Annotated in this window: 124 protein-coding genes, 1 pseudogene and 1 other annotated feature (2 of these 126 running past the window's edge); of the genes and pseudogenes, 22 read left to right on the top strand and 103 right to left on the bottom strand. The window is 38.7% G+C overall.

Annotated elements, in window-relative coordinates; genetic code table 11:
- The 7 genes and pseudogenes from CPRO_RS05550 to CPRO_RS05520 form a co-directional block, all read right to left on the bottom strand.
- Positions 1–283 carry the start of an AraC family transcriptional regulator gene (locus CPRO_RS05550; RefSeq protein ID WP_066048851.1) on the bottom strand. It extends 602 nt beyond the left edge of the window, so only the first 283 of its 885 coding nucleotides appear in the window; the start codon lies at positions 281–283; its stop codon lies beyond the left edge, outside the window.
- A gap of 88 nt (positions 284–371) precedes the next feature.
- On the bottom strand, positions 372–782 hold the full coding sequence (gene arr / locus CPRO_RS15555; RefSeq protein WP_066053732.1) for an NAD(+)--rifampin ADP-ribosyltransferase: 411 nt from the start codon (positions 780–782) through the stop codon (positions 372–374).
- Between the two features lie 21 nt (positions 783–803).
- Positions 804–1,406 (bottom strand): annotated as a pseudogene (locus CPRO_RS15550) (Vat family streptogramin A O-acetyltransferase); the annotation flags it as partial.
- Between the two features lie 505 nt (positions 1,407–1,911).
- Complete coding sequence (locus CPRO_RS05535; RefSeq protein WP_066048849.1) at positions 1,912–2,742, bottom strand: SAM-dependent methyltransferase; 831 nt, start codon at positions 2,740–2,742, stop codon at positions 1,912–1,914.
- Between the two features lie 415 nt (positions 2,743–3,157).
- Entirely contained in the window at positions 3,158–3,520 is a 363-nt protein-coding gene (locus tag CPRO_RS05530; RefSeq protein ID WP_066048847.1) for a DUF4180 domain-containing protein, read from the bottom strand.
- 18 nt (positions 3,521–3,538) lie between these two features.
- Entirely contained in the window at positions 3,539–4,387 is an 849-nt protein-coding gene (locus CPRO_RS05525; protein ID WP_066048846.1) for an alpha/beta fold hydrolase, read from the bottom strand.
- A gap of 2 nt (positions 4,388–4,389) precedes the next feature.
- Complete coding sequence (locus CPRO_RS05520; protein ID WP_066048844.1) at positions 4,390–4,890, bottom strand: helix-turn-helix domain-containing protein; 501 nt, start codon at positions 4,888–4,890, stop codon at positions 4,390–4,392.
- A 208-nt stretch (positions 4,891–5,098) separates the two neighbouring features.
- Between CPRO_RS05520 and CPRO_RS05515 the strand changes: the two genes are divergently transcribed.
- The 7 genes from CPRO_RS05515 to CPRO_RS05485 all read left to right on the top strand — a co-directional run bounded on the left by CPRO_RS05515 (position 5,099) and on the right by CPRO_RS05485 (position 12,144).
- A complete protein-coding gene (locus tag CPRO_RS05515; protein WP_066048841.1) occupies positions 5,099–5,545 on the top strand; it encodes a SufBD protein in 447 nt (148 codons plus the stop codon).
- A 119-nt stretch (positions 5,546–5,664) separates the two neighbouring features.
- A complete protein-coding gene (locus CPRO_RS05510) occupies positions 5,665–6,534 on the top strand; it encodes an AraC family transcriptional regulator (protein WP_082754239.1) in 870 nt (289 codons plus the stop codon).
- 168 nt (positions 6,535–6,702) lie between these two features.
- A complete protein-coding gene (locus CPRO_RS05505) occupies positions 6,703–7,242 on the top strand; it encodes a DUF1697 domain-containing protein (RefSeq protein ID WP_066048836.1) in 540 nt (179 codons plus the stop codon).
- Positions 7,243–7,469: 227 nt separating this feature from the next.
- The gene (locus CPRO_RS05500) at positions 7,470–8,324 is read left to right on the top strand and encodes a helix-turn-helix transcriptional regulator (RefSeq protein WP_066048834.1); all 855 of its coding nucleotides are present in this window, start codon (positions 7,470–7,472) and stop codon (positions 8,322–8,324) included.
- Positions 8,314–10,419, top strand: a complete 2,106-nt coding sequence (locus tag CPRO_RS05495) for a HelD family protein (RefSeq protein WP_096348687.1) — start codon at positions 8,314–8,316, stop codon at positions 10,417–10,419. Before CPRO_RS05500 ends, CPRO_RS05495 begins: the two co-directional genes overlap by 11 nt.
- 299 nt (positions 10,420–10,718) lie before the next feature.
- Positions 10,719–11,390 (top strand): flavodoxin family protein, encoded by a 672-nt coding sequence (locus tag CPRO_RS05490; protein ID WP_066048831.1) that lies wholly within the window; start codon positions 10,719–10,721, stop codon positions 11,388–11,390.
- 403 nt (positions 11,391–11,793) lie between these two features.
- On the top strand, positions 11,794–12,144 hold the full coding sequence (locus tag CPRO_RS05485; RefSeq protein ID WP_066048828.1) for a VOC family protein: 351 nt from the start codon (positions 11,794–11,796) through the stop codon (positions 12,142–12,144).
- 292 nt (positions 12,145–12,436) lie between these two features.
- On the opposite strand, the gene CPRO_RS05480 is transcribed toward CPRO_RS05485, so the two are convergent.
- From CPRO_RS05480 to CPRO_RS05450, 7 genes are all read right to left on the bottom strand, one after another.
- Positions 12,437–12,634, bottom strand: a complete 198-nt coding sequence (locus CPRO_RS05480; protein ID WP_066048825.1) for a hypothetical protein — start codon at positions 12,632–12,634, stop codon at positions 12,437–12,439.
- A 169-nt stretch (positions 12,635–12,803) separates the two neighbouring features.
- On the bottom strand, positions 12,804–13,853 hold the full coding sequence (gene rsmH / locus CPRO_RS05475; protein ID WP_066048822.1) for a 16S rRNA (cytosine(1402)-N(4))-methyltransferase RsmH: 1,050 nt from the start codon (positions 13,851–13,853) through the stop codon (positions 12,804–12,806).
- Between the two features lie 152 nt (positions 13,854–14,005).
- Entirely contained in the window at positions 14,006–14,239 is a 234-nt protein-coding gene (locus CPRO_RS05470) for a hypothetical protein (RefSeq protein WP_066048819.1), read from the bottom strand.
- Positions 14,240–14,499: 260 nt separating this feature from the next.
- Positions 14,500–17,040 (bottom strand): ABC transporter permease, encoded by a 2,541-nt coding sequence (locus CPRO_RS05465; protein ID WP_066048817.1) that lies wholly within the window; start codon positions 17,038–17,040, stop codon positions 14,500–14,502.
- Positions 17,037–17,720, bottom strand: coding sequence for an ABC transporter ATP-binding protein (locus tag CPRO_RS05460; protein WP_066048813.1), 684 nt, complete (start codon positions 17,718–17,720; stop codon positions 17,037–17,039). The genes CPRO_RS05465 and CPRO_RS05460 overlap by 4 nt, the downstream gene beginning before the upstream one ends.
- Before the next feature lie 82 nt (positions 17,721–17,802).
- Positions 17,803–18,792, bottom strand: a complete 990-nt coding sequence (locus CPRO_RS05455; RefSeq protein WP_066048811.1) for a sensor histidine kinase — start codon at positions 18,790–18,792, stop codon at positions 17,803–17,805.
- A complete protein-coding gene (locus tag CPRO_RS05450; RefSeq protein WP_066048809.1) occupies positions 18,779–19,465 on the bottom strand; it encodes a response regulator transcription factor in 687 nt (228 codons plus the stop codon). The genes CPRO_RS05455 and CPRO_RS05450 overlap by 14 nt, the downstream gene beginning before the upstream one ends.
- Before the next feature lie 306 nt (positions 19,466–19,771).
- Here CPRO_RS05450 and CPRO_RS05445 point away from each other — a divergent pair, with 306 nt between their 5' ends.
- The 4 genes from CPRO_RS05445 to CPRO_RS05430 all read left to right on the top strand — a co-directional run bounded on the left by CPRO_RS05445 (position 19,772) and on the right by CPRO_RS05430 (position 23,296).
- Positions 19,772–20,395 (top strand): DUF4397 domain-containing protein, encoded by a 624-nt coding sequence (locus tag CPRO_RS05445; RefSeq protein ID WP_066048806.1) that lies wholly within the window; start codon positions 19,772–19,774, stop codon positions 20,393–20,395.
- Positions 20,396–20,652: 257 nt separating this feature from the next.
- Positions 20,653–21,618, top strand: coding sequence for an MBL fold metallo-hydrolase (locus CPRO_RS05440; protein WP_066048802.1), 966 nt, complete (start codon positions 20,653–20,655; stop codon positions 21,616–21,618).
- A gap of 19 nt (positions 21,619–21,637) precedes the next feature.
- Positions 21,638–22,348 (top strand): metallophosphoesterase, encoded by a 711-nt coding sequence (locus CPRO_RS05435; RefSeq protein WP_143149015.1) that lies wholly within the window; start codon positions 21,638–21,640, stop codon positions 22,346–22,348.
- Between the two features lie 432 nt (positions 22,349–22,780).
- Positions 22,781–23,296, top strand: a complete 516-nt coding sequence (locus tag CPRO_RS05430; protein ID WP_066048799.1) for a VanZ family protein — start codon at positions 22,781–22,783, stop codon at positions 23,294–23,296.
- 313 nt (positions 23,297–23,609) lie between these two features.
- Here CPRO_RS05430 and CPRO_RS05425 read toward each other — a convergent pair whose 3' ends face one another.
- The 39 genes from CPRO_RS05425 to CPRO_RS05250 form a co-directional block, all read right to left on the bottom strand.
- A complete protein-coding gene (locus CPRO_RS05425) occupies positions 23,610–25,283 on the bottom strand; it encodes a flotillin family protein (RefSeq protein WP_066048796.1) in 1,674 nt (557 codons plus the stop codon).
- Positions 25,283–25,873 carry an NfeD family membrane protein gene (locus tag CPRO_RS05420; protein WP_066048794.1) on the bottom strand — a complete coding sequence of 197 codons (591 nt, stop codon included), beginning with the start codon at positions 25,871–25,873 and terminating at the stop codon, positions 25,283–25,285. Before CPRO_RS05420 ends, CPRO_RS05425 begins: the two co-directional genes overlap by 1 nt.
- Positions 25,874–26,408: 535 nt before the next feature.
- The gene (locus CPRO_RS05415) at positions 26,409–27,029 is read right to left on the bottom strand and encodes an NlpC/P60 family protein (RefSeq protein WP_066048791.1); all 621 of its coding nucleotides are present in this window, start codon (positions 27,027–27,029) and stop codon (positions 26,409–26,411) included.
- Positions 27,026–27,379, bottom strand: a complete 354-nt coding sequence (locus CPRO_RS05410; RefSeq protein WP_066048788.1) for a hypothetical protein — start codon at positions 27,377–27,379, stop codon at positions 27,026–27,028. Before CPRO_RS05410 ends, CPRO_RS05415 begins: the two co-directional genes overlap by 4 nt.
- Positions 27,363–27,653 carry a hypothetical protein gene (locus CPRO_RS05405; RefSeq protein WP_066048785.1) on the bottom strand — a complete coding sequence of 97 codons (291 nt, stop codon included), beginning with the start codon at positions 27,651–27,653 and terminating at the stop codon, positions 27,363–27,365. Before CPRO_RS05405 ends, CPRO_RS05410 begins: the two co-directional genes overlap by 17 nt.
- A complete protein-coding gene (locus CPRO_RS05400) occupies positions 27,650–27,949 on the bottom strand; it encodes a hypothetical protein (protein WP_066048782.1) in 300 nt (99 codons plus the stop codon). The genes CPRO_RS05405 and CPRO_RS05400 overlap by 4 nt, the downstream gene beginning before the upstream one ends.
- A gap of 11 nt (positions 27,950–27,960) precedes the next feature.
- The gene (locus CPRO_RS05395; RefSeq protein WP_066048780.1) at positions 27,961–29,217 is read right to left on the bottom strand and encodes a phage tail spike protein; all 1,257 of its coding nucleotides are present in this window, start codon (positions 29,215–29,217) and stop codon (positions 27,961–27,963) included.
- Positions 29,217–29,354, bottom strand: a complete 138-nt coding sequence (locus tag CPRO_RS14840; RefSeq protein ID WP_236782342.1) for an XkdX family protein — start codon at positions 29,352–29,354, stop codon at positions 29,217–29,219. The genes CPRO_RS05395 and CPRO_RS14840 overlap by 1 nt, the downstream gene beginning before the upstream one ends.
- Positions 29,351–29,677 carry a hypothetical protein gene (locus CPRO_RS05390; RefSeq protein ID WP_066048777.1) on the bottom strand — a complete coding sequence of 109 codons (327 nt, stop codon included), beginning with the start codon at positions 29,675–29,677 and terminating at the stop codon, positions 29,351–29,353. Before CPRO_RS05390 ends, CPRO_RS14840 begins: the two co-directional genes overlap by 4 nt.
- A 9-nt stretch (positions 29,678–29,686) precedes the next feature.
- Positions 29,687–30,742, bottom strand: a complete 1,056-nt coding sequence (locus CPRO_RS05385; RefSeq protein ID WP_066048774.1) for a BppU family phage baseplate upper protein — start codon at positions 30,740–30,742, stop codon at positions 29,687–29,689.
- 1 nt (position 30,743) lies between these two features.
- Positions 30,744–31,328 carry a hypothetical protein gene (locus CPRO_RS05380; RefSeq protein ID WP_479688670.1) on the bottom strand — a complete coding sequence of 195 codons (585 nt, stop codon included), beginning with the start codon at positions 31,326–31,328 and terminating at the stop codon, positions 30,744–30,746.
- Positions 31,329–31,436: 108 nt separating this feature from the next.
- Positions 31,437–33,407: a phage tail tape measure protein gene (locus tag CPRO_RS05375; RefSeq protein ID WP_066048771.1), complete on the bottom strand. Its 1,971-nt coding sequence runs from the start codon at positions 33,405–33,407 to the stop codon at positions 31,437–31,439.
- Entirely contained in the window at positions 33,404–33,637 is a 234-nt protein-coding gene (locus tag CPRO_RS05370) for a hypothetical protein (RefSeq protein ID WP_236782355.1), read from the bottom strand. The genes CPRO_RS05375 and CPRO_RS05370 overlap by 4 nt, the downstream gene beginning before the upstream one ends.
- 47 nt (positions 33,638–33,684) lie before the next feature.
- Positions 33,685–34,041: a hypothetical protein gene (locus CPRO_RS05365; protein ID WP_066048766.1), complete on the bottom strand. Its 357-nt coding sequence runs from the start codon at positions 34,039–34,041 to the stop codon at positions 33,685–33,687.
- 64 nt (positions 34,042–34,105) lie between these two features.
- Positions 34,106–34,657: a hypothetical protein gene (locus tag CPRO_RS05360; protein ID WP_200777676.1), complete on the bottom strand. Its 552-nt coding sequence runs from the start codon at positions 34,655–34,657 to the stop codon at positions 34,106–34,108.
- The gene (locus CPRO_RS05355; RefSeq protein ID WP_066048758.1) at positions 34,654–35,007 is read right to left on the bottom strand and encodes a hypothetical protein; all 354 of its coding nucleotides are present in this window, start codon (positions 35,005–35,007) and stop codon (positions 34,654–34,656) included. Before CPRO_RS05355 ends, CPRO_RS05360 begins: the two co-directional genes overlap by 4 nt.
- Positions 34,994–35,410, bottom strand: coding sequence for an HK97 gp10 family phage protein (locus CPRO_RS05350; RefSeq protein ID WP_066048755.1), 417 nt, complete (start codon positions 35,408–35,410; stop codon positions 34,994–34,996). The genes CPRO_RS05355 and CPRO_RS05350 overlap by 14 nt, the downstream gene beginning before the upstream one ends.
- The gene (locus tag CPRO_RS05345; RefSeq protein ID WP_066048752.1) at positions 35,410–35,727 is read right to left on the bottom strand and encodes a hypothetical protein; all 318 of its coding nucleotides are present in this window, start codon (positions 35,725–35,727) and stop codon (positions 35,410–35,412) included. Before CPRO_RS05345 ends, CPRO_RS05350 begins: the two co-directional genes overlap by 1 nt.
- A complete protein-coding gene (locus CPRO_RS05340; protein WP_066048750.1) occupies positions 35,727–36,017 on the bottom strand; it encodes a phage head-tail connector protein in 291 nt (96 codons plus the stop codon). Before CPRO_RS05340 ends, CPRO_RS05345 begins: the two co-directional genes overlap by 1 nt.
- A gap of 17 nt (positions 36,018–36,034) precedes the next feature.
- Complete coding sequence (locus CPRO_RS05335; RefSeq protein WP_066048746.1) at positions 36,035–36,814, bottom strand: phage major capsid protein; 780 nt, start codon at positions 36,812–36,814, stop codon at positions 36,035–36,037.
- 16 nt (positions 36,815–36,830) lie between these two features.
- Positions 36,831–37,472 carry a DUF4355 domain-containing protein gene (locus CPRO_RS05330; RefSeq protein WP_066048743.1) on the bottom strand — a complete coding sequence of 214 codons (642 nt, stop codon included), beginning with the start codon at positions 37,470–37,472 and terminating at the stop codon, positions 36,831–36,833.
- A 113-nt stretch (positions 37,473–37,585) separates the two neighbouring features.
- Positions 37,586–38,437 carry a phage minor head protein gene (locus tag CPRO_RS05325; protein WP_066048740.1) on the bottom strand — a complete coding sequence of 284 codons (852 nt, stop codon included), beginning with the start codon at positions 38,435–38,437 and terminating at the stop codon, positions 37,586–37,588.
- On the bottom strand, positions 38,427–39,701 hold the full coding sequence (locus CPRO_RS05320) for a phage portal protein (RefSeq protein WP_066048738.1): 1,275 nt from the start codon (positions 39,699–39,701) through the stop codon (positions 38,427–38,429). The genes CPRO_RS05325 and CPRO_RS05320 overlap by 11 nt, the downstream gene beginning before the upstream one ends.
- Positions 39,701–40,912: a PBSX family phage terminase large subunit gene (locus CPRO_RS05315; RefSeq protein WP_096348678.1), complete on the bottom strand. Its 1,212-nt coding sequence runs from the start codon at positions 40,910–40,912 to the stop codon at positions 39,701–39,703. Before CPRO_RS05315 ends, CPRO_RS05320 begins: the two co-directional genes overlap by 1 nt.
- Positions 40,902–41,402, bottom strand: coding sequence for a terminase small subunit (locus tag CPRO_RS05310; protein ID WP_066048732.1), 501 nt, complete (start codon positions 41,400–41,402; stop codon positions 40,902–40,904). The genes CPRO_RS05315 and CPRO_RS05310 overlap by 11 nt, the downstream gene beginning before the upstream one ends.
- Positions 41,403–41,687: 285 nt before the next feature.
- Entirely contained in the window at positions 41,688–42,251 is a 564-nt protein-coding gene (locus CPRO_RS05305; RefSeq protein WP_330383871.1) for a tyrosine-type recombinase/integrase, read from the bottom strand.
- 120 nt (positions 42,252–42,371) lie between these two features.
- The gene (locus CPRO_RS05300) at positions 42,372–42,758 is read right to left on the bottom strand and encodes a hypothetical protein (protein ID WP_066048729.1); all 387 of its coding nucleotides are present in this window, start codon (positions 42,756–42,758) and stop codon (positions 42,372–42,374) included.
- Positions 42,755–42,925, bottom strand: a complete 171-nt coding sequence (locus CPRO_RS15245; RefSeq protein ID WP_157881636.1) for a hypothetical protein — start codon at positions 42,923–42,925, stop codon at positions 42,755–42,757. Before CPRO_RS15245 ends, CPRO_RS05300 begins: the two co-directional genes overlap by 4 nt.
- Positions 42,922–43,350 carry a hypothetical protein gene (locus CPRO_RS05295; protein WP_066048727.1) on the bottom strand — a complete coding sequence of 143 codons (429 nt, stop codon included), beginning with the start codon at positions 43,348–43,350 and terminating at the stop codon, positions 42,922–42,924. Before CPRO_RS05295 ends, CPRO_RS15245 begins: the two co-directional genes overlap by 4 nt.
- A gap of 4 nt (positions 43,351–43,354) precedes the next feature.
- Positions 43,355–43,531: a hypothetical protein gene (locus CPRO_RS15240; RefSeq protein WP_157881635.1), complete on the bottom strand. Its 177-nt coding sequence runs from the start codon at positions 43,529–43,531 to the stop codon at positions 43,355–43,357.
- Positions 43,532–43,548: 17 nt separating this feature from the next.
- Positions 43,549–43,935: a TFIIB-type zinc ribbon-containing protein gene (locus CPRO_RS05290; protein ID WP_066048724.1), complete on the bottom strand. Its 387-nt coding sequence runs from the start codon at positions 43,933–43,935 to the stop codon at positions 43,549–43,551.
- A gap of 40 nt (positions 43,936–43,975) precedes the next feature.
- Positions 43,976–44,776, bottom strand: a complete 801-nt coding sequence (locus CPRO_RS05285) for a Lin1244/Lin1753 domain-containing protein (protein WP_066048721.1) — start codon at positions 44,774–44,776, stop codon at positions 43,976–43,978.
- A gap of 10 nt (positions 44,777–44,786) precedes the next feature.
- On the bottom strand, positions 44,787–45,032 hold the full coding sequence (locus CPRO_RS05280; protein ID WP_066048719.1) for a hypothetical protein: 246 nt from the start codon (positions 45,030–45,032) through the stop codon (positions 44,787–44,789).
- Between the two features lie 56 nt (positions 45,033–45,088).
- On the bottom strand, positions 45,089–45,415 hold the full coding sequence (locus tag CPRO_RS05275; protein WP_066048716.1) for a hypothetical protein: 327 nt from the start codon (positions 45,413–45,415) through the stop codon (positions 45,089–45,091).
- A complete protein-coding gene (locus CPRO_RS05270) occupies positions 45,396–45,740 on the bottom strand; it encodes a hypothetical protein (RefSeq protein WP_066048713.1) in 345 nt (114 codons plus the stop codon). Before CPRO_RS05270 ends, CPRO_RS05275 begins: the two co-directional genes overlap by 20 nt.
- Positions 45,737–45,973 (bottom strand): hypothetical protein, encoded by a 237-nt coding sequence (locus CPRO_RS05265; RefSeq protein WP_066048710.1) that lies wholly within the window; start codon positions 45,971–45,973, stop codon positions 45,737–45,739. The genes CPRO_RS05270 and CPRO_RS05265 overlap by 4 nt, the downstream gene beginning before the upstream one ends.
- Complete coding sequence (locus CPRO_RS05260) at positions 45,970–46,164, bottom strand: hypothetical protein (protein ID WP_066048707.1); 195 nt, start codon at positions 46,162–46,164, stop codon at positions 45,970–45,972. Before CPRO_RS05260 ends, CPRO_RS05265 begins: the two co-directional genes overlap by 4 nt.
- A gap of 31 nt (positions 46,165–46,195) precedes the next feature.
- A complete protein-coding gene (locus tag CPRO_RS05255; protein ID WP_066048704.1) occupies positions 46,196–46,369 on the bottom strand; it encodes a transcriptional regulator in 174 nt (57 codons plus the stop codon).
- A gap of 11 nt (positions 46,370–46,380) precedes the next feature.
- Positions 46,381–46,581, bottom strand: a complete 201-nt coding sequence (locus CPRO_RS05250; protein WP_066048701.1) for a helix-turn-helix domain-containing protein — start codon at positions 46,579–46,581, stop codon at positions 46,381–46,383.
- A 214-nt stretch (positions 46,582–46,795) separates the two neighbouring features.
- Here CPRO_RS05250 and CPRO_RS05245 point away from each other — a divergent pair, with 214 nt between their 5' ends.
- From CPRO_RS05245 to CPRO_RS05230, 4 genes are all read left to right on the top strand, one after another.
- Positions 46,796–47,227, top strand: coding sequence for a helix-turn-helix domain-containing protein (locus tag CPRO_RS05245; RefSeq protein ID WP_066048698.1), 432 nt, complete (start codon positions 46,796–46,798; stop codon positions 47,225–47,227).
- Positions 47,228–47,237: 10 nt separating this feature from the next.
- Positions 47,238–47,666 carry an ImmA/IrrE family metallo-endopeptidase gene (locus tag CPRO_RS05240; protein WP_066048696.1) on the top strand — a complete coding sequence of 143 codons (429 nt, stop codon included), beginning with the start codon at positions 47,238–47,240 and terminating at the stop codon, positions 47,664–47,666.
- A gap of 111 nt (positions 47,667–47,777) precedes the next feature.
- Entirely contained in the window at positions 47,778–48,245 is a 468-nt protein-coding gene (locus CPRO_RS05235) for a DUF4352 domain-containing protein (protein ID WP_066048693.1), read from the top strand.
- Positions 48,246–48,378: 133 nt separating this feature from the next.
- The gene (locus tag CPRO_RS05230) at positions 48,379–49,434 is read left to right on the top strand and encodes a site-specific integrase (protein WP_066048690.1); all 1,056 of its coding nucleotides are present in this window, start codon (positions 48,379–48,381) and stop codon (positions 49,432–49,434) included.
- Between the two features lie 75 nt (positions 49,435–49,509).
- On the opposite strand, the gene CPRO_RS05225 is transcribed toward CPRO_RS05230, so the two are convergent.
- The 8 genes from CPRO_RS05225 to CPRO_RS05190 all read right to left on the bottom strand — a co-directional run bounded on the left by CPRO_RS05225 (position 49,510) and on the right by CPRO_RS05190 (position 55,518).
- Entirely contained in the window at positions 49,510–50,238 is a 729-nt protein-coding gene (locus tag CPRO_RS05225; protein ID WP_066048687.1) for a YebC/PmpR family DNA-binding transcriptional regulator, read from the bottom strand.
- A gap of 174 nt (positions 50,239–50,412) precedes the next feature.
- Positions 50,413–50,769 carry a stage V sporulation protein AE gene (spoVAE, locus tag CPRO_RS05220; RefSeq protein WP_066048685.1) on the bottom strand — a complete coding sequence of 119 codons (357 nt, stop codon included), beginning with the start codon at positions 50,767–50,769 and terminating at the stop codon, positions 50,413–50,415.
- The gene (gene spoVAD, locus CPRO_RS05215; protein WP_066048683.1) at positions 50,766–51,800 is read right to left on the bottom strand and encodes a stage V sporulation protein AD; all 1,035 of its coding nucleotides are present in this window, start codon (positions 51,798–51,800) and stop codon (positions 50,766–50,768) included. Before spoVAD ends, spoVAE begins: the two co-directional genes overlap by 4 nt.
- Positions 51,801–51,807: 7 nt before the next feature.
- Positions 51,808–52,254, bottom strand: coding sequence for a stage V sporulation protein AC (gene spoVAC / locus CPRO_RS05210; protein ID WP_066048681.1), 447 nt, complete (start codon positions 52,252–52,254; stop codon positions 51,808–51,810).
- A gap of 133 nt (positions 52,255–52,387) precedes the next feature.
- On the bottom strand, positions 52,388–52,813 hold the full coding sequence (locus tag CPRO_RS05205; RefSeq protein WP_066048679.1) for a stage V sporulation protein AB: 426 nt from the start codon (positions 52,811–52,813) through the stop codon (positions 52,388–52,390).
- Positions 52,810–53,496 (bottom strand): stage V sporulation protein AA, encoded by a 687-nt coding sequence (locus CPRO_RS05200; RefSeq protein WP_066048676.1) that lies wholly within the window; start codon positions 53,494–53,496, stop codon positions 52,810–52,812. Before CPRO_RS05200 ends, CPRO_RS05205 begins: the two co-directional genes overlap by 4 nt.
- 91 nt (positions 53,497–53,587) lie before the next feature.
- A complete protein-coding gene (locus CPRO_RS05195) occupies positions 53,588–54,292 on the bottom strand; it encodes an MgtC/SapB family protein (RefSeq protein WP_066048674.1) in 705 nt (234 codons plus the stop codon).
- A 428-nt stretch (positions 54,293–54,720) separates the two neighbouring features.
- Positions 54,721–55,518 (bottom strand): undecaprenyl-diphosphate phosphatase, encoded by a 798-nt coding sequence (locus CPRO_RS05190; protein ID WP_066048671.1) that lies wholly within the window; start codon positions 55,516–55,518, stop codon positions 54,721–54,723.
- Between the two features lie 315 nt (positions 55,519–55,833).
- Here CPRO_RS05190 and CPRO_RS05185 point away from each other — a divergent pair, with 315 nt between their 5' ends.
- Positions 55,834–57,453: a DEAD/DEAH box helicase gene (locus CPRO_RS05185; protein WP_066048669.1), complete on the top strand. Its 1,620-nt coding sequence runs from the start codon at positions 55,834–55,836 to the stop codon at positions 57,451–57,453.
- Positions 57,454–57,612: 159 nt separating this feature from the next.
- Here CPRO_RS05185 and adhE read toward each other — a convergent pair whose 3' ends face one another.
- Together adhE and CPRO_RS05175 are read right to left on the bottom strand one after the other, a co-directional pair.
- A complete protein-coding gene (gene adhE / locus CPRO_RS05180) occupies positions 57,613–60,255 on the bottom strand; it encodes a bifunctional acetaldehyde-CoA/alcohol dehydrogenase (RefSeq protein WP_066048666.1) in 2,643 nt (880 codons plus the stop codon).
- A gap of 774 nt (positions 60,256–61,029) precedes the next feature.
- Positions 61,030–61,965, bottom strand: coding sequence for a LysR family transcriptional regulator (locus CPRO_RS05175; protein ID WP_066048663.1), 936 nt, complete (start codon positions 61,963–61,965; stop codon positions 61,030–61,032).
- Between the two features lie 287 nt (positions 61,966–62,252).
- Between CPRO_RS05175 and CPRO_RS05170 the strand changes: the two genes are divergently transcribed.
- Together CPRO_RS05170 and asnB are read left to right on the top strand one after the other, a co-directional pair.
- Positions 62,253–63,632, top strand: coding sequence for a citrate transporter (locus CPRO_RS05170; protein ID WP_066048661.1), 1,380 nt, complete (start codon positions 62,253–62,255; stop codon positions 63,630–63,632).
- Between the two features lie 19 nt (positions 63,633–63,651).
- The gene (gene asnB, locus CPRO_RS05165) at positions 63,652–65,502 is read left to right on the top strand and encodes an asparagine synthase (glutamine-hydrolyzing) (RefSeq protein WP_066048659.1); all 1,851 of its coding nucleotides are present in this window, start codon (positions 63,652–63,654) and stop codon (positions 65,500–65,502) included.
- Positions 65,503–65,592: 90 nt separating this feature from the next.
- Here asnB and CPRO_RS05160 read toward each other — a convergent pair whose 3' ends face one another.
- The 6 genes from CPRO_RS05160 to CPRO_RS05135 all read right to left on the bottom strand — a co-directional run bounded on the left by CPRO_RS05160 (position 65,593) and on the right by CPRO_RS05135 (position 71,654).
- The gene (locus tag CPRO_RS05160) at positions 65,593–66,258 is read right to left on the bottom strand and encodes a superoxide dismutase (RefSeq protein ID WP_066048656.1); all 666 of its coding nucleotides are present in this window, start codon (positions 66,256–66,258) and stop codon (positions 65,593–65,595) included.
- Between the two features lie 220 nt (positions 66,259–66,478).
- Positions 66,479–67,501, bottom strand: coding sequence for a hypothetical protein (locus CPRO_RS05155; protein ID WP_066048653.1), 1,023 nt, complete (start codon positions 67,499–67,501; stop codon positions 66,479–66,481).
- Position 67,502: 1 nt separating this feature from the next.
- Positions 67,503–69,101, bottom strand: coding sequence for an MBOAT family O-acyltransferase (locus tag CPRO_RS05150; RefSeq protein WP_066048651.1), 1,599 nt, complete (start codon positions 69,099–69,101; stop codon positions 67,503–67,505).
- 18 nt (positions 69,102–69,119) lie between these two features.
- Positions 69,120–69,347 carry an acyl carrier protein gene (locus tag CPRO_RS05145; RefSeq protein ID WP_066048648.1) on the bottom strand — a complete coding sequence of 76 codons (228 nt, stop codon included), beginning with the start codon at positions 69,345–69,347 and terminating at the stop codon, positions 69,120–69,122.
- Between the two features lie 17 nt (positions 69,348–69,364).
- Positions 69,365–70,156, bottom strand: a complete 792-nt coding sequence (locus tag CPRO_RS05140; protein WP_066048643.1) for a GNAT family N-acetyltransferase — start codon at positions 70,154–70,156, stop codon at positions 69,365–69,367.
- Positions 70,137–71,654 carry an amino acid adenylation domain-containing protein gene (locus CPRO_RS05135; RefSeq protein ID WP_066048640.1) on the bottom strand — a complete coding sequence of 506 codons (1,518 nt, stop codon included), beginning with the start codon at positions 71,652–71,654 and terminating at the stop codon, positions 70,137–70,139. Before CPRO_RS05135 ends, CPRO_RS05140 begins: the two co-directional genes overlap by 20 nt.
- 555 nt (positions 71,655–72,209) lie before the next feature.
- Between CPRO_RS05135 and CPRO_RS05130 the strand changes: the two genes are divergently transcribed.
- Together CPRO_RS05130 and CPRO_RS05125 are read left to right on the top strand one after the other, a co-directional pair.
- Positions 72,210–72,686, top strand: coding sequence for a YbaK/EbsC family protein (locus tag CPRO_RS05130; protein WP_066048638.1), 477 nt, complete (start codon positions 72,210–72,212; stop codon positions 72,684–72,686).
- 10 nt (positions 72,687–72,696) lie between these two features.
- Positions 72,697–73,134, top strand: a complete 438-nt coding sequence (locus CPRO_RS05125; protein WP_066048636.1) for an RrF2 family transcriptional regulator — start codon at positions 72,697–72,699, stop codon at positions 73,132–73,134.
- 298 nt (positions 73,135–73,432) lie between these two features.
- On the opposite strand, the gene CPRO_RS05120 is transcribed toward CPRO_RS05125, so the two are convergent.
- The 9 genes from CPRO_RS05120 to CPRO_RS05080 form a co-directional block, all read right to left on the bottom strand.
- Positions 73,433–74,206, bottom strand: coding sequence for an ABC transporter ATP-binding protein (locus CPRO_RS05120; protein ID WP_066048634.1), 774 nt, complete (start codon positions 74,204–74,206; stop codon positions 73,433–73,435).
- Complete coding sequence (locus CPRO_RS05115; RefSeq protein ID WP_066048632.1) at positions 74,199–75,089, bottom strand: ABC transporter permease; 891 nt, start codon at positions 75,087–75,089, stop codon at positions 74,199–74,201. The genes CPRO_RS05120 and CPRO_RS05115 overlap by 8 nt, the downstream gene beginning before the upstream one ends.
- 44 nt (positions 75,090–75,133) lie before the next feature.
- Positions 75,134–76,126 carry an ABC transporter substrate-binding protein gene (locus CPRO_RS05110; RefSeq protein WP_066053725.1) on the bottom strand — a complete coding sequence of 331 codons (993 nt, stop codon included), beginning with the start codon at positions 76,124–76,126 and terminating at the stop codon, positions 75,134–75,136.
- Positions 76,127–76,236: 110 nt separating this feature from the next.
- Positions 76,237–76,480, bottom strand: a binding site (T-box leader).
- 574 nt (positions 76,481–77,054) lie between these two features.
- A complete protein-coding gene (locus CPRO_RS05105; RefSeq protein WP_066048629.1) occupies positions 77,055–79,220 on the bottom strand; it encodes a methyl-accepting chemotaxis protein in 2,166 nt (721 codons plus the stop codon).
- Between the two features lie 1,150 nt (positions 79,221–80,370).
- Complete coding sequence (lpdA, locus tag CPRO_RS05100; protein WP_330383870.1) at positions 80,371–81,774, bottom strand: dihydrolipoyl dehydrogenase; 1,404 nt, start codon at positions 81,772–81,774, stop codon at positions 80,371–80,373.
- Between the two features lie 59 nt (positions 81,775–81,833).
- Positions 81,834–83,396 carry a 2-oxo acid dehydrogenase subunit E2 gene (locus CPRO_RS05095; protein WP_066048626.1) on the bottom strand — a complete coding sequence of 521 codons (1,563 nt, stop codon included), beginning with the start codon at positions 83,394–83,396 and terminating at the stop codon, positions 81,834–81,836.
- A gap of 90 nt (positions 83,397–83,486) precedes the next feature.
- Positions 83,487–84,455 carry an alpha-ketoacid dehydrogenase subunit beta gene (locus tag CPRO_RS05090; RefSeq protein WP_066048623.1) on the bottom strand — a complete coding sequence of 323 codons (969 nt, stop codon included), beginning with the start codon at positions 84,453–84,455 and terminating at the stop codon, positions 83,487–83,489.
- A gap of 32 nt (positions 84,456–84,487) precedes the next feature.
- On the bottom strand, positions 84,488–85,453 hold the full coding sequence (locus CPRO_RS05085) for a thiamine pyrophosphate-dependent dehydrogenase E1 component subunit alpha (RefSeq protein WP_066048620.1): 966 nt from the start codon (positions 85,451–85,453) through the stop codon (positions 84,488–84,490).
- Between the two features lie 489 nt (positions 85,454–85,942).
- A complete protein-coding gene (locus CPRO_RS05080) occupies positions 85,943–87,307 on the bottom strand; it encodes a sigma-54 interaction domain-containing protein (protein WP_066048617.1) in 1,365 nt (454 codons plus the stop codon).
- Positions 87,308–87,732: 425 nt separating this feature from the next.
- Between CPRO_RS05080 and CPRO_RS15235 the strand changes: the two genes are divergently transcribed.
- Complete coding sequence (locus CPRO_RS15235) at positions 87,733–87,900, top strand: hypothetical protein (protein ID WP_157881634.1); 168 nt, start codon at positions 87,733–87,735, stop codon at positions 87,898–87,900.
- A gap of 273 nt (positions 87,901–88,173) precedes the next feature.
- Here CPRO_RS15235 and CPRO_RS05075 read toward each other — a convergent pair whose 3' ends face one another.
- The 11 genes from CPRO_RS05075 to cysK all read right to left on the bottom strand — a co-directional run bounded on the left by CPRO_RS05075 (position 88,174) and on the right by cysK (position 101,881).
- Positions 88,174–89,409: a collagen-like protein gene (locus tag CPRO_RS05075; RefSeq protein ID WP_066048615.1), complete on the bottom strand. Its 1,236-nt coding sequence runs from the start codon at positions 89,407–89,409 to the stop codon at positions 88,174–88,176.
- A gap of 120 nt (positions 89,410–89,529) precedes the next feature.
- Entirely contained in the window at positions 89,530–90,909 is a 1,380-nt protein-coding gene (locus CPRO_RS05070; protein ID WP_066048613.1) for an exosporium glycoprotein BclB-related protein, read from the bottom strand.
- A 1,022-nt stretch (positions 90,910–91,931) separates the two neighbouring features.
- Positions 91,932–92,666 carry an RNA polymerase sporulation sigma factor SigE gene (sigE, locus tag CPRO_RS05065; RefSeq protein WP_066048608.1) on the bottom strand — a complete coding sequence of 245 codons (735 nt, stop codon included), beginning with the start codon at positions 92,664–92,666 and terminating at the stop codon, positions 91,932–91,934.
- Entirely contained in the window at positions 92,663–93,517 is an 855-nt protein-coding gene (locus CPRO_RS05060) for a sigma-E processing peptidase SpoIIGA (protein WP_066048605.1), read from the bottom strand. The genes sigE and CPRO_RS05060 overlap by 4 nt, the downstream gene beginning before the upstream one ends.
- Positions 93,518–93,863: 346 nt before the next feature.
- Positions 93,864–95,150 (bottom strand): homoserine dehydrogenase, encoded by a 1,287-nt coding sequence (locus tag CPRO_RS05055; RefSeq protein ID WP_066048602.1) that lies wholly within the window; start codon positions 95,148–95,150, stop codon positions 93,864–93,866.
- A gap of 527 nt (positions 95,151–95,677) precedes the next feature.
- The gene (locus CPRO_RS05050) at positions 95,678–96,529 is read right to left on the bottom strand and encodes a tRNA lysidine(34) synthetase (protein WP_066048599.1); all 852 of its coding nucleotides are present in this window, start codon (positions 96,527–96,529) and stop codon (positions 95,678–95,680) included.
- A gap of 126 nt (positions 96,530–96,655) precedes the next feature.
- Positions 96,656–97,777, bottom strand: coding sequence for a cysteine desulfurase family protein (locus CPRO_RS05045; protein WP_066048596.1), 1,122 nt, complete (start codon positions 97,775–97,777; stop codon positions 96,656–96,658).
- The gene (locus tag CPRO_RS05040) at positions 97,774–98,541 is read right to left on the bottom strand and encodes a tRNA threonylcarbamoyladenosine dehydratase (protein WP_066048594.1); all 768 of its coding nucleotides are present in this window, start codon (positions 98,539–98,541) and stop codon (positions 97,774–97,776) included. Before CPRO_RS05040 ends, CPRO_RS05045 begins: the two co-directional genes overlap by 4 nt.
- A gap of 37 nt (positions 98,542–98,578) precedes the next feature.
- Positions 98,579–99,673, bottom strand: coding sequence for a tRNA 2-thiouridine(34) synthase MnmA (gene mnmA, locus CPRO_RS05035; RefSeq protein WP_066048591.1), 1,095 nt, complete (start codon positions 99,671–99,673; stop codon positions 98,579–98,581).
- A gap of 221 nt (positions 99,674–99,894) precedes the next feature.
- Complete coding sequence (locus CPRO_RS05030) at positions 99,895–100,749, bottom strand: alpha/beta hydrolase family protein (RefSeq protein ID WP_066048587.1); 855 nt, start codon at positions 100,747–100,749, stop codon at positions 99,895–99,897.
- A gap of 199 nt (positions 100,750–100,948) precedes the next feature.
- Complete coding sequence (gene cysK, locus CPRO_RS05025; RefSeq protein ID WP_066048585.1) at positions 100,949–101,881, bottom strand: cysteine synthase A; 933 nt, start codon at positions 101,879–101,881, stop codon at positions 100,949–100,951.
- Positions 101,882–102,117: 236 nt separating this feature from the next.
- Here cysK and CPRO_RS05020 point away from each other — a divergent pair, with 236 nt between their 5' ends.
- Complete coding sequence (locus tag CPRO_RS05020) at positions 102,118–102,546, top strand: RrF2 family transcriptional regulator (RefSeq protein WP_066048583.1); 429 nt, start codon at positions 102,118–102,120, stop codon at positions 102,544–102,546.
- 161 nt (positions 102,547–102,707) lie between these two features.
- Here the strand turns inward: CPRO_RS05020 and CPRO_RS05015 are convergent, their stop codons facing one another.
- The 14 genes from CPRO_RS05015 to CPRO_RS04950 all read right to left on the bottom strand — a co-directional run.
- Positions 102,708–103,892 carry a pyridoxal phosphate-dependent aminotransferase gene (locus tag CPRO_RS05015; RefSeq protein ID WP_066048580.1) on the bottom strand — a complete coding sequence of 395 codons (1,185 nt, stop codon included), beginning with the start codon at positions 103,890–103,892 and terminating at the stop codon, positions 102,708–102,710.
- Positions 103,893–103,919: 27 nt separating this feature from the next.
- Positions 103,920–105,236, bottom strand: coding sequence for a phenylacetate--CoA ligase family protein (locus tag CPRO_RS05010; RefSeq protein WP_066048576.1), 1,317 nt, complete (start codon positions 105,234–105,236; stop codon positions 103,920–103,922).
- A 12-nt stretch (positions 105,237–105,248) separates the two neighbouring features.
- A complete protein-coding gene (locus CPRO_RS05005) occupies positions 105,249–106,142 on the bottom strand; it encodes a thiamine pyrophosphate-dependent enzyme (protein WP_066048574.1) in 894 nt (297 codons plus the stop codon).
- Entirely contained in the window at positions 106,139–107,305 is a 1,167-nt protein-coding gene (porA, locus tag CPRO_RS05000; protein WP_066048571.1) for a pyruvate ferredoxin oxidoreductase, read from the bottom strand. Before porA ends, CPRO_RS05005 begins: the two co-directional genes overlap by 4 nt.
- On the bottom strand, positions 107,305–107,595 hold the full coding sequence (locus CPRO_RS15230) for a 4Fe-4S binding protein (RefSeq protein WP_066048568.1): 291 nt from the start codon (positions 107,593–107,595) through the stop codon (positions 107,305–107,307). Before CPRO_RS15230 ends, porA begins: the two co-directional genes overlap by 1 nt.
- The gene (locus CPRO_RS04990) at positions 107,592–108,128 is read right to left on the bottom strand and encodes a 2-oxoacid:acceptor oxidoreductase family protein (protein WP_236782391.1); all 537 of its coding nucleotides are present in this window, start codon (positions 108,126–108,128) and stop codon (positions 107,592–107,594) included. Before CPRO_RS04990 ends, CPRO_RS15230 begins: the two co-directional genes overlap by 4 nt.
- Positions 108,129–108,151: 23 nt before the next feature.
- The gene (locus CPRO_RS04985) at positions 108,152–108,814 is read right to left on the bottom strand and encodes a methionine ABC transporter permease (RefSeq protein WP_066048563.1); all 663 of its coding nucleotides are present in this window, start codon (positions 108,812–108,814) and stop codon (positions 108,152–108,154) included.
- On the bottom strand, positions 108,804–109,820 hold the full coding sequence (locus CPRO_RS04980; RefSeq protein WP_066048560.1) for a methionine ABC transporter ATP-binding protein: 1,017 nt from the start codon (positions 109,818–109,820) through the stop codon (positions 108,804–108,806). The genes CPRO_RS04985 and CPRO_RS04980 overlap by 11 nt, the downstream gene beginning before the upstream one ends.
- 382 nt (positions 109,821–110,202) lie before the next feature.
- On the bottom strand, positions 110,203–111,045 hold the full coding sequence (locus CPRO_RS04975) for a MetQ/NlpA family ABC transporter substrate-binding protein (protein WP_066048558.1): 843 nt from the start codon (positions 111,043–111,045) through the stop codon (positions 110,203–110,205).
- A gap of 370 nt (positions 111,046–111,415) precedes the next feature.
- The gene (locus CPRO_RS04970) at positions 111,416–112,348 is read right to left on the bottom strand and encodes a LysR family transcriptional regulator (RefSeq protein ID WP_066048555.1); all 933 of its coding nucleotides are present in this window, start codon (positions 112,346–112,348) and stop codon (positions 111,416–111,418) included.
- A gap of 128 nt (positions 112,349–112,476) precedes the next feature.
- Entirely contained in the window at positions 112,477–113,388 is a 912-nt protein-coding gene (locus CPRO_RS04965) for a PLP-dependent cysteine synthase family protein (RefSeq protein ID WP_066048552.1), read from the bottom strand.
- A 2-nt stretch (positions 113,389–113,390) separates the two neighbouring features.
- Positions 113,391–114,548: a trans-sulfuration enzyme family protein gene (locus CPRO_RS04960; RefSeq protein WP_066048549.1), complete on the bottom strand. Its 1,158-nt coding sequence runs from the start codon at positions 114,546–114,548 to the stop codon at positions 113,391–113,393.
- A 78-nt stretch (positions 114,549–114,626) separates the two neighbouring features.
- Positions 114,627–115,091, bottom strand: coding sequence for an S-ribosylhomocysteine lyase (locus CPRO_RS04955; protein ID WP_066048545.1), 465 nt, complete (start codon positions 115,089–115,091; stop codon positions 114,627–114,629).
- Positions 115,088–115,343 carry the end of a class I SAM-dependent methyltransferase gene (locus CPRO_RS04950; RefSeq protein ID WP_066048542.1) on the bottom strand. 659 nt of this gene lie beyond the right edge of the window, so only the last 256 of its 915 coding nucleotides appear in the window; its start codon lies beyond the right edge, outside the window; its stop codon occupies positions 115,088–115,090. The genes CPRO_RS04955 and CPRO_RS04950 overlap by 4 nt, the downstream gene beginning before the upstream one ends.

Here is a 115,343-nt window from a genome sequence, read left to right as displayed (position 1 = left end):
TAGAATGAAAAGCACGGGAGAATGAATCGGCCGAGCCATAACCGTACTTTACTGCTACATCAATGATTCTCAAATCCCTATCTTTCAAATCAAGCGCAGCAAGTGTTAGTCTTCTTCTTCGAATATATTCTGACAAGGTGATACCCGATAAAAAAGAAAACATACGCTTAAAATGATATTCTGAACAGTAAGCAATTCTTGAAATCTCACTATAATCAATTTCCTCAGTTAAGTGCTCTTCAATGTAAGCCATTGCATAATTCATACAACTTATAGAATCCATAAAATAACCTCCTTTCTTCATCAATGGTATCAAAGAATGTATTTGACCATCCGACTATTTGTGCACAATATTATCGACTGTCCTATGATTAGTCATTGATTGCTTCTATGCCCTGCCTCTTTAGCTCCTCTAGGTTATCTAACATATTTTGGAGTACCTCTGGGGCGTGTCCCTTCCAATCCAAAACTTCTCCCACTATTCTTAGTAATGACTTGGTGCGGTAAGATCTTGTAGGATTTCCCGGGAATTTTTTATCTGTTAAATTAGGATCATTCTCGATGGTACCTATAGGCTCCACAATATAAATTCGACCCCGGCCGTCTCCCATCGCCAGTTCCGCTCCCCAAACAGCCGCATCCATCGTCCCAGTCAGGTAGACGTAATTTGCTTTCTTTCTCTCCCCATAATTAGAATTATAGCCCGGTTCCAGCAAGTCCCCCACCTTCAAATCTGCTTTTGTACCATGATAAAAAGGCCCTGCGTCTAGGGACTGATTCATGAAGTGCACTAGCCCGCTCTCTGATGTAAGTTTATCAAGATTTTTAAATATTTCTTCTTCGCCCCAATTCCACCATTGAAGCTTAAGCAAGAATTCAACCATCTCATCACTAAACCTTTTTTTGATTAATTTAGCTGGATTCCCACCATATATTGAATAAGGTTCAACATTTTTTACGACCGTTGCGTTAGCGGAAATAATGGCACCATCTCCAATTTGAATACCTGGCATAATGGTAACATTTTGGCCTATCCAAACATCGTTGCCAATCACAGTATCTCCCTTAAAAGGAAGTTGTTCTATTGTGGGTGTCACCTTTTCCCATCCACAACCAAAAATATTGAAGGGATAGGTTGTAATTCCATCCATTCTATGGTTTGCACCATTCATAATAAACTTAACACCCTCAGCAATTGCACAGAACTTGCCTATTATCAGCCTGTCCCCCAAAAATTCGTAATGATACTCTATATTGTCATAAAAATTCTCCGGGGATTTTTTGTTATCACTGTAATAGGTATATTCGCCAATCTCAACATTTGGTCTTTTGGGTAGATTGCTAATATAGCAAACTGTTTTTATATTTTCATTGGGATAAAGCTTTTTCTTATCTGGTCCTATCATATCTATTCTCCTTATTCAAATTATTCGCAACCATATTGCCAAAAAAGTCTTTTCTGAATCTGATTTATTAAAACAATACGTAAAAATCTTCAAAACTTTGGGTATTGATATTGAATAAAATTGATTCATGTGTACTATTTCGTATTCTGATTCTTTTCGATTGATAAATTAATTCCAACAAAAAGGAAGTAGACGCTATTATCAATTAATTCAGAAAAAGCGCATGATGATATTATATAGTTATCCGCCAAAAACAAACAGACTATAATAAATAATTTTATTGTGTTATAATTAAAATAGAAAACTGCAAGAACTTAATCTCTAACAATGCTATACACCTGTAAGAATCCAAAATTGCGGCTTACCTTTCTTACAACTTTAGTTAGAGTTCATGCAATAAAGCCTTCTGAAGCATGACAGGAAATGAAAGGTTCTTTTCCTTTATTGATGTCCCTAAAATACGAATCTAATGCCTCGTTTCGTAGTGATTTTTTAAATAACATAACTACTTTTCAGCAATAACACACAAAGTCTTATTATCGTTTCTAAGTTCTGCGCCTGCCACATCTCCGTAATATCTCATATTCTTGAATCCAGCCTTAAGCAAATCTTTTTCTATTTCTTCTATTGTAAAGGTATGTTCCCAAAGGTTATAGCTGGTGGTTTTGCTATCTTTGACTACAATATATTGGTTAAGGAAGGTGTTGCTTTCATTGTAGCGGTAAAGTGATTGCAACAGCAAATATGGATTAGCGCACCAAAAGCCACTATCTTCATACCTCCATTCTTTGAACTCTTCCCTGTCTGCGTATTCAAATGGGGTAAACACATCAAATATAAAACAACCATTGGGAGATAATCTGTCATGGACTTTTTTCAGTAATAACTGACGTTCTTTATCCGATAGTACTCCGAAATCACAATAAATCATAGTAATCAAATTATATTCACCTGAAAGCGGAGCCTGAATATAGTCACTGTTTAAGTACTCTATGTGTAAGCCCCTTTCCCTCGCAATTTTCTTTGCATATTGAATTGAGCTCTGCGACAAATCCACCCCAGTTACTTTATAGCCTTTGTTAAAAAACAGCTCTGCATAGATACCTGGTCCACAGCCTAAGTCTAACAATTTAATATATTGTGCAGGTGGTACTACAGTAGAAATCCAATCAACAGATTTAAGAACAAAATCCAGTTTCCGTGTTGCAGATTCTAAATCAGGATTTAAATGTGCTTCCAGCATTCTTTGAGATATATAAAGATCATTCCAAAATTTTGCATCACTTTTTTCGTACAGTGGGGGTTTCTTTGCAAATTGTTTTATCGCTTTTAACATAAAATTTTCATCCTTTCTTTTTGCAAATTAAAAAAGCTGCGGAAAATTTTCCACAGCTCAAAAATTAGCATTCACTGTTGTGTGGAAAATAAATAATCATCTCTGGACATAAAAACAAAACCTGCTTGAACTCGCAGGAAAGCCATTTATGCAATTCATGATTATTTTAGTTTTCCACGTTTCACTTCTATTGCAAATGTGCAATATGAAAGTGCGCCGGACTAAACCAACTCCTTTTGCAACACTACATTCCATAAATACTATACAGCAATGCAATTCATTATGCAAGAAATTGCGTATCAATTCATCTAGCCTAAACAATATTTACACAGCGCTGCATACCATCCAGTAGTAATACCCACGACCTTTTCTTTCATAACCATAGGTACACCGATAGAAATTATATCTTTTTATTCTATTTGGAATTTTCAATAAGTTTATTCGCTTCCTCCTCATTCGCCACGAAAAATAAATCATTTCCTTTATTGCATTCATAAATATAGTCTTTTAACGCCCTACTGCTATAAGCAGAGAAGTCACCAATGATAGCCAGTTTCATTCCATAGTTTACATATTTTTGAACAATTTCTCCTGCAAGACGTGTCCTCAAATCAAAGAAATCTTCGACGATAGCTTCTTTATTTATAATCATAGCGTTACAACCATACTCATACGAAATAGTAGCCATTAAGTCTAATGCGGATTGTACATTACTGATAACAATTCTCTTTTCTTGAACATATGCTATACCATTTTCCTGATTGACAGCAATTTTCATTTTAAACCTCCTTACTTACTAATCTATTTGAAGTAGAAAATCACACACTTTTCTCGTAACCTTCACCAGTGTATGCCCTTCTCCCTTTAAACACAACCTTTGTGCCGAAGGCAACAATTTTTCCATTCTCTTTAATGTGTCAAGGGAAGAAATCATGATATCTTTTTCGCCAACAATAACACTACACGGCATTGGCAAATTTCGAATCATATCATCCGAAAATAAAGGTATCTTACCTGTTCTATATTGAAATCCATAACGAATGCACTTTTGATACTGTAGCATATCGTGAGATAGCTGTTTTCTTCCATTTATTTTGCTGATTAGCTTTTCTACTCCTTTTTCTCCCATTATCCCATAAAACAAAGCATAAAATATAAAAGATAGTTTTTCCTTTCCGATTCCTGAGGGTGATATAAGAACAAGTTTGCTCACATTTTCCGGATAAATGATTGCAAAATTCAGAGCCATCCATCCACCTAGTGATAATCCAACAACATTTGCTTTCTTAATATTTAGATCTTCCAACACATCATGTAACCAGTCTGAATAAGAATGATCGGTAAGTGGCGTTTGTACAGGGAAGCTTTTTCCCGGCTCTCCCGGAATATCCACCGCATACACTCGGAAATATTTTGCATATTCCTGAAGTTCATCAAGCCACATGGAGGAATTCATCCCTGTACCATGGAGTAAAATCAATGGTGGATTTTTTTCCTCTCCGCACACTAATATATGGGTTATACCTTGAAGGGTTTTCAAGTGAATGCTACTTACAAATTCATACCTTTTCACAAATTCATCATATATACGAATAATCTCATTTTTTGCGTCATTTGACTTGTATATTTCATGATTTGACTTCATTATCAAACCTCCTTATCTAACAATGTGATAATCGATAACATCTCATTGATATATTCTGTACTTCCCCACAAGAAAACTTTACAAACCAAAGCTACCTCATCATATTTTATATGAATGGTTGCACCATTCATTTTTCTATCTTTGCTGTTCATAACAGCTAATAAGGTATTTGAAATTCTTTCGAAATTTTTCTTATAAACTCCTTGCATATCAACTACTGCAGAAATACTAATTTTATTTTTTATATGGCTATCCATAACATGTTTATTTGTACACTGAATTTCACTGTTTATAAAGTCAATATTAGGTGTTTCAGCTTTGTGTTCCTTCTCAAAAGAAGAATCTCTTCCCATAAAAGTGTCCAAATCCTCTTTAATAATACGCCATTGCTTTCCTACCTTCATAGCTTTCAATTTTCCACTGTTGATGAAACCTCGAACCGTTTTATGGTGTAATCCTAAAGCATCGGCAACTTCATATATTGTTAAGTAATTATTATTCATATAATCCACTCCACTCTCTTTTGCATATGAATATACATCAAAATATAATTCATGTCAATATATATTGCTATTTGTTATACTTTAATGCACCTAATGTCAAGCAAAAAACTTCATCCAATTTTATTCTACGAAATACAGATTCATAAGAAATTCTTTTATGCTATAATATACACAATATCTTTAGAGAAAAAAACAAGGAGAGAATAAGATGACAGATATTTCTGAGTTGGTTGAAGGTCTGAAAAATAGCGATGACAAAAAAGCTTATCAATGCTTGAAACAGTTAGAAAGTGAAAGTGCCCTTTCAGCGAATGTTTATCCATTCTTTCCTATTTTTGTTGAAATGCTCAGCAATGTAAATTCTTATATTAGAACAAGAGCACTGATTTTAATTGCTGCCAATGCAAAATGGGATATTGATTATAAAATTGATGAAATCATTGAATCTTATCTAAAACATATTACTGATGATAAACCAATTACAGCACGGCATTGCATCAAGGCATTGCCGTCCATTGCAAAATATAAACCAGACTTAAAGCTTGATATTGAAAACGCACTATATAAAGCTGACCCGACTAAATTCAATGAAAGTATGCGACCCCTTGTGGAAAAGGATATCCAAAAGGCTTTAAAGGATATCCGAAAACTCTAGTTTCTCTCCCTACATGGCAAGTATCTTTCGAAAACAAATGAAAAATCATGATTAGCAAAAATAGTCGAGAGTTCTCCAAATGCTAAATGCTAAAATTGGTTCATAAGGAGGTGCAAAAAATGGAGGAACACATGGAAGCTGTACAACGTATGCAAGATTATATTGCAGAGCATTTATGCGAAAACATTACTCTTGGGGATTTATCACGGGTATCCTTGTTTTCCCCTTGGTATTCCCATCGTCTTTTTACCCAGTATACGAATCTAACCCCTGGAGATTATATTCGGAGATTTCGGCTATCAAGGTCGGCACTGAAGCTGCGTGATGAAGCCTGCAAAATTCTTGATGTTGCATTGGAGCTAGGTTTTGGCAGTGTGGATGGATATCAGCGTGCTTTTTTTCGTGAGTTCGGCTGCAATCCACGGGAATATGCCGCTTCACCCATTCCTCTTTATCTTTTCACCCCTTATGGCGTAAAGTATAGAGCTACCCGAAAGGAGAATAAAATGGAAAACGTAAAAAATGTTTTTATTCAAGTTATTGAGAAACCTGCACGTAAAGTGCTCATAAAACGAGGAATAAAGGCAGCTGACTATTTTGCATACTGCGAAGAGGTCGGTTGTGAGGTGTGGGGATTACTTTTAAGTATGAAATCCATTAGTAAAGAACCTGTTTCCCTTTGGCTTCCCGCAAGCTATATTAAACCTGACACTTCTGAATATGTGCAGGGTGTTGAGGTCGCAACGGATTATGCAGATATTATTCCGGATGGATTTGACATAATCGACCTTCCCCGTTCCAAATATTTAATGTTCCAAGGAGAGCCTTTTCACGAAGAAGATTATTGTCAGGCAATTGAACAGGTTTGGGAAGCAATTAAAAAATATGATCCATCGGTGATTGGCTACACTTGGGATAAAGAAAACCCACGTATACAGTTGGAACCAATTGGTACAAGGGGCTATATTGAATTTGTGGCAATCAAATAAGTAAGCAATTTTTATTATGTAGCATGGGGCGGCTAAATAGTCGGCCTATGCTACTTTGTGTATTTCTTAAATCGTACAGCAATACTTGTTAAGAGAGTAGAAATTTGAGACAACCTATCGTACATTCACTATAATCGAATTTCTATAAGCTAAGGAGATGATTTATCTATGGAAAAATATATTGCACTATTACGTGGCATCAATGTAGGCGGTAAAAACAAGATATCTATGTCAAAGCTAAAAATAACTTTTGAAGACAATGGCTTTCGGGATGTAATTACCTATATCAATAGCGGAAATGTTATATTTTCCTGTCCTATCGATGACGTGGAAGAAATTACAAAAAGCTGTGAATTAGCAATAACAAATACATTTCATTTAAACATTGCTGTTACAATCATATCTGCCGAAGATCTAACTGCTGCTCTGCACAATGCTCCACCTTGGTGGGATAACGATTCCCAGTCAAAGCATAATACCATTTTTGTGATACCACCTGCCACCGCAACAGCTATCATAGAGCAAATTGGCATTGAGAAATCAGAGTATGAAAAAGTGAGTCATTATGGACAGGTTATTTTTTGGTCTGCACCAATCAAAACATTTTCCAAAACAAAATTGTCGAGAATTGTAAGCAAACCTTCGTATAGAAGTATTACCATAAGAAATGCAAATACAACGAAAAAACTATTACAGCTTTTGGAGTAATATCTTGAAAATATAAGAAACTTTATATTTCTTGCATAGGAGAATAAATGATAAGTGAGCAGCAGTTATGGAGGATAAGGAGTCCAATACAGTACAAATATATAGAAAACCACCAGCTCCCCTACTTCAGGGAGACCGCCAAAAATCTTGCCCCCCCAAAAAGAGAGCAAGAATGAGTAAAACAAATTTTAAAAATTATGTAAAATGTATAGAAAGGAGGATGACACATGAATCCCCAGAGTATTTTAAAAATTTCAGGAGCAATTCAATTTATTGAAACCCATCTAACGGAAAAGTTGGATTTAAAAAGAGTTGCGGAAGGGATTCATTACTCCAAATATCACCTCCATAGAGTGTTTACCAATATCGTTGGACTCACCATCCATGACTACGTGCAACGGCGACAACTAACCGAAGCAGCAAAACTATTGGTTTTTTCAGAAAAGCCAATTATGGAAATTGCTATGATGGCGGGATACGAAACACAGCAATCCTTTACAAATATTTTTACGGCTATGTATAAGCAGCCCCCTAAACAATATCGAGAAAACGAAAAATTTTACCCATTGCAACTAATGTTTCATTTGGAGGGAGAATACAAAATGCTTTATAGAAAGGATACATTCAAATGGGAAATTCATTTTGCAACAGAAGATGATATCCCCTCTTGGATGGACTTAGTACGCCTAGTGATTGATGGCTTCCCCCATTTACAGGAGGATGAATATATTTGGAAATTAAAGGGGTATATCAAAAACAAACAGGCACTTATCACAAAAGACAATGATATCGCCGTTGGTATTATGCTTTTTACCTACGAAACAGGAAGTATTGACTTTATGGGCACTCACCCGTTTTATCGAAAAAATGAAATTCCAAAAGCATTTTTGGATAAGGTGATGAGTGAACTGATTCAGGAAAAAGAAATCAGTATAACGACTTACAGAGAAGGAGATAAAGCGGATACAGGACACCGCAAACTAATTCAACAATTGGGTTTTGCAGAAGAGGAATTACTTACTGAATTCGGTTACCCCACACAACGCTTTATTCTACCAAGGGAGGTTCCACATGAATCATAAACCACAAAAGGGCGGCCACGAAGCAATACCTGACGTTCCTTCTTCTATACCTTTTCCCGATGAGGTTGAACACCTTGCCATGATAAAAGAAAAGATGGATACCGCTGTACAGACAGCAAATGATAATGTAAAAAAAATAGACAAGGAATATACCGCTACCAAGCGCTATATGGCTGAGTATCGTGGAGAAATCGATCCACATGAAATGTTTCAAAACGAGCTTGCACTAAAGCAGATAGATCGCACCGGTGCTTTTGCAGTAGGTATATGGGAAAAGCTGGCCAAGCTCAAGGAGTCACCCTATTTTGCAAGGATTGATTTTCACACGAATGAAGATACAGAGACAATGAAACATTATATTGGACGCTTTGCCTTTACCCACGAAAACCAATTGCTTATTTTGGACTGGCGTGCTCCCATTGCAAGTATGTTCTATGACTATGAAATCGGCTCGGCAGGATATGAGGCTCCCATGGGTAGAATTGAGGGCAAGCTAACCCGCAAACGGCAATTTAAGATAAAAAATGGTATGCTGGAATATGTAATTGAAAGCTCTATCAACATCCAAGATGATGTTTTACAGCGTGAGCTTTCCCAAACCTCGGATGAAAAGATGAAATCCATCATCGCCACCATACAAAAAGAGCAGAACCAAATTATTCGAAATGATAAAGCTAAGACTATAGTTATTCAGGGCGTTGCCGGCTCAGGAAAGACTTCCATAGCACTTCACCGAATTGCTTTTCTTCTATATCGCTTTAAGGGTAGGCTATCGGCTAACAATGTCACAATTTTGTCTCCCAATAAGGTGTTTGGCGATTATATTGCAAATGTCTTGCCAGAGCTTGGTGAGGAACCAATTTGTGAACAAAGCTTTTGGAATATTGCTGATACACAACTAAATGGTATTATTCAGTTTGAACCGGAGAAAGACCCACTAGAAACCGAAGATGCAAAGTGGGCAGAGAGAGTACGCTTTAAGTCAACATTAGAATTTGTGAGAAAAATGGATCAATATATAAAAGAGCTTCCAAGGCTTATTTTTGAATCGTCAGATTATACCTCTGGGCAATTCTCAGTAACAGCAGATTGGATACAAAAACGTTTTTTTGCCTATCAAAGCTATCCTATCAAAAAGCGGCTTGAGCTGATTTCCAATGATATTCTTGATCATTTCCAATCTGCTAATTTTATGGGTTATGAACTTCCCAGAGCTAAGACAGTCTTAAAAAGCTTATCCGCCATGCTTAAAATAAAAAACACCCTTGCACTATACAAGAATTTTTATCAATGGCTGGGACTTCCCCACTTGCTCGTTCTTCCCAAGAAACAAACCTTGGAGTGGCCAGATGTATTTCCCTTCCTGTATCTGCAAGGAGCATTCCAAGGCCTAGAGGAAAACAAGCTCATGAAACATTTGGTCATAGACGAAATGCAGGACTATACCCCTATTCAATATGCCGTGATTAACCGCCTTTATACTTGCCAAAAAACAATTTTAGGTGACTTTGGTCAGTCTATTAATCCAAACCATTTGCACACCTTGGCACAACTACAGGAGCTGTACAGTGATGCTTGCCTTGTAGAACTAAATAAAAGTTACCGTTCCACATACGAAATCATTACCTTTGCAAAGAGTGTTGGGCAGGTAGAAAAGCTGGAGCCTATGGTGCGGCATGGAGATGTACCAAAGGTAATTTCCTGCGCCAATGAACAAGAGGAACTGCAAAAAATCCAAGGAAAATTAAATGACTTTTTACAGAGTGGTGGCGTTTCTCTTGGCATTATTCTAAAAACAAACAATGCCGCCAAAGAAATGTATGATATTCTCAAGCAAGATTATGATGTTCAGCATATTTCTATGGATAGCACCCATTTTGCAAATGGCATCTCTATTACATCTGTTCAGATGTCAAAGGGCTTGGAGTTTGATGAAGTAATTGTGCCTGATGTGAGGGAAGAGAGCTACTGCAGCAAATATGACAGAGGTCTGCTCTATATTGCCTGCACACGGGCAATGCATAAATTGACGTTACTTTATACAGGGAAGCCATCCCACTTTCTAACTTCACATGTGGAAAACTTTGAAAAATAAAAATCGGAAGAAAAGCGAACTTACCTAAGTCTTTCCGCACAAATATAATATCAGTTTATATGTTATTTTGAAAAGCAGGTCATATAAATCTTTTTCCACTAGAGCCTTAAACTCTACGTAGCGTTTATTGAAAATCTTCTTAAACTTCTCTAAAATAAATACAAGATGCACTAAATAATGATTTAAATAATTAGATATCTTTGACTAAGAATGAATCCTCCCTCCCCTGTATGGGAGTACGGAATGCAGATTTCGTAGTTTACAGTGCATCAAATATTGTTAAAGGAGAATAAATTACAATGAAATTTATCATATTTAACGGGAGCCCTGCCGGAGCAAACAGCAACACAAATGTCATTGGAGAAGCTTTTTTCAGTGGTGCAAAAAAAGGCGGTGCTGATACTGAAAATGTGTTTTTAATAAATAAGAAAATAGGTCACTGCAAGGGATGTTTTACCTGTTGGTTTCAAACACCAGGCAAATGTGTGATGCGGGATGATATGACTGAGCTATTAGACAAGTACGATTCTGCTGATGTAGTTTGCTTTGCAACCCCAGTTTATACATGGAATATGACAGCAGCTATGAAAAATTTTGTTGACAGGCTTGCACCTCTGAAAAGTCCACTGATAGTAAATTGTAACGAAAATTTTGATCTTGCAGATTCTAAACCAAAAACACAGCAATTTATGGTGATTTCAAATTGTGGCTTTCCGGGTAATAACAATTTTGAAACCATGAAAGCAGTATTTGCGTCCTGCAATCCTGTTCTTGAAATATTTCGAAATTGCGGTAAGCTTCTAAAAAGTAAAGACAAAGAAATCAAAAAAACTGTAAATGATTATTTGAAGGCTGTGGAGCTGGCAGGATTTGAAATGGCAACGCAAAATTATGTATCGAAAGAAACAAAAGCAAAACTTGAAATGCAACTCATGTCCACACCGGATTACGTGAAATACATTGGGATGTAACACATATAATAAGGCCTTCCCTCTACCAATTCTCCATGAAGTGGTAAGATACCTAGCTATATGCTACAATAACAGTGTCGTAACTTTAATTCTGAATACATATAAGGACGATGATAACATGAAAATTTGCATTGCAGTTTCTGGAATATACTGACTCTTGCTTTAACAAAATGCCAATATACTCCAATCCATACAAGCAAAGTGTAGGTTTGTTGTAAAAAAGTTGGTATTTTATCTATTCTCAAAAGTTTGCAAAGCGGTGATTTGGTTTGTCAAAACACCATTGAAATCAGAGAAATATTTATATCAATCTTGAAAAAACTGTTTAATTTGACATACTGTTGTCAGATTATGTGTGATAAGATAATATTCAAATAATACATGAAATGGAGAGATTCCTGCTATGATAAGTTATGACAATTTTTTTCTTCCCGTGGATGATATGGAAAGCGCCATAAAATATTACTCTGAAACCCTTGGATTGAAGGTAAAATTTAATTTTTCCGACAAAGGTATGGTTGCCTTCCATGTAGGCAACGAGGAACCCGCTATTATATTAAAAGATAAAAGAAAGTTCCCTGATGCAAAACCCACAATATGGTTTGTCGTGGATAATGTAGCAGCAGAATATGGCAAATTGAAATCCAACGGAGTGAATTTCTTAACCGAACCCTTTCCAATTGGTACTGGAACAGCGGTAGAATTTGAGGATGCTTACGGAAATCGCTTAGGGATTACAGATTACACGAAATGAGTACTATGTGCAGTTTTCAACCGAATGTAATATCATATCTTATATAGAACAAGGATTACAGATAACACATAATCTGTAATCCTTGTTTATTTTGATTATGGAATCAGCAAGAAAATCTAATCTCTATAATCGCACAATTATAATCGCACAATCAAAACCGAAGTTCCTTATGGAATAGCCCCCATCGTTTTACTTAAATGCGCAATTCATGCCTTTTAAATATGTCTTTTTTTCAGAAAAATCGCACATAGTATTTATTGGTCTTGCATGCAGTTCTAGTCACAACGAATGCTTAAAATAACTGAGAAATTACACAGGCCCATAGCCCAGCGTGGGCTTCAACACCTTCAACACTAATTTGAATTTCTGTCTTACCTTTGGGTGATACACAAAGCTTATCATTAATCAAGCCTGTTTCCATATTAAATGCACAAGCCGCACCTCGTCCCTCTTCCATTAAAACTTTTACAGTAGTTGAACCATAATGCAAGCATTCTTCATCCCTTGCTAGGATGGGATATATGAAAAGAGAGCATATCATCTGTTATGTGCAGATGAATATGCTCTCTTTATTTTAACCGTGTTATGGAAACTAACTTGTTCCAGCACTTTATTCTCTTTGCTCTACTGATGTATTTACACCTTATTTATAAATCTCATCAGGCTTTAATTGCCCATCTCATTTTTGCAGAACGAGCACGACTATTCCTGTTGCATTCTTCCGCAGTGGGTCTGATAACCTCTGTTGAAACTTCACTATAAACCCCAGCTTGCAACAATCTTTTGAAAGACTTTTTCACCATTCTGTCCTCTCCCGAGTGGAACGTTAATATGGTAACACGCCCTCTCTTAGCAAGAACAGTTGGCAGTTTTTCTAAAAATTCAAATAACACTTCAAATTCATTATTTACATCAATTCTTAGTGCTTGGAATGTTCTTTGGCATGATTTCTTTATGCCTTCTTTTATTTCATCCATGGGCAAAAATTGCAGAGCATCTCCTATCACTTGTTGTAATTTTGTGGTGGTAGAAATGTCTTCACCCTTCTGAATTTGCGAAACTATGGCTTTGGATATTATTTGAGCATATGGCTCATCTGAATTTTCAAAAAGCATACCTTCTAATTCTTCCTGGGTAATGGTTCTTAAGCGTTCAGATGCTGAAATACCTTTTTCAGGATTCAATCTTAAATCTAACGGACCCTCTTTTTTAAAGGAAAAACCTCTGTCTGGATTATCTATTTGCATCGAAGACACACCTAAATCAGCCAAAATAAAATCAAATAAACCTGCCTCCCCAGTAACCTCATCCATATTGGCAAAATTTAGATTTTTGGTGGTTAATATATCTGGGCCATACCCTAAACTTGCCAGTCTCTCTGTGGTTTTTGAAATTTCGATAGGGTCAGCGTCAAGGGCATACAAATGACCCTTACCATCCAAACGCATTAACATTTCCTGTGTGTGCCCACCATAACCCAGGGTTGCATCCAAACCAGTTTGACCCGGTAAAATATTTAAAAACGTCATGATTTCGTTCACACATATAGGGATGTGCATACCAGCAGGTGTGTTTCCTTTTTGAATGACTTTTGCGATGGTATCACCATATTTTTCCGGTTGAAGCTCTTTGTACTTCTCACTATAGTTGCGGGGATGGGCACCCTTATATCTGACACGTCGCCTATGTTCTTTTTCCTGATTTTCCATGAATATATACGCTCCTTTTTAATGACCTAATGATTTTTATTTTAGTTCCTTTTCCTATTCATAAAAAAAGAGCCAAAAATCCTTAGCTCTTTTATCATAGCATAACTTTGAATTTAAGTATAATCAACATAACTAATTTATAAGCAGAGCCTTTAGATAGTGGAATCATAAATTACCGCATCATCCTCAATATCAAAAGCGCCTTCATCATTGCCAACCATAAAGGTACCACGAACAGCAAGTCCATTGAAAAATTTAACGATACAATCACCATTTTCACGGGGGAATTGTCCAGTGTTTACATCAAATAAATCAAAATTGCTCATAAAATGTTTCTTATCATCCAATGACAAGCTGCCCCAAGTTCGTCCTAAAAAATTTTCCATACACGTACTTCCTTTCTCATAAATTATCCATCACTTGTACAATCATTAAACTATGCAAAGTATCATTTTGTCAAGAAAAAGCAATAAAAACCTCTCTTTCAATACGGATAAACCATTTTTAAAAATCTCTCACCACAATATGGTTCTATCAAAAAGAGTTCCCTTCTAAAATTTGTAGGAGCTCTTTTATGTTGGCAACATGGATAAATTGCTTTTTCAAATATCTAGGCATATAAACTTAAAGTCATAAAGGTTTTTCATTAAGACATATCATCCCGAAGGGCATCAATAATATTTTCTTTTTTTATCTTATTTATTGCATAGAGCATGGTGATAAATACAATGAAAAGCACACCAAGCACACTGATTGTCATACTCTTCCAAGGGAATATAAATGCAATGTTCCCACCACCAATCACCATGCCTTTATAAATAAGATACGAAAGGGCTCCTGAAAGGGGCAAGCCCCAAAGCATTGTCCGACCTCCGTAAAGAACGCATTCAAAGCACATCATCTTGTTGAAATCTTTATCTGACATCCCCACAGAACGAATCATAGCCAGTTCCCGCCTACGCAACTTAACATTCGTGGATATTGTGTTAAAAACATTGGCGATGCCAATCACTGTAATCATGGCAATAAAAACAACGGAGAACAAGTTTACTATAAAGGATAAATTACGGTTTTGCTCCAATATCTCATACAAATTGTACAAATTATAAAAGGGAGTTATATTTGCGCCTTCAATGATTTTTTTCATTTCAGCTGTAGATCTTCCGGGGTTCTCTGATTGAAAGGTCATACCCAGTTTCGTGGGCTTTGCCGTATTATTCAGGGCATCAAACTGTGGTTTCACTTCATAAGGGGCAATTATCATCAGTGAATATCCCGACCACTCACCCGGGTCCGATGGCAGTAAATCAGGGTAGTCTTTTACAAAGGTAGCACGGAGATTTTTTGTCTGTTCCCCATTTTTGGAGGGCAATATAAACTCCATAGGCTGTTGTTGCGTATACCAATGCAGGGGAAGTATACCTGCCATAATCATATTTTGATCCTGCCCGGTGTATTCTGTCTTAGATAGCCCAAGCCCCTTCAATAGATTTTCATAAACTCCGTTCTCTATGAACTGAACATCCAACTTTACTTCTACGGTTTCACTCATTCCATCATAACCAATAAGGTCACCAAACTCATTTAAAAAAGTTCTGGGCAAATCACTTACATTGAGCACACATGAATAAGTAGAAAGTGCCTGATAACTACTCTTGGTAACACCCTCGACAGTTTTTATCTCATCATAAAGCTGAAACAGGTCGCCTTCTGCCATATCCCTTGAATAAAAACAGATATCATAGTTCTCGCTAACCATGGCGGAACCCTCCCCAATCTGCTTTAAATAGGTTCCAAAAGAATTTGCTGTAACAAATAGCACAACACTTAAAGTAAGAGACAGAATAATACTACGATAACGGCGTTTGTTTCTTTTGAAATTTTTCAATGCCAGTATTTCTTCCAAACCATAAAAGCGTTTTACAAACTTTGAGATTTTTATAGCTTTCCCTTCCACCTTCACTTCGTTTGTTTGGCGGATGCATTCCATTACAGGGGTTCTGGCGGCCTTCTTCGCCGGAATATAGGCAGAAATTAAAATAGTGATTAGACTGATTACTGCCGCCCCAATCAGCACAGGAATGGACACCACCAAGGCCAAAGGCACAGTATCATACATTGCATTTGCAAAATTCTTTGCCACAAGGGCGAGCACAAAACGAATGCTCGGAATCCCAACCAAAATCCCCAAGGGAATACCCACTGCCCCCACGCAAAGTCCCTCAAATAGCACAGAATTGAGTAACTGTTTTTCCGTAGCACCCACTGACATAAGAATTCCAAACTGGTGCATCCGTTCATTTAATGAGATGTTGAATGAATTATATATTAAGAACACCGACCCCAACATGACCAAAGCAATTAAAATACCCACAATGGAATACAGAAGAACTGTTATCATTTTCTCTCCTGAAAGACCCATAAAGCGCAATACATCATCGTTTAAAACATGACGATACTCATCAGAAATACTATCTATATAAGAATGTACTTGATATGGATTTTTCAGAGTAATGAAGACGGTAAAGCTATCTGATGGGACCGCATCCCCTGTGGTGATTATTGTATAGCCAGGTGCGGCATATTCCTCTATTGCCGGCCGCTGGCAGATACCCACAACCTTATATGTCTTCTCTGTTTGAGATACCAGGGTTTCTTCTCCTGCACAATAGGCGTCGTGCTGACTGAGTTTTTGGTCTCCCTTTATACGATCACCTACGGAGAGGCTGAGTGTGTCCCCCACCAAAATATTTACACCACCGTTTGCCGTAATATGAGCAGGTATCAGCACCTCACTGCTATTCTCTGGCAATCTGCCTGAAATCAATTTCATAGGTAATTCTTTTAAGGCTTCTTTGCTCCATCCTGTTACAAAAAGGTAGGGCTTATCTGGATTTAATCCTCCTTCTAGAGGGGCATATCCAATGTTTTTCAGTGCAACAACACTTTCCACACGGCTATCCTCCCGTTGTTCAGATAAAAAAGAGGAATCCCCATTGGGTATTGCAACATGCCAATTTCCATATTTGACAGCGGCGCCGTTAATCATATAATTTTGCAGAGATACAGCAAAGGTAGCCACTGATGTAATCATTGCCGCTGACAGGATAACCCCGACAATGGTAACTAAGGTTCGGGTACGGCTTTTTTTCAAGCTTTCCATGGTGATTTTATGAAAGATATTCATGGCCGCACCCTCTCATCTCTAGCTACTTTGCCGTCGGCTATGCCGATAATGCGGTCTGCTTGCAAGGCAATATTTTCATCATGGGTAACAAGAATCAGCGTCTGTCCATATTTTTGATTGCTTTCTTTCAGCAGTTTCATAATTTCATGGCCATTTCGACTATCTAAACTACCTGTCGGCTCATCAGCAAGCATGACTGCCGGAGCATTCATCAAAGCCCGTCCTATGGAGACCCGCTGTTGCTGCCCCCCCGAAAGCTGATTTGGCAAATGGTTTTTCCGCTCTTGTAATCCCAGCATTTCCAACAGGTCATTCAGCCTTTCTTGATTGACCTTTCGTTTATCCATTAGGATAGGCAATGTAATGTTTTCAACCACATTTAAAGTTGGAATGAGGTTATGAAACTGGTAAATCAATCCCACCTGCCGTCTGCGGAAAATAGCCAGCTTTTCACTGCTTTGATCATAGATATCCTGCCCCTCCAAATATACCTTTCCCCCAGTAGGCACATCTACACCACCGATACTGTGAAGCAAAGTAGATTTACCTGAGCCTGAGGAACCAATAATTGCTGTAAACTCTCCTTTTTCAATGGTAAGTGAAACATGGTCAAGGGCAGTAACCTTATTTTCTCCCTTCCCATAGACCTTAGATAAATTTTCAATTTTCAAAAACTCCATTATGTGAGTCTCCTTTCTCATGGTTTACCCATATAATAGAACCTTCAACTTACATTTTCGTGACTTTTAAGTGAGAGATTTGTCACTTTGGAAAACGAAGGATAAATTCTGCTCCCCCCCGAGGATGGTTCTTTCCGGTAATTGTTCCTCCCTGACGTGTTACAATTATTTTACAAAGAGCCAACCCAATGCCATATCCTGTTGCATTTGAATTTTTTCCCCGATAAAACCTGTCAAATAAACAAGGTAAATCATCCGCTTCAAAGCCTTTACCATTGTCGTGTATGATAATCTGTATAAACAATGGGGTATCGGTGCAGATTATCTCAATCTTCCCATTATCGCCTGTGCTTTCCATACAATTCTTGAGAATATTCTGGATTGCTTCTGAAAGCCAACCAGCGTCCCCCTGAAGGAGAATACCCTTTGGTACATCTATCTGCAAGTCAATATTATGTAACTCCATAGATATTAGGAAGGGACGAGTAGCATCACGAATCAGTTGGTTTATCTCTATCTGTTCCCTTTGAAAAACAACAATGCCCGCATCCAATCGGGATATTTTCAACAAAGATGTAAGCAACCAATCCATCCGCACAAGCAATTCCTCTGCTTCTCTTAGGAACGCTTTTCTCTTGGCTTCATCGGGTTCATTGGCTGATAATGACAAAATGAGGTTTACAGATGTGAGCGGGGTGCGTAGTTGATGGGCTATGTCCGCCAATGAATCAGCAAGGTGCTCTTTTTCTTTTTTTAACCCCTCGTTCTGCTCCCGAATATGAGATGTCATTTTTGTAATCTCACTGTGTAAAATTGACAGCTCACCCTCATCCGATTCACCGATATATAATTGCTCAGCATTATGTAGCACAAGATCGATTTTATTTGAAATTTCAGCAATCTTTTTGTACCTGGTTTTGGTAAACGCGAAAAAAGCTGCGCCAAAGGCAATGGAAAATAGCATGGCAAGAATGCCTGCCTCTTTGTTCATTACAAAGCCTACTATTACAGCAATAATGGCAATCAAAAAATATAAAATGGCAAACTGCCGAAACTCTCTATTTCGAAGCATTCTCGTCCCCCAATCTATACCCTGTCCCACGAACAGTCAAAATTATTTTTGGACTTGCTGGGTCGTTCTCTATCTTCTCCCGCAAGCGTTTGATATATACAGTCAAAGTATTGTCAGTAACAAACTCTCCCGCTGCATCCCATAATTCGTCAAGGAGCCTGCCCCTTGTGATAATGCTCTTTGGATTGCTTACAAACAGTAATAACAAGCGATATTCTAAAGCCGAAAGGAAAACCTCGGAACCGTTTTTCGTCACCACGCCCCTTGCTGTGTCCACACGGAGCCCTTGAATTTCAAAATCGCTCCCACTACGCTGATCTTTACGCAATGCTCGTTTCATACGTGCAATGAGTTCACGGGGACGAAAAGGTTTGGTGATATAGTCTTCCGCACCCATGTTCAACCCAGTAACGACACTCGCCTCATCACCTGAAGCCGTCAAGAAAATAATAGGTATATCCCCCTTTTGTTTAATTTCAGTATAAATTGTAAAACCGTTTCCGTCAGGCAAAGAAATATCTATCAATGCCAAGTCAAATGTATTCTCTAAGATTACAGCAAGGGCTTCTTTTCGTGTAGGTGCATGAGTGACTTTGAATCCCTCAGATTGTAATAAAAGCATAAGGTTTTTTGCAATTGCTGTGTCATCCTCCACCAAAAAAATACGTTTCACTCTTTTTACCCCATTTCTTTATTGCTTATTGAGCATCAAAATTACAACATTACGGACGGCAACAAATCATATATCTCGGATTATTGCAGCCTAATTTTTTGACAATATGTATTTGTATGAGATTAATTTATCTTTGCATTTCTTTCATTTATTTAGCTATTTTTTACTATATAACTAATTCACATTTTTTTCAAATATAAAAAGTATTTTCTGTTTTCCTTTGTTTCCATAAACCCGTAATGGTTTTCACAGAGACAAATCTTCTAACATATTTTATACCATACTGCTATTTAGGAGCGATGAAATATGTATGCCAATAATAAATATAACCAAAGACAAATGCCAATGGGTTACGTACGTGTCATTCACACTGTACCCGGCGCGCCTAATGTTGATGTATATGCAAACGATAAGAAAATTGTTAGTAATCTCGCCTATGGTAAATATACAGATTATTTGTCTATACCTGAGGGGAAATACAAGATAAGCCTATACCCTGCTGGAAAAAAAGATTCTCCCATTTTATCCGATATGTTGACTGTTAATAACGATTCTGTTATGACGATAGCCGCCCTTGGAAATCCTGATGATATAGAGCTTTGCAGCATTGCTGATGCCAATGAAACGAGAAAACCAGACAAAGCTATGATACGCTTTATCCATCTTTCGCCGAATGCCCCTGCCGTAGACATTACATTGCCAGATGGAACAGTTCTTTTTAACAATGTTCCGTTTGCACACCTTACAAACTATATTGATGTTATGCCAATGAATTACACACTGCAAGTTCGTGTTGCCGGAACTGACAATGTTGTTCTTACAGTACCTAATGTAAAACCGGAAGCAAATAAATTCTATTCTGTTTATGCAATCGGTTTAGTCGGTGATACTCCTGCCCTGCAAGCATTATTCGTGCAAGATGGCAGATAACCTGAAAGCATAATTATACTAAAAACCTTCAAACCAAGTGATAATATACTCGGTTTGAAGGTTTTTCAACAACGAAAGCATGTGCAACATCATACTTTATCAATAAAGAATTCAATTATATTCCTTCTGCACTTAGCAGCTACAATTTACTACTTTACATTATGGTATTAGACAGCAGTGCTATGCAGAAGGTAATTGGTATGATATAATGAAAAGCATATCTTTCTACAAAAAATGTTGAGTTAGGAGGGAGTACTATGCTAACAAAAGTAGCTGATAATATTTATACAAAAGTAGTACCATTACCCAACAACCCCTTGCGAGAAATCAACTCCTATATTATAACGGGAAGCAAAAATCTTTTGATTGATACAGGCTTTAACAGACCCGAGTGTGAAGAGGCTTTAATGAGCGCCTTTACAGAGCTTGGAATCGTCAATACAGATTTATTCATCACCCATTTGCACTCAGACCATTGTGGTCTTGTGCCAAAATTCGCCACAAAATCAAGTACAATTTTTGCCAGCGAAACAGATGGAGAACTCATAAACTTTGAAGTAGGAAATCTTTATTGGCGAATGTTAGATGATTTATTTATAAAATATGGCTTTCCCAAAGCAGCATTTGGCAGGAATACAGATATTCATCCAGGTAGAAAATACTGCCATGATGCAAGAGTAGATTTTACATATGTTGCAGAGGGTGATGTATTAAAATACGGAGATTATGAGTTTGAGGTTGTTTTGACACCCGGCCATACACCAGGACATGCCTGTTTATATGATGCAAAGAAGAAAATATTGTTTTGTGGCGACCATATTTTAGGTACTATCACGCCAAACATATGTATAGAATTAGGTGTCGAAAATCCCTTAAAGGACTATTTGGATAGCCTTGCAAAAATAGAAAAATTAGACGTCCAATTATTGCTCACAGCCCACGGAACACCAATAGAAGATATGTATGGGCGAATTAAGGAATTACAAAAACATCACGAAGAAAGATTGGAAGAAGTAATGCAGGTTTTAGGTAACCAGTGGAAAACAAGCTACATGGTTGCTAGAGATATGACCTGGGAAATAGACTGTAAGGACTGGGATGATTTTCCTCAACCTCAAAAATGGTTTGCAACAGGTGAAGCCATTTCTCATTTACAATACCTTTTTTTCACGGGAAAAATTGCGCGTGAAGAGAATAATGGAATCTATTATTATAAAAAATAAATACCTTTGGGGGGAGTGTATGTCAGGAAGAATTTTAATTACAGGAGATAAACATGGGACTTTTCTTCCTTTGTTTAACCTTGCTGAAAAAGTAGAATTAAAGGATAGCGATATTTTAATCATTGCTGGCGATGCAGGCTATGTTTGGAATGAAGATTTTTCTTATGGAATTGAAACATTACAGCAAATTTTCCCGGGCACAATCGCATTTATTGATGGAAATCATGAAAATCATGCTTTGCTAAATGGTTTGGAGATTTGCCAATGGAGTGGTGGAAAAGCGCACCAAATAGGAGAACGGGTATATCACTTAATGCGTGGTGAAATTTACTCTATATATGGAAACAACTTTTTCACCTTTGGCGGTGCTCGCTCTATTGATAAAGATAGGCGTGAAGAAGGCATAAGCTGGTGGAAAGAGGAAGAACCCTCACCTGAGGAAATCGAGTATGGCCAAAAACAGCTCGTTGAAAACTATAACCAAATTGATTATGTGATAACTCACGAAACTCCTTTATTTGCCAGAGAGTGTATTTCTCGTTTAAAACAAATTGATGGAGATTACCACTTACCCACTCATCTTCAGGAGTGGTATCATTTCATTTTAGGTTCTCAAAGATTTAAAAAGTGGTATTTTGGCCATATGCATGTGGATCAAGCCATAACGCCGAAATTAAGAGGCGTACATGCAGATATTTTGCCGATTGATGAAGAAAACTCTATTTGTTAAGACTCAGCGTCTCTTTTGTGGATAATAGCATATCGCGATTTTTTTAGTATTATTAAAAGGCAGAACCGGGTTTTTGGTTCTGCCTTTCTCTAAAAATTCTGTAAAAAAATATATGGAATAGCCATACAATTGCATTGTAAAAGCTATTGTTTAAAATAATAATGAACATTTGAAATTAACAATTGGGGACTTCATTAATGCAGATAAGTGGAAGAGGATATTTTCCCTTGCAAACTAAACTCCAAAAAGGAAACCAAAGAAAATTATAAAAATCTTAGGAAAATCTGAAATAATATAATAATCAACTTTGATATAATAAATGAAACTTAATTGCTCTGAAAGAAAAAAACTACAATCCAAATGCTGGTCTTGGGTGACTCGGAGTGAAAATAAAAGTTACTTAAATATCATGCAGAAAGGAAAATGGATTCTATGGACAAAAAAAGTAAAGTCAAAACTTTTGCTTCATTGCTTTTCGTACTTTATTTAATAATATTGGTATGGATTATACTATTTAAACTACAATTTAAATTGAGTAGTATGGATCATGTAAGAATTGTCAACCTAATACCATTTCATTATACGAATGCTGTTGCCGAACTATTTCAAATTAGGGAGATCAGAGACAATGTTCTGATTTTTATTCCTTTTGGCGTTTTGCTTTCTATGCTGGCTCCAAAAATGAAGTTGCGAAGTAAACTCTTCATCATTTTTGGAACAAGTTTTGCTTTAGAAGTGATGCAGTATATTCTCTCTATCGGAGTTACGGATATTACGGACTTAATAACTAATGTATCTGGTGGACTAATCGGTATTTTTTTATATACAGTTTTACTTAAGTCCGTAAAAGATAAGCAAAAAATTGATACAGCTATTTCTATTTTTGGAGGAATCATTGCGGTTTTATTCTCGGGATTAATGTCTATTTTGCTATTGGCAAATTGCTAGAGAGCGTTTCAAGTTTTGTATAAACTTAAAAATCCGAATTAAATATAAGGTTAGTTACTGAAGGGCAGAGCCGATTTTAGCTCTGCCCTTACCTATATTATAATTTTCTTGCAACTCATACTCTAACTCTAAGAATTTAAATCTTTCAGAAACAAAAAACCTCCAAACTGAGCAATTTCATATGTCACCAGTTTAGAGGTCTGCAAAATACTATTTGTTACTTAGCATTATAAAATAATCTCTTTCTAAGCCAATAAATAAATATCACCTATCACGGACAAATCACAATGATGTTATTAATGAGACACTTACACTATAAGAATCGTTTATCAATCTCCTCCGGCTCAGAAACCTGGTCATCCGTATCCACGGATTCAACAATCTCAACGGATACTTCTGGATCTTCAATAACTACTTCTGTAAGTGTTTCTCCATCAAAAATATTGTCCTTAATCACTGCTGCTGTTCCAGCAATAGCTACCGCCTTTTCCTTATCTGTTAGTTTATCAAGATTAAAGTTAATATTCTTATCCGTCTTGCCAGCATAAGTATTGGCTTTCATGACCTCTGTCATATCAAATCCTAATACATCTTTCATACCTTCCGTAACAGCGGTTAAGCTTCCCAGAGCCATTTTTGTCACATCTGTTGCACTACCTCCAGAACCTTCTCCGCCACCAATAATCGTTATCTTGTCAATTCTGCTCATTGGTTCTGCAATTGCTCTGGCTATTTCAGGAAGTTTATCAATCACTATGTCAATAATAGCGGCGTTGCCATATTTAGCATATGCCTCTGCCTTCTTTTCCATAGCTTCCGCTTCCGCAAGACCCCTTAATTTTATTGCCTGGGCTGTGGCTTCACCTGTTTTTTGAATCATTGCAGCCTCTGCTTCCGCATTTAGCTTCTTAGCCTCTGCATCAGCCTCAGCAGCCTTAACCGTCTTAATCTTATCAGCCTCTGCTTGTAACTCTGCTTTTTGCTTTTCCGCTGCAGCGGGGTTTACAACTGTCTCAAGCAATTCCTTTTGTTTACGCTCTGCTTTTCTTTCTGCAAGTTCAGTGTTCTTAATTGCAGCAGCAATCTCCACTTGAATTTCGGCCTCTTTTACAGATTTCTGTCTTTCTTCTTTTAAAACAGCCGCATCCATCTCGGTATTAATAACTTCCATATTAGTAATATTTTGTTGGATCTCATAAGATGCATCTGTTTTAGCCTTAGCCAACTGTCTCTGCTGTTCGTATTCTAAAACCTTAACGTCTGCCTCTTTCTGGGCTTCTGCAATCTTGGCATCTGCTTCCAATTGAGCAGCTGCACCCAGTCTCTTAGCCTCAGAAGTTTTAATCTGTGTTTCTCTTAAAGCATCAGCCTCTGCTATCTGGGCATCTCTTTTAATTCCCGCTATCTGAGGTTTACCCAACGCTTCAAGATATCCATTCTTATCTGAAATTTCTTTAATGGAGAAAGACTTTAATTCCAGACCTAATACATTTAACTGTTCTGCGGCTACTTCCAGAACTTTTGATGCAAATTTATCTCTTTCACTATATATTTCTTCTACAGTAAGGGTGGCTATTATTTCTCTAAGCTTGCCTTCGGAAACGTCTTTTGCCGTATCAATAATCTTTTCTTTTGTAACGGCAGAGGTCACATCATTAAACTGTTCCATTGCCATTAATATGGCTTCCTCGGTATTTTGCACTTTAATTACGACAATGCCTTCTGTATTAATAGGAACACCATGTCTAGTCATTGCATCTTGCATGGCAATTGGGAAACGCACGTTTTGCAATGAAATATAGTCGATTCTTTGGAGTACGGGAATGACAATAACACCACCAGCGGTAACCACTTTCTTCTTTCCAAGACCGGTTACAACTGCTGCCTTATCTGCCGGAACCTTTTTCCATGCAGTTAAAATAACTAAAGTAATCAAAATAATACCTAAAACGACCGCTCCTACGGTCAAGAGCAATGAATCAAACATCAAAATTCCCCCTTCTTTTCTTTACAGACAATTGCAACGCCATTCTCCTTCAATTCCAATATTTGTACGGTTTCTCCATAGCCAATGGCTTCGTTATCCTTTGAAGCTGCTGTATAATTCAAAGTTATCCTATCTACAATAACTACAATTTCTCCAAATCCGGATTCAATAATAGAGCTGGTGACTCTAGCAGACTTTCCTATTATCTCTTCGGCTTTCGGAGATGAAACTCGATTTCTTTTAAGCGGTATAATAACAAATTTGTTCATTACTACGGCAAAAAAATACCCAGCTGCAATGGCAATTAACAGGCTAATCTTCTCACTCACAAAAAATAGAGAAATAAGACCTCCACCGCCAAATAAAACAAGAAATGATAAAATAGCTAATGAGCTCAGCGGTAACCATGTGCTTGCAAAATTCATATCAGCATCAAAGTCAAAATCAATATCCGTACCCATATGAAGCCCAATGGATAAAACACCCATTATCAAATCCAATATTGGTACAATAATTCCAATAACTAGGGATGCTGTGTATATTTTTTCCAGCGAGCTAAGGGTTTCATAACCTGCTAAAAGCTCTTTCATTTTGCACTGTCCTTTCTAATGTGATTGTTTTTTCCATAATAACACATTTTCCAATATTTTGTAATAGTTTTTTACAATTTTTGCAAGATTCATGTTGCAGTAAATGATTTTAGGTTTAAACCGATTCAATTATATCTAATAAATTTATTTTTAAAAAAAGAGCAATATTATCTTTATTCTTTCAAATAGTAAAATAGACTACAATAAACAATGCCTGTATATTTGCTTTACCAATCCATCATAGATTCTTATTCAAACGTATATTCATTTAAAGGTATTGAATTGCATAAAAAATAACCTTCAAATACGCTTTATACACCGAAAATGTAAAAATATCGTAATTGAAAGTTATTTGTATATCGACTTAGATAAATCTTAGTTTAGAAAAATCTTAAAAACTATTTATTCATCCCAATTACCCTGACTTTTTTACATGCTTTTCTATAGTGTTTTTTACTGCATTTACTGCAAAATCTACCCTATTCTTTTATAAAAATATCGGCTTGAAAAATTTATAGTACGTTTTTAGTACGCTCTATTTTCTTTCCAGTGTTGGTACACTGCCCTTATTTCCAACCTTTAACCCCAACAACTCCGCAATATCTCTAGTCTTAATATATGTAACCCCATCCTTACGAATCATATCCACTTCGCATTCCTTACCATTTACAATAATCTTTTCTCTTGTTACCACTTCATCATCCCTTTCTACATAATTAATATAATCCATCAATAACCAATGGGTGAAGTTATTCTTGCTTAGCGGTACCTCTCTTACCCCATAAGCCGAGCCATCCGCAGCTATGTAATATGGCACACCATTTTTTACACCGGTGTAAATGCCCACGTGACCTTTCATCCATACCAACGCACCTATAGGCGCCTGTTTAATTGTACTTATAAGCTCCTTTTTGATTGCCCTATCAAATAGTTGGGCAGAGCCTAAAACAACCCCAGAAGCCCATGAAATCAGCCCGGAGCAGTCCACACAAACCTTACCCACTTTACTTTCATCAGAATCCCAAACACACTTTTTCCCGTATTGACCCTGCAGATAGTTGAAGTTGGTTCGTGTCATTACTGTGCCCTTCATACCGTATACATAGGGCGTCCCTAACTTAGAACGTGCAAAAGCCACTAATTCCTGTCCTGTCATGCCACATCCCCCCTCACCACTTCTCGAATTGCCTTATTCTGTGTCAGCATGATGCGCATTTCTTCCAATGCTACATCTACCCAACCAGAAAAAACGGTAAATGAAATCATTCTGGCCACCGCTGGAAAACGTGTGATAAATAAATCATAAACATACCTTAATTTAAGTTGCCCTGTACCATTGCCTAGGGCTTTCTCGGCTTCGATGCAGGCGTATAACAGCCACTCTTTGATTGTTTCTATCTGCTTCGCTGACGGAAGTCCATAAAAACGATAAATGGCTATAGCAACCACCATTGCTACCGCCAATATTGCAACCACAATAAACCAATTTTCAACCAGCCACATCATTATAATTCTCCTCTCTGGATACGACGGAATCATAAACGACCCCACCTGCTGTATTTTCTCTCATGCTTTTCATTGTGTACCCTGTTTTACTTACGCCCCATGCCGCCCAGGGAAGCGATACCATTGCAGTAAGCCATGGGAATGCTGAATCTGCGCCACGAAATACACTATAGTAGGCAAGTCCGATAACGCCTAGTGTGTTCACCCACAATAGAGCCATCTCCATCAGCATAATTCTTTTAGAAAACTCACCTTTTACATTTCTTCGTCTCAAGGCAACCGCCCCCCACTCAGCAGATAGCCGACCACCGCCCCCACTACAACAGTAATCACCCGCTCCACGATGCTTTCCCACCGTTTGGCAGGCTTTTCGGCCAGCGTTTTCACATCCGCTTTAATCTCTCCCACGTCCTCTTTAATGTACTCCTGTTCTTTCTGCATCACAGAAAAAGAGTTGGTGAGCTGTTCCAGGTTGTCCTGGCGTTTCTCCATAGAATCTAGCCGGTGTTTATTACTCTTGCTCCTTTGGTCAACCTCAATCAGCTTTTCTGAAATTTCATCCTGATTCATAAATTCCCCCCTTATACTCTGTTGCCATTTGTATCTAAAATTGTTTTGTAGGTACCCTTTATCCCAGTGCTGCTAAACCTTAACCCGCTGTTGCCAAAGTGATATATCTTTGTTGCCGTATCTATGGAATTGGTATCTATACAGATATAAAGACCCTGACTTGTTATAGTAGCAACTCCATTAACTAAATTAATTACTTGTTTTACCTCCGTGGACGCACTTACAGCTGTGGAAAGGCTCTTCTCCCCGCTGGTAACAGAGGAAGTCAAGTCCGCAACAAAGTCTCCCAATTCCACCTCATTATATTGTTCAAGTAAGCAATCCCACTCATAGGAAATGACCTTTGCTTTTTTGTGGAATCCCATTTTTACATTTGAAACCGTCACCACATCCCCCAGCTGGACCTCTTCCAAAACAGCATACTCCTTGTATTCCTCCGTTTCGGAAAGCATCTGAAAATTGGCCTTTATGTTCACCTTTGGTAAATCGCACCCCTCATTAAATAAAGCTTGAACAGCCCCGGGTAATTCATAATAAGTCAAACTGCTATCCTCGAATACATGGATTTTGGGGTAGCGGTAGCTACTAATATATGGGCTATCCCGATACCCTCCCGACATGGCCACCCCATCTTTTCCATAGGCGTAGATTCTTGTTGCCACCTCTGATATATCTTCGCTAATTTCAAGTCCTACAAGATTTTTGCCGTACCGAATGGCAACGCCCCGATCCTGACCAATAGAAGTTTTCATAGAAACAGTAAAGCTGTCCCTCAGAATTTCCCCGCCAAAAACCTTTATAAAACTACTTGCATCTTCATCATCACTGAGCAATGCGGCTATGGGGTTTACTTTGCTTGCAGAGACTGAACCTGTCCCCGACATATTGGTTGAAAAGGTAAAGGGCATGGAGAATGCAAAAGCGTTTTTTATGGCATTTAATACACTTTGGGGTGAGCCTGATACACTCACGCTCAAGCAGAGATTATCCAGTAAATCATAAAAGATATGTCGGGCATTTACTTGAATTCCATTCATATCTGGTTTGATGTGATAAATGCGAAAGGGCTGTTTTCCACGGGGTGTGGATGCAACAAGAATTCGCTCCTTTTCAATATCCTCCCATTTCCCCCACTCATCATAAGGGTGTTCCATCTCCAATTCATACAGGCCGTTTAACTCCTCTTTTACAGTACAAAGGCTCGGAAGCAATGCCCCCAAGCCCAAAGTATCAAATGTTGTGCTATTCTTTTCATGTATGGTAATCATTAAACCACCTCATACTCCTGCCCTGTGATTTCTGCAAACTGCTCTGCTGTGATTTTGCCACTTTTTACGAACATGCCTACATTCTCAGCAGAATAAATCTGAGAATCAAAATACCGCTTTACAATTTTATAAATCATCTCACCACCCCCTGTTGATTCAGCAGTAATTCTGCTAATGTTATATCAATTTCTGTCTGCTTGCTTAGAATCAATTGCTGATTTAACAGCATTTCAGCTTGTAGGACTTCATCTTCTATGAGTTCCATTGGGTCTGGCTCCAATTCTGGAATAATAGGTTTATTTGCTTTGTATTCTTCTTTCGTTATTTCCACTATTTCCTCTGACGGAATATTGTTTACTTCATATTTCAAAAATATATATCCTTCATAAGAATAACTTTCTTCGTATACGCATCCAGCTTTTATTTCTGGAAGTACATTTCCTTGTTTTTTATAATACATAATAGCCTCCTATTCGTATAAAGCATAAAAAATTCTTATGTTTCTTGTTGAGGTGGGGTTGTAAGTTATGGTTAAGTTATTATTAAATTCTATAACTGAAAAATGTTGTCCAGAGTATCCTGAATATGAGCTTGCTTTTAGAATTTCCATATCGCTCATCGAGGTAGTCAAATACAACCAAGCCATTGCATTCCCAGAACTATAACCCATCGTGTTAGTATACGATTTACCATCAACGCTAATTGTTATACTGTCAGAAATATTAACTGATAATGCCGTTACGCTATAAAATAAACCAGCCCCATTAATTACTGTTGTGTTGTTACTGCTTACTCCTGCAGTTACAGACGCCATCTTCCTTGATAAAAACATTTGCTTTTTGTTGATTAAAGCATTTGCTTTTGCCATTAACGTTCCTGCCGTTGCCGTTCCGCCTATGTCCGCAGTATTTCCCAACCTCTGCACAACCCCATCCACAGAGTTGTTATTGATTGCATTCTGTAGCAGTGTGGTTAAATCCTCGGAAACATAATTGCAAAGGTATTCCCAAGCATCCCACATGGTATCAATGGTAAGCTGCCCTGCAATCTCCCCCGGAACACCGATATTTTGCACCATGGTAGTCATTAAATCATGGGCTTCGTAAAGATTCTGATATAGCACCACCAATGCGCCATATTCGTTACTGCTCTCCACAGCTCCTGCAGAAATCAGACTTTTCACTATATGTATCTTAAAGGGCTGTGTGCTCAGAACCTCCACATTGTTCTTGAACAAAATAATCTGCACTTCCAAATCCTGTGCCAATACCAACGCCTGAGAAGTTAATTCAAACTGGCACCTTCCTACGGTTGCGTTGGTAATGGCTCCGTTGTTATAAAACTCCATCCCATCAGCCTTTTTCCCATATATTCTAACCTCGTGCCCTGTGAGGTTAATTGCTGTACTGCCGTCTAACAAAACAATGTCCAAATATCGGCTTTTGGCATCATTTTGCACGGCTGTAATAATACTTGTTACTTCTTTATTTACATCAATCTCTAATTTCTTATAGACTTGCGCCATCTTATAACCATCTCCAATTCGGTTTTATTTCTAATCTTGTTACACTTCCCGTCCAACTGATTGTATTCGCCCCCTCTTGAAATTTAGGGAAATCCAACGCTGAAAAGGAATTGTTTTTATTTGTACTATCCTTATAAACTTCTTGAATCTCACTGTTGATAGTGACATAGCCATCAATCTCTGAAATTGCATAGGCAGTGCCATGAATTGTGATTGTCACATTCCCTGTACCATAAACTGTGATAATTGGTTCACTGTAAATGGTTCCTTGATTATAGATAGTGGTTGCTGTTGTCAAAGTTATTTCTTCATCAGCCTTATCCACAGAATACTTGAAGGGAAAGCAATCAAACTGTACTAGGAAATCATTCAAATTCAGCAGAATGTTATTAAAAGGTATCTGGTTCTTGATGAATGCCCGATATACTTTATCTGGTTCACTGCTGAAAATAACTTCACCATAACCATTCAGCCAAGCACAAACATCATCAATACGGCTTCTGTCCATCACCTGACATTCGGCTTCTTTTGTATAGTTTTCATATGTATTGGTATCCTCATGTAAGATACCGTTACGCCCTGCAATTTCAATCTCATTGACTTTTTTGTTGGTTTATAAATAGAGGGTGCTTTTAGCATAACCACTCCCATATCAAGGGAATTTATCCCTTTGAACGTAAAATATTGATACACCTTAAGCACCTCCTGTAGCTAATTTCTTAGATTTCCTGTAAAATTCCATTTCTCTCATTAAGTCTCCTGTAGTTCTGCCGTTGCTGTTCTCAACTTTTTCAATGTTTACAATAAAGTTTTCCGTCTTGCTTCCACCGTTTTCTCCATTGCGGTATCTATCGGCTTCGGCTTGTGTCAGTACCATTTCCCCTTTGTGTAGAATAGACTTATACCCATCAAAGGGAACATAGGACAAGCCGTTTCTATGGCTGCCGTCTGAATTGTCATCGTCCTCCGACATTTCACTTTTACTTTTTCTCCAGAATGTTAATTTATCTGTAAGCCAAGAAACCTTTTCATCTACCCAGCCTTTTATATTTTCCCAAACTTCTTTAATTCCGTCCCAAACACCTGTGAAAATTGCCTTACCTGCATTCTTGAAATCCTGAATCTTATCATGGATGGCTGTCTTTATTTCTTCAACCTTCGTAGAGATTGTAGTTTTGATGTTTTCCCAAACCTCAGAAATTTTTGCAAACAACTCTTCACATTTCTGTTTTACGGTATCCCAATTCATATACAGAGCAACACCAGCGGCAACCAATAACCCGATTGCAGTTACTATCACCCCAAACGGATTTGCGGCCATAACCGCATTTAATGCTGCTTGTACCGTTGTTGTACCTGTGATAGCGGTTTGCACTGCTGTAAATAAAGGAATTACTGTATTAATCACATTGAATGCAACAAACCCAGCCACCGCACCCGCTAAAATAGGGATAATAATATTCAGATTATCCGTTACAAAGGTAATGGCAGCTCCTACATTATCCATAATTCCTTGAAAGGTTTCTTGAATTGAAGGCATATTTTCTTGTATGTAGTTAGCAAACTCATTCAGCTTTGGTAAGAGCTTTTCCCCCAAAGGAATCATTAAACCCACTTCCATTTGTCTACCAACACCTTGGAAGGCATTTCCTAAGCTATCATACTTAATTTCCTTGATTTGGTTCATGGTATCCACTGTACCATTAAAATAATCTGACATTTCCATTGCGCCTAATATGGCTTTATCGCCCACATCTTCCCACATAGTACCGAAAAGATTAACCCCTGCAATGTTTCTTTGTACAGGGTCATCAATACTATTTAGGGCTTCCGTAACTTTCCAGTAGGCTTCTTGCGCACTTTCACCGCCTTGTGAAAATTTGTCCTGCATCTCCTGTGCATTCAACCCTAAAATGCTAAAGGCTTCATTTGTTGTGTCACTACCATCCTTTACACGGATACCAAACTCTTTGAAAGCATCACCAACTTTATCAATGTCAAAGACGCCTTCCATTGCCCCATCATGGAATACATTGAACATGTCCTCAGCACTAAAGCCAAGCTGTTCAAAATGTACCGAATATTCATTGATACTATCCAGTAAGTTTCCATTTTTGTCTAAGCCATACTGAGAACCTTGGGCAATTAGGTTAAAAGCTTCTTCCGAAGTAATACCAAACTGCTTCATCATCATGTCGGCAGCTCTGGTGCTTTCCTGCACCTCATACCCAAAAGTATCACGAAGGGCAATGGCATTTTCCGTCATATCTTCCAACTCATCCCCCGCCAGCCCCGTTTGATTCTTCACCTCTGCCATTGCTGTGGCAATATCCTCAAAACTTTCACCGTAATTATTTGCATAGATATTTTTAAGGGATTGCTCTAGCCCTTCCATTTCGGTATCTGTTGCGCCTGTCTGTGTTTGGAGGGTATTAAAAGATTGCTTTAATTCATCAGCCTTTTTGACACAATCCACCACAGCATCCGCAGTCTTTTTGATAGCTGCACCAATAGCAAAACCAGCTGCTAACTTTTTCAATGCATCTTTTAAACCAACACTTTTCCCATCTGCATTTTCAACTTTACCACTGAAATTTTCTAGTTGTTGGGTACTGTCTCCGCTATCAACCTGTATTCTAGCAACCAAAGCACCTAAGTCAATCATTTATTGTCACCTCCGAACCGTTCCTTTAATTTACCCCTATCAGGTGTCGTTTGCTGTAAAAGCCAACAGTCCTCCAGATACTCTTTACCTTCCTTAGATTGCTTCATATCGTGAATGAACGCATCTCTAAAAAGTTGTTTATAGGTATCCATTCCAAGGCTTAAGCATTCATCAAAATTTAACCCTGAATAATCGGATACTTTTTTTAATTCCTCTGTTTCCGTTGTCAAGTATTCCTTGACTTCCTCCCCTGTATCAGAGGGCATATAGGGGAGAACTATTCCCCCATTTTCAGATTTTTGTAATAATAATCAAAGTATTCCTTTAATACCTCAAACAAAATATCATAGGGGATTTTCTCAATTTCACTTTCTGTGATTTCAAGCAATTCTTTTTTCTTTGTGAGCTTATGAAAGAAACCTTTCTTTTCAATAGTTACAGGCTCTCGTCTGTTGAAAATACGGAACAAAAGGTTATACAATAATGTCTGTGCTGTTTTTTCGTCCATTTCCTTATTTTGCATATCAAAGAAACTAAGCTCCATAGCTCTGGTAGGTTTCTGCAATTTCAAAATACTACCGTCAAGCCATTTTACTTCATATAGTTCGGTTGAAGCTTTCTGCAAATCTAGCATTTATTTCACTCCTTTTTTTAAATAGAAAAGGGACACCATTTTTATGGTATCCCCCTTTAGTCATTTACGCTGTAATACCGCTATCTTCTTCCTTATACAGAATCAGAGTTCCTTCGTTATCCTGTGGCTGCGCTTTAAATTCTGCGTTGATAACCGTTTCCTTATCTTTAGCAAATGCAAGTTCAAATCCAGCTTCATTGCTGCCGACAATTGTAATACGAATATCACCGTCCACCGCATCCTCATGTACAAAATGGATTACATATTTCTTTCCGTCGTGATTACCAGCACCGCCAATTTTCACCGTTCTAATTTTCTTGGTTGTATCCTCCGTTACTCTCGCTGTAGAGGAAAGTTTTTTCAGTGTATTGCCATTCCATGTCATGACACCCGATTTTAGAATTGCTTCTTCATCAGCAATCATTTTTTTAGACACTATGCCTAAATCATCTTTGGCTTCATAGAAACTAGGTTTATAGCTCAACGTTGCACCACCCTGAATGTATCCCAAAAGTTTAGTTTCGACTTCCAAAACGGCATCTTCAGGTAAAGTACCAGTAAATTCATCGATGTACAGTTTGCCACTGCCTAATACAATTTTTTTCACATATCTCACGCCCTTCTATATCTACTTAAAACAATAAAATTGGCCTTAAAATGAAAAGTATTTGTCTCAAGGTTTTCAAGACTTCCACCGCCATTTAAGGCCACATTAAGAATACTATCCGTTAGCTGTTCATCCCCTTGGGTAATCAAAAGGTTTTTCACATCTTCAAGGATTTTTAACCCCTTTTCCATGCTTTTTGAAATAACCGTTACTTCCAGCCTGTTTTGCTCCTTTATCTTGTCACTTGTCAAGGGGATAAAATTATAAACGATGCAATCCTCTATTTCAGTTGTCCCAAAAGGTTTTACAGGGTATCCCAAGGGTCTTAGAATACCTACCAACTCATTAAGTACCATCATCCAAGCACCCCTCAAATTCTCTCAAGATATCATCCATACTTTCATCAACAGCCTTTTGTAAAAACGGGTTTGGGTCTTGCCCTTTTGTACTGTGGAAGTTGCCCTCTGCATCCCGATAAACCCAAGGCACATTTCTACGGCCTTTCCCATCTTTAGCATAAAGCCCTGTTCCTTCATGCACATAGGGTGCATATTCTGCATTGCTGCCAATGTATCCCGTAAAGGTTCGGTCAGATTGTTCCACCCTATGCGTAATGCTGCCACGCAATGTACCATCATCCGACGGACAATTATCAACGGCCTTATTTTCTATGCCCTGACATGCCCCTTCTAAGGCCGCCATAACACTGTTTGGTATGGTTTCAGCTATTAGCTTCTTAATATTCAAGCTAATCTCATTCATTAAATCACCGCCTGTAATAGGTACTGAGACAGCCTTGTAAGCTCATTAATACTTTTAATAAAGTACCCTGCCCCTTCACCATCCTTCGGCACCAGCTTATATTGCTTTTTCAAATCTAAGCCTTTATGGGAAGATACCCCTAAATACTGACAGTCCTTATACCGTATATCATCGTTTACCCTGCCCATGGAATTAAAGTGTATTGCCACCATGACCTGACATAAAAATTCATAGTTGTCAATCATGCTGCCATATTCATCCTCTATGGGATTATTGATATAAAGGGCATGGGGCTTCATTCTGCCATTCAGTGACATTACAAAGCACCCCATTTCTTTTTAAATCTGTCCAGCTGCATTCTAATTTCCTGCGGGAACCCATCGACATAGCTTTCGCTTGCACCGCTATAGCCCTGAGAAGATAACCCCTCAGAGCCTAAACGGTTGATTTTAAGCACTGCTATATCAACGGCGATATTATCATACTTTGTGTCATAGCCCAGATTTAAATAGGATTCTATTTCACCCTTGGCCTTATTCAGCATAAGACTGATTAAAGCATCATTGGCATTGCCAGTGATAAGCTTTACCTGTTCTGCAAGTTCCATTTAATCAGCCCCATTCCTTAAGCTTTCTTTGTGAGCTTCACGCTATAGGTTTCGTCTACCAAAGCCATAACTCCATATCTTGAATATACAACCTTATTGTCTTTTGTTTCTACGTCTCTGTCCTGTTCCACGGAACCCTCTTTTTTTACAAAGAACTTAATCGCATCCTTCTTTGTGATATAAGCAGTACCAGCGGGCACAAGCTTAGAAAACAATACAGGCAAGCCACAAATAGCACCAAACTGACCTGTATAGAGGATTTCGCCCTGTTTGCTGGAAATGAAATCGCTGTCTTTTCTGATTTTCGCCCGTAAGTCATTACCCATGATAACAAACATATCTTCTTCTGTTTCCTTGTCAAGGTTTGCCAATGCATCAACAATGGCGGCATAATCAAAAACTGTGTACTCAAATTCATTTGTGATTTTTTCCAGCTCCGCAAAGTATTCCGCCTTAATTTCATTTGCCATAATAGTGGCAGCTCCACTTGTGGCAACGTCCAATACATAAGGGTCTTTCATGATATCCATATCGTTATATTCAAAGGTCTGCTGGTATCTTTCTACCGTATATTCAGTAGGCGTGAAGGCAACACCACCGGTAGTAGTATTTTTTTCACCTTTAGCAAGCTTTTCCACTGCACCAGTGTAGGTATATTTGTTTACAATTTTCTTTAATCCTGCACTTTCAGCAAGGGAATAGTCCATTGTCATAAGGGAACGGGCATCCACCTTTGTATTTACCAAATCGGTCATTTTATTTTCAATTACAAAACTTTCATAGCCTGTCATAGCCATTATTCATCATCCTTTCTTATCTCTTGGTTAATTCGTCATAAAGTTGTCTGTTGTTTTTCGCTACTTCGGCCTGTTCGGTTAGTGGCATCTTAGAGAATTGTTCCCTCGTAATGCTACCGTCAAGCCCAGCCGTTGAGCTTTTAGGGGTAGTGGCTCCTGATTTAAGTCTTGCATCAACTTCCTTTTTCAGCATGGCCTTGAAAATCTTATCCAGGCTTTCTATTTTTTCAAGGCATTCCTCTGTATCGTCCGTTGTTACAACAAAGTCCACAAGGTTAGCATCCAGCCCCCTGTTATTTAAAACCTTGCTGATTTCTGCCTTGGTGTTAGAAAGTCTAAATTTAGAAAGCTCTTCTTCCAATTCAGAAATACGCTGGTCTTTTTCAGCCTGCCCTCGTGCTTCTTCATCAAGTCCCACTAGACTTTTTTGTTTGCTCAATTCCTTTTCATACTTTTTTTGCTGTGTTTTTAAGGCTTGCTGAACTCTCTTATCCGATTCACTTTGAATAAGCTGTAAAACCTCATCCTTGGTATAACTGTCCTTGCCTATTCCGTCATCTTGGTGAAGTCCTTCCCCCTCACCAGCTCCGCCACCTTCGCCTGTTCCCGAATCAGCAGCAAAATATTGCAAATTCAATCTAAACATATTTCTTTTCATTTAATTTTCTCCTTTCGTCTCCGTTGTTTAACCGTATCCGATATTTTCCGTTTGTTCTTTTACGCCTACACCCGAAAAAGGCAATAAAAAAGCATCTGCTACACGGCAAATGCTTAATTATGTTTTTTATTTTTGAGAGCTGCTTCATATCTTGCATACTCTCCGTTTTCTTTCGCAATCTCTAAAAATGTTTTCTTTGGTGTGATAGGCCTTATGGTACATCTACAATTCGGATGATGTACTGCTTCCATGGTTTCCAGCAACAGGGGGCTTTTACGGCTCTCCTTGCTGATTCTTGCGCATTCCTCACAATTCCTATCATCATCAGAGTAAATATAATAACCATGGGTGTAGCCATTGGCGTTAAAGGACTGTTTTTGACCATCGTTAATCACTCTCATGGTTTCTGTTCTGACCAGTCTGTCGGCATTGCGGAAGGAAGCTTTTTCAATGCTCATGATATGCTTTATAGCACTGTCCTTGCTCTGCCCACTTGCGACAACATCCTGTATATTCTTTTCAAGATTCTTTAACAGGCTATTGCGGTTATTCCATATTCGTTTTGAAAAGTTGGCTCCCTTTAAATTTGCATTTACAACCTCTTCCATGACATAAGTATTCTGTAAGCCCCATTTCACAGTCTGCCCAAAGGCTTCACTTGTTTTACCGAAAGCTTCCCGATATGCCGATTCAAGGCCACCACTGACAATCTCAATTTCTTTTTCGCCGTAGCTTTGAAGAATGGTATTAATCTCCCGCATAAGTTCAGCATAACGACCATAGGCATACAGGTTTGTTGTGGAAATACCTCCATCCTCTATCATTTTCAAATAAAGGCCTGTAACTCGGTTTTGTATCTCCTGAGATTGGCTTCTATATATCTTTCGTAACTCCTTAAGCATTTCTTCGCTGCTTCTATCAAAAGCTTTATCCGCTAGTCGTTTCCCCCAATAATCAGTGCTCATTAAAATCACCACCATAAATATCTGGAATATTGTTATTCTTTTTCGCCTGTTCAACCTCCCATGCGGCATCCTGCACAAAAGGAAGCTGACTAATAAGGGTTTCTTCTGATACCAGCCCTCTAAGTAAATTAATTGTTTGAGCTGTCTCAAGACCATTCTCTGGTAAGCTGGTTATAAAAACAATGTCCACATAAGAGGGTACGTTCAATCCCTTAATATCCATAATGCCGTATATGAGCTTATTTCTTTCCAATATGGATACTTTAAATTTCCGTTGCTTATTGGCAATATTATTTAAAGTTCCAAGTAGCTTATATTTCATGGCTACGCCTGAGACATTGTTAGCAAAATTATTATCACTCATATCTGGGGTAAAGCTTAGTTTATGAATATCACTGACAAGGCGATTCTTTTCAATGTCATTGTCTGCGTTCTGACTGTCTTTCAGTATAAAAGATGGGTTTAGGCCATCCCCGTAAAGCACACGATTTTCTTTCATGCTTTTTACATCCTCTGTATCCACGCTGTCGGTATTTAAAAATAGATACGCATTGTTGAAGTAATCATTTTCATTGATTGTGTCACTTTCCAGCATGTCATAAGCATCAATGAGAGAGATTACCTTTTCAAAGTCCCCCTTCAAATCATCATTATTCTTGTACACTACAACGGGAATATCGGCGAACACATGAAACTGCTCTCCTGTGAAAACACTGTTTCTATAGCTTTTTACGCTGTCCCTACTGTAAATCTCTATGTACTCATTTTGAATGTTGTCCCTTGTGACCGTAGTCCAAAACCTTATGCAGAACAAAAGCTTGCATGAAATATCATCACTGTACACAAGAACCGTTTGCTTATTATCCAGCACGGCAAATTTAATCTGGGCATCTTCATCAAGGTAGGTGAGCTGCACCCCATACCCGTATATACTGCAATTGGTGGCAAGATTGATATTGCTATCTTCTTCCCCTGCTGTTTCAAGGATACTGTTGAAATCCTCCAATTCATCCTCACTGTTATAAGTGACGGGAGAACCTAAGAACATAGCCACATTGGTAGTTGTAACGTAGTCCCCAAAGCTATGGGATATTTTATTGTTGGGCTTGCTGGTATCCTCAAATACACGCCTATTAATATCATTATCATTCTTATAATACTGTTGTAGCCGTTTCAGCCTTGGAAGTTGCCCCGTTGTGAATTTATCAATGTAATATTTGGCTAGAGATAAATTCATTTCACTTTCTTTGTCAATATAGAACACTATAATGCCCCCTTTGGTAATGTTCCCATCTTCCCTTTAATAATCTGCATGGAATACCTTAATGCATCAATGTAGTGATTGAATTTGTCTACAGGCTTATTAACATATTCGTTGGTATTCCTGTCTTTTTCCCAACTGTAATTTTGAAACTCTGTTATCACCCCTGTACACTTTGGATGGACATATATTTTATACTGCTGTAATTGCTGAATACCGAATAACACGCTATCACTACCCTTAGCACACTTTTTAATTTTCGGTACTCCCGCCCTGCGTATTTCTTCAATACTCTTTTGCTCTGCACAATCTGCCATAATAATATTTTTGCTGTACCCCAAGCTTTTTATAATATTGGCTATATCAGGATTCAAAAGCCCTATATCTCCGTATTCATCAAAGATATATAATTCTCTTGCCTTGGTGTCACATAGGCTGACAATCAAGGCTGTAGGGTCGTTGGTGAAACCAAAGTCTAACCCTGTAAGGGTAGTATATTGCTTTGTGACAATCAGTTCATTAACATCAAACTCTTTCTCTTCCCAATTTGAGAACACAAGCTTATCAAGGCTACAGAATTCACCCAAAGCATAAATTTTATAGTAGGTGTAATTTGTTTCCTTCATATGCTCCAAGCTATCTACATAGGCCTGTGGTAGAAATTTATTGTCCAGATAAGTTGTTTTAAGCACAAAGGCATCTGTAGGCTTTGCAAAGAAAAGCTGATAGCACCAGTTAGCTTTTGACACTGGGTTAAAGGAAAGGAACATTTGAAGGTTTGGGGTTTGCGCTCTTAGACGCAAATTAAGCTGGGTGAAATCATCCATACTTATTTCCGTCGCTTCTTCAATCCATATATCCGTAATGCCTGTAATGGACTTGATTTTTTCGCTATCGTCCATTCCTTTAAATAAAAATAAGCTGCCATTTGGTAGCTCAATATCAGAGGTGCTTTTATTAAATTTGCATTTGTCCCATACCCCTAAGCCATTAAGCGTCTGCTTCATGAGGTCAACACAACTATCTTTTAAAGTTCTTGCAACCTTTCGTATGACCAGTATCTTTCTTTTCCCCCTTAAGGCCTTTATTGCAGTTTTCTGTGCCACAAATACAGACTTACCAGAACCAGCACCACCATAATACACTTCGGTACGGTTTTTATAGTTTCCCAGATACGGAAGATATGCACCATTGATATTTAAATCAACAATCATCAAAATCACCATTAACTTTAATCTCAATAGGCTCTGTATTTATATCAACCTTTTCTCTAAACATTCCAAGATGCTTTCCAAGCAGTTCCAAGGCTTTAACTTTGTTATGCATTTCTATATTTCTTTCTGTCCCCCCTCCGCTCTCTGTCTCAAAAGATTTATACTTTACGCCTGACACTGCTGCTGCATCATCAGGGCTAAAAGTTTCTTTTACTTTTGCTTTGTTCAAATCCATAAAATCACTTGGATTGATGAAAGCTATCCTTGCTAACTCAGTGATTATTCTATCTTGACTCACACCCGTCCTGCGTGACCGTTCAGCCATTGCAATATCAATAGCATTCTTCACCTTAGTTTTCTTCATAAGCTTACAAGCAATGCTCTGCGCACTCACTGTGGAATACCCTGCCCTTATGGCTGCCTGTGTTGCGTTGAGGTCAAACAAATATTCCTCTACAAATCTCCTTTCTTGGTTTTTTAAATCATCCATTCAATCACCCTTTCCCGTTTATTCATCAATATTCATTTTGGCACTACGGAAAGAAACTTGCACTTAGTTGCCATTTTTAAAGGCATTCTGCCAAATATCAAAAAGGCCGTTTTCACAGAACCCTTTAAAACCAATGAATATTATTAAATTTCTCATATTCTCACTTATTCATAGTACCGATACTGCATAGCTAATTAAAATACCTAAAACCCAGCTTTTACAGCCTTTTCCCCCTTTTCTTTTTTTCAGTTCTTCTATCACTCGTTTTGCATATGTCTAAAATTTTTAATATCGAAATTTTTTAACTGCTGCGTCCTTTTCGTCTTGCTCAATACACAAATAAATAAGCGTTTCTCGGGGCGTTGAGTGATTATAAATCTTTTGTAACGTAGCTATATCACCGGTTGCTTTGTAATAATGATAGCCAAAAGTTTTCCGCATGGAATGACAGCCTAAATTATCTTCGTCGAAATCGTCTGCAATTTTTTTCATGATTTTTAGTGCCATATCTCTAGTGATTGGTTTTTGTTTTCCCAGCTTATCACTTTGGCGGCTCCGAATCAAATAGTCATCTGGTTCCTTATCTTTGCAGTACCATTTCAATTCTTTTTTCAGTTCATCATTAATCAATAACTTTTGTGTTTTTTTTGTTTTTTTCTCCTTCACTAAAAAATGTGTTTTTCCTTTTACGTCCTTCACTTTCAAAGAAAGAATGTCACTAATTCGTAGACCGCTATAAATGCCAAGGGCAAAAAGAATGTAATTTCTTTCATTGGAAAGCTTCAGATACTTGCAGATATTTTTTACTTTTTCCTTACTTTTTATCGGGCTAACACTTACAATAATCAATCACCTCCCATCAAAAAAACCGCCTTAAGGTTTTAAGGCCTTAAAGACGGTTCTTGGAAATACCAATATTTTCACAGTACCATGATATCATAAAAGCTGCACTTCTTTTCCCCTTTTTTTCTAAATTTTCTTTTTATCAAGGACTATGTAAAAATTTTCAACCAATCTATAAAAATAATTTCTCCCGCAAGGAGCATCTAGATAAGCATATTCAATGCCCTTTGTGACATATTTCAGAACAAATCTATATAGATCACCACTTGCTTTTATCGCTGATTGTTCTATGATTTCAATGTCATTTTTAAGAGAAATTAACCTCATTGCCCGTTCTTCGGTCGGATTGCCGTTGTCTGTTCCCTTTGGCATATCACTATATCTAACCCCTGATAGATAGGTCAACTCTTTTATTTTTTCTTTTTTATGCGGATACTGCTTGCAAAAGTACCTTAATTCCATGTGCCTATCTGCTGTAATCCCTGCTTTTTCAAGCCTTTTATTTTTTCTCAATCTACAACCCCCAAATCCGCATTATCATAATGCAACTTACACCTTTTGCATTCTTCGCAAGGTTCATCATCTTCGCTTGATTTCCCGAAACCCTCACATTTTCCACCATAATTGTTCGGGATTCCAAATCTTCTCGACAGTTTACAGTTTTTAATTGTTCGCTTCATGACTTCACCACCCTAAAATCATATAGAACTTTCCCTGCATCATCAAAATAAACCATTTGATAGTGGGGATGGCAATTAAAAATTCCATCCTCAAACTTCACATCGAAATTGCAGGAGCGATTGTCTCCGACAATAAAACCTCTTTTCCCCTCAAGTTCTACCGTTGTACCATAATCAATAAGAGGAACACCCCTATATTTTTTGGTTTCTTCAAAGCTTTCGGACTTTTTGTAATAATCTTCTTTTCGGGCTTTGCGCAGGCACTTGCAACTCTCTACAAATCTAAGATAATGCCCAAAATCTTCAAATAAATCAGCCAGCTCTCTGAAATGCTCATACTTTGCCTTGCTAGGCGTTTCAGCATTAATCAATGTAAAATGGCCGTCTGCATCATAACCCTTTAGTGTTATCTTGTAAGTGTTCAACTCTTCACCCCTCATAAAATATATCAATCAAATACCGCATCGCCTTTAACAACTCATCTTTTGTAACAGAATGATGTGAGGGCATGTCCACAACCTGTGTAATTGCTTCAACCCTATCATCATCAGAAAATTTTTTATTTTCCAAATTTTTTACAATCATCACCGCTGTACTTAATTGCATAAGTAACTCCCCCTATCCTACTCCCAAATTTTAGGCAATTCCTTCACCTTCGCCGAATATGTAACTTGAACATTTCTTGTAACCTCTAAAATAGCCCCACATCTGCCGCATTGATATTCTTCATTTTCGTCATCCTCTTCCCAACTATCATAATCAACGTACCCACATATCGGACAAGTAATATCATTTTCATGATAGGACTTCTCTTTTTCAACATTGAATCGCCTTAGCTCATTGGCTGCACCATATTCTTTATTAGCTGCCACAATTCCCAGAGAGTAATACTTCCCATTAAGTTTAAAAACCTCATACAGGTCTGGCGCAAAATCAATTGTACCCAAGTACGGGTTTTGCTCAACATTCATATAATCTACTTTTCTAGCATCAGCACTATAAATTTTCATTTTATAACCTCCAATCAAGCTATATTCCGCATAGACACTTTTAAACTTTTCCCGTTCGCATGTGATACTCTGCAAGCTGTTCCATATTGGTAACGCCCTCTTTAGCTAAATTTTTTAATACGCCCATAGCATAAGCCAATGTTTTCTTGTTTTTTTCTGCTGATTGAAAGAGAGCATATTCCACGATTTCACTATCATTCTGAGACAACAACAACGACAATCTTTCTTTTTCTGCATCTGTGGGCGAGTAACCAAAGTTCTTTTTAAAAATAGCACTTCCATCAACAGCGTTGTTGTCGTCGTTTTGTTTTGTATCATGTAATTTTGTTTCATTTCCTTTCATTTCTTTTGTGTGGTTTTTCTCGGATAAACTATGGTTTTTCTCGGGTAAACGGCTGTTTTTATTGGATTTATCCTCATTATGGGTAAGCTTAATAAAGGACGCTGTCTCGTCAGTCCCCAAAAGCCAGATTTCACAATTAACATCAATCTGCCTTTTAAGGCCTTTGCAAGCCTCCTGATACCTTCTCTGTATTGCGGGTGAAGTTATGACAGTGTCCCCATTAACAAGTATGCTTGTGAGCAGTGACCTACTAAAGAAGAATGCCATAACTTGCTTTATAAACCCTTCGCTGAGATTTAAGTCATTCATTGCATTATCTTCGCTATCTTCATCCCAGCGTATATAATATCCCTCTCTATATATCTCTGTGAGCATATACAGGTAGAACATTACCCCATCACCGTTATATCTTACCTTCAAAGCCTTAATCTTCTTATCTGAGAAAAAATCCACGTCAAAAGGAAAATACATTAATCCTTTTTTTATAGGACGTGCCATTTTTTCACCCCTAAAGCATTTTTAATATTTCTTCTAAAAAATTTTTGATTCCTGCTAATTTCTCGTTATCGTTTGCCCTACAAATAAACCAATGACTTTTCTGTGTTGCTGAGACCATTGATAAACCGTTCTTTCTTTCGTAAATCCTCACTTCAAATCGGTTAATTTTGCCGTTATACTCAAACGAAACATAAAAGCTATTTTCGTTGCAGCACTGTACACAGAGGTCAACAACTTCAAGTAGCTCCCTGTTCATCCAACAATCCCCCTTTGACAATTTTCAATGAATCTGATATTATCTAAGTGATTTACTTATTTGTGTCCTCTTTTGGAATTGCCGTTCCTTGGGGACTTTTTTATTTTCTGTGTGGCTTCATCAATCTGACGTATCAGCACACAGGTAAACGTAAAAATCAAAATCCATTTCAAGATGATTCTATACTGCAACAAAGATTCAATAAAAATAATGAACGCTATGATAGCCACGAAGCAGAATAACCATAAAGACAATATTTTTATAGTTGCTACAGCTTTCAAAGCTCTTGCCTTTCTGGTTTTCTTCTGTTCACGCTTCATGCGACTTTCATTTCTACGCCTGTCTGCGTTAATATGTACAGGGTCATTCTGTAGGTTGTACATCGGCATCAGCTCCTTGTTTATTTTTGCGGTAGCTTTCAACCTCTTTCATAATATCTGTAATGGTTGTACCATCTGCGGACGCACTATTTACCATCTGAATATTAACAACCATGCTATCGCCAATATTTTTGCACAAAGTAACTCCGTAATTTTCCTTAACCAGCTCTATCCCCGTCTCAATAGCTGCACTTACAACGCACTGAGCCAATTCCTCATCCATTTCACCAATTGTTTCAAAAACTCCTGTAATAGCACACGCCAGTTCAGTACAAATCACTCCTAATTTTCCCTCTACATCTACAGAACCTTTATTAACTTTAATCATTTTAAATCTTCCTTTCTTGGTCGTCTCATGCCGTGCCACTTTCCAAAGAAAGCATACACGGAGTAGTTTCTATTATTTTTTACAGCGTCCTGCTTGTCCCTAAAACGGTCGCAGTCAGGGCAATAATACCCACGACTGGTATCTCGTTCTAAATCAACGTTCCACCGTTCACCACAACGGCTACAGCAAATATAGCGGTACCCTGTGCGCATCGGTGGAGAAATGGTTGTCATAGCTGACCACCCACTTCATATTTTTTCGATTGTTGCAAAAACTCTGCTTCTTTCAACATATCTGAATACGACCGATACGGTATGATAAAGGAAACCTTGTCACGTTGGACTAATGCATCCTCCATGCATTGCTTGTCCATAAATTCAGCAATTTCAGACGGCGTACCGTCAATTATAGTTATTAATTTCATATTGCCCTCCTTAGATTGCTCGTCCTGCTAACTAGGATATATTGAAACGTTCCTCAAAGTATTTCTTCGGAATGCGTCCCCTCATAGTCATAAAACCTTTTTTTGTAAGTTCATCATTTAATTGACGCATAATCATATATGCCTTGCTTTCACTGCATTTTAGACAAACCATAATATCCTTATAAGTGTAGTATTTGCCATCCAAAAAGACCCCTCCTATTCTTTATTAGTTGTGGCTTGTCCAATTAATTCATCAATACTTAACCCTGTAACCTTGGACACTGCTATTAAGCTGTCAACTCTTGGCGTTGATTTCTCCCAACCTCCAATAGTTCCATTTCCTAAACCGCACTTTTTTTCAAGTGCGTATATAGGTATGTCATTTTCTTTACACCAAGCTCTAATTTTTTCTAGCAAAAAAACACCTCCCTCTTTAGACAAATTCCTAAAATGACATTGACTTTTTTTAGATTATAGTCTAAGATAAATGTACCACCAATTACAGAGACTACTCTAAAACTAAAACCTAAAACTTAGACTTAAGTCTAAGTTGTGTTTTTAGTATAAGGAGTTATCTCTCATTTGTCAAGCTCTTTTTTAGACTTATTTCTATATTCTTTGGGAGGTAACAATGAACACCGTTGAATTAGTAAAAAAAATATGCAAAGATAGAAACATTCCAATCTCACGACTTGAACGAGATTGTGGGTTTGCAAATGGTTACATTAGAAAATTAAAAGAGGGAAAGTTTCCATCCGACAGGCTTTTAACCATAGCAAACTACCTTGATGTAACTGTTGATTATTTAATAAATGAGGAAGAATCTCAACAAATAGGACAGTATGCATTAAACGATAGAGACAACAAAGACATTGCAAAAGATATGGAAGCAATCAGAAAAAAATTAACCAGCAAAAGTGATGGTCCCGCTAGTTTTGACGGAGAAAATATTGACGAAGCTGAAATAGACCTTGTGTTGGGAAGTATCGAAGTGATGTTAAAAAGACTTAAGCGGATAAATAAAGAAAAATATAACCCTAATAAGAACAAGGACAAAAAGTAGGTGCTAATTATTGAAGAGTGTCAAACAAGTTGCTGAATACTACAAAAGAAAATTTGGGACTTCTAATCCATTTGAAATTGCTGAATTTTTAAATATTGAAGTGCTATTTGATAGCTTCAATAAATGCTCTGGCTGTTATTTGTTCATAAAAAATCACCGATGTATCTTTATAAATCAAAACCTTGAACACAGAGAAAAGATGCTCGTTATGGCGCATGAATTAGGACATGCAATACTACATAGAAATCAAAATTGTTATTTCATTAGGAATAAAACATACTTATTGTGTTCTAGAACCGAAAGAGAAGCAAATTTATTTGCTGTAAATCTATTGATTACCGACGAGGAATTGAGAGAATACGAATCATGTTCTATAGACCAACTGTCTATGATTTTTGGATTAAACCGTAAGTTGATAGAATTGCGATTAGGAAAATAAAAAATCCCCCACAGTACCGCTAATACCATGAGGGATAAGATTGATGGAAGCCAACCCTTAATACCATTATATCTTTATGGGATATATTGTCAATCAAAGGGAGGAAATGTAATGAAAAAATTTGCTATGGTTATGTTAGTTTGTGCAATGGCTTTATCTGGATGTGGAAGTAATTCAGACACACCAAAAGACGGGGAGCCCGTACAAGATTCACAGGTAGCTAACGATGACAATGCCGCTGCTTCACCGATACAAGTCACATTAAATGGCACTACTACAACAAAAGAGGATAAATGGGATGAACTCAAAGAGGGTAAAGAGCTGCTTCTTGTCGATGTAACTCTGCAAAACAACACAGAAGAAACTTATGATTTCAATCCAAATTATGTGTACATCGAAGTTGAAAACGAAAAGGTGTCTTGCTCTGATTTGTTACCAGCAGAAGGAGAAACCCTTGGGAGCTGTAGCCTTGAAGCAGGCAAAAACACAAGTGGTATAATCCCATTTGAAATTGAAGAAGGTACAACAGATTACAAAATTTATTTTGATGATGTTGACAACCAATTTGAAGTAAAGTAAAAATAAAAAAGCCCCTCCTGCGCCAACAGGAAGGACTAAAAACAGCGGTCATTAAACCACTTTAAACCAAGAAAAGTATACCATAAGACCGCCTTATTTGCTATACCCAAAATACAAAAGGAGGTCTATTTTTATGCCAGTTTATAAGGATGATAAGCGTAATTCGTGGTTCTGCACATTTTACTATACTGATTGGCAAGGAAACAAAAAGAAAAAGAAAAAAGAAGGTTTCAAGCTTAAGAGAGAAGCGCAGGACTTTGAAAGAGAATTTATTAAGCAGCAATCAGGCTCATGCGATATGACGTTTAAATGTATGACAGAGCTTTATATGAAGGATTGTAAAAATGTATTAAAACCAACCTCTTTCGAAGTTAAAAAATCAATCGTTGATAATCGAATTATCCCCGAGCTTGGAGATATGCCCATCAACCAAATCACACCAAACACGCTAAGACAGTTTAATAATAAGCTCCTAGAAAGTAATGAATACAGCAATTTATACTTAAAAAAAGTGAATGGCCAAATATCATGCATATTTAATTTTGCAGTTCGTTACTATAATCTATCTTCAAACCCTTGTAAAATATATGAAGGTATACAAGGCAAACCGAAAGCAGATATACAATTCTGGACACTAGAGGAATATAAGAAATTTATTGCTTCTGTAAAAGAGCCTGAATACAAATTAGCCTTTGAGATATTATTCTGGACAGGAATGCGTTCTGGGGAACTATTAGCACTCACCGTTGGAGATATTGACCTAATTAAGAAAGAAATATCAATAAGCAAAAATTATGCTAAACTCCATAAAGAAGAGCTGATTTTAACACCTAAGACAAAGAAAAGTAAAAGAATAGTAGAAATCCCTATTGCTTTGTGTGAAGCAATACAAGAATATCTATCGCATATATATGACTGTGGAAAAAGTACCCGTCTCATTACTGCCAGCCGCCCAACCTTGCGTGTGGTGCTAAATAAATACGCTGAGGCCGCAGGAGTGAAACAAATACGTATACACGATTTAAGGCACTCTCACGCATCTTTGTTAATAGAAATGGGATTTCAACCCCTTGTAGTAGCGGATAGATTGGGGCATGAAAATATAAAAACAACTTTAGAAGTTTACAGTCATTTATACCCCAATAAGCAAACTACCGTATGCGAAAAACTAGATGCTTTAATGAAATAGTACGTTTTTAGTACGCATAGACAAAAAATAAAGCCGCAAACCCTGTATATTCAAGGTTTACGGCTATTTTATTTATTATTCATCCCAATTATGGTAAGTATTTTGAACATCATCATCCTCATCCAATAAATCCAAAAGCTTTCGCATTTTCTTTATATCTTCATCTGACTTAAGTTCTGTATATGTCTGCGGAATCATGGTTACCTCAGCAGATGCCATAGGTACTCCTGCTGCTTCCAATGCCTCTCTAACGGCTGAAAAATCATCAGGGGCAGTTACTACTTCAAAGCTATCTTCTTCTGCGGCAAAATCTTCGGCGCCCGCATCCAAAGCCAGCATCATCAGCTCTTCCTCATCGATCTCAACCTCTTCTTTATCAATAACAATTAAGCCTTTTTCGTCAAACATAAAGGAAACACAGCCTGATGTTCCCATATTTCCTCCGCCCTTTGTAAATGCATTTCTAACATTTGCAGCAGCACGATTTCTATTTTCAGTAAGGGTTTCAACAATAACTGCAACCCCTGCCGGTCCATAACCTTCGTATCTTATTGTTTCGTATTCAACGCCCTCTTCATTTCCCGCTGCTTTTTTAATACTTCTATCAATGGTATCGTTGGGCATATTATTAGATTTACATTTGGCAATAATATCTCGCAGTTTGCCATTACTCAATGGATCGGGTCCACCTGACTTTACCGCCACTTGAATTTCTCTACCTAACATGGTAAAAATTTTCCCTTTTGCTGCGTCGTTTTTTTCCTTCTTGTGTTTAATATTCGCAAACTTCGAATGTCCTGACATTAGGAATCCTCCTCCATAAATTTCATCAAAATATTTTACCATTTTTTCCGACATTTTTCAAGAAAAATTGCTCATATCCCCTTTTAACTTTCGTATCGCCAAATCTTACATATTTTCAAACTAAGAAAAAGCAAAGTCCTATCTTTCGATAAAACTTTGCATCAAATTCAATCTTCACTTTTCTTTTGGATTTGCAACCAAAGCAACTATAAAGGCTGATACCACTGCTGCCGTTATCCCTCCTGCGGCGGCTTTCAAGCCCCCTGTAAGAATGCCGAGAATTCCCGCAGAATCCACCTCTTTCATAACACCTTCAGCTAATCGAAATCCAAAACCTGTTAAAGGAACTGTGGCTCCTGCACCACCAAACTCCTCTATAGGCTGATAAAACCCCAAACCCCCAAGAATACAGCCAATACAAACATACATAACCAAAATTCTACCGGAAGTTAATTTTGTCTTATCAATTAGAATCTGACCGATTACACAAATCAATCCTCCCACTAGAAATGCTTTTAAAAAGGCAATCATTGCTTTACCCCCTTTTCGCCGCACCCTTCAATACAAACACCATGGGCAATACCGGGAATGCTTTGCCCCTGTTGTGAAGAGGTTGGGCTGAGCAAGGCTCCCGTTGGAATAAAGAGCATTCTGCCAATTGCCCCCGACATTAGCTTAGGATAATAATATCCACAAAACGTAACTGCTGAGCAGGCACATCCGCTACCGCCATTATGGGTATCTTGCTTATTTTTATCAAAAATCTCGATGCCACAGTCGGTATAACGCCCATCCAGGGTGTAGCCTTCCTTTTTCATCAAATCCACAACCAAGCTACGCCCAATTTCTCCTAAGTCACCTGTAGCTATGACATCATAATCTTGGGGAGTTCTTCCTGTATCTTGAAAATGGTTCAAAAGTACATCTACTGCAGCCGGTGCCATTGCGGCTCCCATATTGTTCGCATCCGTAATTCCCATATCCATAATTTTACCGGTAGTAATCTCTGTAATGCATGGGAAATTACCTTTCCTGCCCAACACAACAGATCCATCCCCTGTTACTGTCCAAGATGCGGTGGGAGGTCTTTGATTCCCCAAAGCCAGAGGTGCACGAAACTGCTTTTCAGCCCCACAAAAATGGCTAGAGGCTCCAACCAAGGTATGATTGGCATAACCACCGTCAATTAACATTGCGCCTAAGCTCATGGACTCGCCCATAGTTGAGCATGCACCAAATAACCCAAAAAAAGGAATCTGAAAATTCATGATACCAAAGGTAGATGCAGTACACTGGTTCAACAAATCTCCACAAAGGAGGTAGTCGATATCATTCATCTTAAGCCCAGCCTTTTTCACGGCAAGCTGCATATTTTCTTGTATAAAATGGCTTTCCGCAAGCTCCCAGCTCTTCTCACCAAAAGTGGAATCTTCAACAATTTTATCAAAATATTTGCCTAAAGGACCCTCGCCCTCTTTTTTGCTGACAGTAGATGCCGCAGACAGAATACGTACGCCTTCATTTAGTCTTACAGTTTGTTTTCCAATTCTTTTCGCATTCATTCTTTCATCACCTACCTACAAAATAATAGATTAATCCCACTATCATGGATGTAAAAGTGCCATAAACAATGACAGGACCAGCTAAAATAAACATTTTAGCTCCTGTTCCGAAGATCAAGCCTTCTTTCTTGAATTCAATTGCCGGAGCAACAACGGAATTGGCAAATCCTGTAATAGGCACAATGGTTCCGGCACCACAATGCTTACCCAGCTTTTCATATAGCCCCAGTCCTGTTAACACCGCCGATATAACAACCAAAGTAACGGAAACCAAAAGCGCTGCCTCATCTTCTTTATAACTTTTGCTAAAATAGTCTAATAGTATTTGACCAAAACCACAAATTAAACCGCCAGAAAAAAAAGCCTTCACACAATTCGAAAAAATCGGACTGTTTGGAGATGCTTTTTTTACCATCTGATCATATTCTTTCTTCGCACGTTTGCTCGTGTCCATTTTATGCCCTCCTTTATAAGCAGGTATCTTATACTGCTCAAAATTAGTATTTTCAAGTATACAAAAAAAATACCTTTATTTCATATCCTCTTATATTTAGAAAATTTCTTATCCGATTACAAATTCCTCTTGTTTAGACCACATAAAACCCATCAACACAAAAATATAATATCGATCCCAACATTTTGCCCAATGCAAAGCATAATAACATCCAAGGAAGACCTTTTGCAATGCGGCTACGCCGTAGCAAAATTGGCATTACATTTAGAACCTCTGCCAAAGCCATGGCCAAAACTCCGATAAAAATTCCTATCGCAAGAGCATACCCTCCAACTAATATAGGAATTGAAGGAAGACGAAAATCAATAAACATCGTTATTGTACCAAATAATCCACCAAGCAAAATTATATCTTCATATAAAGGAATATATTTTTCTGTTATGCTTCTTTGTGCCATACGAGGAATAATGCCTATTGCTGCGATAAATGCAAAAACACCTGCTGAAACAACAACTCCCGAGGAAAAACCGAGGATAATCAACAAAGCCTTTGCCATCATTTCCCTGCGCCTCCCCCTCTGCTTCTTTTGTTCAGCTTATCTACAACACTTGCATTCGTTTCTTTTTCATAAGTGGTCATTTCGATCTCAATTGGTGTTGGGTCATCAGTAACTTTAAATTTTGAAAAATGATTAAAGAAAATCAATACTCCCACTACCAAGCCGATGGAATATGGTATAGACAAAATCGCCGGCATATCCACGTTCTCACCGAAAAACAAATAATAATAGTTTTGAAAAATCAAAGGTAACTGGGTATCTGTATGAAAGCACATAATTGTTGTGGACGCACCTGCAAATAAAATAATACACATACATATAACCTTTATAACTTCAAAAACTTTATTCTTTTTTTTATCTTTTTGATGATACTCTACTAGAATATCCATTTCTCCCACATTAGAAACCGTTGCATCAGGATATTGATGATTAATAGCCCGTATAACATCCAATACGGATATTAAATAGGTAGAATCTCTATCCTTTGGTATCTGAAATACAACTATACCCTCGATATTTCCTTTGGTTTGTCCTCCAACAAAAACTTCAGCTATATCCTTCAAGAAAACAACCTTTCGTTCAATAATTTGTGCCTTCTCTATCGGTTTGATATAAATGTCCATTCCCACGCCCTCCAAATGGATTTTATTATGTTCATAATTTCCATCAAATACATTCTTCATGAGCCACACTTCTTTTAAATACAATAAAAAAAGAACCCAAAACAGGACTCTGTCTTGGGTTATTATGCCGCTCTTTATCAAATTCATTCTATTAGATTTTAAAACTTTTCACCGCCGGATCATCTGCCAAAAATCCTGTTAAGTCAGTACAAGTAACAATTGTATTTCTTGTAATATCTAAAACAACGGTTACTGTACCATCAGGGTTTTTTTCCATTTCCATATGCATAATATCAATATTCCTTGCCTTTAACTCATTTTTTATAAAATCCATTTCAGAGGGGGCATGATAAAAGGTGATTAAAATTGTATCATCATATGATTTGTCGTTTTTATTAAAATTGCTATGAAGAAAAACTTGTATAATGGGAATAAAAATTGTAGTAAATATACCTATGGAATACATGCCGGCTCCGATAGCTAAGCCAATACCTGCCATTGCCCAAAGTCCTGCGGCAGTTGTCAAACCTTTGATTGAAATATTTTTTACAAAAATAACACCTGCACCTAAAAAGGATATACCGGTGATAACATTTGAAGCAATCCTAGACACATCGACACCAATCCCTGCAGTGGTAATTACATCATAAAAACCATATTTAGATACAATCATCATCAAAGTTGCGCCTACTGCTACAATTACATGGGTACGAATGCCTGCCTCTTTCCGCCGTCTTGTTCTCTCATATCCAACAATTCCGCCACAAATACACGCGATAATAATCCGAAGTATAAACTCTGCATTTCCCTGCAGACCAAGTATGGATTCCTCTAGAAATAATTGTTTCAAAAACATATGTCTCGCCTCCTGCCGTTCTTACAATATATTATCAAATATAGCAAAAAAGGTTGCTATTTTCAAACCCTTTGGTGAGCCACAACCAATTTTTTGCATCTTCCTACCATAATAGCATTGTACAAAATAATATGATACATAATTTAGAGTAAATCTAATCCCTTCAAAAACATTTTCTTATAAAAAAATAACAGCCCGCTTGCTTGGCAGATAATTGTCTTGCATACAGGCTGATGTGTTTTAAAAATATTAACTAGCTTATCTCCAAAAGATTTACAAATGAAAACAAAGAAAGGAATGTTTAAATGAGGGTACTGGCATTGAAGATATTTTGCCCATGGACTGGGATAACACGCTTTCACTAACCTTTCGTTGCCATTGAAGTAGCTTGATAAATAAATTAATATTTCCTAAAATCGAGTTGGATTTTATTTTACTATGATATGTAAAACAAACTGATCTAAAATTAAAATACTGCCTAAAATAAACACATATGCAGAGAACCATTTCAACTTTCCATTTTTAATCACACTTACCATGAAACGAATTGCAAAATAACCTGATATGGCAGCAACAATAAATCCTGCAATCATTGGTATTAATCCAATTGCCTCTGTCAATACAACCTTCCCTGTTATCATATCCTTAATGGTAAGGACCATACCACCCAATATCGCCGGAATGGATAACAGAAAGGAGAATCGAGCAGCATTCTCTCGATCCATATTTCTGCCAAGGCAGGCACTAATTGTCATACCGGAACGGGAAACGGCAGGTAAAATCGCTACACCCTGCATTAAGCCAACCACTAAGGAATCAAAAATTGACATATTACGAATTTTCTTTCTACCACCTTTACGACTATCTGCATAAAGAAGGATACAACCGGTAAAAATAAAATTAAATCCAATAAATTTTCCTGAACCAAAAATGGAATCAAAAGTATCATTAAACAATAATGCTATAATTACCGTTGGAATTGTCCCGGCAATCAGCAATGCCGTGGTACGCTGAAAGGGGTGACAAATCAAAGCCCAAATATCCTTCCAGTAATATACAAATACAGCAATCAGTGTGGCAACATGCAGCAAAATAGTAAATGCTTGTGTTGCTTCATGCATGCCAAAAAGATTTTGGAGCAACACCAAATGTCCCGAACTGCTTACTGGCAAAAACTCTGTTAGCCCTTGGATTAAGCCTAAAACAATGGCTTCAATTATCTGCATTATCAAAATTCCTCCTATTTCTAAACTTTTCTTGTATATTAGTAACAATTTATTATATAACAGAGAATTCTCCCTTGCAAATAATATTTTTCCCTGTTAATATATAGTTTGCGGTTTTATTTTTAGAACCCCATAAAAACAGTGCTTTAAAAGGGATTTAAAATAGGTATATTAACGAATCTTCAGAATATGCCAATTGCGAAAGCACTCATAACTAAATTTGTAGTCGAAAGAAAACGTGGAGGGCGACCTCTGACAAGCAACTTCCTTTTTTGTGGTTCTCTTCGGCTCAGGAAAGAAGAAAGGAAACAAAGAATGGAGCATTTAAAATTTCAAGACTTAGATTTATCCCCCGAAATCTGCAAAGCAGTATTGGACATGGGGTTTGAAGAAGCAACACCAATTCAATCCATGGCAATCAGTGTAGTAAAAGAAGGTAGGGATGTAATCGGTCAATCTCAAACAGGAACCGGTAAAACTGCGGCTTTCGGTATCCCCTGTTTAGAGCGCGTAAACCCCGATGATAGGCGTTTACAGGCATTAATTCTCTGCCCGACCAGAGAACTGGCAATTCAAGTTAGTGAAGAATTCAGAAAGCTTTTGAAATACAAGGAAAATATTCGTGTATTACCAATCTATGGCGGTCAGCCAATCGATAGACAGATTGCTGCCTTAAAAAAAGGTGCTCATGTAGTAATTGGTACACCCGGCCGTGTAATGGATCATATGCGCCGTCGCACTTTAAAAATGGAAACAGTTCAAATGATGGTACTAGATGAAGCCGATGAAATGCTGGATATGGGCTTCCGTGAAGATATTGAAATGATCTTGACTAAAATTCCAGAAGACCATCAGACACTGTTATTTTCAGCAACATTATCCCCTGAAATTTTGGATATTACCAGAAGATTCTTGAAAGACCCAGAGTTTATAAAGGTTGTTCGTAAAGAATTAACGGTTCCCAATATTGAGCAAGCTTACTTTGATGTAAAGGAAAAAACAAAGCTGGATGCTTTGACCCGCATCATTGATGTATATGACCCTCGTCTGGCTATGGTTTTTTGTAACACCAAAAAACGTGTAGATGACGTGGTTGAACTTTTGCAAGGCCGTGGTTATTTTGCTGAAGGTCTTCATGGAGACTTAAAACAGCCTCAGCGTGATAAGGTTATGCAGAAATTCCGTAACGGAACCATCGAGATTTTGGTTGCGACGGATGTTGCTGCAAGAGGTATCGACGTTGATGATATCGACGTTGTATTTAACTATGATGTTCCTCAAGATGAAGAATATTATGTACACCGAATTGGTCGTACAGGTCGTGCAGGAAAATCCGGTAAGGCTTTTACCTTCTGCGTTGGTAAGGAAATTTATAAGCTTCGCGATATTATGCGCTATACAAAAACAAAAATCGCACAGCAAAAACTCCCTACTTTAAGCGATGTGGAAGAAATGAAAACCAATATCTTTTTAGATAAATTGAAAGATACTATGAATGAAGGTCATCTAACCAAATATATCAATTTGGTTGACCGCTTAATGCAAGAGGATTTTACAGCCATTGATATTGCGGCAGCTTTATTAAAAAATCACCTTTCAAACGTAAATGTTGATGAATTGGATGTTTTAGATGATATCAATTTAGGCGGAACTGAGGTTTATGGCGGCGATGACGAAAAGATGGTTAGACTCTTCATCAATGCTGGCAAAAAGAATAAAATTCGTACCAAAGATATTGTAGGCGCTATTGCAAACGAAACCGGTGTTCCCGGCAAAGTATTAGGTGCCATCGATCTATATGACGACTACGCCTTTGTTGATATTCCAAAGGAATATGTGAAAGATGTTTTGGTAGGCATGAAAAATGCGAAAATCAAAAACAAAAGAATTCATATGGAAATTGCGAAAAAAGATAAATCTAAAAAAAATAACTAAAATTGAAATGGATTGCAGTTAAAAAACTGCAATCCATTTTTACTTTTTAGCATAGCAAAAAATATTTTATCATCTAAGAAGGAATAAATTTCAAATAGTAGAAAATAAAAAGACCGTATATTTCTATACGGCCTTCTTAATAAATATGGAGTATGTTAATTATTTACCGTAGTAAGCTGCTAAGTACATTTCTCTAATTTCGCTCATCAGAGGATATCTAGGGTTAGAGCCTGTGCACTGATCATCGAATGCTTCTTCACACATGATGTCCAATTTATCCAAGAATGCTTTTTCGTCAACGCCGTGTTCCTTAATGGATTTAGCGATGCCAACAGTAGCCTTGAGTTCTTCAATCTTAGCGATGAAGTTATCAACTTTTTCTTGATCATCCTTGCCAGTGATACCCAAATATGTAGCGATCTCTGCATAACGTTCTTTTGTATGAGGATACTTATACTGAGGGAAAGTACCCATCTTCTTAGGAACCTCTGCAGCGTTGTATTTGATAACTTCTGTCATCAACAATGCATTTGCAACACCGTGCTGTACATGGTGATGTGCACCTAATTTATGAGCCATAGAGTGGTTTACGCCCAAGAATGCATTGGAGAATGCAATACCAGCGATTGTGGATGCATTAGCCATTCTTTCACGAGCTTCAATATCATCACGGCCATATTTGTATGCTCTAGGCAGGTAATCAAATACCAATTTCGCTGCCTTTAAAGCCAAACCATCTGTATAGTCGGTAGCCAACATGGAAACATATGCTTCAACAGCATGAGTCAATACGTCGATACCGGAGGAAGCTGTCAAGCCCTTAGGCTGATCCAACATCATATCTGCATCACTGATTGCCATTGTAGGCATGATTTCATAGTCAGCGATAGAGTATTTTGTCTGTGTAGAAGGATCTGTAATGATAGCGAAAGGAGTAACTTCGGAACCAGTACCGGAAGATGTAGCGATAGCAACGAAGATTGCTTTCTCACCCATCTTAGGGAATACGAATACTCTCTTACGGATATCCATGAAGCGCATTGCCAAATCAGAGAAGTCTGCTTCGGGATGCTCATACATTACCCACATCATCTTACCAGCATCCATTGCGGAGCCGCCGCCCAGAGCGATGATTACGTCAGGACCAAATTCTTTCATTGCAGCTGCGCCGGCAATTGCACAAGGCAATGTAGGGTCAGGAGTTACATCGAAGAATACATGGTGTGTAATGCCCATTTCATCCAACTGATCTGTAAGGGACTTTGTATAGCCATTCTTAAATAAGAAACCATCAGTTACGATGAATGCTTTTTTTGATTTATATACATCTTTTAATTCTTTTAATGCAACGGGTGTACAACCTTTCTTGAAGTAAACCTTCTCAGGAGTTCTAAGCCACAGCATGTTTTCTCTCCTCTCAGCTACCGTTTTGATATTCACTAATTCATCGATGCCCACGTTGTGTGAAATTGCATTGCCAGCCCAAGAACCACAACCTAAGGTAAGAGAAGGAAGAAGTCTAAAGTTATAAAGGTCGCCAATACCACCATGAGAAGAAGGTGTGTTGATCAAAATACGGCATGTTTTCATTTTTTCTTCAAAACGTTTTACTTTTTCAGGAGCCTTTACAGGATCTACATACAGTACGGATGTATGACCAACACCACCGTCGATAACCAATCTATCTGTAATCTCCATTGCTTCATCAAAAGAGCTTGCACGGTACATCGCCAAAACAGGAGAAAGTTTTTCATGAGCAAATGGTTCTTTTGTAACATCCACTTCTGAAACTTCACCAATGAGGATTTTTGCATCCTTTGGACACTCAATACCAGCCAATTGTGCAATCTGATAAGGGCTACGTCCAACGATTTGAGCATTGATATTGCCAGCTGCATTCAAAATGATTCTGCCAACTTTATTCTTTTCCTCTTCGTTTAAGATATAGCAACCTCTATCAAGGAACTCTTGTCTACATTTATCATAAATTTTATCCATAATTACTACAGACTGCTCGGAAGCACAAATAGTACCATTATCAAATGTCTTGGAGTGAATTACAGAGTTAACTGCCATAAGGACATCGCAGGATTCATCAAACAATGCAGGAGTATTACCATTACCTACACCAACAGCGGGCTTGCCGGAGGAGTAAGCTGATTTAACCATTGCAGGACCACCTGTTGCCAATACCATATCTGCATCTTTCATAACTTCTACAGACATTTCGATGGAAGGTTCGTCAATCCAAGCAAGGATACCTGCGGGAGCACCAGCTTCAACAGCTGCATCCAATACAGTCTTAACTGCTGCGATTGTACAATTCTTTGCTGTGGGGTGAGGAGAAACGATCATACCATTTCTTGTCTTTAAACAGATCAAGCATTTGAAGATTGCAGTAGATGTAGGGTTTGTTGTAGGAACAACCGCTGCAATAACACCGATAGGTTCATAAATCTTCTTGATACCAAATGCAGGATCATATTCCAAAACACCGCAAGTTTGTCTATCTTTAAACGCATTATAGATATATTCGGAAGCAAAGTGGTTCTTTGTAACCTTATCTTCTACAACACCCATCTTGGTTTCTTCAACCGCCATTTTTGCCAAAGGAATTCTGTTCTTGTTGGCTGCAGTTGCTGCCGCCAAGAAAATTTTGTCTACCTGTTCTTGTGTATAAGTAGAAAAAATCCTCTGTGCCTCCTTAACCTCAGCAATTCTGTGCTTTAAGGTCTCAACACTGTTTACGATTTCGGGTCTTTTTGTTTCAGGAGCTGCTTCTTTCTTCTTTTCTACTGCCATTTAAAATCCCCCTTACATAATTTTAGTCTGTTAACATGATTTTTTTCTTTTTTCTATTGTTAAGTGCAGGAACGGTACTGCACGCACTGCCGCATCCCCCATCTATTTTTTGTATATGAAATATAAAATTTAGATGGGGTATTTTTATTGACACAGAGAGCAATACTAGAGGAAAGAATAGATCGCATTGTGCATTTCTTATATTTGACAAAATATATCACATGCAATATTGTGCGCTTTTCCTTCTTGATGCTAATACTAACATCGAAAATCGTTTTAATCAATAAAAATCTTTGTTTCCGTCCATACCGATTAAACGAATAGCCTATATCATTTTTTATATGGACAAAAATTTGTGGTATATTATCATTGTGTTTAAAATTGAAATAGGAAGTGGATTCATGATGTTCATAATTAGTCTTTTTGTACATCCTTTCGTACAAAAAAACTATTTTTACAAAAAAAGTAATTAAAAACCTCTTTATCAAATCCACCTAAATTTGTATGATATTATCAATTTTTTAACAATTCAAAATAATATGCTTTTACATAAAAAAAATATAAAACTTGATTTATTTTTTTTCTTAAAATTTACGAATTCAATTCGCTATTTTTCGACGCTGCTACATAATAAAAAAAAGCTTGCACAATTTCAAATGCAAGCCATAACCAATCAATCATTTGTCACTTAAACGCTTTTATGCCCAATAAATCCATAAGATATTTACTTTAAAACCCATTTTTCAATAAAATCAGTCTTTCTTCCTTGGTCTGTTACAAATAGCAACCAAATTCTCTGGTTTTTTCCCTTAACTTATCCACCAATTGCTTTTCATATTTTTTTGGCACATGATTTTCTTTGAACACCAATACATCTTTCATATACTTAGCGTAAGATCCACACCGTTTTTGTATCAACCCATATTTTTCAAGAGTTTCATCAGGAATAGGTGAAACCCACATATATGTATTTGGAACGGTTGAAAGAATTTCAAATTGACTTGCCCTTTCATAAAGATAAATCACCTTTTTCTGACAGCGTTCTTCTCTGTCATTCTCCGTTAAATCAATATATCCACCTGTAGGAAGTCTTTCATCCCCATGAACAACCTCGATACACCCATCCAAATCGGAATCCGCTCTGATATGTTTATCCGCAATGATACTGTCTTTGGAAGTAAGCAACAAGTAATCAAACTCTAAAATCAATCTATAGGATAAGTCCTTTAGTTTAAATAAAGATAAATAATATCCCTCGTGCATAACATTATACCGAATAATTCCAATGTCATAATGATAATCCAATACATTTTGAATGGTTTTGCTGGAATTTGTTTCACAGTAGTGAATACGCATATTATCGTCCTCATCCAGCGTATTCAAAAAATTAGTAAAAACCTCAGAAATATAGCTGGCTCTTGGTACGGAAATCTTTAGGTTTACCCCGTGGTCGTTAAAATCGGAATATGCATTGGTCAGATTATTGATTTGATATTGAATCTCCTTGGCATGACGCAAAAACCGTTGCCCTTCTCTGGTTGTGATTACACCTTTTGGTGTTCGTCTGAAAATAACAATATCAAATTCTTGTTCCAGCTCTTTCACTGCCCGGCTTAAATTCGACTGTGCAACATAAAGATTTTTTGCCGCCAAAGAAATTGAACCGCATTTATCAATCTCAATTACATATTTCAAGTCTGTGAAATTCATGTAAACCCTCCTAAATCCAATTATAACACGCATATCCGTAATCAAAACACATTGCGCAGATGCAAAAAACAGCATTTTATTCATATTAACGCATATATATCATTTATTATAAAACACAATTGTTCAAAAATCCAGACATTCCATAGTTTTCTATCTGTTTCTTGTAATTATCTACATAAAACAGCTTAGGCGAAGTCTTTTCTTGCATCTCGTTCCACATCTCACTTTGGCACATATCTCCATAAAATGAATATTGTATTATATCATTTTTTGAGGGAGGTATCGTAATGCCAAGCTTAGCGATTCACCTTACACCCATCCATTTTATCTACCTCATCGGCGTTTTAACCATTCTTGTAACAATGATTTTTAGGAAAGACACGCCCATCGTCTGTATTATTTTTATATTTATTTTAGGGCTTGTTAGTAGCCGCAGCTTAGTAGGCGGTATCCAATCCGTTTTTCACGCCGTTCTATATGCATCAAAGGAATTTATGGAAATCATTGCAACCATTGCATTGGTTACGTCTTTATCCAAATGTCTGTCTGATTTGGGCAGTGATTATTTGATGATGCGTTCCATGTCAAAAATCATGAAAAACACCTATATCGCTTGGTGGATTTTGGGTATCACCATGATGATTTTCTCAATGTTTTTATGGCCTTCCCCCGCTGTTGCATTAGTTGGTGCCATTTTAGTACCTTTGGCTGTGAAAAAAGGATTAACACCCCTTGCGGCGGCAATGGCAATGAACCTGTTTGGCCACGGAATTGCTTTGAGTTCGGACGTAGTGATACAAGGAGCACCTGCAATTACCGCATCATCCGCAGGCATTGAACCCCAAAACATTTTGCAGACAGGAATGCCCTTGTTTCTTACCATGAGTATTGTAACAGTGGTTTCTGCATTTCTTTTAAACAAAAAAACTATGGTGAGCAAAAATCAAAGCATATTATATACACAAAGCAGTGAGAAAGCTCCTCAGCCAAAACCTTCAAAAGCAGCACTTTTTGTTGCAATTTTTACCCCCGTAGCCTTCCTGTGCGACATTATTTTTATGTTCGTATATGACCTGAAAGGCGGAGACGCCACAAGTTTGGTATCAGGAACAGCTTTGCTGGTTATGATTATTTCTTCTATCATCGGTTTTAAACAAAAAAGCCTAGAAAAAGTTACGTACTATATTAAAGATGGATTTTTGTTTGCCATTAAAATTTTTGCTCCCGTTATCATCATCGGCGGCTTTTTCTTCTTGGGCGGTGATGGTATTACCTATATTTTAGGGGAACAATATCAAAGTGGTATTTTAAACGACTGGGCAATCTGGTTAGCTGGCATAACCCCATTAAATAAATATGTCGTTGTATTTATTCAAATGGTCATCGGCGGTTTAACAGGTCTTGATGGCTCCGGTTTCTCCGGCCTTCCTCTGGTTGGTGTTTTAGCAAACACTTTTGGAACAGCAGTTCATTGCTCCGTTCCCATTTTGGCAACTTTAGGTCAGATTTCAGCAATTTTTGTAGGCGGTGGCACCATTGTTCCTTGGGGATTAATTCCCGCCGCAGCCATTTGTAATGTTAACCCAATAGAATTGGCTAGAAAAAACCTACTACCAGTAGGAATTGGTTTTCTCTTTACCTTTATTTTAGCTTGTATTTTAATTTAGCAATTAGGAGGCGTATACTATGTGCGGCATTGCCGGATTTTTCAATCCCAAAAAAGATTATCTGGAACAAAAAGCCTATTACTCAAAAATTTTAGAAGACATGTATACCGTTCAACGTCATAGAGGCCCTGATGACTGTGGAGCTTTTTTAACTTCAAATGCCGGCTTTGCTCATGCAAGGCTTTCTATCATTGACTTAAAAACCGGACATCAGCCGATTACAAGAACCATGAGCGGTGAAACTTGGGCCATTGTTTACAATGGTGAACTTTATAATACCGACGAGTTACGGGAAAACCTTTTGTCAAAGGGTTGGACGTTTGATACTGATTCGGATACAGAGGTTATATTAGTGAGTTATATGGAGTATGGAGCGGATTTTGTAAAACAACTGAACGGCATTTTTGCCTTTGCCATCTACGACCCCATAAAAAATATGATGCTGCTTTATCGTGATCGATCCGGCATAAAACCTCTCTTTTATTCCATTTTTGATCATGAAGTTGTGTTCTCATCTGAAATCAAGGGTATTTTTGCCTATCCAGGCATTGAGCCCAAGGTAGATAAAGAAGGACTTAACGAGGTTTTCAGCATTGGACCGGCAAAAACCTATGGCAAAGGCGTGTTTAAAGGAATTGACGAGCTCCTACCGGGTTATTACATGATGTTCTCCCCTTCAGGAGTTCATTCAAATTGTTATTGGAAGCTGGAAAGCCACGTCCATGAAGATGATTATGCAACAACCGTAGAAAAAACAAAGGAATTGCTCATTGATTCCATCAAACGGCAAATGGTATCCCATGTACCTATCTGTACCTTTTTGTCCGGCGGTGTAGATAGCAGTTTGGTTTCCGCTGTCTGTGCTGCAGAGCTAGCCAAAAAAGGAGAGCAGTTAAACACTTTTTCTTTTGATTTTGTAGGAAATGAGAAATATTTTAAAGCTTCCTCCTTTCAGCCTTCTCAAGATAGGCCTTTCGTGGATATTATGGTGAAGCACCTAAATAGCAACCATCGCTACTTGGAATGCAGTATTCAAGATCAAACCAATTGCTTGAAGGATTCTGTGGATGCCAGAGATTTACCGGCCATGGCAGATATTGATTCCTCCATTTTATATTTTTGTTCCAAAGTAAAGCAGTATAATAAAGTAGCATTAACAGGAGAATGTGCTGACGAAATTTTTGGCGGTTATCCTTGGTTCCATAAAAAAGAATGCTTTGAAGCAAACACCTTCCCCTGGACAATGGATTTAGAAGCAAGAAAGGTTTTGTTAAAGGACGATTTCATTGAATATCTTGATATGGATGATTATGTAGCAAAGACATATGCAAAATCCGTCAGCGAGACACCCAAATTAGCAGAGGATACTCCCCAAGAAGCCCGCAGAAGAGAAATTGCATACCTAAATCAGAAATGGTTTATGCAAACCCTATTAGACCGTATGGATCGAACCAGTATGTACAGCGGATTAGAAGCAAGGGTTCCTTTTGCAGACCATAGGCTTATTGAATATGTGTGGAATGTACCATGGGAAATGAAAACAAGAAATGATGTGGTAAAATCATTATTAAGAGAATGCGGCATCGGGTTAATTCCCGACGATGTTTTATTCCGGAGAAAGTCCCCTTACCCCAAAATTTATGACAAAAATTATGAAACCTTGCTGGCTTCTATGGTTACGGAAATTATGGAGGATTCTTCTTCTCCCGTGCTACAGTTTTTAGACCGAAAAAAAGTGGAAACCTTCCTAAAAAGCCCATCCGATTACGGAAAGCCTTGGTACGGTCAGCTCATGGCAGGACCGCAAATGCTGGCTTATGTGGTTCAAATTAATTATTGGATGCAGAAATGGAATATTAAAGTTGTATAACTAACTAGAATTGTATCTTACCTTTACAATTTTAAAGGGACACAAGGCCTTTTGCCTTATGTCCCTTTAATTTTTTAATAAAGTTTTTCTTTACTCATTTACATCAGTAATGACATCCTCTTTGTTGAAATTGCTAAGGCACTCCATATAATTTTGATTGGCTACATCCCAGTTAATAACCTGCATCCAATCATCAATATAAGCACCTCTCATATAATAGTGCTTTAAAAAATATGCATGTTCCCAAACATCCAAAGCAATAATGGGACAATAGTTTAATAAAAGAGGGCTGTTTTGATTGGGCATTGTAATAATTCTTAATTTTCCATTGTCAAAAACCAGCCAAGTATAGCCAGAACCAAATATTTTCAAAGCCTCTGTCTTAAAAACAATTAAAAAATTGTCCAAGCTTCCAAATTGCGCCTCAATCATGTCAATCAGTCTGCCCTGAGGGCGCACTCCTGTTGGTGGCTGCAATCCATTAAAATAAATACGATGATTATATACTCCCCCACCGTTATTCTGTATGGGTATCCGTAAAGGATCCAATAAATAAACAGCATTTCTGATCAATTCCTCTAGGGTTAACTGCTGTAACTCAGGATAATCTTTAATCGTATTATTTAGATTATTAATATAGTTTTGCAAATACTTGTCATGGTGTATTTCCATAGTTTGTGCATCAATAAAAGGCTCCAAAGCATCATATGCATAGGGCAGTGGTAAGTTTACATATGGGTACTTATCATTTTCCATGGCTATCCTCACTCATCTAGTCTTACTACAAAACTATTCATCAGAAGTTGATTCTATGCTGAAAATCATTTTTCATGCTAAACAAAAAACCTGTAAAGCCATAGGGCAAAACAGGTTTTCAATTTTTTCTACAATTTATTTCTCAGTAAATATTCTAAAATAGTGTATCTTCGCAGAAAAATTGTCATTTCATCGATTGTTGCTCAGGAAAAAGTGTTCGCTATTTTGTTTTGTCTGCGTAAGCTTTGTAGTCTTCCTTCCAGCTTTTATATGCTTCCTCATTTCTATGGTCAGGCAAGTCATAGGTGTTGTCAAGATATGCTCCAAACCATTGAGAAAATTTGATAGAACCACCTAAATTCATATGTCCTTGATCATAATAATCCACGGCTGGATCTAAATTCAACATGTCCCGAACTTCCTGTCGGTCACAGTCCAAATAATCCACTCCCATTTCCTTTGCAAAATCCTCCATTGCTGAGCTTTGTTCATAGCTCCATAACATTTTGGGCATATGAAGCATCAATACAGGTATATCTTTTTCCTTGCAAAGTTGTATGGTCTTCTCAATATAGCTTTTCGCACTTTCATTAAATGCAGGAGAAGCCTCATCAGAAGGCATCATGAAATTTTCCGGATACTCCAAGGGTTCACCACCTCTTAGAAAAACATTTCCTTTTTTAAAAGAATGTTCCATAAGGGGGGCTGGCTCTGCCTCAGCCCAATCTACTTCTTTCCAACGTTCATGATACCGAAACAGTGGAAACATATAGGAGAGTAGTGTTTGCCTGTCATCCGCAGAAGTAATCTCATTCACAATTTCAAATTTATACTTAGATATTTTCATACCATCCAAAGCCCTTCTCAAATCACCTTCCCTCTCAACATAGTCAAAATCAAGGAAAATGTTATCACATAAAAGCACTACCAGTTCAGGCTTTTGATACTCCAAGGATTCCCCCATAAGACCGTAGGTAACAGAGGGTGCCTGTAGTGCTGATGCCCGAACATAACTGGTAAACCCCTCCTGATCCCACATTACCATTGGGGATACCCCTCGCAAAATGGGACTGCTCCCCATAAAGAGTACATCAATGGAATCCTTTGGTTCATTGTAAAAAGCATGGATTTCATCGGATTCATCATCTGGGCGCCGTAAATAATCAGAGGTATTGGAAAATATGATTGAAAAAACGATAAAAAAGGCAATACACCTTGTCACGATTCTGAAACATCCTTTCATTTTAAAACCCCCTATAAATAAAGTCGGAGGCGTTATAATTCAAGCCATATACGCCAAACATAATTAACGAGAAAATTGCCGCCAAATAAATGAACCAGCGGAACAATATATTCTGCTTAGATAATGCTTGGCGAATTTGTACTCCTGATTCCTGAAGTAAGCTGACAGTCAAAAACACCAAGGACGACAAAAACAAAAGCCACAAATCTTGGATATCCAGCCCTAGTTTTAATAATCCGCCATTGATTAAAATATCACTATTCCAATTTCGTAACATGGAATGCATCATATAAACAGAGGCTCCAACGCCGGGTGCTCTGGTAATAATTTTACCTAAAGCAACGAGTACTAATGTTTTCAAAACTCGAAATAAATGCCAGCTAAAGCACTCCGTTCGAATTTCAAATTTTTGTATCAATTTTTTCAATGGCTGATCAAACAAAATTCCTAAAACGATCAGTGTGCCATTGTAAAAACCAAAGGCAATATATTTCCATTCTGCCCCATGCCAAATACCAATGAGGAAGAAAATGATAAACTGGGGAATCAAAACAGGTAATAATTTACCAATATAATTTCCAAAAAGCTGACGTCCCTTTTTTCCCACCTTTGTAAAAAATTTTGATAAAGAAAGGGGATAAAAAACATAATCTCGAAACCATGCACCCAAGGTAATGTGCCATCTACGCCAAAAATCAGGAATACTGGTTGCCAAATAAGGCCTCTCAAAGTTCTTTTCTAATTGAATACCCAATACCTGAGCAGCCCCCGTGGCAATATCAATACCGCCGGAGAAATCTCCATAAAGCTGAATGCAGTAAACCAAAGCCGCTACCGCAACATAAGTACCACCAAAGGTTTCCGGATATCCAAAAACCGTATCCACAATCACCTTTGCCCGATCTGCAATCACAAGCTTTTTAAAAGCACCCCATAGCATCAACTGCACGCCAAACTTTACCCTTTCATAAGAAAAGCTGTTGGGTCGATAAAGCTGTTCCGCCAGATCATTATATCTGCCAATGGGTCCTTGCACAATCTGGGGGAAAAAGGATATAAACAAAGCAAACTGTGCTAAATTACGCTCTGGTTCATATTTTTCCCGATAAACATCAATCAAATACCCTACTGATTGAAAGGTATAAAAAGAAATTCCCAAAGGCAATAAAAAGCTGTAGACAGGCATTTCCAAATTAATGGAAAAGCGCCCAAACAAAGCATTTAAATTACCGCCAACAAAACCTGAATATTTTAATACTGCCAAAATACCAAGGTTAAAAAGCATGGTTGGAATTAAAACAGCCCGTTTCCTTTTTATAAAATTGGCTTTCCATGCTTTTTTTTGTTCTTTATCTAATGTTCCCTTTATTGCCGCAAAATCCGCCTTATTTTTAGCGGACATATTGCCCAGCTTAAGTCCTCCGAGAAATATTGTTATTGTTGTTGCCAGCAAATAAAGAAAGTATCCTGCCCCTGCAAAAAAATAAAAAACATAATTAACAATCAAAAGCGTTACCCAACGGTAACGCTTCGGGGTTAGGAAATATAACGTGGCCGCCAAAACCAGGAAAACCACAAATTGTACCGAAGTAAAAGCCATAACCCAATCTCCTTAAAATCAATCTTCCTGCAATCTTTCCACCAAAGCCATAATTGCTTCAACAGAATTGAAATTTTCAGGAACAATGTCCTCAGCGCCTATCTCAATTTCATAAGCTTCACATAATTCACCAACCAAAGAAACGATGTCAAAGGAATCCAACTCACCGCTGTCCACCAATTCCTTATTTCCCTCAAAATCAACGTCCGGTCTTAATTCAGCTAAAATTTTCAAAAGTGTTTCCATCTCTGCATTATCCTCTCTTATGTGGTTTTTATCATTACGGGTGCTAACCTGCCATCAGGCAAAAACCCGAACTTATCATACATTCGTAAAGCGGAAAGGTTGTCCGTTCTTACCCATAGGAAAAACTTCTTGGCAATATCTTTCTGCACAAATAACCAGTCCCGCACAAGCCCTTCTCCAACCCCCAAGCCCCTTGCTTCGGGCTTCACCGCAATATGCCAGAGCATACTCCCCTGCTTCATCTCTCCAAAATGCAAAAAACCCAGTAGCTTTTGGTTTTGCAATGAAACCAATACTCTCTGATTTAAAATATCTGCAAGGAGTGCCTCCTTTGTGGGCAATGCAGAGGAAAAAGGCTCAAAACTTTCAAGCATCAGCTGAAAAATATCCTCCAGCAAATTTTCCCTAGCAAAGGTTATCTTCCTTTCTTCCATTATAACGTTTTTGGACATGATATACATCCGTTTACGTTCTAAATATGCCTGAAAACCCACTTTTTCCCAATCATCCTGAGAGGGAAGCCGTTCCTTATTTGCCAAAAGCACTTCTTCCAGTATAATCGGTTCAGCAAAAGCAGGCAATACCTCAGGACTATTTTCCTTATCTAAAAAATAAAAAAGGCGGTAAAATTGATCTTCTTTTAGAAAAAAATAAGCACTGTCAGCAAAATCAAAACGACTGAATTTTTCTTGTTGCACCAACAGAAGCACCTCTTCCTCAGAAAAGAAGAAGTTTGTTCTCTGTCCCTTTGAAAGTCTCTTGGCAATTTCCTGCCAAAAAGCCCAGCCATCAATCATTTTTTCTATCATAATACTCCTTTAGGCGCAGCCTGTCTATTTTTCCGTTTAAAGTATGTGGCATCTCCTCTAACTGGAGCATCACATTGGGAAACATATACTTAGGCACCTTATCCTTTAGCTTTTTTAAAATATAGCTTTGTGTTGCCTCACTACCGCAATAAAATAATATGATTTTTTGGGTTTCACTATCATATATGCAGGCACCGTTTTTCACTAAATCAATGGAATTTACTGCCGCTTCAATCTCGCCCAACTCGATGCGGTGACCCATATGCTTTATTTGATGGTCTTTTCTTGCCAAAAAAATAATCTCGCCATATTCATTATACTTTGCTATATCCCCGGTTTTATATATTTTTTCCGGGTAGTGAAGGTTTAGGGGATTTTGGATAAATGCCTCCTCGGTTTTTTCGGGGTTGTTATAATACCCTGGCGCAAGACATCTGCCACGGATACAAAGCTCTCCTGTTTCCCCTTCCTTAGCCAAACGGTCTCCGTTTAGAATAAAGATATCTGTATTTCTGCAAGGATATCCTATGGGCAAAGGTTCGTCATCGGCAAATTCTCTATCAACAATATAATAGGTACAATCCACCGTTGCCTCCGTAGGACCATAGATATTGGCAAATACTGCTTGGGGATATTTTTTCCTCCACATATTATACTGCTTTGTAGGCATAATTTCACCGCAAAAAGCAATTTTTTTCAAGCACTGAGGCGCAATTTTTTCCAACGTTCCCGTATTTGCCACTATGCAAAAAGCAGAGGGTACCCAATCCACATAATTTATTTTCTTTTCCTCCAAATACTCCATCAGCTTTATGGGAAAAGAAAATAGCTGCTTCGGAATGATTTCCATAGTCGCCCCTGTTTTTAAAACAGCATAAATATCTTTTACAGAAGAATCAAAATAAAAGGGTGCTTGATTTCCAATGGTTTCTTTCTCGGTAATATCAAAGGTCTCCGTATACCATTCTGTCAGGTTGATAACGGAATGATGGGTAATAATAACGCCTTTGGGTACCCCTGTTGAGCCGGAGGTAAACAAAGCATAAAGGGGATCAGCATCTATGGCAGATTTTCGAATCTTAGCCAATGCTTCTTCCGCCACCTCTGTAGTAGCTATTTCTTCAAACACCACTGTTTCGCCTGCATATTCTAAATACTCTGCAGCCTTTTTGCTTTTTTCATCAATCAAAAGCACCTGGGGCTGTAATGTTTGAAAAATAGATAAAATACGTTCCTTAGGCATTGTGGAATCTATAGGGGTATAAAAATTCCCACTGAAAACACAGCCTAAAAAGGCCGCTACTGATTTTGGTGTTTTTTCCATCATAACCGCCACCGGTGCATTCCTTTTTCCATATCTTAATAGAAAAGTTCCGATTCTTTTGCTTAGAATCAAAAGTTCCTGAAAGGTAAGGGCTTCCTCTTTACCCGTAAAGGCTATTTTTTCAGGAAATTTTGTGGCTGTTGCTTCTAAATATTCTAAAATATTACGTATCATATTTTCTCCTCGTTTCGTTACAGTTTTCTCCTCAGTAACTAATAGGAATAACTCGATTTTGAGTATAGCATTTTGCTTATAACTCGTCAAGGCAAGGGAGAAAACCAGTGACTTCTTTTCAAAACTTTAGAAAAAGAAATATTTCAATTAGACTATTTTTACCTTTGGAAAATTATATCATACGCCATTGGCATTAAAGAAACATGTCTAAGTAATTTCACTCTTTACTAATCCAATTTCTGCCCATATTACTTCAGTTTAAACCAGCGCTCTCTTTGTTAAAAAACTTTATTTCCGAAATAAAGTTAAATGGTATTCTTTTTTTAAAAATTTGTTCTACGAAAACCAATATATTTGATGGTTGCACTGAAAAACTATATACTTTACTCTAGAGAAAACTTTTCAAGTATTTTATTCAATTTAGACTGATTTACTGCATTTTATTTATCAACAAGGGCTTTATTCCTTCTGTTGCCTTGCACAATCCCCTTTTTTCTGCTATGATTTAAAAAATGTAAAAATTTATAATTTCCTTAAAAAGGAGCTGGACCTATCATGTCAATTGAAAAAGTTCGGGCATACTTACAAGAACTGAACTGCCCTAAAGAAATTTTGGTATTTGAAACTTCCAGTGCCACCGTTGATTTGGCGGCGCAGGCAGCTGGAGTAATCCCCGCGCGTATATCTAAAACACTATGTTTAATGTCAAAAGATGGCCCTATCGTCGTTGCTGTTGCAGGCGATGCCAAAATTGATAATAGAAAATTTAAGGATAGCTTCGGATTAAAGGCCAAAATGTTATCACCCGAAGAAACCTTAGAAGCCACTGGACATGCTGTAGGTGGCGTTTGCCCTTTTGCTCTGCCTGAAGGGACTAAGGCCTATGCAGATATCTCAATGAAACGTTTTGAAACAGTTTTTCCCGCCGCCGGCAGCAGTAACTCCGCCATTGAATTTACCTGTGATGAATTATTTCAGTACGGAAAATGTGTGAACTGGGTTGATATCTGCAAAGGTTGGGAAGAAGAATAGAGGTGTATTCATGAAAATTTCAACCAAAGGGCGTTACGGAATTCGTTTAATGCTCTCTTTGGCAATTAATTACGAAAAAGGAACACTTTCTTTAAAAAACATTGCAAAGGAACAAGAAATTTCTGAAAAATATTTGGAACAAATCATCAATCCCCTGACGAAGGCGGATTTGGTAAAAAGCTTTCGAGGTGCACAAGGGGGATATACCCTTTCAAGAAGCCCCAAAGACATTTCAGTAGGCGAGATTTTACAAGTTTTAGAGGGCTCCCTTTCTCCTGTGGCTTGCGTTGATTCTCCTACCTGCCCAAATTCAGATAACTGTGTTTCCCTTTCTTTGTGGAGACGAATGAAGGATGCCCTGGATGAGGTGGTGGATAATACAACCTTGGATAGTATGGCGCAGGAATATCTTGAAAAAGAGGCGGGAAAGCGAAAAAGTCACTTATAGGGATTTTTTAAGAAATAATGATTTACTTGGCTTTTATAGTTCCAAGGATTTGCTTTGTAAGCTTATATTCATTTTGACAACCATGAAAAGTGGTTGTCATTTTTTTATACTTATGATCTATTCTCTATTTTTTAGAGATTAAATCTGATAAGGCAGAAAAAGTGAGGAATAATTACCGCAATTTCTGATTTAAGAATTTTGTCCTCAAAAGTCTTATTGCCCCCCAACATAAATTTAAGTTTAAGAAATTGCTTTTTTTATTAGCAATTCAGCTCTTTCATCAAAAGAAAAGTACGGCTTAATTGCCGCACTCAATACTGATTGAAGTAAATACATCCAAAATGTCCTGCACTTTTAACTTACTCTTTTCTTCCTCCATCAAATCCATAACCATACCGCCCTTATCCATCATAACCAGGCGATTTCCATACTCAACGGCGTATCTTAAGTTATGAGTAACCATCATAGCAGTCAAATTTTTTTCTTTCACTACCTTCGCCGTTAAATCCATAATGATTTCTGCCGTTTTTGGATCTAATGCAGCTGTATGCTCATCCAAAATTAAAAACTCTATGGGGGTTAATGTTGACATAATCAGAGCGGCGGCTTGTCGTTGTCCACCGGAGAGCGCTCCAACCTTCACATCCATTTTATTCTCCAAACCAAGGCCTAAAATAGAGAGCTGTTCTTTATAAAAATTCTCTCTTGCTTTATTGATTCCAAAAGACAGTCCAAATGTTTTCCCTTTATTATCCGCCAAAGACATATTCTCCAGCATGGTTAAGTTCGGGCAAGTGCCCATAGATGGGTTCTGATACACACGGCCAATGGAGCGATAGCGCTGAAAATCCTTCATCTTTGCAATATCTTTTCCACCAACCAGTACTTCCCCACCCTCAATGGGGATACTGCCACAAATAATATTCAGCATAGAGGTTTTTCCACTGCCATTACTACCCACAATAGAAACAAACTGCCCATCACCCACAGTAAGGTTAAACTTATCAAATAAGCACATTTCTGTAACTTGACCCGGGTTATAAATTTTTGTGATATTTTTCAACTCAAGCATGTTCTGCACCGCCTTTCTTTCTGTCGCCCAAAACCAGAATAACTAAGAACAGCACAGCCATAGCCAATTTTAAAAGGTTTGCAGGAAGCCCCAAGCTTATAGCAACCTGAATGCAAATTTTGTAAAAAATACTACCTGTCAGAACTGCTGTTGTTCCCTTCACAAAACCAAAACGACGGAACAAAGTGGTACCAATAATAACGGTCGCCAAGCCGAATACAACCTGCCCCGTTCCCATTGTGCTGGAAAATGATCTTTGTTCTTGACAAACTACACTACCACAAAGGGCGACCAGTGCATTTGCTATTACAAGTCCTAAAATTTTTGTTGTGCCTTTATCCTTTGCCAAAGTCGTAACCAAAGTACTGTTATCTCCCACTGCCCGCAAAAGCAATCCGCTCTTTGTCTTTAGATATAAATCCAAAAGAAGCTTTACAACTAGAGCTAAAATCAAAGAAACAATAAATTTTCGCATCATTAAGGGCATTGAACCTAGCATTGCCATAATAGGAGCTGCATTGAAAATCGTGTCAATATCCCGACCAACTGCAAGATTTGAACCGGCAATTTGCAAATTAATGGAGAATAAGGCTGTCATTGTTATAATCCCCGCAAGCAAATCTCTAACACCCAATCTAACGTGGATATATCCTGTTATAAAACCTGCTAGCGCTCCAATAGCCGCAGAGATTAAAAGTACCAAAAAAGGATTCACTCCATGAATCAAGAGCACTCCTGTGATAGCCGCTCCCAAAGGGAAGCTGCCATCCACAGTTAAGTCAGGAAAATCCAATATTTTATAGGTAATAAAAACACCATAGGATAACAATGCATAAATAAATCCCTGTGTCAGTGTACTAATCAACAAATCAACAAAAACCATTTTATAAACCTCTTTCTATCACCTTGACCCATCAAAGTTACGGGTTAATTTGCAGCTTCAATTGCCTTTTCTGCAATGTCAGCGGGGATTTTCATACCCATATCTGCCAAAGCCTTAGAGTTAATATAAGTGTCGAAGCTTGTGATTGTTTCATAAGGCAATTCCTCAGCTTTGGCTTCACCTTTTAAAATTTTTGCTGCCATTGCACCCGTCTGTTTTCCTAACAAAACATAATCAATTCCGGCGGAAGCTACACAACCAATCTTTACCTGCTCAATTTCGCTACCATAAACAGGAATACCTGCTTCGTTTGTTTTTTCTAAAATAGAAGGCAATACACCTACCACATTATTATCTGTCAAATTTGAAATACAATCCACACCCTTGGCAATCATATTGTCAGCGGCCTGTAAAACCTCTGCCTGCTGAGTAACACCAATGGTTTCAATAGTAAATCCATAGGAAGGGCCTTTTTCCTGATACTCTGCAATTGCAGATACGGAGTTTGGCTCGCTTGTTGTATAAAGAATGCCAATTGTTTTTGCATCAGGTTGTAGTGTACGAATCAGTTCAAGCTGTGCCTCAATAGGAAGTTTATCGCTTGTTCCGGTAATGTTACCTTTATCTAATTTCGCCTTTACAGGGTCTGTAATTGCTGTAAATATAACAGGAATATTTTTATCCTCTGCTGCTGCAAAACAGGCAGTTGCTGAAGGTGTTGCAATTGCACACATCAAAGCCACATTATTTGCCGAAAAATTCTGCGCAATTTGTGTTGTAATGTTATCATCAAAGCCGGCATTCTGATAGTCGACAGTAAAATCTTTGCCTTCTACCAAACCACTCTCCTCAAGACCTTGCAAAAATCCCTCTCTACAGTTATCTAATGATGCATGCTGACCATACTGAGAAATACCAATGACAGGGACATTTCCACTTGCACTATCTTTACCGGGTTGAGGACTACTGCTTCCGCAACCAGAAAGTGCCACCAAACTCATTATCGTTGCCATTGTAAATGCTAAAAATTTTTTCATACTCATACACTCCCTCTTCATGTCTAATTTCAATCTAATCTCGTCTAATCTAAACTATGTAACCCTTAAGGCGAGGAATTTTCCTAATAAAAAAAGTCCTATCCCATAATACATGGGACAAGACTTAGAAAATCCTGCGATACCACCCAAATTGACGATAATTCGTCCACTCGCTCACTGTACAAAAATACAGCCCATCTGGATAACGGGTACGGTTCCCGTCGGGTACTACTTGCCGAAGCTTTCGCCCGCCCTCATAAGTCCATTCACCTAGCATCCCACTGCTGCAATTTCACCACCTGCAACTCTCTTAAAGCGGATAAAAAGGCTACTCCTCTTAATCATCGGTTTCATTTTAGATACTGTAATTATAGCATGCAGTCTGTAAAAGTCAATAGTTTTTTCGTTGTTTTTCTGAAAAAGCATAATCCCAAAAATGATTTGTGGGTTTCAAAAATTTTAGTTTAATACCTAAATACATTAGCCTAATTGCCACTATTGAGACTTCAGTGAATAAATCCGATATAACTGAACGCATCAAGTTTCTCTCAATCCCCCCCCTAATCTCTCGTAATACTTTCATTCATTTGCTTGTCAACAAAATCATATTTAGATTTTCGTATTACACACACTAACGGAACATAATTATTTAATTATAGGTAACGCTTGTGCTCATTAAATCAACATCAATAATGAAAAAAGAACATCCTTCATACTTCTCAGCAAAGTATATTTACTTCTTTATATACATATATCCTATTTCTTCTTTTAAGTGCTTACATTAGTTTTTTCAATAATTATTTTTTGTTCTGTCTCTTTCATCCATAAAAAACCTCCGAAGGCTTTAGGATTAAAGGCTCGGAGGTAAATTTAAAAACTACTTTAATTACTCATTAGTACATGTTAAGAAAATGAGCAAAATACTTCATTAATATTTATATTCGTCATCATCAATGTCTTTGCTTTCATCACTGTCTTTGCTTTCATCAATCTCATCTTCATCCGCATCTTCTTCTATGAAATCTAAATCTTCAAAGTTCTCTGTGTTCATTACATCTGAAAAGTGATCAGACCTAGATTCTGTTGATTCCAGCAAGAATTTGGATAACAGCTCATTTAACAACTGTGCCTGTGCCGACAATTCCTCACTAGCGGCCGCCTCTTCCTCTGCTGTTGCACTATTGGTCTGTACAACTGCGGAAATTTGCTCAACGCCAAGATTGACTTGATTTATGGAATTCGCCTGCTCGTTGCTTGCGTCGGAAATATACTGAATAATCTCCGCGGATTGCTCAGCGCCTTGCACAATTTCCTGTAGTGAATTTGCCGTTACGTCAACGATTTTTGTTCCTTTTTCAATTGCACGCAATGCATTTTCAATCAGCGCAGAAGTGTTTTTTGCGCTTTCCGCAGACTTGCTTGCAAGATTTCTTACTTCATCGGCAACGACTGCAAATCCTCGACCTGCATTGCCTGCTCTGGCTGCTTCAACAGCAGCATTTAGTGCCAGTATATTTGTTTGGAATGCAATGTCATCAATATTTTTAATAATTTTTCCAATTTCATTGGAAGCACGACTGATTTCATCCATAGCTTCCACCATTTGCTTCATTTGCTCCTGACCACGCAAAGTTGCATTGGAAGATTTCAACGCTATATCCTTTGCTTTTGTGGCATTATCAGCTGTTTTCATTATCTGTGTAGAGATATCATTAATGGTTGCAGAAAGTTCTTCAATAGAGCTTGCCTGCTCAGTGGCACCTTGAGAAAGGGCTTGGGCTCCGCTGGAAACTTGATCTGAACCAGAAGCAACCTGCTGTGCCGCCAAATTGATTTGAGATAAGGTCTCACTCATCATTTCCGTTGTTGAGATTAAAGCCTCTTTAATTGCCGCAAACTCGCCATCATAGTCTTGTTTAAACTCAAGCTTGAAGTTTCCATTTCCTATTTGATTCAGTAATTCGGCAATTTCATTTATGTAAGCAATATAGCCTTTTAAACGTACCACTGTTTTATCAAAGGACTCTGTAAGTATTGCTGTTTCATCACTACTCTTTACATCCAGCTCAATATCAAGATCACCAGCTGCTATTTTATTCGAGGCTGCCGCCAGTTTACGTAAAGGCAATACAATTCGTTTTGAGGAAATATAAATAACTGCACAGAGAACCAACAATACAATACTTAAAATGGAATACATTAGCGCCTTCATCTGAACATAAGGCCTATCTACCTCTTCTTTTGAAATAGCAGAAACTACCTTCCAACCGGTATTGCCAACTGAAGAATTAAAGCCGATTAGTTCTTCACCATTATACTGATATTCCACAACATTGGTAGAAACGGTTTTCATAAAATTTTTCTGAATATCATCAGCATTAAGCTCATCAACAGATTTCATTACAAGCTCTGGATTTGGATGATATAAAATTACATTGTTTTCTGTTATAAAACAATAGTAACCATGATCGCCCAATCGCAAGCTGCTTAATATGGATTTTAGCTGAGAAAGCAAAATGTCAATGCCAACGGCACCAACCATTTCACCATTATCATAAACTGGAATTGTAACGGATACCACCAATTCACCTGTACTTGAATCTAAATAAGGATCGGATAATGATAACCCCTTCTTTTGCATCATTTTAATAAACCATGGACGCTGTGTAATCACCCAAGTTTCATCAGACACATAATTATCGGAGCCGATACATTGGCTGGTATCAAGGTCTCCCAACCAGACCGAAAGAATATTCATTGAATCAACACCAGCAATTTTCTTTAATTCGTTTAATACTGCAGGGTAATCGGGTAAATCAGACATCTTTGTTCCTTCTTTCGCCTCCAGCATGAAATTCTTAAACAACGTATTGTTGGAAGCTGTTTTCGCAATGGACTGATATGATGAAAGATACTGACTAACCTGCCATGATGCGCTAATGGAACTTTCTTTTACAACCTGATTTGTCTGTTCACTAATACTACTTTTTAACCGCGAAGAAACAGCAAAAATAAGAATCAAAAATAAAATCAGTGAAGGAATAAGTGTTGTAATAATCATTTTTCTTGCAATACTTTTTGTAAAAAATTTCATATCATTACCTCTTTCTTTGTTTTTCTGTCTTTTCTGATTTCCTGCCTTACGAACGGTACCGAATTATACGCCAAATTTGGTTCGTCTCGTGGGATACCATAAAATTATTTTATCGGAAGTATCTTTATTTTTGTAGGTCTTTAGAGGTACATATCCCTACACCAATACAAACTGCTTAACGAAAACTAGGAGAAAATTTACTGCTTAAAAATGAAAACTTTAAAGTTATTCTAAAAAATTCTTATTCTCCCTCCTTCATCTAAAATACTCCTATACAGATGTAATTTTCGTATAAACAGAAACAGCAAAGCTGTAAATTTTGAGCATTTGCTCAAAATAATGTTCATTTATTTATGTTCTTGCTATGTAAAAAGAAAATATTATACAAGCCCTATCTTTTTATAATTGTAGATATTATAAATTTATAAACTTATCAAAGTACGCCTAATATTTGCATGTTCTGGAAATTTTGTATGTAAACTAAAACACTTATAAAAAGGTATACTCCTAAACTATCACAATTGAATTCATTATTCAATTCAATTGAGGACAAAAACGACTTTTTTTGCCAATTTGTGGGTATTTCCCAATAAAGAGACATTATTTTTACAGATGAGCATATATTTTATAATTATTGTTCCGACACAAAAAATTCAATGTACAATTCATACAAAAAATAATTTTCAATCATATATTTTTTATAATTAATTATAATTTTCTGGCACTTTTTCTTAATGTTTATCTATTCTTTTCACATATATTTTCATGAAAAACCTAATATAATATGCAAAATCATTAGAAATGCAAGAATTAAATTACATTTTTACTATCCCACTTGTAATTATCAGATAAAACGGTTAATCCTTCAATCGTCAATTATTTGCATACAGAAAAAAGAGACTGCAAAAGGCAGTCCCTTTTTCGTTTCCCGCATTCCTATTTTGGAGTCAGTCTGATCAAATTTTCTCAAGACCTTAACAGATACTCCCAAAACTCCACCTAAGGCTAAAAATCAGTATATTCGTCGTAAATCCAAATATAAATCAGCCTTTACAGCCAATTACTTGGCCGAATTAATCAACATTCAATGTTTATTGTTGCCATTAAAAGAACACAAGCTTGAAATATTGATTACTCCTTTTCAACCATTTCATTTATTGGGAATATGAATTGCTCTTTTTTCTGCCGCCAACGCCGCTTCACGCACTGCCTCCGTTACCGTAGGATGGGCATGAATGGTATTGATAACCTCTTCTAATGTTGCCTCTAAGCCTATGGCCAAAGCTCCTTCACCAATCATATCCGTTGCTCTTGGCCCCAGGATATGAATTCCTAAAATCTCGTTAAATTTCTTGCCATATAAAATTTTAATTGCACCTACGCCTCCGTTTGCGATCAAGGCCTTTCCATTTGCAAACAAAGGGAAATTCCCAACACCGTAGTCGATGCCCTTTTCCTTTGCGCTTTCTTCTGTAAGTCCAACGCCTGCAAATTCAGGCACAGTGTATACACAAGAAGGATTGGTTTTACTATCAAAACCTGCCTTATGACCCAAAGCATTTTCCGCCGCAATCTCCCCTTGGGCAGAAGCAATATGGGCAAGCATAATCTGCCCAAGGCAATCGCCAATGGCATACACATCCTTCACGCTGGTTTCCATAAATTCATTTACCTGAATTTTGCCCCTATCATGGCGAATACCTGCTTTATCCAATTGCAAAGCTGCGGTATCCGTCCTTCTGCCAACGGCAACCAGAACCTTTTCTGCCAAAAAGTCCTTTTCGGTGCCTTTTAAATCAACCTGAACCTCTGCTTTATCACCGGATTTTCCAACGGAAAGAACCTTTGCATCCGTCAAAATTTCAATGCCTTTTTTCTCCATCAAACCACGGAGTGTCGCAGTCAATTCACCATCCATCATTGGCAATAGCTTGGGTAATGCCTCAACAATCGTAACCTTTGTTCCAAAAGCATTGTAAGCGGTTGCCAATTCCATGCCGATTACACCACCGCCGATTACCAAAAGGCTTTCCGGTGGATTCTCTAAGGAAAGGGCCGCCGTGGAATCAATACAAGCAGGGTTCCCCTCAACACCTGGAATAGGTGGGATGGCAGGAATTGAGCCTGCGGCAATGATGATTTTATCTCCAGTTAAAGTTTCTGTTTTTCCATCTTTCTTTTTTATAGAAAGGGTTTTTGCACCTGTAAAAGAAGCCTCTCCTTCAATGATCTTCACTTTATTTGCCTTTAATAAGCCTGTTACGCCGCCAACCAACTGATTGACAACAGCACCTTTTTTCGCTAAGACCTGCTTCCAATCATAGCCTTCTGGCTTTACTTTAATGCCATATTCAGCGGCATGATTCATTTCTTCCATGATCTCTGCGGCATGCAACAACGCCTTCGTGGGGATGCACCCAACATTTAAGCAAGTTCCGCCCAATCTGTTTTTCTCAACCAACGTTACATCAGCACCCAATTGTGCACCACGAATTGCCGCAACATAACCACCGGGACCGCCGCCAATTACGATTAAACTTATATTTTTCGCCATAATGATTAATCGGGTGACTCTATTGTTAGAAATAGAGTCACACCGTTTCCTCCTTTATTTTATACAAAAATTAATTCAGGATTTTCCAAAAGCTCTTTCATGTCTCCCAAAACTTCCCCCGCTTCTCTACCATCAAAAACTCTGTGGTCAAAGGTCAGCATCATATGCATCATGGTTCTGGGACAGAACTCCCCTTTATACTCAACAAATTTTTTCTTTGCTGTACCAAAGCCTAAAATTCCCACCTGCGGAGGAGAAATAACAGGAGTGCCAAAGTCAATATGGAACATACCAACGTTAGTAACCGTAAAGGTTGCTCCCGATTGTTCTCCCCCTACCAGTGTGTCATCTTTTGCTCTTAATGCAAGATCACGCAGAGCCTTACTCATTTCCAGCAAGGAATACTGATCCGCATTCTTTAGTACAGGAACTACCAAGCCTTCGGCAAGGCCTACCGCCATACCCAAATTTACATAAGGATAGGAACTTATTGTCTCACCATCGAAGGTGGAGTTCAGCATAGGGTGTTTTTTCAACATTTTTACTGTTGCCAGCATCAACATATCATTTACAGAAATCTTGCAGCCCAAAACGTCTGCTTTTTCCACATATTTTTGGCGCATCGCCAATAAATCTGTTACATCAATTTCCGCAAATACAGTCAAGGGTGCCATAGTTTCAAAGCACTTTCTCATATTTTTTGCAATGGATTTTCTGCGTCCGCTTAAGGTTATTTTTACAACCTCTCCCGTTGGCTGTACTGCCTTAACTTCAGGTGCAGAAATAGGTGCAGCCTTAGCCGCTTCCAGATATGAATATACATCTTTTGCAATAATTCTTCCATTGGGGCCTGTGCCGCCAACCAAAGCCAAATTCAAACCTGTACTCTTGGCAATGTTTCTTGCCAAGCCTGTTGCTCTGATATGTCCATCTTTGGCTACAGCATTTCCACCTTGGGGTAATGTATCAGCCATAGATAACGCAACGGATTTATGGCACACTTCACACTCATTGGCACACATTGCCTGACTTGCAGGTGCAGTTCCATTTACCAAAGCATCATATGCCTCTTTTGTAGAAGCAATAAAAGCCACAGTATGACCCACCTTCACGGTCTCCCCTGTTTTTGCAACTCTATGCAAAATGCCATCAGCGGTTGCTTCACATTCCATTGTGGTTTTTTCGTTTTCAAAATCGAAGATTGCCTGTCCTTTTTTAACCGTTTCTCCTTCAGCAATTTTCCATTCTCCAACAACGCCTTCAATCATGGTTAAGCCGGCTTTCGGCATTACTACCTCTGCCGCATCAACATTTACAACCTCAGGAGCCTGAGAAATAACTGCCTCAGATGAATTTCCACCATTTTTCATGCTATCGTATTCTTCTTTGCTTGCCGCAATCAATGCAACTGCCATGCCAACCTTTACCACATCCCCTGCATTTGCAACAATATGCAAAATACCATCTTCGTTTGCTTCGCATTCCATTGTGGTTTTTTCGTTTTCAAACTCCATAACCACATCACCTTTTTTAACCATTGCACCCTCTTCAACTTTCCAAGCGGAAATTGTGCCTTCAATCATTGTTAACCCAGCCTTGGGCATTACTAATTCAACGCTCATATATTTTTACCCATAACCCCCTTAGGGTTACAGTTCCCTCCTATTCTTTGGATTTTTTCTGCATCCCAAATGAAACAGTGCCTCTTAAAATCAAAATAGTCTCTTCACTGTTTCCACAATCTTGTCTGCATTGGGAATACAAACCAGCTCCAGCGCTACATCATAAGGCAAAGGAACGTCTAACGCCGCAACCCTCAAAACAGGTCCATCTAATTCGTCATACATTTCCTCTTGCATCATCGCTGCGATTTCCGCACCAATGCCACCTGTTTTATTGCCCTCTTCCACAACAATTGCCCGATGGGTCTTTTCTATGGATTCGCGGATTGTCTCCTTATCCAATGGCGCAATGGTCCTTGGATCAAGCACCTCCGCGCTAATGCCCTCCGCAGCCAATTTTTCCGCAGCCTCCATAGCTTTTTTCACCATCAAACCAATGGCTACGATGGTAACATCACTACCTTCTCTTTTAATATCTGCAACACCAATGGGGATTGTGTATTCTTCATCAGGAATATCTTCCTTCACCTGATATAACTGCTTATGTTCAAAGAATAAAACAGGATTGTCTGAGCGAATTGCGCTCTTCAAAAGACCCTTTGCATCTGCCGCTGTGGAAGGGCTGATGATGATTAAACCGGGGGTGTGCATAAATAAGCTTTCTACACAGTTGGAGTGCTCTGCACCTGCACCAAAAGCAGAACCAGCCGCCGCACGGATAACCATGGGAATTTTGTATTGATCTCCATGCATAAATCTCCACTTTGCAACACAGTGATAAATCTCACTGAATGCTACCAACAAAAAGTCAGAGTACATCAATTCAATACAAGGTCTTAAACCAACCAATGCTGCACCCGCACCAACACCAATAATTGATGTTTCGGAAATTGGTGTATTTTTCACTCTATCTTCACCGAAAATTTCGTATAAACCTCTGGTAATACCGAAAATTCCGCCGTGTTGGGCAACATCCTCGCCAAACACAACAACGTTTTCGTCCTTTTCCATTTCTTCTCTTAAGGCATCCGAGATTGCCTGTCCATAAGTTACATGCATATGTGAAACCTCCTTAGATTTTATCCATCAAATTATGCTAAAATATTTTTGAAAAGATCCTCTGCAGTCGCTTTAGGAGATGCCTCCGCAAAATGCACCGCAGCATCCAGCTCTGCATCAATGTCGCTATACATGGTTTTGATTTCAGCTTCTGTGAGAACATTGTTTTCCAGCATATAGTTTTCCATCTTTTTCACGCAGTTTCTCTTTTTCTGCCACTTTTCTGTGATAGCAGGATCACGGTATTTACATTGATCCCCTTCAAAATGCCCTCTCCAACGATAGTTCTTCGCTTCCAAAAGAGCAGGGCCATTACCGGCACGCACATACTCAGACAATTCTTTTGCCGCCTCGTATACCGCCAAAACATCAGAGCCGTCAACCACCTTCGCCGGGATGCCATACGCAGGTGCACGGTCAGCACCAGGATTTTCTACAGCGGTGGATTCATAAATGCAAGTAGAAATTGCCCACTGATTGTTGTCCAGAATAAACAAAACTGGTAATTTCCACGCTGCCGCCCAGTTCATTGCTTCGTGAACAGGTCCACGGTTTGAAGTACCATCGCCATAATAGCAGTAAACAATATTATCTTTGCCTTCCATCTTTAGTTTGTAAGCAGCACCAACAGCAAAAGCCATATCACAACCCAAAGTGCCACTCATACCCAAAACACCCTTGCTAAAATCAGCAATGTGATTGACACCACCGCCACCACGGGAGTTACCATCTTGTCTGCCCAAAATTTCTGCATATATATTGTTAAAAGACACACCCAAAACATGGGAAATACTAACCACACGATGAGCAAGCTTAAAATAATCTCCGACTTTTCTTGTAAAAAGTGATCCAACATGAGTTGCTTCCTGCCCAACACCACTATGGATATGACCAGGCACTCTACCTTCCTTATAGATTGCCACCAATTTTTCTTCAGATAATCTAGTGTACAGTAAGTTTTTGTACAAATCTGTTAAGAATTCCTTTGTATAAGCCATATTTAGACCTCCTGTTAGTTTGAAAATGAATTTCTGATGATGTATGATTATAGGAGCAAATACCGTGCCAAATTATTGAATCTACATTTTTTCAAGGTATCTCCATACTAAGAAAGCCTTTGTATCAGCGAGAAAACAACTTTAAAAAGAAATTTAGCTTTTTTTATTTTTTATAAAATCAAGAAGTATCTCTAATAAAAAAGTGTAGTAAAATACCAACATGTGTTGAGTATCTACTACACTTTCTATTTACCTTGTTTTACTTGTATTATAAATTTGTACGAATTACATTGTTTTAACATCGAAACAAGAGATGATTTTTATGTACTTTTTTTAATCGCTCAAAAAAGTGTAGTAAAAACACTACATTTGTTTGAAATTTTGCCAAAATCTTTATTAAAAACATTTTAAGACAGCAAATCTTCTTCTCTCCCCAAGCCTTGTGAATCTTTAATATTATGAAAATTGAAAACACTTATTGGTTCCATCTTACTTAATTGCATATCTTCGCATTTTATCATAGAGAATACTTCTGTCTATCTCCAGCAATTCAGCCGCCTTTTTCTTGTTTCCTTTCGTTTGCTTCAAAGCTCGTAAAATTGCCAGTTTTTCTGCTTCTTCCCTTGCGGCACGAAGGGTTAGCGTGTTCTCCTGCTTCATTTCGGATAAATTCATTTTTAAACGTAAACGCTCAAAATCTTCTACTGATAACTCTCCTGAATTTGCATAATTGAATGCTCTTTCAATCATATTTTCCAATTCACGGATATTCCCAGGCCATTGATAGCTTTCCAAAAGCTGCAACACTTTTTGGTCTACCCCTAAAATATGGGAACCAAGTTCTTCATTCAATTTCTCAATAAAGTGATTTACCAAAAGTGGGATATCTCCTTTTCTTTGCCTTAAAGGGGGTATCCTCAGCTCGACTACATTAATTCGATAATATAGGTCATCTCGAAATTTTCCTTCCTTTACCATTTCCGCCAAATCCTGATTTGTGGTAAATACAAAACGAACGTCAATTTCCTTATTCTTCCCGCCAATCACCTGAATTTCTTTCTCTTGAACTACACGCAAAAGTTTTGCCTGCAACTGAAGGGGCATTGAATTTATTTCATCCAAAAGTAGGGTTCCTCCATCTGCTTGTTCAATTTTCCCTTTTTTTCCACCTTTCAGTGCGCCGGTAAATGCTCCTTCTGCATAGCCAAAAAGCTCTGACTCTAACAATGTTTCCGGAATTGCCGCACAGTTTAAAATCACAAAGGGCATTTTGGCTCGTCCGCTTAAATTATGAATGGAGTGGGCAAAAAGTTCTTTCCCCGTCCCACTTTCCCCATAAATTAATATGGCAGAGCGTGTTCTAGCGGCTCTTTTTGTAAAATCAATTAACTTTCTTAATTCTTGATCTTGAGTAATGATCTGATCTATATTATATTTCGTACCGGTATTCTCAAAATAGTTGTCTTTATAAAATTGCACTTGCTTATTGAGAAAACTCATTTTATTCTCTAGTTGTTTGACTGTTAAGCGGCTCCCTGTTGAAGTAAAAGCAACTCCGCCTAAAATCTCGTCATCCTTACGGATTAATAAACGATTGATAACCATTGTTTTTCCGTCATGTTCAAAAAATTCCTCTACGCTTTCTTTTCCTGAACGAATCACAGCACTTAAGCTCTCATCGGGTACATACTCATGTAATTTTTTTCCAATAGGAAAAGGCTTAGGAATTTTAAAAAGCTCTCCATATTTCTCTGTCATATAGATAATACGACTTTCCGTATCAACAATTACAACAACACCTAAGGACTCTAAAAATTCTTTTGCAATACTTTCAAAATTAATATTTTGCTTCATCCTGCAATCACCTTTCTCATAAACTTGAATGAAAACCAAATAAAAAGCGAATTATATTTTATTCTCTTGAAAAATCCATTCATCCGTAATTACATCTAATTCTTAAAATTGGTGCAGTGATGGTTATTATTGGAGTCTAGACTTTTGATCCCCCCAAACGGAAATCTCCCAACTGGATCTACTCAAAAATGAATCAGTGATTCCTTAAAGTTATAAATTTTAAATAAAATAAACTTACTTACGCCGCAGACTTCAAAACACTATAGAAATTTTAATTATTATTGTTATTATATCATAAAATTTATAAACAAGTAATTTTCCATTGAAATTGATTCAATAGACTACCTTCAGTTAAAAAATATTGATTTTTTGCTTAATCTTTTTTTGGCTGGGCATAGTAATATGAATGAAAGGAGGAAGAAAATTTGCGCGCATTAGAATTTACAGAAGGAACCTCCCAATTACAGGAAGTACGCTATAGCACTCATGCCATTAAGCGTCAACAACACGGCAGAGAACAGCAGTTTTTTGATAGCGGACATGGTAAAACTCAAAATTCCGATTATGAACCATTGCATTATCAAGATGTATAAAGAGGAATCGCCCTTCAAAATGAAGGGCGATTTTTATAATTAAGAAGTCCTTCGTATGTGAAAATGGTCAATCATAAAGCTATAATCTGTCATACGAATAAAAAACCATCATTTAAAAACAACTCAATAATTCCCACTATGTTTACCCACTATAATAATTATTTTTTCATAATTTTATTTTTTTCTTAAAAAATAAACCACCAGCATTGCTGGTGGTTTAAAGTGGCTATTGCAGGGATACTCATTGTTTATATTCTGTTATTCCTATAAGAATCAGCTTACCTCGATAATTGTGAGGTTTGCTTGAATCGCTCCGGTTCCATAAGTTACCGTTGTTCCTGTGCTGTTAAATAAGTTAAATACAAGAGGTGTGGTTGTAACTGTAATTAACGCGGTGCCATTTAATTGAAGCGTCGTAAGCGGTGATGGAGAAGTAGACAAAATAATATCTGATCCTCCACTAATAACTCTTATACCAAAAGTAACATTTGGCGAGGTTTCTGCACCATCAGTATTTACCCACCAAGAGATAAAATAGTTACCCGGTGCATTAATGAAGAACGCTCCCACACCTGCGTTATACGTTATATTTGTAGAAGGTGCATTAATTGTAGTATCAAACAAAACATTCGTGTTTGTTGCAACCGTTCCACCACTGCTATCCTGTAACTGTACTTGTAATCCTGTTAAATCTGAGCTTGGTCCTGGAGGACCCTGTGGGCCTTCTGGACCTTGTGGGCCTTCCGGACCTGCAGGGCCCGGCTCACCCTGTGGACCTGCGGGACCTGCTTCACCTGCGGGACCCTGAGCACCTGCGGGGCCTGCCTCACCCTGTGGACCTGCGGGACCTGGCTCACCTTGTGGACCTGCGGGGCCTGCTGCACCTGCAGGGCCTGCGGGACCTGCGGGGCCTGCTTCGCCTTCAGGACCTGCGGGGCCTGGCTCACCTTGTGGACCTGCGGGGCCTGCTTCGCCTGGTTCACCCTGTGGACCTGCGGGACCTGCTGCACCTTCAGGACCTGTGGGGCCTGCGGGACCTGCGGGGCCTGCTTCGCCTGCAGGACCTTGTGCGCCTGCGGGACCTGCCTCACCCTGTGGACCTGCGGGACCTTGGGCACCTGTTGCGCCTGTTGCACCTGTTGCACCTGCGGGACCCTGGGCACCTGCGGGACCTGGTTCACCCTGTGGACCTGCGGGACCTTGGGCACCTGTTGCGCCTGTTGCACCTGCGGGACCCTGGGCACCTGCAGGACCGGCTTCACCCTGTGGGCCTGCTGGACCTTGAGCTCCGGTTGCACCTGTTGCGCCTGTTGCTCCTGTTGCGCCTGCGGGACCTTGGGCACCTGCAGGACCGGCTTCACCCTGCGGGCCTACTGGACCCTGCGGGCCTGCTGGACCACGAGGGCCTACGGGACCACGAGGACCTTCACAACAGCAATGGGAGCCTCTACCACAATTGCAACTTCCCAATTCATTTACATCACAACTATCGTCGTAGCTATAACTCATTTGGTTTCCTCCTTTTCTCAAATTTGATTAACCTTTCAATCTAACCTAGTCTTTTAAAATATTTCAAAAGAGTTTTCTCCGATTCACCGGAAACTAACCTCTTTATTTAATAAGAAAGCCTTAGGAAATACCAAGACCTGCACTGGCATAACCAGCAACAGCTGTTGCCAAATCAATACCTGCCGTTACGTCTGCGGAGAATACCAGAAGTAACCTGGTTCCTGCCGTTACAGGAATGCTTAAACCGGTAGTTTCACCACTGAGAACTGTACCAATTGCAACGATGCCTGTTAGTGAAGGAGCAAGTGTAACTTCTGCACCTGCAACTTCAACAAAGGTATCATCTGGTGTAGCCGATGCGTAAAGCTGGGCGGTTACTGTAACGGTAGAGCCTACCAGTGTAAGCGCTGCGCTGACACTAAGGTAAGCTGCCAAAGATGTGATGGTTCCGTCTCTGGGTACAGAGAATGCCAAGTTTGTCAACCCTGTTAAATCAATTGTTCCGCCGATAGCGGTAATACCAGAAGCATTAATTCCAAAGCCAAGTGCACTTGAGGTATTTAGCACTCCACCGAGTACAGTGGTCAAAACAGCTGGTGTGCCCGATGCAAACGGAATGATTGCACCTGCGCCTGCGGGACCTGCGGGGCCTGTTTCGCCCTGAGGACCTGCGGGACCTGCTACACCTGCGGGGCCTTGTGCGCCTGCAGGGCCTGGCTCACCTTGAGGACCTGCGGGACCTGGCTCACCTTGGGGACCTGCGGGGCCTGCTGCACCTGCAGGGCCTGCGGGACCTGCGGGACCTGCTTCGCCTTCAGGACCTGCGGGGCCCGGCTCACCTTGGGGACCTGCGGGGCCTGCTTCGCCTGGTTCACCCTGAGGACCTGCGGGACCTGCTGCACCTTCAGGACCTGCGGGGCCTGCGGGACCTGCGGGGCCCGGTTCGCCTGCAGGACCTTGTGCGCCTGCGGGACCTGCTTCACCCTGTGGACCTGCGGGACCTTGAGCACCTGTTGCGCCTGTTGCACCTGTTGCTCCTGCAGGACCTTGCGCGCCTGCGGGGCCAGCTTCACCCTGAGGACCTGCGGGGCCTGCGGGACCTGTTGCGCCTGTTGCGCCTGCGGGACCTTGTGCACCAGCGGGGCCAGCTTCACCCTGTGGACCTGCGGGACCCTGTGCTCCGGTTGCTCCTGTTGCGCCTGTTGCTCCTGTTGCTCCTGCAGGGCCTGCGGGACCTGCGGGGCCTGCTTCACCCTGTGGGCCTGCGGGGCCCTGTGGACCTGCGGGACCCTGAGGACCTGTTGCACCTGTTGCACCTGTTGCACCCTGAGGACCTACTGGACCCTGAGGACCTACCGGACCTTGGGGACCTTGAGGACCACGAGGACCTCTTGGACCACGACAGCAGCAATGGTTATGTGAATTTCCTCCACAATTACCGTTCCAATTAATACCTTGTAAATCATTCATATCAAAATCATTGTTATAATCACAACTCATTTCTTTTCCTCCTTCATAAATAATAATTGACTTAGTATTGAAAAACCTCTTACTTTTAAGAGCTTACAAATCATTCTGTTACGAATGAAAAAGTATACCTGCCTATTTAAAACCTCATTTTAAAAAATCCCATTATGCAAATCTGAATTTATCATTTGTTCAATTTAAGCACCTAACACATTTTTGCTTATTTTTTTATATTATTGTATTTTGACTTTAACTTGTTGTAGCTTGGACTTTTTCATCTTAATACTAAAGTGTATTCTTAAAATTGAATTAGGATAGAAACGCTTCTTGTCACTTAAAATTACAAAAAATCAGCTATCTCTATACAATGTTACTCTGTAGGGAATCCCTTTTACGCAAGCAGAACCGTTTCAAAAGCGCTGACGGAGGCACTATAAACTGTTTTTCTCAATTCTTTTCTTTCGTTAGATTTCCAGTACAAAACTTTTAGAACTCTTTTTAGCTTGCATTTCAAAAACAGTTACAGCACTAAAATTCTTTTGTGAAAAGAATTTCTATAGCAATCATAACTCCAAAAAATATAATCCATGGGTAATGTGACCTTCCCAAAGATTTCCTTCCGTAAGCTAAATTTACAGAATCCGTTTCACCTCTCTTTTCAATTTCATTGCTCTTAAGGTACTGCAAGCTCTACAACATAATATGTAAGTCTGACATGCTAGGTGACAATTTGAGGTAAAATCATTGTTGTATTCCTTTTTGAAAAAATTTATAAATTCTAACACAATCTAAATCTTAAAAGTAACCTGACTGAAAACAGGCAATAATTAGAATTCAATTTTTCAATTTCATTTTTATACAGCATTTCTGTAATTTAAAAAAAGAGCTGATTAAAGTCTCAATTTCATCAGATGAAGTAAAAACAAACAACATATTTATGATTTTTTTCAGTATGCTACGGGCATAAAAATAAGACACTCTTCTTTTTTCGAAGAGTGTCTTATTTTTTCCGTAAGGATATTTGTACCTTAAATTTTTTACACAATAAAATAACCTCACATCATTTTATTAATCTCTTTTTTTAAACGACCGATGATTTTCTTTTCCAGTCTTGAAATATACGATTGAGAAATCCCAAGAAGGTCCGCCACTTCCTTTTGGGTTTTTTCTGTTGTTTCAGGTAAAATGCCAAACCGCATTTCCACAATTTTTCTCTCTCTGCAAGAAAGCTTATCCATTGCATTATTTAATAGCTCCCTATCTACCTCTTCTTCAATATTTTTGTAAATGACATCTCCTTCTGTTCCAAGGATATCAGAAAGGAGCAACTCGTTTCCTTCCCAGTCAACATTCAAAGGTTCATCTATGGAAACCTCAGATTTGGTTTTGCTGTTTCGCCTCAGATACATTAATATTTCATTCTCAATGCATCTGGATGCATAGGTGGCTAATTTTATTTTTTTCTCAGGGTTAAAGGTATTAATGGCTTTTATCAACCCAATAGTACCAATAGAAATTAAATCCTCTACATTTACACCTGTATTTTCAAATTTTCTTGCGATATAGACCACCAAGCGTAAATTCCTCTCAATCAATACCGATTTTACCCTTACCTCATCCTCACCACCAAGCTGATCCAATAAAATTGCCTCTTCATCCGGCTTAAGGGGGGGCGGAAATACGTCGCTTCCACCTATATAAAATACCTCTTGCCCTTTCCTGCGTAATTTGCGCAAAATCAACCCTGCATGATACTTCACTAAAAACAGGAAATACTTCCATTGCCTCATAAATCGTCCTCCTCCAGCAAGCAAGGGGGAATCAAACCTTCATACCCCCCTTTAAAAAAATCAAAGGAAATTCCTATATACAGCCTGTGATAACTTATTGTCTTTTCGCCAAAACAAATTCTGCATTCTTCTGCAAGAAAGCCCCACAATGCCCCTTCAGGATTTCCTAAACTGGTGTAATGCATTGGTTCAAGATTCTCTCGCTCACCACAAATTAGCTTTTCGCCCTCTTCTGCGGAAAATAACGGAAGTACGACACCTAATTCCATTACAATGACCCCTTTGCCATCTCTTTTCAGCCCGTTTCCCGTATCAATGAGTACACGACCCTCTACCCATTTGCTATTTTTACGAATATACACAGTGCAAAAATCTCTACGCCTTCGTATGTGGGTTTCTATCCAATTGCCGCCGATTTTTAATAATATGTAACTTACAGCAATCCCCCATATTAAGTATTGCCAAGGAAAAAACCTTTGCCGTAATATCAATCCGCTTCCCAATGCCTTCTGCGCTTGGGTAACTGTGAACAGTACATTCAAACCGCCCCCCAGCAAAAAGGATGCAAATAGAGCAGTTAAAAAAAGCCTGATAAAATTTTTAGGGCTTTTCGGAAAATATGCCACCCCAAGTCCAAGAATTAGTAATGCAAAGGATAAAAAAATGCCTCCATTATTCGGAAACAAGAATATCAACAGCAAACAATGACATAAAGCAGACAAAAATGCACCTACAAAAAGCCGCCATTTCTTGGCGCGAAAACCGCTAATCCGCCCAGCCGCATAAAGCAGAAATAAGTCCATAATCCATTCCCAAAAAAACACCACATCAATATAAACTGAAGCCTCCATTCCTTCCCTCCTGAAACAAATTATAGGCATGTTTTGATGCGAAGTCTGTCATATTTACTGAAAATGCCAAAAAAAAGAATGGCAGAGTTCGACCTACTTCGACTCTCCATTCTTTCTATATTATAATATAATTATAAATTTCCATACTCCCGATGAACCCACATTTCTATGCTGATACATCACAAAGAAATGCCAGTTCCAATCAAGGTATTTTCCTACTTTATATGCATTCCTTTTTGCAAATGCGGTTTTATTTAAAATACTTGCCTTTCACCTTTGAACCTCTACTTAAATAGTTTTTTGCAAAATATTCTGTACCTCATTATTCTTTTTCATGCCTCAACAATTAATGATATACACGAATAATAGAGGATATTTCCTTTACCATTGACATATTAGAAATCACAATGATGGAATCCATAAATTGTTTTTCTAAAACATCATAAGTAACAATGACAACATCTGCTGTTTTTTCATCCTTTGTTTTTTGCAATAGCATGGATATGCTCACATTATTACTGCCAAACACACCAGCTAAGGCAGCCAATGTGCCCGCTCTGTCCTCAAGCTTCATGCGCACATAGTAACTGCTTTTTGTTTCTTTAATGTCTTTAATGGGAATATTTTTATAACAGCTGCTGCCGATTCTACCGGTGCAATGAAACTGAATGTTTCTTGCCACATCCAAAATGTCACCAACAACAGCACTGCCTGTAGGCAGTTCCCCTGCTCCACGACCATAAAACATAGCATCTCCCACAGCATCGCCGTGAATAAATACTGCATTATAGGAATCATTTACCGCCGCCAAGGGATGACTCTGAGGAATCATAGTTGGATGAACCTTTACCTCAATACCATCCTCTGTATTTTTTGCAATCCCTAGCAGCTTAATTTCGCAACCAAGCTCATGGGCATAACGGATATCCTTTGCAGATATTTTAGAAATACCCTCTGTATATACATTCTGAAATGTTACTGGAGAGTTAAAAGCAAGGGAAGCCAAAATGGCAAGCTTTCTGCCTGCATCGTGTCCCTCAATATCTGCTGTTGGGTCAGCCTCAGCGTAGCCTAAATCTGTCGCCAATTGGAGGGCTTCTGCAAAGTCCATCCCCTCTTCGCTCATTTTGGTCAGAATAAAATTCGTTGTGCCATTGATGATTCCCATTACCTCTGTTATTTCATTTCCGGCTAAACACTGATTCAGTGGTCTTATAATTGGTATCCCTCCTGCAACAGCCGCCTCAAACAATAAATCACAATGGTTTGTTTTGGCAAGCTCCAACAGCTCATGACCCTGCACAGCTATCAAGTCCTTATTGGCTGTTACAACATGTTTGCCTTTTTGCAAAGCTTCCTTAATATATGTGGCTGCGGGTTCTATGCCCCCCATGACCTCAACAACAATTTCAATACTGTCATCCTCAATGATATCGCTCCACTGATCTGTCAGTTTTTCCGGTGCAATCAAATTGGCATATTTCCCTTTGTTCCGAACCAATACTTTTGAAATCTCTAATTCAGCGCCAATTTTATGAATCAGTTCATTCTTCTGTTTTTCTATAATCTTATATACACCGCCGCCAACGGTTCCCATTCCCAAAAGGGCAACCTTACGAATATTTTGAATCATGCTATTCTTCCTCCAGATTAAGTAATTTCGCTTGTGATGCGCATTGTCAAATTATGACTGATATTAAGATTGTACGCACGAAGAGAGCATATGTCAATAAAATTCTGTCTTTTTTTCAAAAACATTTTTCCTTGTCAGAAAAACAAATTTGTTTATTATGCCTTTTTTTAATGGGTATTATATTTCAAATTGCCATTGATGTGTTCATTTTTTCTAAAAGAGATAAAAATCAAAGCTTTCTTTTGTTTCACTGCTGCTATTCCTTTTCAAATCAATTATTAACGCTTTTTATCCATAAATGCGATATTGTGGTTCTCTATTTCTTTTCTAACAAAATCAGACTTATAAATCTCCTTAGGATTTAAAAGAATACAGAGAGGCGTGATTTTTACTACATATAAAAACGAAGTACCAAATTTTACTGGTACTTCGTTCAAAATCATGGCTTATGTTATTTTTTAGATAGCTTTAACATGTAACTCACAAATTTAAAATACATTTGTTATCAAATAAATGAAACTTTTTTCTTATTGTTTTTTTGACTCATAACTATCCAAAAATGAATGATATACTCCTTTTGCTTTATACCCCACCATTGTATCTAAGGAAACGGAGTGAATGCTGTTAAAGATACTTTTTTCAATGTTTGGATTGTCACGTTTCAGTCTGCGAAGGAGAATTTTGACCTCTTCTCGTTTGGAGCCTCCCCCACCATTATCACACATGGTACAATTTTCAGTAAAACGGCAGGCACATTGAATAAATTCTAGATCGTTATAGCGTTTCCAGCTCAAAATACTCTCCTCACCAATACAGTACATTGGGCGAATCAACTCCATGCCCTCAAAGTTTTTACTGTGAAGTTTGGGCAGCATTGCCTGTAGCTGAGACCCATAAAACATCCCCATTACCGTAGTTTCAATCACATCATTAAAATGATGTCCCAAAGCAATCTTGTTACAGCCCAATAATTTTGCTTTATTGTAAAGGTGCCCTCGGCGCATGCGTGCACATAGATAACAGGGCGACTCCTCACTATTATTAGCAATTTCAAAAATATTTGTTTCAAAAACTGTAATGGGGATATGAAGGAGAGCAGCATTGCTTTCGATTTTCTGTCTGTTTATTTCATTATATCCCGGATCCATCACCAAAAATATTAATTCAAAGGGCACTTCACTATGGCGCTGGAGCTCTTGCAGAAGCTTTGCCATCAGCATGGAATCCTTTCCGCCGGAAATACAAACGGCAATTCTATCTCCTGATTGAATCAATTCATACTGCTTTACTGCCTTAATAAAAGGATTCCATATTTCCTTTCTATATTTTTTTACGATGCTGCGTTCTATCATTTGATGCGGTGTTAATTCCCTTCCCATCCTACATTCCCCTATTCCAATTATTTTAAATCAATAAAGCTTATACCCAATTTATTTATTTCTTACGCTTTCCCAAGAAGCCTTGATTAAATTTCAGAAAAATATTTCCTTTCACACTCATTGGATTTATCTCACAAGCTCTTTGTAGCATTCGTCAAATATCCTTAAAAATTCTTGTATCTCTTCTTCGGTGGTTAAATGACTCAAGCTGATTCTCCAAGAGGATAAAGCGTTTTTCCGATCTTGACTCACCGCAAATACCGGGCGAGAGGGCTGTCCATCGGCAGAACAAGCAGATTTAACAGATACACAAATACCCTTTTCATCCAATGCTCTCTGAAAAACAGTTCCCTTTACACCGTACACACTCAAATTTAAAATATGGGGAACTGCACTTTCAGGGCTGTTTATCCGAACAACGGGATAGGCTGTTAAAGCCTTTCGCAGCTTCTCATTCAAACCTTGCACCACTTTTTCACGGCTATTTTGTTCTTCCAATGTAATTTTCAGAGCTGTCTCCGTTGCGGCGGCAAGACCCAAAGTAGGGGTTCCACTTCGATAAATGGTCGTACTGGCGCCGCCATGAATCAAAGGCTCAATCACAAGGTTTTTCTGTTTTAGCAATACCCCACAACCATTTAATCCATAAAACTTATGCCCTGTGAAGCTCATAGTATCAATCCCTTGAAAGGAAACCTCTGTCTTTCCTATAGATTGTGTTGCATCTACATGAAGGCGACAATTTGGATAAGCCTTTAATATTTCAATTATTTGAGAAATAGGCTGAATACACCCCAGCTCACTGTCCACGCTGCAGATTGCCACCAAAATAGTATCTTTTCTTAATAATTCTTTCAGTTCTTTTAAATTGACAGTACCATCCTTTTCCAGCCCAAGCAAATCTATTTCATATCCCTGCTCCTGCAAGGCTGTGAGGCAACCACTTACCGAAGAATGTTCCAAAGGTGTGGAAATAATATGCTTTCCCATATGTCTGGAGGATCGGGCAATACCTTTGATTGCCAAATTATTTGCTTCGCTGGCACCAGAGGTATAAATGATTTCCGCAGGATTCACCTTCAATACTTGGGCTATGCTCTCCGTAACCTTTGCCATTTCCTCCTGAGCGACTCTACCTACTCGATGAGTGGAATTTGGGTTTCCCATAAATTCTTGCTCAATCTGTACAAAGCGTTCCAATACCTCAGGTGCAACAGGAGTGTTTGCCGAATAATCTAAATATATCATAAGTTTCCTCCATAATTTGATAAGTCCTTCACCACTTCACCGGCAAGGATTAATCCAGCAGCAGCAGGAACAAAGGCGTTACTCCCCGGCACTTGCCTCCGTTGGGTACACTTTCTTACGGTACCCGCAGGACAAATGCAATGGGTGCGACAGCTGATTGCCATGTCCTCTATAGGGGTAATAGGCAACTCCTTGGAATACACTACTTTCAGTTTTTTAACCCTGCGTTTTTTCAGCTCATGGCGCATCACTCGCGCCAAGGGACACACGGAGGTTTTATAAATATCAGCTACCTGAAAAGCAGAAGCATCCATTTTATTTCCTGCTCCCATACAGCTAATGATGGGTACCCCTGCCTGATTCGCCTGCATCACCAGCTCAATTTTTCCGCTAACTGTATCAATGGCATCCACAACATAATCAAAACTTGAAAAATCAAATTCTCCCGCGGTCTGTGGGCCATAAAATGTTTTATAGATATTGACAACGGCATCGGGATTAATATCCAAAATCCTCTGCTTTGCTACGTCAACCTTATATTGCCCAACAGTACTGCGTGTTGCAATAATTTGACGATTCAGATTGGTTAGGCATACCTTATCATCGTCTACCAAATCAAAGGTACCGACGCCGCTTCTCGCAAGAGCCTCTACGGTATAACCACCAACACCGCCAATGCCAAATACAGCTACTCGTGCATGACTTAAACGATTGATTCCTTCTTCTCCAATGAGCAATTGGGTTCTTGAAAATTGGTTCAGCATTTTCTGTATTTCTCCTTTTTAAGTAACTCCGTCTATTTTATTCGGGTAGAACTCCAGAAATTGTTCCACCGCCAACTACCACATCACCATCATATAAAACCAACGCTTGTCCCGGCGTAATTGCCCGTTGAGGGGTATCGAATTCCACCCTCACTTGTCCATTTTCCAAAGGAGAAACCGTAGCCCATTGTTCCTGTTGGCGGTAACGGGTTTTGCCCTGAAATCTCATAGGCTTGTCTAAATCCTCAAAGGCAATCCAGTTCATGTCATCAGCGATTAAGACTTTGGTATAGAGGGCAGATTCAGGCCCCACGGTAACCGTATTTTTGTCCATGGACTTCCCGCAGACATAAACAGGTTCTCCCATAGCCAAACCCAAACCCTTCCGCTGACCTAAGGTATAGCGTACTGCTCCGGTATGTTTTCCAACGATATTTCCCTTTTGATCCAAAAAGTCACCGGCTGGGTAATGTCTGCCCGTATATTCCTCCATAAATTTTGTGTAGTCTCCATCAGGAACGAAGCAAATATCCTGACTATCATGCTTTCTGGCATTGACAAAATGCAATTCGTCTGCCAACGCTCTCACTTCTTTTTTCCGTAAGCTTCCCAAGGGAAACAGGGTGTGAGCCAGCTGACTTTGGGTCATTGTATAAAGAGCATAGCTTTGATCCTTGGTATTATCCAATGCTTTTTTCAATAGATAGCGCCCGGTTTTTTCATCTTGTTCAATCCTTGCATAATGCCCTGTTACAACGTAGTTTAAGTTCTTCTCTTGAGCGAATCTCAAAAGCTTATCAAACTTCATATAACGATTGCAGTCAATACATGGATTGGGCGTTCCGCCATTTTCATAAATACGTATAAACTTTTCTATGATTTTTTCTCGAAAATCCATGGTAAAATCCAAAACCTCATAGGGCATGTCCAGCTGAAAAGCCACCTCGCTGGCATCATCAATATCCTTCTGTGAACAGCATGTACGAAAATCACATCGCCCAATATCTTCATTACGGTATAGGCGCATAGTCGTTCCCTCACAATAATATCCATTTTTCTTCATAAAGTAAGCGGCAATGGAGCTGTCCACACCACCGCTCATGGCAATCAAAGCACGCTTATTTTCCATCATTTTTTATCCCCGCAATCTTTTCATTCTCCACAGCATACAATAAAATTCATATTCTTAATGTACCCGAAAAACAAAACATCTATTTTTCTTTTTTAAACGCAAACATGGTCAATTGCCATCAAAAAATTGAAGAGCAATTGACCTTTATTAATCTGTTTAATACTTTTTCTACAAAACCACAAATGAATCGTATGTCGTTCCTTTTACTTTTAAATGCTTTATTATTGAGATAGGCTAAGCTCTTTTTCAGAAGAAACTTCCCAAAAGTAATCCGTTACAATGCGAATCAGTTCCAAACGATAATCAGCCGCACAATGGTCCGTCTGTAATGCGTGCACCCTTAACTGTGTGCCTCCTGTTGAAAGAATTCCTTTTTCTAAAGGATGGCAATGGTGCTTGGGTGGCGTTTGTGTATCCAATAAGGCTTCCACGCATAAAACAGGCTTCTTTGCCAACTGCCACGCCAGCGTTTCCAAAGGGAAAATAGAACGATTCTGTTTTATTTCTTCTAAGAAAAGCTCCACTTTTGCACCACGCAGCCACAAAGTACTTTCTTCTAAAATTTGATATAAACTTTCACTTGCCGCCCCATCCTCCTCTTTGATTCGGAAAAACCTTCCGATATCACAAGGCATTAGCAAAGCACAAGCGGCAATCTCCTTTCGCTTTGCACTTAACTGTCCGCAGACAAAACCACCTAAGCTATGACCAATGGCATATATACGGCTTTTATCTATACTGTAGAATTTATCTTTCAACATAAAATCCAATACCGTTTCTGCATCCTCCAAATTGTTTTTCAGAGAGTATTCTCCATCACTGCCCCAACTTCCACTGTAATGAAAGGTTAGTACATGCAAGCCTTCTCGGCGAAGAGCTTGCGCTACATCTAAATTTTGCTCATTTCCTGGTATTCCATGGAATAAAAGAACCAGTGGGTGGGGTCCCTTGCCTCCCGGGGTATATAATGTAGCCAAAAGCTTACCCCGAGGGCCGGGAATGATAATGCCTATTTGATTGGGACGGTTTGGCACATCGCCATAATGAATTTCACCATAATTGATTAAGGATTTCATAGACTCCACCCCACTTGTATTTTCTATCTGCTCATGTGCTCTTTTCCTTTGTACTCAAAATGAAATCTCAATCCATTTTTTCATTCCGTCTTTATATGCATGCTACCATTATCATACTATGTTTATTGGTAATATTAGCACGTCACTTCTACCTTGTCAATGGACGAAAACCATAGAAAGGCCTTGCATTTTCTGTTAATCAATCCACAAACATCGGTGTGGAAAGGTAACGCTCTCCTGTATCAGGTAATAACGCAACAATGGTTTTGCCCTTATTTTCAGGACGCTTTGCCAGTTGAATCGCCGCCCACAAAGCAGCTCCAGAGGAAATACCAACCAAAACGCCCTCAGATCTACCAATTTGCTTTCCTGTTGCAAAGGCATCCTCGTTTTCAACCGGAATAATTTCATCATATATTTCTGTATTCAGAACTTCAGGTACAAAGCCAGCACCAATCCCTTGAATTTTGTGAACCCCGGGGGTACCCTTGCTTAAAACAGGAGAAGCGGCAGGCTCTACGGCAACCACTTTAATCTCTGCATTCTTACCTTTCAAATAGGAGCCTACCCCTGTGACTGTACCGCCTGTGCCAACACCTGCTACAAAAATGTCCACATTTCCATCGGTATCTTCCCAAATCTCGGGGCCTGTTGTAGCCTCATGAACAGCTGGATTGGCAGGGTTTACAAACTGCCCGGGAACAAAACTGTTGGGGATTTCCTGAGATAACTCCTCCGCCTTTGCAATGGCACCCTTCATGCCTTTTGCCCCATCTGTCAAAACCAGCTCTGCTCCATAGGCTTTCATCAATTGACGACGTTCTACACTCATAGTTTCAGGCATTACAATAATAATTCTATAACCCTTTGCCACAGCAATTGCCGCCAAACCAATGCCTGTGTTTCCTGAGGTAGGCTCAATAATTACTGAATCCGGCTTTAAAATACCTCTTTGCTCTGCATCGTCCAACATGCTTTTCGCAATTCTATCCTTTACAGAACCAGCGGGATTAAAGTATTCTAATTTCGCAAGAATTTTTGCTTCCAGTGCGTATTCCTTTTCGATATGGGTCAGTTCCATTAACGGTGTTTTTCCTACTAATTGATCTGCAGAAGTGTAAATTTTACTCATAATAAATTCCTCCATTCATAATCACTCTTATTATTATTATCATGTCACCTTATATCATTTTCATTACACCGATAAGGCAACGCTTTTTCTTTTATCCTATAAACTAAGTAGGTTTATAGGTATAATATGCTTTCTTTTCTAATTTGTCAATAGGAAACAGGAGTTTTTTATAAAAATTTTGTTTGCTTTCCTATTTACCCTATTATATAATAGGTTTAAGCTTGGAGGGATTTTTTATGATGATTTCAACAAAAGGAAGATATGCATTACGCGTTATGATAGACTTAGCAGAACATCCAGGAGATTACGTTCCTTTAAAGGAAATTGCGGAAAGGCAAGAAATCTCCGAGAAGTATTTAGAGATTATTCTAAAATCTTTGGTTCGTGAAAAATTCTTAATCGGTCAAAGAGGAAAAGGCGGTGGCTATCGCCTAAGTAAAGCCCCTGATGCTTACACAGTGGGCAGTATTCTGCGCTTGACAGAGGGAAGCCTGGCCCCAGTTGCCTGCTTAAATGAAAAATCTGAGCAGTGCACCCGTGTCCATGATTGCCGTACCCTTTCCATGTGGCAAGGGTTAGATAAGCTGATTTCCGAATATCTAGACGGAATTACCATCGCTGATTTAATGGCTTCTTATCAACCGGGAGATAACTATATTATCTAAAATCAGTGTTGAATTATAGCTATGATTTAGTAAAAAATAAAAGTGCTTTCTCATTCTACAAACTTCAAATTAGCATTAGAAAAGACATGGTTCCTCCCTGTAAGAACCATGTCTTTTCTTTATGCCTATGTGAAACACAAATAAAGTGCCACATTCAGACCTTACAATTTTAATAATTGCTTTTTGGGTGCAATTTTTTTACGGAAGTCCGCTAATCTATTTAAAGCTTCATTCAATGTATCTTCTTTTTTTGCAAAATGCAGACGCACCAAATGATTTACATTCTCTCTAAAAAAGCTGGAGCCGGGAACCGCCCCAATGCCCACCTTTTCTGCCAAAACCTCACAAAACTCTAAGTCACTCTCAAACCCGAACTCCGAAATATCAAGCAAAACATAGTATGCCCCTTGGGGATTGGTATGGATAATACCTAAATCATCCAAGCCCTTCATAAACAAGTTTTTCTTTGCCGTATAGACCCCTCGAAGCTTTTCATAATATTCATCGCCAAATTTTAATCCAGTTACTGCCGCTTCCTGCAAAGGTGCTGCTGCGCCTACCGTTAGAAAATCGTGTACCTTTTTTGCCACATCGATAATCTCAGGGGGTGCAATGATATAACCTAAGCGCCAGCCCGTAATAGAATAGGTTTTTGATAATGAACTGCAAGAGATGGTGCGCTCCCACATTCTTGGCAACGATGCAAAATAAACATGCTTGAATGGTTCGTAAATAATATGTTCATATACCTCATCGGTAATGACAAAGGCATCATACTTCTCCGCAAAATCGGCAATGATTTTTAGCTCATTATAGGTGAACACCTTACCACAAGGGTTAGATGGATTGCAAAGAATGAGCGCTTTTGGCTTTTGTTTGAAAGCTGCTTCCAATTCATCAGGGTTAAAGTTAAATTCAGGGGGATATAGAGGTACATAAATAGGCTCTGCGCCACAAAGAATCGTATCTGCACCATAATTTTCGTAAAAAGGCGAAAACACGATTACTTTATCCCCTGGGTTTGCCACGGTCATCATGGCAACCATCATGGCCTCCGTACTGCCGCAGGTAACGACAATTTCTCCATTTGGATCAATATTTCGCCCCATTAATCGTGACTGTTTCACAGCCAAAGCTTCTCTAAAATTCTGCGCCCCCCATGTAATGGAATATTGGTGAAAATCCTCATTGGAAACCTGTGCTAAACGGGCAAGAATTTCCTTTGGAGGATCAAAATCAGGAAAGCCCTGAGACAAATTTACAGCATTATATTTCATTGAAACCCTTGTCATTCTTCTAATCACAGAATCAGTAAAGGTTTCCGTTCTTTTTGAAAGTTGCGGCATAGTTCCATCTCCTTTAATTAAATTCTCCTAGTTACGTTCATCAATAATACGCTTTGATTTGTGCTCCGAGCGGGTATTTAACCCTCCGTCAGGATGAACCTTAACGTCAGAAGGCTTAACGCCAATTCTTGCCTTCAGTGCATCAGAAACCAAGGCTTCAATTCTTTCATCGGGTTCTGCATTGTCAGCATTGCGCTCAATCTCCACGGAATATTTGCAAGTATAGTCTTTCTCAAAAATGCGCACAAGATACTCCCCTGTGATGCCTTTTATATCTCGAATAACAGCCTCAATGTCACTGGGAAAAACATTTACCGCAGAAACGATAAACATGTCGTCCTTTCTGCCATTAATATGAATTCTTCCATGGGTACGTCCACAGGAACAAGGTGTATTGTCTATCCAACCAATATCACCTGTGCGAAAACGCAAAAGAGGTCTTGCGTGTTTACGCAAAGTGGTATACACCAGCTCACCCACTTCTCCGGGAGGTAAAATTTCTCCTGTTTTCAGGTCAATCGTTTCCACCAAAATGTGATCCTCAGCGATATGTAAGCCATCCTTCGCCTCGCACATTGCGGCACACGCACCGAAAATATCAGAAAGCCCGTAGAAGTCAAAAACCTCTGCACCCCATAAATCTTCAATTGCTTTTCTTGTGGAGTCAATGGAACCACCTAGCTCTCCTGCTACGATAATTTTTTTAATTGCCAAATCCTTTTTCGGATCGATACCGTTTTTCATTGCTGTTTCCCCCAAATGCCATGCATATGAAGGGCTGGTCCATATTATGGTAGGTTGATAGGTTTTCAAAACATATAACAACCGTTCGCTGGGCAGCGTCCCTCCCCATATACATAGAGCACCAAGGTTCTGAGCACCAATGACATCAGGCCCCCCAACATAGAGGGAAAAATTCAATGCATGAACATAGCGATCCTTTGGCCTCATGCCGATTTGCCAGAACCAACGGCTTTCCGCATCCTGAAATTCATCAAAATCTTTTTTTGTAAAAGGACTCATAGTAGGAACACCTGTAGAACCCGAAGAAGTGGAAATAAAAATAACCTCCTCCTCTGGTACAGCGCAAAGCTCACCCAAAAAGGAACCAACCCCTTGGGTATCTCGCTGTGTCGTTTTATCTATAAACGGAAGCTTTTGAATATCTGCCAATGTCTGAATATCTTCTGGCTTTACCCCTGCTTCGTCAAAACTTCTTTTATAATAGGGCGCATTTTCATACGCAAATTGAACAATTACCTTTAAGTCTTTTAGTTGGCGCTTTTCCAGCTCTGCTCTTGGCAATGTTTCCAATGCTTCATCCCAATATTTTTTCTCGCTCATGGCTTATTCCTCCTAATTCACTTTATAATTTTTCAAAATGGACTCCCATTTTTTATCACGGGATGCTGTTACTGCTTGTATATCTTCATCCGTAAGCTGAGCAAAACGGCTTTGATTTCTAAGATAAGCTTCTACATCTGTAAATTCTGTGGGTTTATAATTTAAAATAAATTCCTCGTTCTCATATTCCGCCAGATACCACAATCCGCACTCCACAATCTCCTTAGCAAAATCAATGGTTTCATCTGTAGCAGTGCCCCAACCCGTAGGACAAGGCGCAATGACATGTATGTATTTTGTACCTTTGATTTTTGATGCCTTTTCCACTTTGTTCATAAAATCGTTCAAAAAACCAATGCTTGCTGTAGCGGCATAAGCAATGCCATGAGCCGCGGCAATTTCAAACATATTCTTTTTGGGACGAAGATTCCCCCGAATATTTTTCCCTGCCGGGGTAGTAGTTGTTTTTGCGCCAAAGGGTGTTAAGGAGCTTTTTTGTATTCCCGTATTCATATAAGCTTCGTTGTCATAGCAGATATATAAAATATTATCGTTGCGATCAATGGCTCCAGAAAGAGCTTGAATTCCGATATCGGCGGTGCCGCCGTCTCCGGCAAATCCCACCGCATGAAAATTGGTAATTCCTTGCGCACGCAGGCCTGCCTCAACCCCCGTCAGCATAGAAGCTGTTCCTGCGAAGGTTGAAATCATTGCGTTGTTCCCAAAGCAAAGTTGGGGAAAATTAAAACCTACGGCAGACATACAGCCCGCAGGAAGCACCGCAATGGCGCCCTCTCCCAAAACCTTTAACGCAATACGAACCGCTAAGCTTCCTCCGCAGCCGGCACATGCTTTATGTCCGTAAAAAAACTCTTCCTCATTTAACGTTTTTGCAGTTAAGCTCATGGTTGGTTACCTCCCATTCCTAAAAAGCTTATAGTGCTCTTTTCCAATCGTAATGCATCAAAAATATCTTCAATCTCTTGGGCTGAAATATTTCTTCCTCCAAGCCCTCCAATAAAATTGGAAGAAGGAACTGATAATCCGGCTTTTTGTAATGCAGAATTAACGTTAGTAAATACCGTGCCTTCATTTCCAAAGGAAATATCCTTTTCTAAAACCCCAATTGCTTTTGCATTCTTAACAGCAGTAGCAATTTCCTCATTGGGAAATGGGCGCATATAGCGTATCCGCAACAGCCCTACCTTTTCCCCCTTTTCACGAAGCTGATCCACAGTTTCTCTTACTAAGCCTGCGATACTTCCCAATGTGATAATGATATACTCCGCATCCTCTGTCTGATAGGTCTCTATCAAACCCGTGTATTCTCTACCAAAAATCTTTGAAAATTTATCTTCTGCTTCTGAAATTGCGTCTTTTGCTCGTAAAATTCCCAAATGCTCTTTATATTTGAACGCTGTATTATGGTCTGGGCCTACAGAAAAAGCCAAATTTCTGGGATTGGATAAATCCAATTTATTTTCTGTTTTATATGGTTGCAGAAATAAATCTGCTTCCTCAGCCTCAGGAACCTCCACCACCTCATAAGTGTGGGTTAATACAAATCCGTCTAAATTTGCCATAAAAGGAGTAGAAACTGCCTTATGTTCCGCAATGTAATAGCTCATCAATGCCAAATCCAAGCTTTCCTGAGCATTTTCTGCATATGCCTGAATCCAACCGCAATCTAGAAGGGAAAGGGAATCCCTTTGGTCTCCGTAGATATTCCAAGGTAATGCTGTGGAGCGGTTAGCATTCATCATAACAATAGGAAACCGTCCGCCGGCGGCATAGGTTAGACACTCCGCCATGTATAATAGTCCTTGGGAAGAAGTAGCCGTAAAGGCACGTGCCCCCACCGCCGAAGCCCCAATGGCACAAGAAAGTGCGGAATGTTCTGATTCCACATGAATAAATTCTGCTCGTAAGCTGTTGTCCTCCACCATCTCTGATAATTTTTCCACCACAATGGTTTGGGGCGTAATGGGATATGCGGAAATAACCTGTGGGCGAGCCAGACGAATGCCATAGGCAAATGCCTCGTTACCCGATAAAAATTGTTTAGCCATTATTTTTCCACCTCCATGTTGATTGCCCCGAAACGGCACATCTTTTTACAGATGCCGCAACCTTTGCAAAAATCATAATCTAACGTAACTTTATTTCCTTCCCTAGAAATCACACCGTCGGGACAGTATAAATAACACTGTAAGCATCCAACGCATTTCTCCAAATCAACCACAGGCCGAATATTACGCCAACCTGCATTTTTTGTAACCAGAAAACCCGCTTCATATGCGGTGTTATCAGGGATATCTGAAAGTGCAGTAGGAACTTTATCTCTCAGATAGGGCTTCATAGAACCACCTCCCTATGTATTTCTACCGCCGCCTGTTGCACTGCCCGAATATTTCTATCATGCAACTTTGCAGGCATATGTAGCTGAATTGCCTCTTTGATGTCCTGAAGACCTATCCCCTCAAACACTTCAGCAAAGGCACCTAGCATAATGGTATTGGTAATCGGCTGTCTCAAAATTTCACCGGCAATGCTGTCTGCATCTATTGTCAGAATTCGTGGGTCGTTAATGCTTTGCTTTGTATTCAGCAATACTTTTCCATCCGCATTAAGCTCCTTCAGAATGCCCTCGGTAAAAAGGGTGTCATCCAGAAAAATAATATAATCTGCTTTATTAACCTCACTTCTGTTTACCACAGGCTTTGTATCTAATTTTGTAAAAGCCTGTATTGGCGCACCTCTTCTTTCAGGTCCAAAAGAAGGAAATGCCAGGGCATATTGATTTTCATGGGAGGAGTAAGCCACACCCAAAAGCCTTGCGGCAGTAAACGCACCCTGTCCTCCCCTTCCATGCCATCGAATATTTATCATCATTCATACCTCCACTTTCATTTGTTTTAGCCACCACTTCTTTTATTTGCTTTTTTTGCTATGGTATCACCAAAAAGCTGAATCCCCTGGACAATGATGACCAAAATCAGTACACAAAGGAGCATCACATCCGTTTCATATCTTTGATACCCATATCGAACTGCCAGATCCCCAATTCCGCCACCACCAACAGTTCCTGCCATTGCAGAATAACCAATGAGAGAGATGGTTGTTACGGTAATTCCATTTATTAGACCCACTCGAGCCTCAGGAAGAAGAATACCAAAAATAATTTTTATGGGATGGGCGCCACAGGCACTGGCTGCCTCCAAAACACCGTTATCCACCTCCGCAAAAGCGGCTTGTGACAGCCTTGCGTAAAATGCAATTGCGGTAACGGTTAATGGAACTACCACTGCCTTGGGGCCTATATTAGTACCCACAATCATCTTTGTAATGGGCATTAATGTAACCAACAAAATAATAAAAGGAATTGAACGAAGAATATTAACAATGATTCCGCAGATTTCGTTTACTATTTTGTTCCGAAAGAAAAGCTTTGAGGTAGTCACATATAAAAGTAATCCAATCACGCCACCCAGAAGAATGGATACAATCAAGGAATTCCCTACCATAAATAAGCTTTCCAATAGTGCCGTAGTAAGGGCACCTTGCAGATTAAAATTCATTTGCACCCACCTCCACTCTTAGGGTTTTTCTTCTGATATAATCAATGGCATTTTCCACATCCCTTTTGTCACCTTGAACGCTCACAATTAAAGTGCCCACAGGAACATGACTGATATAATCGATTTTTCCGTGCAAAATGCTGATATCCACATTGTTGGTTTTAATTGCATTTGAGAGGATTGGCTCCGTGGCCTCACTGCCCAAATATGTAATCTTGATAATATTTTTCTCACCAAACTGAGTAATGATTTCAGAAGGCAACTCATAATTCTCTGAGTTGGAAATCAGTTTTTTTGTAAACTCATTTTTCGGTTTTGAAATAATATCAATCACCTTTCCACTTTCTACCACACTGCCATCTTTCATCACTGCCATTTCATTACAGATCATTTTAACCACATCAATTTCATGGGTAATCATGATAATGGTGATGCCATATTTTTGATTGATACTCTCTAAAAGCTTTAAAATCGAAACTGTAGTTTCAGGGTCAAGGGCACTGGTGGCCTCATCGCAAAGCAATATATTTGCATTGTTTGCTAATGCTCGAGCAATTCCAACTCGCTGTTTTTGACCGCCGCTAAGCTTTGCAGGGTATTCTTCGCTTTTATCCCTAAGCCCCACCAGCTCCAACAGTTCATCTACACGTCCTTTTATTTCCCCCTTCGGTACATTTGCCGCCCGTAGCGGGAACTCCACATTTTTGCGAACGGTCTTGTTCGCCGCCAAATTAAAGTGCTGAAAAATAATACCAATGTTTTGACGATAACGCCTGAGAGATTCCCCTCGGAGGTGATTAATCACTTCTCCATCTACAATCACCTCTCCCGAAGTAGGTTGTTCCAGAAAATTAATTGTGCGAAGCAGTGTGCTTTTTCCTGCCCCACTTGCTCCCACCAGACCGTATATTTTCCCTTTCCCAATATGAAGGGTTACATCATTTACTGCATGCAATTCTCCATTTTTTTGTGGAAAGCTTACACTCACATTTTTAAATTGAATCATAGCCATCCCCCAATCTTTTTCAAAGTAGTTCTCAAAACATTTTAAAATTATAACTAAAAATTAAGAAACGCCAAACCGTGTTCCTTTGCCTTTGCCTAAACAAATCCAACATAGAGCAATGAGCAAATAGAACTATAATCAAACAAAAGTGATAAAAGCCTGCACTGCTATTGAAACAAACCAAAAACCTTTTGTATTCCCCAATACTTTTGAATTACAGAGAAACCAGATGTGATAAATATGAAGCGCCCTTAACAAAACTGAATGATAAATAAGCCCATTGAATGTGTTTACTTAAAAGCACACATATTTTTTGATTTTGTGTTCCATCGTGGGTGCCGACTAAACCGAAACCTCACATTTCTCTGTTTCCAATCCATGCTTACCAACCCACTGGCTTTTGGAATGTATAGAAAATTCCCTTGGGATCCTCAATAATAGACTTAAAAGTGTCATTTGTAGCCGCATCTTTGATATCTGCAACAAATTGAGCACTAAGGTCTTCTGTTCTCACAGCAATCACATTAACATATCCTTCGGCCAATGTTTCATTGAATAATGCGGCAGAAAAATCAAGACCTGCACTGATGGCAAAGTTTCCGTTGATAACAGCTAGGTTCGCACTATCAAGGGTACGGGGAAGTTGAGCCGCTTCCGTAGGCACAATTTTTAAGTTATGAGGATTTTTGTCAATGTCCTCAGGGATTGCCTTTGCTTTGTCAGTTTCCGCCTTTAACGTTATGAGCCCTGCCGCCTCTAAAACACGAAGACCACGAGCCTGATTTGTTTCATCATTGGGTATGGTTACCGTTGCACCGTCGGCCACCTCTTTTAAGCTCTTGGTGGTATTTGACCAAATACCCATGCCCGCTGTGGGAACTTCCGTTACAGGACTTAAATCCAGCTTATGCTCTGTGGAGAAGTTTTTCAGATAGATGGAATGCTGAAACAAATTCACATCAATTTCTTTGTTTGCCAAGGCATTGTTTGGCTGAACATAATCACTGAACTCTATGTACTCAAATTTATAACCTTTCGTCTCCAATTGAGGCGCAATTGCGGTTTTCCACATATCACCGTAAGGGCCCGGGCAAAAACCTACTTTAAGTGTTGTAGGAGAGCCATTGTCAGCCCCAGCTGGTGCTTCCTCTTTTTGCTTTGCACAACCACCGATAGATAAAATCAACAAAATGGATAAGCATATTGAAATAATTTTTTTTGTCATAAATGAACATCCTTTCTATGTATAAATTCCTAATTTTTGAAATAAAAAAGAAGCCTCTATTTTTCGGCTTCCAAGAATACATTGCGAGGGATATTTTCACAAACTGCGTACAATTCTACACTTTTTGCATACAACATCGGCTGACACAATGATCCTTGGTCCGCAACATTCGCATACACATATGCATGTTTTCCAATCTTGTAAAATCTGTTCTCATAACTACCTCTCCCCTCAATGTTTTTTAATACAATACCATGGGTATACCCATTTGTCTAATATCCTATAGGTATAATAGGTTATAGATTAAACCTATATGGCTTTAATTATAAATACATACACTGAATATAGTGTAACACCTATACTATGATTATTACTTTTTGACTTCATATTGCTTTAATTCATTCTGAATAATCTGCAGATAAAGCTTCCCCATTTCGCTAAGAAGCATATTTTTTTTCACGATATATCCAATTTCCATAACGCTGTTTGGATTGTCATGATCAGCCTCAAAAGGAACTGCCACAAAATCTGTTCCATTCAATTCATCACTAATGATACCGGAACACAAAGTGTATCCATTGAGTCCAATCATCAAATTTAGCATAGTGGCACGGTCATTTGCCTTGATGGTTCGTGCATACTCATTGGTACTGAGTAATTCCTCTGCGAAAAAAAAGGAGCTGTTATCCCCCTGTTCAAAAGAAAGACATGGGTAATTTTCAAGCTGAGAAAGCTGGATGGACTTGCTGTTTGCCAAAGGATGCCCCCTCCACAAATAAACATAGGCACTACATTCTATGAGCTTATGAAATTCTAGATTATGAGACTTCAACAGCTTTAACATAATCTTACGGTTAAAATCACACAAATAAAGAATACCTATCTCACTTTTCAAGGTATCCACATCCTCAATGACCTCCATGGTTCTTGTCTCACGAATGGCAAATTCATATTCTGCCGTATTAAAGCATTTCACCATTTCAATAAAGGCTTGCACGACAAAGGAATAATGCTGGGTTGAGATTCCGAATTTCTTTTTTAAATTTCCTGTTTTCCCGTACTTTTCCAATAAATTTTCATACTGATTATAGACTTGCCGTGCATACAAAAGAAACTCCACGCCATCATTAGTCAGCGATACACCCCTCCCGCTGCGATGAAAGATTACAATTCCTAATTCCTTTTCCAATTCCTTTAGGGCATTTGTCAAAGATGGCTGGGCTATATATAGTAGCTCTGCCGCTTTGTTTAGCGAACCCGTTTCCGATATGGTAATCGCATAATGCAATTGTTGCAACGTCATAAAATTCCTCCTTTTCAAATGATGATTAGATTTTTTATATTCTAATGCCAATCTTTAGATTTTTCAATAAAAGAATCAAAATGCAGAGGAAAAACCTATATATGTTAGCCCTCTGCATATAAGTATAATTATACATAAAGATTTTTACTAAAGTAACGATCTCCTCGATCTGGCAATACGACTACGATATTGCCCTGTACTCCCGACGCAATCAATTTTAAGGCGGCGCTAAGGGCTGCACCTGAGGAAGACCCTGCAAAAATTCCTTCCTTCGCCGCTAAAATCCTTGCTCCCGCGAATGCCTCATCATCAGTTATCTTTATAACCCGACTCACCAAGGTCATATCCATGGTTTCTGCAATAAAATCATTTCCAATACCCTCTATATCGTAATCCCCATGTTCTCCACCACCCATGGTAGATCCAACAGGGTCGGCAAGTACACCAATTACCTCATCATCCATCTCTTTCAAATAACGCAGAGCACCTGTATATGTCCCGCCACTTCCTGCACCTGCAACAAAATAATTCACTTCTCCATTTAAATCCCGATAGATTTCAGGTCCTGTAGTTTCGTAATGCGCTAAGGGGTTACTCTGGTTTTTAAACTGTTCTAAGGAAATGGCATTGGGGATGGATGCACGAAGCTCCTCCGCCTTTTTCGCCGCACCCAGCATTCCCTCTTCCCTTGGTGTACTGACGATTTCTGCCCCTAGGGCACGCATAAGGGTTTGCTTCTCAGCAGAAAACTTGGTGGGCACAACAAATATCACTTTATACCCACTATTTAGTGCCGCAAAAGCAATTCCCAAACCAGTATTCCCTGCCGTTGCTTCAACAATGGTTTCCCCTTGTTTTAAAACACCTCGTTCCTCTGCATCTGCCAGCATATATTTTCCCGTTCTGTCCTTCACACTGCCTGAGGGGTTATACAGCTCTAATTTGGCAAAAAGCTGTACCCCTTTGGGTAAATCTAAATGATTCAACTTCACAAGGGGGGTGTTACCAATTAAATCTTGCATAGATTCATAATAAGCCATAATTATCCCTCACTTTCTGCAATTGCCTGTTCTAAATCCAAGATAAGGTCTTCAATTCCTTCTATGCCGATGGATAATCGGATTAATGCATCGCTGATACCGATTTCCTGCCTCTTTTCTTCAGGGATGGAGGCATGGGTCATGGTAGAAGGATGGCATACAAGGCTTTCCACACCTCCTAGGCTTTCTGCGAGGGCAATTAATCTCAATGAAGAAAAAAACTTATTTATATTGTACTTTTCTTTAAGTTCAAAAGAAATCATAGCTCCGCCATTTTTTGCTTGCTTTTGATTGATTTCATACCCTTGGGCATCTGCAAAACCTGGGTAGTATACCTTCTTTACCCCTTCATGATTTCGCAAATATTTTGCTACGTTAAATGCGTTTTCTACATGTCGATCCATACGAACACCTAGCGTCTTTATTCCACGAACCAGCAGAAAAGAATCAAATGGCGCCAGAATGCCCCCCGTGGCATTTTGTATAAACCCAAGGCGTTCCGCCAGTTCTTCTGTATTTACAACCACCAACCCTGCAATAAGGTCACTATGTCCACCCAGATATTTTGTAGCGCTATGTACAACAATGTCCGCTCCAAGCTCCAGGGGTCTTTGAAGGTAAGGTGTCATAAACGTATTATCCACAATGGTTAATATCCCTTTTTCTTTGGCAATTGTTGCAATTCCTGCAATGTCCGTCACCGTTAAAAGGGGATTTGCAGGGCTTTCTATCAGAATCGCCTTTACATCTTCGGTCAGTCTTTCTTTCAGGCTATTTAAATCGGTGGTATCTTCAAAAGCATATGAAATGCCAAAATTTCGAAATATTTTATCTAAAACACGAAAAGTGCCACCATATACGTTCTTTGAAATAATGATACGGTCACCTGACTGAAACAGGCTTAAAACTGCGGTAATTGAGGCCATACCCGAAGAAAAGGCAAACCCCGCTTTTCCCTGTTCAAGCTCAGCAATCAATGTTTCCACTGCATGTCTGGTGGGATTGCCTGTACGGGCATATTCCCAGCCTTTGTGCTGTCCTAATCCCTCCTGCTCAAAGGTGGATGTTTGATAGATGGGAACGTTTACTGCCCCAGTAAATTTATCACCGTAAACTCCACCATGGATAAGGGCTGATTCAAATTTCTCATAATGCGCCATATTTGCGACCTCCTTATTTTAAAAAGTGTTATTTTCATAACGACATATATTCACCTTATTGTGAAGTAACCAATAAAATTATTCTATTTTATACACCATTTTCTCCTCTGACCAATGCTCTAAAACAGAAAGTATCTCCTTTGCATTGTCTTTTGCCGATTGCAAATCATGTTCCAGATAATTTCCGCATTCACAAGGTTGACTCCCCGGAATCTCTCCTTCAAAATTTGCGATAAATTCAAATGCATCTTTCACCAGCGCAAGAGCATCTTCATGGCTTACCTTATCTCGAAGGAGAAGATAAAATCCTGTTCGGCATCCCATAGGCCCTACATAAATAACATTTTCAGAAAACTCGCTGTTTCTGGCAAAAGTAGCAAATAAATGCTCAAAGGTATGTATGGCTCCATTTGCCAAATAATCACCGTCGTTTGGTTTTTTCATACGGATGTCATAGGTAACAATATCACCATCAATTCTAGAAACGTACATTCCTTCGTGCAGAATATCATGATTCACCTCAAAGCTTGCAATTCTTTTCATACTGTCCCCTCCTCTTTATTTGCCAAAATCAAATGAATATTTTCAAACGCCTTCTGTCCGTCCGTTCTGTTTGCAAAATAAGCATTCTGAATTCTCTCAGGATTTAAGTGGGCTTCCACAGAAAAATGATGCCGACCTAAAGCCGCCTTTACATCGGCAAACTCAAGCCCTTGCTTCATTTGCTCACCTAAGCTTTCCGTCGCTTGTGTCAGACGATAAACCCGCTCCACAGGATTTTCTCCAAACGTAGTT

It is taken from the genome of Anaerotignum propionicum DSM 1682, assembly GCF_001561955.1.
Classification (GTDB): Bacteria; Bacillota; Clostridia; order Lachnospirales; family Anaerotignaceae; genus Chakrabartyella; species Chakrabartyella propionicum.
The sequence above is the reverse complement of the archived record's forward strand: the minus strand, read 5'-3'. Positions and strand labels throughout refer to the sequence as shown.

Coding starts and splice junctions, on each gene's coding strand:
- arr (WP_066053732.1), bottom strand. CDS start 782: ATGAATCAGTCCCTAGACGCAGGGCCTTTTTATCATGGTACAAAAGCA.
- CPRO_RS05535 (WP_066048849.1), bottom strand. CDS start 2,742: ATGTTAAAAGCGATAAAACAATTTGCAAAGAAACCCCCACTGTACGAA.
- CPRO_RS05530 (WP_066048847.1), bottom strand. CDS start 3,520: ATGAAAATTGCTGTCAATCAGGAAAATGGTATAGCATATGTTCAAGAA.
- CPRO_RS05525 (WP_066048846.1), bottom strand. CDS start 4,387: ATGAAGTCAAATCATGAAATATACAAGTCAAATGACGCAAAAAATGAG.
- CPRO_RS05520 (WP_066048844.1), bottom strand. CDS start 4,890: ATGAATAATAATTACTTAACAATATATGAAGTTGCCGATGCTTTAGGA.
- CPRO_RS05515 (WP_066048841.1), top strand. CDS start 5,099: ATGACAGATATTTCTGAGTTGGTTGAAGGTCTGAAAAATAGCGATGAC.
- CPRO_RS05510 (WP_082754239.1), top strand. CDS start 5,665: ATGGAGGAACACATGGAAGCTGTACAACGTATGCAAGATTATATTGCA.
- CPRO_RS05505 (WP_066048836.1), top strand. CDS start 6,703: ATGGAAAAATATATTGCACTATTACGTGGCATCAATGTAGGCGGTAAA.
- CPRO_RS05500 (WP_066048834.1), top strand. CDS start 7,470: ATGAATCCCCAGAGTATTTTAAAAATTTCAGGAGCAATTCAATTTATT.
- CPRO_RS05495 (WP_096348687.1), top strand. CDS start 8,314: ATGAATCATAAACCACAAAAGGGCGGCCACGAAGCAATACCTGACGTT.
- CPRO_RS05490 (WP_066048831.1), top strand. CDS start 10,719: ATGAAATTTATCATATTTAACGGGAGCCCTGCCGGAGCAAACAGCAAC.
- CPRO_RS05485 (WP_066048828.1), top strand. CDS start 11,794: ATGATAAGTTATGACAATTTTTTTCTTCCCGTGGATGATATGGAAAGC.
- rsmH (WP_066048822.1), bottom strand. CDS start 13,853: ATGGAAAATCAGGAAAAAGAACATAGGCGACGTGTCAGATATAAGGGT.
- CPRO_RS05470 (WP_066048819.1), bottom strand. CDS start 14,239: ATGGAAAATTTTTTAGGACGAACTTGGGGCAGCTTGTCATTGGATGAT.
- CPRO_RS05465 (WP_066048817.1), bottom strand. CDS start 17,040: ATGAATATCTTTCATAAAATCACCATGGAAAGCTTGAAAAAAAGCCGT.
- CPRO_RS05460 (WP_066048813.1), bottom strand. CDS start 17,720: ATGGAGTTTTTGAAAATTGAAAATTTATCTAAGGTCTATGGGAAGGGA.
- CPRO_RS05455 (WP_066048811.1), bottom strand. CDS start 18,792: ATGCTTCGAAATAGAGAGTTTCGGCAGTTTGCCATTTTATATTTTTTG.
- CPRO_RS05445 (WP_066048806.1), top strand. CDS start 19,772: ATGTATGCCAATAATAAATATAACCAAAGACAAATGCCAATGGGTTAC.
- CPRO_RS05440 (WP_066048802.1), top strand. CDS start 20,653: ATGCTAACAAAAGTAGCTGATAATATTTATACAAAAGTAGTACCATTA.
- CPRO_RS05435 (WP_143149015.1), top strand. CDS start 21,638: ATGTCAGGAAGAATTTTAATTACAGGAGATAAACATGGGACTTTTCTT.
- CPRO_RS05430 (WP_066048799.1), top strand. CDS start 22,781: ATGGACAAAAAAAGTAAAGTCAAAACTTTTGCTTCATTGCTTTTCGTA.
- CPRO_RS05425 (WP_066048796.1), bottom strand. CDS start 25,283: ATGTTTGATTCATTGCTCTTGACCGTAGGAGCGGTCGTTTTAGGTATT.
- CPRO_RS05420 (WP_066048794.1), bottom strand. CDS start 25,873: ATGAAAGAGCTTTTAGCAGGTTATGAAACCCTTAGCTCGCTGGAAAAA.
- CPRO_RS05415 (WP_066048791.1), bottom strand. CDS start 27,029: ATGACAGGACAGGAATTAGTGGCTTTTGCACGTTCTAAGTTAGGGACG.
- CPRO_RS05410 (WP_066048788.1), bottom strand. CDS start 27,379: ATGATGTGGCTGGTTGAAAATTGGTTTATTGTGGTTGCAATATTGGCG.
- CPRO_RS05400 (WP_066048782.1), bottom strand. CDS start 27,949: ATGAATCAGGATGAAATTTCAGAAAAGCTGATTGAGGTTGACCAAAGG.
- CPRO_RS05395 (WP_066048780.1), bottom strand. CDS start 29,217: ATGATTACCATACATGAAAAGAATAGCACAACATTTGATACTTTGGGC.
- CPRO_RS14840 (WP_236782342.1), bottom strand. CDS start 29,354: ATGATTTATAAAATTGTAAAGCGGTATTTTGATTCTCAGATTTATTCT.
- CPRO_RS05390 (WP_066048777.1), bottom strand. CDS start 29,677: ATGTATTATAAAAAACAAGGAAATGTACTTCCAGAAATAAAAGCTGGA.
- CPRO_RS05385 (WP_066048774.1), bottom strand. CDS start 30,742: ATGGCGCAAGTCTATAAGAAATTAGAGATTGATGTAAATAAAGAAGTA.
- CPRO_RS05375 (WP_066048771.1), bottom strand. CDS start 33,407: ATGATTGACTTAGGTGCTTTGGTTGCTAGAATACAGGTTGATAGCGGA.
- CPRO_RS05365 (WP_066048766.1), bottom strand. CDS start 34,041: ATGCTAGATTTGCAGAAAGCTTCAACCGAACTATATGAAGTAAAATGG.
- CPRO_RS05355 (WP_066048758.1), bottom strand. CDS start 35,007: ATGATGGTACTTAATGAGTTGGTAGGTATTCTAAGACCCTTGGGATAC.
- CPRO_RS05350 (WP_066048755.1), bottom strand. CDS start 35,410: ATGAATGAGATTAGCTTGAATATTAAGAAGCTAATAGCTGAAACCATA.
- CPRO_RS05345 (WP_066048752.1), bottom strand. CDS start 35,727: ATGTCACTGAATGGCAGAATGAAGCCCCATGCCCTTTATATCAATAAT.
- CPRO_RS05340 (WP_066048750.1), bottom strand. CDS start 36,017: ATGGAACTTGCAGAACAGGTAAAGCTTATCACTGGCAATGCCAATGAT.
- CPRO_RS05335 (WP_066048746.1), bottom strand. CDS start 36,814: ATGGCTATGACAGGCTATGAAAGTTTTGTAATTGAAAATAAAATGACC.
- CPRO_RS05330 (WP_066048743.1), bottom strand. CDS start 37,472: ATGAAAAGAAATATGTTTAGATTGAATTTGCAATATTTTGCTGCTGAT.
- CPRO_RS05325 (WP_066048740.1), bottom strand. CDS start 38,437: ATGAGCACTGATTATTGGGGGAAACGACTAGCGGATAAAGCTTTTGAT.
- CPRO_RS05315 (WP_096348678.1), bottom strand. CDS start 40,912: ATGATTGTTGATTTAAATATCAATGGTGCATATCTTCCGTATCTGGGA.
- CPRO_RS05310 (WP_066048732.1), bottom strand. CDS start 41,402: ATGGATGATTTAAAAAACCAAGAAAGGAGATTTGTAGAGGAATATTTG.
- CPRO_RS15245 (WP_157881636.1), bottom strand. CDS start 42,925: ATGAAGCGAACAATTAAAAACTGTAAACTGTCGAGAAGATTTGGAATC.
- CPRO_RS15240 (WP_157881635.1), bottom strand. CDS start 43,531: ATGCAATTAAGTACAGCGGTGATGATTGTAAAAAATTTGGAAAATAAA.
- CPRO_RS05290 (WP_066048724.1), bottom strand. CDS start 43,935: ATGAAAATTTATAGTGCTGATGCTAGAAAAGTAGATTATATGAATGTT.
- CPRO_RS05285 (WP_066048721.1), bottom strand. CDS start 44,776: ATGGCACGTCCTATAAAAAAAGGATTAATGTATTTTCCTTTTGACGTG.
- CPRO_RS05280 (WP_066048719.1), bottom strand. CDS start 45,032: ATGAACAGGGAGCTACTTGAAGTTGTTGACCTCTGTGTACAGTGCTGC.
- CPRO_RS05275 (WP_066048716.1), bottom strand. CDS start 45,415: ATGTACAACCTACAGAATGACCCTGTACATATTAACGCAGACAGGCGT.
- CPRO_RS05270 (WP_066048713.1), bottom strand. CDS start 45,740: ATGATTAAAGTTAATAAAGGTTCTGTAGATGTAGAGGGAAAATTAGGA.
- CPRO_RS05265 (WP_066048710.1), bottom strand. CDS start 45,973: ATGACAACCATTTCTCCACCGATGCGCACAGGGTACCGCTATATTTGC.
- CPRO_RS05260 (WP_066048707.1), bottom strand. CDS start 46,164: ATGAAATTAATAACTATAATTGACGGTACGCCGTCTGAAATTGCTGAA.
- CPRO_RS05245 (WP_066048698.1), top strand. CDS start 46,796: ATGAACACCGTTGAATTAGTAAAAAAAATATGCAAAGATAGAAACATT.
- CPRO_RS05235 (WP_066048693.1), top strand. CDS start 47,778: ATGAAAAAATTTGCTATGGTTATGTTAGTTTGTGCAATGGCTTTATCT.
- CPRO_RS05230 (WP_066048690.1), top strand. CDS start 48,379: ATGCCAGTTTATAAGGATGATAAGCGTAATTCGTGGTTCTGCACATTT.
- CPRO_RS05225 (WP_066048687.1), bottom strand. CDS start 50,238: ATGTCAGGACATTCGAAGTTTGCGAATATTAAACACAAGAAGGAAAAA.
- spoVAE (WP_066048685.1), bottom strand. CDS start 50,769: ATGATTGCCTTTTTAAAAGCATTTCTAGTGGGAGGATTGATTTGTGTA.
- spoVAD (WP_066048683.1), bottom strand. CDS start 51,800: ATGAATGCGAAAAGAATTGGAAAACAAACTGTAAGACTAAATGAAGGC.
- spoVAC (WP_066048681.1), bottom strand. CDS start 52,254: ATGGACACGAGCAAACGTGCGAAGAAAGAATATGATCAGATGGTAAAA.
- CPRO_RS05205 (WP_066048679.1), bottom strand. CDS start 52,813: ATGATGGCAAAGGCTTTGTTGATTATCCTCGGTTTTTCCTCGGGAGTT.
- CPRO_RS05200 (WP_066048676.1), bottom strand. CDS start 53,496: ATGAAGAATGTATTTGATGGAAATTATGAACATAATAAAATCCATTTG.
- CPRO_RS05195 (WP_066048674.1), bottom strand. CDS start 54,292: ATGTTTTTGAAACAATTATTTCTAGAGGAATCCATACTTGGTCTGCAG.
- CPRO_RS05190 (WP_066048671.1), bottom strand. CDS start 55,518: ATGCAGATAATTGAAGCCATTGTTTTAGGCTTAATCCAAGGGCTAACA.
- CPRO_RS05185 (WP_066048669.1), top strand. CDS start 55,834: ATGGAGCATTTAAAATTTCAAGACTTAGATTTATCCCCCGAAATCTGC.
- adhE (WP_066048666.1), bottom strand. CDS start 60,255: ATGGCAGTAGAAAAGAAGAAAGAAGCAGCTCCTGAAACAAAAAGACCC.
- CPRO_RS05175 (WP_066048663.1), bottom strand. CDS start 61,965: ATGAATTTCACAGACTTGAAATATGTAATTGAGATTGATAAATGCGGT.
- CPRO_RS05170 (WP_066048661.1), top strand. CDS start 62,253: ATGCCAAGCTTAGCGATTCACCTTACACCCATCCATTTTATCTACCTC.
- asnB (WP_066048659.1), top strand. CDS start 63,652: ATGTGCGGCATTGCCGGATTTTTCAATCCCAAAAAAGATTATCTGGAA.
- CPRO_RS05160 (WP_066048656.1), bottom strand. CDS start 66,258: ATGGAAAATGATAAGTACCCATATGTAAACTTACCACTGCCCTATGCA.
- CPRO_RS05155 (WP_066048653.1), bottom strand. CDS start 67,501: ATGAAAGGATGTTTCAGAATCGTGACAAGGTGTATTGCCTTTTTTATC.
- CPRO_RS05150 (WP_066048651.1), bottom strand. CDS start 69,101: ATGGCTTTTACTTCGGTACAATTTGTGGTTTTCCTGGTTTTGGCGGCC.
- CPRO_RS05145 (WP_066048648.1), bottom strand. CDS start 69,347: ATGGAAACACTTTTGAAAATTTTAGCTGAATTAAGACCGGACGTTGAT.
- CPRO_RS05140 (WP_066048643.1), bottom strand. CDS start 70,156: ATGATAGAAAAAATGATTGATGGCTGGGCTTTTTGGCAGGAAATTGCC.
- CPRO_RS05135 (WP_066048640.1), bottom strand. CDS start 71,654: ATGATACGTAATATTTTAGAATATTTAGAAGCAACAGCCACAAAATTT.
- CPRO_RS05130 (WP_066048638.1), top strand. CDS start 72,210: ATGTCAATTGAAAAAGTTCGGGCATACTTACAAGAACTGAACTGCCCT.
- CPRO_RS05125 (WP_066048636.1), top strand. CDS start 72,697: ATGAAAATTTCAACCAAAGGGCGTTACGGAATTCGTTTAATGCTCTCT.
- CPRO_RS05120 (WP_066048634.1), bottom strand. CDS start 74,206: ATGCTTGAGTTGAAAAATATCACAAAAATTTATAACCCGGGTCAAGTT.
- CPRO_RS05115 (WP_066048632.1), bottom strand. CDS start 75,089: ATGGTTTTTGTTGATTTGTTGATTAGTACACTGACACAGGGATTTATT.
- CPRO_RS05110 (WP_066053725.1), bottom strand. CDS start 76,126: ATGAAAAAATTTTTAGCATTTACAATGGCAACGATAATGAGTTTGGTG.
- CPRO_RS05105 (WP_066048629.1), bottom strand. CDS start 79,220: ATGAAATTTTTTACAAAAAGTATTGCAAGAAAAATGATTATTACAACA.
- lpdA (WP_330383870.1), bottom strand. CDS start 81,774: ATGGCGAAAAATATAAGTTTAATCGTAATTGGCGGCGGTCCCGGTGGT.
- CPRO_RS05095 (WP_066048626.1), bottom strand. CDS start 83,396: ATGAGCGTTGAATTAGTAATGCCCAAGGCTGGGTTAACAATGATTGAA.
- CPRO_RS05090 (WP_066048623.1), bottom strand. CDS start 84,455: ATGCATGTAACTTATGGACAGGCAATCTCGGATGCCTTAAGAGAAGAA.
- CPRO_RS05085 (WP_066048620.1), bottom strand. CDS start 85,453: ATGGCTTATACAAAGGAATTCTTAACAGATTTGTACAAAAACTTACTG.
- CPRO_RS05080 (WP_066048617.1), bottom strand. CDS start 87,307: ATGAAGCAAAATATTAATTTTGAAAGTATTGCAAAAGAATTTTTAGAG.
- CPRO_RS05075 (WP_066048615.1), bottom strand. CDS start 89,409: ATGAGTTATAGCTACGACGATAGTTGTGATGTAAATGAATTGGGAAGT.
- CPRO_RS05070 (WP_066048613.1), bottom strand. CDS start 90,909: ATGAGTTGTGATTATAACAATGATTTTGATATGAATGATTTACAAGGT.
- sigE (WP_066048608.1), bottom strand. CDS start 92,666: ATGAGGCAATGGAAGTATTTCCTGTTTTTAGTGAAGTATCATGCAGGG.
- CPRO_RS05060 (WP_066048605.1), bottom strand. CDS start 93,517: ATGGAGGCTTCAGTTTATATTGATGTGGTGTTTTTTTGGGAATGGATT.
- CPRO_RS05055 (WP_066048602.1), bottom strand. CDS start 95,150: ATGATTCAAAATATTCGTAAGGTTGCCCTTTTGGGAATGGGAACCGTT.
- CPRO_RS05050 (WP_066048599.1), bottom strand. CDS start 96,529: ATGGGAAGGGAATTAACACCGCATCAAATGATAGAACGCAGCATCGTA.
- CPRO_RS05045 (WP_066048596.1), bottom strand. CDS start 97,777: ATGATATATTTAGATTATTCGGCAAACACTCCTGTTGCACCTGAGGTA.
- CPRO_RS05040 (WP_066048594.1), bottom strand. CDS start 98,541: ATGCTGAACCAATTTTCAAGAACCCAATTGCTCATTGGAGAAGAAGGA.
- mnmA (WP_066048591.1), bottom strand. CDS start 99,673: ATGATGGAAAATAAGCGTGCTTTGATTGCCATGAGCGGTGGTGTGGAC.
- CPRO_RS05030 (WP_066048587.1), bottom strand. CDS start 100,749: ATGAAATCCTTAATCAATTATGGTGAAATTCATTATGGCGATGTGCCA.
- cysK (WP_066048585.1), bottom strand. CDS start 101,881: ATGAGTAAAATTTACACTTCTGCAGATCAATTAGTAGGAAAAACACCG.
- CPRO_RS05020 (WP_066048583.1), top strand. CDS start 102,118: ATGATGATTTCAACAAAAGGAAGATATGCATTACGCGTTATGATAGAC.
- CPRO_RS05015 (WP_066048580.1), bottom strand. CDS start 103,892: ATGCCGCAACTTTCAAAAAGAACGGAAACCTTTACTGATTCTGTGATT.
- CPRO_RS05010 (WP_066048576.1), bottom strand. CDS start 105,236: ATGAGCGAGAAAAAATATTGGGATGAAGCATTGGAAACATTGCCAAGA.
- CPRO_RS05005 (WP_066048574.1), bottom strand. CDS start 106,142: ATGAGCTTAACTGCAAAAACGTTAAATGAGGAAGAGTTTTTTTACGGA.
- porA (WP_066048571.1), bottom strand. CDS start 107,305: ATGGCTAAACAATTTTTATCGGGTAACGAGGCATTTGCCTATGGCATT.
- CPRO_RS15230 (WP_066048568.1), bottom strand. CDS start 107,595: ATGAAGCCCTATCTGAGAGATAAAGTTCCTACTGCACTTTCAGATATC.
- CPRO_RS04990 (WP_236782391.1), bottom strand. CDS start 108,128: ATGATGATAAATATTCGATGGCATGGAAGGGGAGGACAGGGTGCGTTT.
- CPRO_RS04985 (WP_066048563.1), bottom strand. CDS start 108,814: ATGAATTTTAATCTGCAAGGTGCCCTTACTACGGCACTATTGGAAAGC.
- CPRO_RS04980 (WP_066048560.1), bottom strand. CDS start 109,820: ATGATTCAATTTAAAAATGTGAGTGTAAGCTTTCCACAAAAAAATGGA.
- CPRO_RS04975 (WP_066048558.1), bottom strand. CDS start 111,045: ATGACAAAAAAAATTATTTCAATATGCTTATCCATTTTGTTGATTTTA.
- CPRO_RS04970 (WP_066048555.1), bottom strand. CDS start 112,348: ATGACGTTGCAACAATTGCATTATGCGATTACCATATCGGAAACGGGT.
- CPRO_RS04965 (WP_066048552.1), bottom strand. CDS start 113,388: ATGGCTTATTATGAATCTATGCAAGATTTAATTGGTAACACCCCCCTT.
- CPRO_RS04960 (WP_066048549.1), bottom strand. CDS start 114,548: ATGGCGCATTATGAGAAATTTGAATCAGCCCTTATCCATGGTGGAGTT.
- CPRO_RS04955 (WP_066048545.1), bottom strand. CDS start 115,091: ATGAAAAGAATTGCAAGCTTTGAGGTGAATCATGATATTCTGCACGAA.